Annotated in this window: 94 protein-coding genes and 1 pseudogene (2 of these 95 running past the window's edge); 82 read left to right on the forward strand and 13 right to left on the reverse strand. The window is 50.7% G+C overall.

Annotated elements, in window-relative coordinates:
* Window positions 1–782: the 5' end (the start) of a GMC family oxidoreductase gene (locus ACR9FF_RS08095; protein WP_435170221.1), read on the reverse strand. The gene continues 847 nt to the left of window position 1, outside the view; the window shows 782 of its 1,629 coding nt (coding positions 1–782); the start codon lies at window positions 780–782; the stop codon falls past the left edge of the window.
* Window positions 783–964: 182 nt separating this feature from the next.
* On the opposite strand from ACR9FF_RS08095, the gene ACR9FF_RS08100 reads away from it, so the two are divergent.
* From ACR9FF_RS08100 to rarD, 3 genes are all read left to right on the forward strand, one after another.
* Window positions 965–1,447, forward strand: coding sequence for a DUF2975 domain-containing protein (locus tag ACR9FF_RS08100; RefSeq protein WP_127496108.1), 483 nt, complete (start codon window positions 965–967; stop codon window positions 1,445–1,447).
* Window positions 1,448–1,569: 122 nt separating this feature from the next.
* Window positions 1,570–2,103 carry a hypothetical protein gene (locus ACR9FF_RS08105; RefSeq protein WP_435170223.1) on the forward strand — a complete coding sequence of 178 codons (534 nt, stop codon included), beginning with the start codon at window positions 1,570–1,572 and terminating at the stop codon, window positions 2,101–2,103.
* A 163-nt stretch (window positions 2,104–2,266) separates the two neighbouring features.
* Window positions 2,267–3,145, forward strand: coding sequence for an EamA family transporter RarD (gene rarD, locus ACR9FF_RS08110; protein ID WP_127496106.1), 879 nt, complete (start codon window positions 2,267–2,269; stop codon window positions 3,143–3,145).
* Between the two features lie 54 nt (window positions 3,146–3,199).
* Here the strand turns inward: rarD and ACR9FF_RS08115 are convergent, their stop codons facing one another.
* The gene (locus ACR9FF_RS08115; protein WP_435170225.1) at window positions 3,200–3,742 is read right to left on the reverse strand and encodes a hypothetical protein; all 543 of its coding nucleotides are present in this window, start codon (window positions 3,740–3,742) and stop codon (window positions 3,200–3,202) included.
* A 653-nt stretch (window positions 3,743–4,395) separates the two neighbouring features.
* Here ACR9FF_RS08115 and ACR9FF_RS08120 point away from each other — a divergent pair.
* Together ACR9FF_RS08120 and ACR9FF_RS08125 are read left to right on the forward strand one after the other, a co-directional pair.
* Window positions 4,396–6,996, forward strand: coding sequence for a LuxR C-terminal-related transcriptional regulator (locus tag ACR9FF_RS08120; RefSeq protein ID WP_435170227.1), 2,601 nt, complete (start codon window positions 4,396–4,398; stop codon window positions 6,994–6,996).
* An 83-nt stretch (window positions 6,997–7,079) separates the two neighbouring features.
* Window positions 7,080–9,728: a cadherin-like beta sandwich domain-containing protein gene (locus tag ACR9FF_RS08125; RefSeq protein WP_127496104.1), complete on the forward strand. Its 2,649-nt coding sequence runs from the start codon at window positions 7,080–7,082 to the stop codon at window positions 9,726–9,728.
* A gap of 61 nt (window positions 9,729–9,789) precedes the next feature.
* Here ACR9FF_RS08125 and ACR9FF_RS08130 read toward each other — a convergent pair whose 3' ends face one another.
* Window positions 9,790–9,999, reverse strand: coding sequence for an H-type small acid-soluble spore protein (locus tag ACR9FF_RS08130; RefSeq protein WP_127496103.1), 210 nt, complete (start codon window positions 9,997–9,999; stop codon window positions 9,790–9,792).
* Between the two features lie 223 nt (window positions 10,000–10,222).
* On the opposite strand from ACR9FF_RS08130, the gene ACR9FF_RS08135 reads away from it, so the two are divergent.
* The 19 genes from ACR9FF_RS08135 to ACR9FF_RS08225 all read left to right on the forward strand — a co-directional run bounded on the left by ACR9FF_RS08135 (window position 10,223) and on the right by ACR9FF_RS08225 (window position 36,857).
* Window positions 10,223–11,926 (forward strand): amylo-alpha-1,6-glucosidase, encoded by a 1,704-nt coding sequence (locus tag ACR9FF_RS08135; protein ID WP_435172062.1) that lies wholly within the window; start codon window positions 10,223–10,225, stop codon window positions 11,924–11,926.
* A gap of 144 nt (window positions 11,927–12,070) precedes the next feature.
* Window positions 12,071–13,816, forward strand: a complete 1,746-nt coding sequence (locus tag ACR9FF_RS08140) for a sensor histidine kinase (RefSeq protein ID WP_435170230.1) — start codon at window positions 12,071–12,073, stop codon at window positions 13,814–13,816.
* Window positions 13,794–15,041: a response regulator transcription factor gene (locus tag ACR9FF_RS08145; RefSeq protein ID WP_435170232.1), complete on the forward strand. Its 1,248-nt coding sequence runs from the start codon at window positions 13,794–13,796 to the stop codon at window positions 15,039–15,041. Before ACR9FF_RS08140 ends, ACR9FF_RS08145 begins: the two co-directional genes overlap by 23 nt.
* An 89-nt stretch (window positions 15,042–15,130) precedes the next feature.
* The gene (locus tag ACR9FF_RS08150; RefSeq protein WP_435170234.1) at window positions 15,131–16,411 is read left to right on the forward strand and encodes an ABC transporter substrate-binding protein; all 1,281 of its coding nucleotides are present in this window, start codon (window positions 15,131–15,133) and stop codon (window positions 16,409–16,411) included.
* Between the two features lie 29 nt (window positions 16,412–16,440).
* Window positions 16,441–17,430 carry a carbohydrate ABC transporter permease gene (locus tag ACR9FF_RS08155; RefSeq protein WP_201004207.1) on the forward strand — a complete coding sequence of 330 codons (990 nt, stop codon included), beginning with the start codon at window positions 16,441–16,443 and terminating at the stop codon, window positions 17,428–17,430.
* Window positions 17,427–18,236, forward strand: coding sequence for a carbohydrate ABC transporter permease (locus ACR9FF_RS08160; protein ID WP_127496098.1), 810 nt, complete (start codon window positions 17,427–17,429; stop codon window positions 18,234–18,236). The genes ACR9FF_RS08155 and ACR9FF_RS08160 overlap by 4 nt, the downstream gene beginning before the upstream one ends.
* Before the next feature lie 34 nt (window positions 18,237–18,270).
* Window positions 18,271–21,402 carry a glycoside hydrolase family 2 TIM barrel-domain containing protein gene (locus ACR9FF_RS08165; protein ID WP_435170237.1) on the forward strand — a complete coding sequence of 1,044 codons (3,132 nt, stop codon included), beginning with the start codon at window positions 18,271–18,273 and terminating at the stop codon, window positions 21,400–21,402.
* 3 nt (window positions 21,403–21,405) lie between these two features.
* The gene (locus ACR9FF_RS08170; RefSeq protein ID WP_435170239.1) at window positions 21,406–22,629 is read left to right on the forward strand and encodes an MFS transporter; all 1,224 of its coding nucleotides are present in this window, start codon (window positions 21,406–21,408) and stop codon (window positions 22,627–22,629) included.
* A gap of 167 nt (window positions 22,630–22,796) precedes the next feature.
* Entirely contained in the window at window positions 22,797–25,499 is a 2,703-nt protein-coding gene (locus tag ACR9FF_RS08175; protein WP_435170241.1) for an S-layer homology domain-containing protein, read from the forward strand.
* A gap of 223 nt (window positions 25,500–25,722) precedes the next feature.
* On the forward strand, window positions 25,723–26,439 hold the full coding sequence (locus tag ACR9FF_RS08180; protein ID WP_127496094.1) for a 3-ketoacyl-ACP reductase: 717 nt from the start codon (window positions 25,723–25,725) through the stop codon (window positions 26,437–26,439).
* 128 nt (window positions 26,440–26,567) lie between these two features.
* Window positions 26,568–27,518 (forward strand): LacI family DNA-binding transcriptional regulator, encoded by a 951-nt coding sequence (locus tag ACR9FF_RS08185; RefSeq protein ID WP_435170243.1) that lies wholly within the window; start codon window positions 26,568–26,570, stop codon window positions 27,516–27,518.
* A gap of 77 nt (window positions 27,519–27,595) precedes the next feature.
* The gene (locus ACR9FF_RS08190; RefSeq protein ID WP_435170245.1) at window positions 27,596–28,057 is read left to right on the forward strand and encodes an HAD family hydrolase; all 462 of its coding nucleotides are present in this window, start codon (window positions 27,596–27,598) and stop codon (window positions 28,055–28,057) included.
* A gap of 103 nt (window positions 28,058–28,160) precedes the next feature.
* Window positions 28,161–29,636 (forward strand): sensor histidine kinase, encoded by a 1,476-nt coding sequence (locus ACR9FF_RS08195; RefSeq protein WP_435170247.1) that lies wholly within the window; start codon window positions 28,161–28,163, stop codon window positions 29,634–29,636.
* On the forward strand, window positions 29,633–30,322 hold the full coding sequence (locus tag ACR9FF_RS08200; protein WP_127496090.1) for a response regulator transcription factor: 690 nt from the start codon (window positions 29,633–29,635) through the stop codon (window positions 30,320–30,322). The genes ACR9FF_RS08195 and ACR9FF_RS08200 overlap by 4 nt, the downstream gene beginning before the upstream one ends.
* Before the next feature lie 153 nt (window positions 30,323–30,475).
* A complete protein-coding gene (locus tag ACR9FF_RS08205) occupies window positions 30,476–31,312 on the forward strand; it encodes an undecaprenyl-diphosphate phosphatase (protein WP_435170250.1) in 837 nt (278 codons plus the stop codon).
* Window positions 31,313–31,517: 205 nt separating this feature from the next.
* Window positions 31,518–34,610: an efflux RND transporter permease subunit gene (locus ACR9FF_RS08210; RefSeq protein WP_435170252.1), complete on the forward strand. Its 3,093-nt coding sequence runs from the start codon at window positions 31,518–31,520 to the stop codon at window positions 34,608–34,610.
* A gap of 12 nt (window positions 34,611–34,622) precedes the next feature.
* Window positions 34,623–35,969, forward strand: a complete 1,347-nt coding sequence (locus ACR9FF_RS08215) for a VTT domain-containing protein (RefSeq protein WP_435170254.1) — start codon at window positions 34,623–34,625, stop codon at window positions 35,967–35,969.
* A 145-nt stretch (window positions 35,970–36,114) separates the two neighbouring features.
* The gene (locus ACR9FF_RS08220; protein ID WP_435170256.1) at window positions 36,115–36,426 is read left to right on the forward strand and encodes a hypothetical protein; all 312 of its coding nucleotides are present in this window, start codon (window positions 36,115–36,117) and stop codon (window positions 36,424–36,426) included.
* A 176-nt stretch (window positions 36,427–36,602) separates the two neighbouring features.
* Window positions 36,603–36,857, forward strand: coding sequence for a hypothetical protein (locus ACR9FF_RS08225; RefSeq protein WP_201004239.1), 255 nt, complete (start codon window positions 36,603–36,605; stop codon window positions 36,855–36,857).
* Between the two features lie 62 nt (window positions 36,858–36,919).
* Here the strand turns inward: ACR9FF_RS08225 and gdhA are convergent, their stop codons facing one another.
* Window positions 36,920–38,299 carry an NADP-specific glutamate dehydrogenase gene (gene gdhA, locus ACR9FF_RS08230; RefSeq protein ID WP_435170258.1) on the reverse strand — a complete coding sequence of 460 codons (1,380 nt, stop codon included), beginning with the start codon at window positions 38,297–38,299 and terminating at the stop codon, window positions 36,920–36,922.
* Window positions 38,300–38,451: 152 nt separating this feature from the next.
* Here gdhA and ACR9FF_RS08235 point away from each other — a divergent pair, with 152 nt between their 5' ends.
* The 13 genes from ACR9FF_RS08235 (at window position 38,452) to ACR9FF_RS08295 (ending at window position 52,100) form a co-directional block, all read left to right on the forward strand.
* Window positions 38,452–39,351, forward strand: a complete 900-nt coding sequence (locus ACR9FF_RS08235) for a LysR family transcriptional regulator (protein WP_435170260.1) — start codon at window positions 38,452–38,454, stop codon at window positions 39,349–39,351.
* A 154-nt stretch (window positions 39,352–39,505) separates the two neighbouring features.
* The gene (locus ACR9FF_RS08240) at window positions 39,506–40,999 is read left to right on the forward strand and encodes a spore germination protein (protein ID WP_435170262.1); all 1,494 of its coding nucleotides are present in this window, start codon (window positions 39,506–39,508) and stop codon (window positions 40,997–40,999) included.
* A gap of 20 nt (window positions 41,000–41,019) precedes the next feature.
* Window positions 41,020–42,105 carry a Ger(x)C family spore germination protein gene (locus ACR9FF_RS08245; protein ID WP_435170264.1) on the forward strand — a complete coding sequence of 362 codons (1,086 nt, stop codon included), beginning with the start codon at window positions 41,020–41,022 and terminating at the stop codon, window positions 42,103–42,105.
* Between the two features lie 6 nt (window positions 42,106–42,111).
* Window positions 42,112–43,224 carry a GerAB/ArcD/ProY family transporter gene (locus ACR9FF_RS08250; protein WP_435170266.1) on the forward strand — a complete coding sequence of 371 codons (1,113 nt, stop codon included), beginning with the start codon at window positions 42,112–42,114 and terminating at the stop codon, window positions 43,222–43,224.
* Window positions 43,225–43,283: 59 nt separating this feature from the next.
* Window positions 43,284–43,460 (forward strand): YjfB family protein, encoded by a 177-nt coding sequence (locus tag ACR9FF_RS08255; protein WP_435170268.1) that lies wholly within the window; start codon window positions 43,284–43,286, stop codon window positions 43,458–43,460.
* Window positions 43,461–43,648: 188 nt separating this feature from the next.
* The gene (locus ACR9FF_RS08260) at window positions 43,649–44,017 is read left to right on the forward strand and encodes a DoxX family protein (RefSeq protein WP_317979078.1); all 369 of its coding nucleotides are present in this window, start codon (window positions 43,649–43,651) and stop codon (window positions 44,015–44,017) included.
* Between the two features lie 261 nt (window positions 44,018–44,278).
* Window positions 44,279–45,235 (forward strand): alpha/beta hydrolase, encoded by a 957-nt coding sequence (locus ACR9FF_RS08265; protein WP_435170270.1) that lies wholly within the window; start codon window positions 44,279–44,281, stop codon window positions 45,233–45,235.
* 62 nt (window positions 45,236–45,297) lie between these two features.
* Entirely contained in the window at window positions 45,298–46,296 is a 999-nt protein-coding gene (locus ACR9FF_RS08270) for a type I glyceraldehyde-3-phosphate dehydrogenase (RefSeq protein ID WP_435170272.1), read from the forward strand.
* A 305-nt stretch (window positions 46,297–46,601) separates the two neighbouring features.
* Window positions 46,602–47,411 carry an ABC transporter ATP-binding protein gene (locus tag ACR9FF_RS08275; protein WP_127496071.1) on the forward strand — a complete coding sequence of 270 codons (810 nt, stop codon included), beginning with the start codon at window positions 46,602–46,604 and terminating at the stop codon, window positions 47,409–47,411.
* A 26-nt stretch (window positions 47,412–47,437) separates the two neighbouring features.
* A complete protein-coding gene (locus ACR9FF_RS08280; RefSeq protein WP_127496070.1) occupies window positions 47,438–48,256 on the forward strand; it encodes an ABC transporter permease in 819 nt (272 codons plus the stop codon).
* A gap of 64 nt (window positions 48,257–48,320) precedes the next feature.
* On the forward strand, window positions 48,321–49,667 hold the full coding sequence (locus ACR9FF_RS08285) for an LLM class flavin-dependent oxidoreductase (RefSeq protein WP_435170275.1): 1,347 nt from the start codon (window positions 48,321–48,323) through the stop codon (window positions 49,665–49,667).
* 26 nt (window positions 49,668–49,693) lie between these two features.
* Entirely contained in the window at window positions 49,694–50,713 is a 1,020-nt protein-coding gene (locus ACR9FF_RS08290; RefSeq protein ID WP_127496068.1) for an ABC transporter substrate-binding protein, read from the forward strand.
* Window positions 50,714–50,753: 40 nt separating this feature from the next.
* Window positions 50,754–52,100 carry an LLM class flavin-dependent oxidoreductase gene (locus tag ACR9FF_RS08295; RefSeq protein WP_435170278.1) on the forward strand — a complete coding sequence of 449 codons (1,347 nt, stop codon included), beginning with the start codon at window positions 50,754–50,756 and terminating at the stop codon, window positions 52,098–52,100.
* Between the two features lie 192 nt (window positions 52,101–52,292).
* Here the strand turns inward: ACR9FF_RS08295 and ACR9FF_RS08300 are convergent, their stop codons facing one another.
* A complete protein-coding gene (locus ACR9FF_RS08300) occupies window positions 52,293–53,204 on the reverse strand; it encodes an SDR family oxidoreductase (protein ID WP_435170280.1) in 912 nt (303 codons plus the stop codon).
* Window positions 53,205–53,314: 110 nt separating this feature from the next.
* On the opposite strand from ACR9FF_RS08300, the gene ACR9FF_RS08305 reads away from it, so the two are divergent.
* Window positions 53,315–54,274, forward strand: a complete 960-nt coding sequence (locus ACR9FF_RS08305; protein ID WP_435170282.1) for a helix-turn-helix transcriptional regulator — start codon at window positions 53,315–53,317, stop codon at window positions 54,272–54,274.
* Window positions 54,275–54,318: 44 nt separating this feature from the next.
* Here the strand turns inward: ACR9FF_RS08305 and ACR9FF_RS08310 are convergent, their stop codons facing one another.
* The 3 genes and pseudogenes from ACR9FF_RS08310 to katG form a co-directional block, all read right to left on the reverse strand.
* Window positions 54,319–54,771 carry an RICIN domain-containing protein gene (locus ACR9FF_RS08310; RefSeq protein WP_435172064.1) on the reverse strand — a complete coding sequence of 151 codons (453 nt, stop codon included), beginning with the start codon at window positions 54,769–54,771 and terminating at the stop codon, window positions 54,319–54,321.
* Window positions 54,757–56,163, reverse strand: a pseudogene (locus ACR9FF_RS08315) (family 43 glycosylhydrolase); the annotation flags it as partial. The pseudogene ACR9FF_RS08315 and the gene ACR9FF_RS08310, both read right to left, overlap by 15 nt.
* Before the next feature lie 233 nt (window positions 56,164–56,396).
* Window positions 56,397–58,583 carry a catalase/peroxidase HPI gene (katG, locus tag ACR9FF_RS08320; RefSeq protein WP_435170284.1) on the reverse strand — a complete coding sequence of 729 codons (2,187 nt, stop codon included), beginning with the start codon at window positions 58,581–58,583 and terminating at the stop codon, window positions 56,397–56,399.
* A 353-nt stretch (window positions 58,584–58,936) separates the two neighbouring features.
* Between katG and ACR9FF_RS08325 the strand changes: the two genes are divergently transcribed.
* The 12 genes from ACR9FF_RS08325 (at window position 58,937) to ACR9FF_RS08380 (ending at window position 74,436) form a co-directional block, all read left to right on the forward strand.
* Window positions 58,937–61,228 (forward strand): helix-turn-helix domain-containing protein, encoded by a 2,292-nt coding sequence (locus ACR9FF_RS08325; RefSeq protein ID WP_435170286.1) that lies wholly within the window; start codon window positions 58,937–58,939, stop codon window positions 61,226–61,228.
* Window positions 61,229–61,576: 348 nt separating this feature from the next.
* Window positions 61,577–63,193, forward strand: a complete 1,617-nt coding sequence (locus ACR9FF_RS08330; protein ID WP_435170288.1) for an extracellular solute-binding protein — start codon at window positions 61,577–61,579, stop codon at window positions 63,191–63,193.
* A 93-nt stretch (window positions 63,194–63,286) separates the two neighbouring features.
* Complete coding sequence (locus tag ACR9FF_RS08335) at window positions 63,287–64,189, forward strand: ABC transporter permease (RefSeq protein WP_127496114.1); 903 nt, start codon at window positions 63,287–63,289, stop codon at window positions 64,187–64,189.
* A 36-nt stretch (window positions 64,190–64,225) separates the two neighbouring features.
* Window positions 64,226–65,101, forward strand: a complete 876-nt coding sequence (locus tag ACR9FF_RS08340) for a carbohydrate ABC transporter permease (RefSeq protein ID WP_201004275.1) — start codon at window positions 64,226–64,228, stop codon at window positions 65,099–65,101.
* Window positions 65,102–65,146: 45 nt separating this feature from the next.
* Window positions 65,147–66,097 carry a sugar phosphate isomerase/epimerase family protein gene (locus tag ACR9FF_RS08345; protein ID WP_435170291.1) on the forward strand — a complete coding sequence of 317 codons (951 nt, stop codon included), beginning with the start codon at window positions 65,147–65,149 and terminating at the stop codon, window positions 66,095–66,097.
* Window positions 66,098–66,793 (forward strand): hypothetical protein, encoded by a 696-nt coding sequence (locus ACR9FF_RS08350; protein WP_435170293.1) that lies wholly within the window; start codon window positions 66,098–66,100, stop codon window positions 66,791–66,793.
* Window positions 66,790–68,556, forward strand: a complete 1,767-nt coding sequence (locus tag ACR9FF_RS08355) for a hypothetical protein (RefSeq protein WP_435170295.1) — start codon at window positions 66,790–66,792, stop codon at window positions 68,554–68,556. The genes ACR9FF_RS08350 and ACR9FF_RS08355 overlap by 4 nt, the downstream gene beginning before the upstream one ends.
* Window positions 68,553–70,793 (forward strand): glycoside hydrolase family 88/105 protein, encoded by a 2,241-nt coding sequence (locus ACR9FF_RS08360; protein ID WP_435170297.1) that lies wholly within the window; start codon window positions 68,553–68,555, stop codon window positions 70,791–70,793. Before ACR9FF_RS08355 ends, ACR9FF_RS08360 begins: the two co-directional genes overlap by 4 nt.
* 36 nt (window positions 70,794–70,829) lie before the next feature.
* Window positions 70,830–71,501 (forward strand): MgtC/SapB family protein, encoded by a 672-nt coding sequence (locus tag ACR9FF_RS08365; protein WP_127496056.1) that lies wholly within the window; start codon window positions 70,830–70,832, stop codon window positions 71,499–71,501.
* A gap of 98 nt (window positions 71,502–71,599) precedes the next feature.
* Window positions 71,600–72,640 carry a LacI family DNA-binding transcriptional regulator gene (locus tag ACR9FF_RS08370; protein ID WP_435172066.1) on the forward strand — a complete coding sequence of 347 codons (1,041 nt, stop codon included), beginning with the start codon at window positions 71,600–71,602 and terminating at the stop codon, window positions 72,638–72,640.
* 119 nt (window positions 72,641–72,759) lie between these two features.
* A complete protein-coding gene (locus ACR9FF_RS08375; protein ID WP_435170299.1) occupies window positions 72,760–73,839 on the forward strand; it encodes a Gfo/Idh/MocA family protein in 1,080 nt (359 codons plus the stop codon).
* A gap of 102 nt (window positions 73,840–73,941) precedes the next feature.
* Window positions 73,942–74,436 carry a VanZ family protein gene (locus ACR9FF_RS08380; RefSeq protein WP_435170301.1) on the forward strand — a complete coding sequence of 165 codons (495 nt, stop codon included), beginning with the start codon at window positions 73,942–73,944 and terminating at the stop codon, window positions 74,434–74,436.
* Window positions 74,437–74,545: 109 nt separating this feature from the next.
* Here ACR9FF_RS08380 and ACR9FF_RS08385 read toward each other — a convergent pair whose 3' ends face one another.
* A complete protein-coding gene (locus tag ACR9FF_RS08385) occupies window positions 74,546–75,373 on the reverse strand; it encodes an AraC family transcriptional regulator (protein ID WP_435170303.1) in 828 nt (275 codons plus the stop codon).
* 118 nt (window positions 75,374–75,491) lie between these two features.
* Here ACR9FF_RS08385 and ACR9FF_RS08390 point away from each other — a divergent pair, with 118 nt between their 5' ends.
* From ACR9FF_RS08390 to ACR9FF_RS08455, 14 genes are all read left to right on the forward strand, one after another.
* Window positions 75,492–77,549 carry a beta-galactosidase gene (locus ACR9FF_RS08390; protein WP_435170305.1) on the forward strand — a complete coding sequence of 686 codons (2,058 nt, stop codon included), beginning with the start codon at window positions 75,492–75,494 and terminating at the stop codon, window positions 77,547–77,549.
* 179 nt (window positions 77,550–77,728) lie between these two features.
* Window positions 77,729–78,679 carry an ABC transporter permease gene (locus ACR9FF_RS08395; RefSeq protein ID WP_127496051.1) on the forward strand — a complete coding sequence of 317 codons (951 nt, stop codon included), beginning with the start codon at window positions 77,729–77,731 and terminating at the stop codon, window positions 78,677–78,679.
* 11 nt (window positions 78,680–78,690) lie between these two features.
* The gene (locus ACR9FF_RS08400) at window positions 78,691–79,563 is read left to right on the forward strand and encodes a carbohydrate ABC transporter permease (RefSeq protein WP_435170307.1); all 873 of its coding nucleotides are present in this window, start codon (window positions 78,691–78,693) and stop codon (window positions 79,561–79,563) included.
* 130 nt (window positions 79,564–79,693) lie between these two features.
* Window positions 79,694–81,283 carry an extracellular solute-binding protein gene (locus ACR9FF_RS08405; RefSeq protein ID WP_435170309.1) on the forward strand — a complete coding sequence of 530 codons (1,590 nt, stop codon included), beginning with the start codon at window positions 79,694–79,696 and terminating at the stop codon, window positions 81,281–81,283.
* A 139-nt stretch (window positions 81,284–81,422) separates the two neighbouring features.
* Complete coding sequence (locus tag ACR9FF_RS08410) at window positions 81,423–82,856, forward strand: response regulator transcription factor (RefSeq protein ID WP_435170311.1); 1,434 nt, start codon at window positions 81,423–81,425, stop codon at window positions 82,854–82,856.
* A 30-nt stretch (window positions 82,857–82,886) separates the two neighbouring features.
* A complete protein-coding gene (locus ACR9FF_RS08415) occupies window positions 82,887–84,683 on the forward strand; it encodes a cache domain-containing sensor histidine kinase (protein ID WP_435170313.1) in 1,797 nt (598 codons plus the stop codon).
* A gap of 112 nt (window positions 84,684–84,795) precedes the next feature.
* Window positions 84,796–85,635 carry an AraC family transcriptional regulator gene (locus ACR9FF_RS08420; protein ID WP_435170315.1) on the forward strand — a complete coding sequence of 280 codons (840 nt, stop codon included), beginning with the start codon at window positions 84,796–84,798 and terminating at the stop codon, window positions 85,633–85,635.
* 165 nt (window positions 85,636–85,800) lie between these two features.
* Entirely contained in the window at window positions 85,801–86,754 is a 954-nt protein-coding gene (locus ACR9FF_RS08425) for a glycoside hydrolase family 43 protein (protein ID WP_435170317.1), read from the forward strand.
* Window positions 86,755–86,919: 165 nt separating this feature from the next.
* A complete protein-coding gene (locus ACR9FF_RS08430) occupies window positions 86,920–88,665 on the forward strand; it encodes an extracellular solute-binding protein (RefSeq protein ID WP_201004310.1) in 1,746 nt (581 codons plus the stop codon).
* A gap of 96 nt (window positions 88,666–88,761) precedes the next feature.
* Window positions 88,762–89,676 (forward strand): ABC transporter permease, encoded by a 915-nt coding sequence (locus ACR9FF_RS08435; protein ID WP_127496044.1) that lies wholly within the window; start codon window positions 88,762–88,764, stop codon window positions 89,674–89,676.
* A gap of 19 nt (window positions 89,677–89,695) precedes the next feature.
* A complete protein-coding gene (locus ACR9FF_RS08440; protein WP_127496043.1) occupies window positions 89,696–90,595 on the forward strand; it encodes a carbohydrate ABC transporter permease in 900 nt (299 codons plus the stop codon).
* A gap of 22 nt (window positions 90,596–90,617) precedes the next feature.
* Window positions 90,618–92,369 carry a glycoside hydrolase family 2 protein gene (locus ACR9FF_RS08445; protein WP_435170320.1) on the forward strand — a complete coding sequence of 584 codons (1,752 nt, stop codon included), beginning with the start codon at window positions 90,618–90,620 and terminating at the stop codon, window positions 92,367–92,369.
* A gap of 98 nt (window positions 92,370–92,467) precedes the next feature.
* Complete coding sequence (locus ACR9FF_RS08450) at window positions 92,468–93,001, forward strand: hypothetical protein (protein WP_435170322.1); 534 nt, start codon at window positions 92,468–92,470, stop codon at window positions 92,999–93,001.
* 266 nt (window positions 93,002–93,267) lie between these two features.
* Window positions 93,268–95,322 (forward strand): GxGYxYP domain-containing protein, encoded by a 2,055-nt coding sequence (locus ACR9FF_RS08455; protein WP_435170324.1) that lies wholly within the window; start codon window positions 93,268–93,270, stop codon window positions 95,320–95,322.
* On the opposite strand, the gene ACR9FF_RS08460 is transcribed toward ACR9FF_RS08455, so the two are convergent.
* From ACR9FF_RS08460 to ACR9FF_RS08470, 3 genes are all read right to left on the reverse strand, one after another.
* Window positions 95,228–95,662: a hypothetical protein gene (locus ACR9FF_RS08460; RefSeq protein ID WP_435170326.1), complete on the reverse strand. Its 435-nt coding sequence runs from the start codon at window positions 95,660–95,662 to the stop codon at window positions 95,228–95,230. The genes ACR9FF_RS08455 and ACR9FF_RS08460 overlap by 95 nt on opposite strands.
* 136 nt (window positions 95,663–95,798) lie before the next feature.
* Window positions 95,799–96,008, reverse strand: a complete 210-nt coding sequence (locus ACR9FF_RS08465; protein ID WP_435170328.1) for a hypothetical protein — start codon at window positions 96,006–96,008, stop codon at window positions 95,799–95,801.
* 30 nt (window positions 96,009–96,038) lie between these two features.
* Window positions 96,039–96,695, reverse strand: coding sequence for a transcriptional regulator (locus tag ACR9FF_RS08470; protein ID WP_435170330.1), 657 nt, complete (start codon window positions 96,693–96,695; stop codon window positions 96,039–96,041).
* Between the two features lie 302 nt (window positions 96,696–96,997).
* Here ACR9FF_RS08470 and ACR9FF_RS08475 point away from each other — a divergent pair, with 302 nt between their 5' ends.
* From ACR9FF_RS08475 to cysI, 3 genes are all read left to right on the forward strand, one after another.
* Window positions 96,998–97,987: a cell wall hydrolase gene (locus ACR9FF_RS08475; RefSeq protein WP_435170332.1), complete on the forward strand. Its 990-nt coding sequence runs from the start codon at window positions 96,998–97,000 to the stop codon at window positions 97,985–97,987.
* A 333-nt stretch (window positions 97,988–98,320) separates the two neighbouring features.
* Window positions 98,321–100,180: an assimilatory sulfite reductase (NADPH) flavoprotein subunit gene (locus ACR9FF_RS08480; protein ID WP_435170334.1), complete on the forward strand. Its 1,860-nt coding sequence runs from the start codon at window positions 98,321–98,323 to the stop codon at window positions 100,178–100,180.
* Between the two features lie 71 nt (window positions 100,181–100,251).
* Window positions 100,252–101,976, forward strand: coding sequence for an assimilatory sulfite reductase (NADPH) hemoprotein subunit (gene cysI / locus ACR9FF_RS08485; protein ID WP_201004325.1), 1,725 nt, complete (start codon window positions 100,252–100,254; stop codon window positions 101,974–101,976).
* Window positions 101,977–102,020: 44 nt separating this feature from the next.
* Here cysI and ACR9FF_RS08490 read toward each other — a convergent pair whose 3' ends face one another.
* Window positions 102,021–103,184, reverse strand: coding sequence for an ROK family protein (locus ACR9FF_RS08490; protein WP_435170336.1), 1,164 nt, complete (start codon window positions 103,182–103,184; stop codon window positions 102,021–102,023).
* Window positions 103,185–103,309: 125 nt separating this feature from the next.
* Here ACR9FF_RS08490 and ACR9FF_RS08495 point away from each other — a divergent pair, with 125 nt between their 5' ends.
* The 15 genes from ACR9FF_RS08495 to ACR9FF_RS08565 all read left to right on the forward strand — a co-directional run.
* Window positions 103,310–104,578, forward strand: coding sequence for a lactate racemase domain-containing protein (locus ACR9FF_RS08495; RefSeq protein WP_127496030.1), 1,269 nt, complete (start codon window positions 103,310–103,312; stop codon window positions 104,576–104,578).
* Window positions 104,579–104,605: 27 nt separating this feature from the next.
* Window positions 104,606–105,379: an SDR family oxidoreductase gene (locus ACR9FF_RS08500; RefSeq protein ID WP_201004331.1), complete on the forward strand. Its 774-nt coding sequence runs from the start codon at window positions 104,606–104,608 to the stop codon at window positions 105,377–105,379.
* 14 nt (window positions 105,380–105,393) lie between these two features.
* Window positions 105,394–106,197 carry an ATP-dependent sacrificial sulfur transferase LarE gene (gene larE / locus ACR9FF_RS08505; RefSeq protein ID WP_127496028.1) on the forward strand — a complete coding sequence of 268 codons (804 nt, stop codon included), beginning with the start codon at window positions 105,394–105,396 and terminating at the stop codon, window positions 106,195–106,197.
* A gap of 44 nt (window positions 106,198–106,241) precedes the next feature.
* Window positions 106,242–107,711 (forward strand): gluconokinase, encoded by a 1,470-nt coding sequence (locus ACR9FF_RS08510; RefSeq protein ID WP_435170339.1) that lies wholly within the window; start codon window positions 106,242–106,244, stop codon window positions 107,709–107,711.
* Between the two features lie 29 nt (window positions 107,712–107,740).
* Window positions 107,741–108,499, forward strand: coding sequence for a nickel pincer cofactor biosynthesis protein LarB (gene larB / locus ACR9FF_RS08515; protein ID WP_435170341.1), 759 nt, complete (start codon window positions 107,741–107,743; stop codon window positions 108,497–108,499).
* Window positions 108,496–109,491: a LarC family nickel insertion protein gene (locus ACR9FF_RS08520; protein ID WP_435170343.1), complete on the forward strand. Its 996-nt coding sequence runs from the start codon at window positions 108,496–108,498 to the stop codon at window positions 109,489–109,491. Before larB ends, ACR9FF_RS08520 begins: the two co-directional genes overlap by 4 nt.
* 22 nt (window positions 109,492–109,513) lie before the next feature.
* On the forward strand, window positions 109,514–109,978 hold the full coding sequence (larC, locus tag ACR9FF_RS08525; protein WP_201004339.1) for a nickel insertion protein: 465 nt from the start codon (window positions 109,514–109,516) through the stop codon (window positions 109,976–109,978).
* A 38-nt stretch (window positions 109,979–110,016) separates the two neighbouring features.
* The gene (locus ACR9FF_RS08530; RefSeq protein WP_201004341.1) at window positions 110,017–110,661 is read left to right on the forward strand and encodes a HupE/UreJ family protein; all 645 of its coding nucleotides are present in this window, start codon (window positions 110,017–110,019) and stop codon (window positions 110,659–110,661) included.
* A gap of 188 nt (window positions 110,662–110,849) precedes the next feature.
* Window positions 110,850–111,194: a hypothetical protein gene (locus ACR9FF_RS08535; protein ID WP_201004344.1), complete on the forward strand. Its 345-nt coding sequence runs from the start codon at window positions 110,850–110,852 to the stop codon at window positions 111,192–111,194.
* Window positions 111,195–111,390: 196 nt separating this feature from the next.
* Entirely contained in the window at window positions 111,391–111,840 is a 450-nt protein-coding gene (locus ACR9FF_RS08540; RefSeq protein WP_127496021.1) for a hypothetical protein, read from the forward strand.
* Window positions 111,833–112,096 (forward strand): hypothetical protein, encoded by a 264-nt coding sequence (locus tag ACR9FF_RS08545; RefSeq protein ID WP_127496020.1) that lies wholly within the window; start codon window positions 111,833–111,835, stop codon window positions 112,094–112,096. The genes ACR9FF_RS08540 and ACR9FF_RS08545 overlap by 8 nt, the downstream gene beginning before the upstream one ends.
* Window position 112,097: 1 nt before the next feature.
* Window positions 112,098–113,453, forward strand: a complete 1,356-nt coding sequence (locus ACR9FF_RS08550; RefSeq protein ID WP_435170347.1) for a phage tail sheath family protein — start codon at window positions 112,098–112,100, stop codon at window positions 113,451–113,453.
* Window positions 113,454–113,456: 3 nt separating this feature from the next.
* On the forward strand, window positions 113,457–113,906 hold the full coding sequence (locus tag ACR9FF_RS08555; RefSeq protein WP_127496018.1) for a phage tail tube protein: 450 nt from the start codon (window positions 113,457–113,459) through the stop codon (window positions 113,904–113,906).
* A gap of 29 nt (window positions 113,907–113,935) precedes the next feature.
* The gene (locus ACR9FF_RS08560) at window positions 113,936–114,373 is read left to right on the forward strand and encodes a phage tail assembly chaperone (protein WP_201004348.1); all 438 of its coding nucleotides are present in this window, start codon (window positions 113,936–113,938) and stop codon (window positions 114,371–114,373) included.
* Window positions 114,374–114,582: 209 nt separating this feature from the next.
* On the forward strand, window positions 114,583–115,343 hold the beginning of the coding sequence (locus tag ACR9FF_RS08565) for a phage tail protein (RefSeq protein ID WP_435170350.1). The gene runs 2,317 nt beyond the window's last position; the window shows 761 of its 3,078 coding nt (coding positions 1–761); the start codon lies at window positions 114,583–114,585; its stop codon lies beyond the right edge, outside the window.

Here is a 115,343-nt window from a genome sequence, read left to right on the forward strand (position 1 = left end):
ATACGCTTACCGCTTTTTAGAAATTCCACTCCGCTAGCTCGCTTATTGGAAAAGATCACTCTTAAAGCAGTCGAATCGGAAAATAATCTTAATTGACGGCCATCTACTCCCCGACCATTCGGGGTTAAGATATCGGAAGACAAAAAAGCAGTGGAAGAGCTTTCTCTTCTGCCATTCGGATTCTGATACAATTGCCATCGGGTAAAGGGGCCAATTGGGGTTCTCGGGTCATTGTAATCGAGAATTTCAGAGAATCCGGTAGCTCGCTCGATTGCGGTAACTACTTTTTTTGCCATGGATGTCGGATTGGCGGGAGCCTGACGAATGTCAATGCGCCCATGATAACCGTGCGCCAAGGTATTATTTGTTTTCCCGTTATATCTTTCAAGTCTTTTAAACCGCTGAACCGCTCGATTTGGAGACCAGAGAGGCCCGAGCAGCCTTTCCCATTCTTTGAATACCTTGCTTGTTGGGCGTACGTATTGTTCCCCGTTTATCGATGAACCGCCTCCCAAGAGACGTCCTGTCGTCCATTCAAACGTTCTATCGTCCAGCCCCGCTTGCGGAACACCTTCTCCTTGCCAGAAATACTGAGGGAAGTATTGTTCCTCCAACTCGGAAGCCATCGTCGAGTCGCTAATCGGTTTATCTTTATCATTGTTTCCGCCTGCTTCCAGAACAAGGACGGATGTTCTTTTATCGTCGGATAAGGTTTTGGCGATGACCGCTCCTGCAGGTCCTGTACCCACTACGATGTAGTCATAGATGAAGTCGCTTCCCATCAAAACTCTCCTTTTACATTAAGGGGCTAATGTAGGATATTAAGATGAGTTGTCTCATGTGTCGAAAAAGCAGCTTACCTTATATTCACAATCAGAATATAATGAAAAACAATTCTAATTTATTGTAAAACAATAAATTTTATGTTAAGGTCATTTTGTGATTAAATTAGCGAGGTGCTTTTATGAAACGGGGAACAACACTCTTTTTGAAGATGGCCGTTATTCTTATTGGAATCCCGGTTCTTGCTTTGTGCATTTTTTTAGTGCCCAAAATCGGGGATTTTGCTGGAGAATCTTATCCGGATCTTGCTTATATAAAGCCTCTCGTTCTAATCGATATGTACGCGGCAGCGATACCTTTTTACTTTGCTTTGTATCAAGCCTTTAAACTTTTAAGCTATATCGATAACAATCAAGCGTTCTCGGAATTATCCGTTAAGGCTTTAAAGAATATAAAATATTGTGGCATCACCATTAGTGTCTTGTACCTGCTAGGTATGCCGCTCTACTATCTCATGGCGCAAAAAGTTGATCCTCCAAGCTTCATGCCAATGGGAACAGCCATTATTTTCGCCTCAATGGTGATCGCCGTTTTTGCAGCCGTTCTCCAAAGGCTGTTACAAGAAGCCATTCGAATAAAATCGGAAAATGATTTAACGGTCTAAGTTTGAAACTCTATCCTTATTCTTATAAGCAGCCAGCGTTCATTTTACGCTGGCTGCTTATTTGTTGAACTATTGGGCAGGGCAGCGTAATAAATATAGTTGAGGAAAGGGTGATCGCTAATATGGATAAAATATTAGAAGCGCTTCTTGAAGGATTTAAGAAGCAGTATTCCAAATCAAAAGCCATTATTCCGCCAAAGGTATATGATGTATCCCCTCAAAGTAAGGAGGAAATATTCGATATGAATTTCCCCGGAGTTTACATTTTTTATGGCCAGACGAGCTATTGCTCCAAAAAAAAGGTGCTTTACTTAGGGGTATCCGGAGCGCAAGGGGGCGTTGGGAAAAAGGTTCAAACTCAACTCGACAAGCTTAAATCGGATTCCGGTTTTCAGAAAAACATGAAAGAGTTGGGGTATGATGGAGCTATTCATTATGACATGGCTAGTTTTTTAGACAGTGCAAAGGCGACAGTTCTACTGGAGGAGATACATATCGTGGAAATTGAAGGGAAAGAAAACCTGAAGCTTGTTGAGAGGTTTCTTAGTATCGAAGAAGAACCTCTTTTTTGCAAAGAGCATATTACAGAGCCCATGAAAGATCGGCATAAACGTTATATAGATGAGTGCCGGGATGAGGTACTCCAAACCGATTAATCAGGAATGGGAAAGATGTCAGGGACAATACAGATATCGTTAGCCGGATTGGGATAAACAGGAATGCGGCTTATTGCCAATCTACTAATTTTTTCCTTTGTATAAGCACAGATCTAGGTGTATAATCCGTTCAGACATCGGAGCGAGAAGTGGGGAAATGGTTATGAACAGCGGATTGGTAAACGCCATTATTGCGTATATCATGTGGGGAGTCCTCCCCCTATATTGGAAATTGTTTAACGACGTGCCTGCGGGAGAGATTCTGTCCCATCGGGTCGTCTGGTCGTTCGTCTTCATGGGTATTCTTGTTGCCGTCCAGCGCCGCTGGGGCGACATGAAGCGGATTGCGTCCAGCCGCACGCTTCTGCTTCCGCTCGCCGCGAGCGGACTGCTGATCGCGGCGAATTGGCTGATCTTCATCTGGGCGGTCAACAACGGTCATGTCGTAGAGACAAGTCTCGGTTATTATTTGAACCCGCTCTTGAACGTTCTGCTGGCGGTTGTCTTCCTTCGCGAGAAGCCCAACCGTGGCCAATGGCTCGCGATTGCCATCGCAGGGTTGGCAGTGCTCATCATTGCCATTGACTACGGGCGGTTCCCGTGGGTCGCGATATCGCTGGCCGCGTCGTTCGGCTTGTACGGCTTAGCGAAGAAAAAGATTGCGCAAGACGCCTCTGTTGGCTTGCTGTCGGAAACGGCAGTCGTCCTGCCCGTCGCGCTTGGTTACTGGATTTACTTGGCTGCCACGGGAAAAACGACGGCATGGACGCTGCCCGCGACCACGTTCGTCGAACTGCTTTTGTCAGGCGTGGTTACGGCGTTGCCGCTGCTCTTCTTTGCGCGGGCTGCCGCTCGCATGGCGTTGTCCACACTTGGATTCGTACAATACATTGGGCCGACGATTATGTTGTTGTTAAGCATATTCATATTCAAGGAATCGGTCTCTCCGGTCCTGCTTGTCGGGTTCGCGCTCATCTGGACATCGCTCATCGTATATGCCGTGGCATCCGTTCGCGGTACGAGACTCGCGAAGGCGAGTTGAGTTTAGGCTAAAAGGCTAAACGCCTCTTATGATTACGTTAAAGCAGTGGCCGGTCTATAAATGACCGGCTGCTGTTTTTATATATGGCTTAAAATCAATTTTTATTTTATTTGTTGGTAAAGGTTTGAGTGAGACATTTAACTTCTTATGGTCATTCCCATATTCAAAATACCATTCAGAAGGCGTACCCCAGATTGTTAATTCTGGGTATGGCTCTTTGATTCGATATCTTTTTTTATCTCGAGAAAAATGAGTGCCAAGAAGTAACACATCATCCCAATAAGTATAAAAATTTATTGATTGTGGAACTAGTGTTACATTACTTATATCCTGTGGAATATGAACAGAATAGTTATACAGTACATTTCTTATAACCGCTGCGATCAGCTCAGGAGAGCTATTAGCATAAATTGAATCCCTAATGAAGGCTTGAGAATTTATTGTAATAGAGATATCAAGACTTTTACTTTCATTTTGATAGTTAACTTTTGTGGCAGGCAAATCCAGTTTATTTGGCAATCCAATAGTTTCGAGTTTAATGAATTCAGTAATGACTGTATTAGTAGGCTCCGTTTTAATAAGTTTTTCATACTCCAAGATTCTAGGGAGAATAAATAGAATAAGGAACGAAAGGATAAAAATACATGCCGCTAGTTTTCTCTCCAAAAACTATTTTTTATTGGTGAAAAAATAGTAGAAAGAAGCCATTAGTGAAAGTGTTGGGAAAACATATGCGTAAATTAATAAAGGAGGGATAGCTATCAAGGCAAGAGAAACTCGTCCAAGTAAGAACACTAGAAGCCAAATTCCAGTAAGGATATAAAGCGTATTGAGAATGCCTCTATTACTGGTCTTCATTTAGACGAACCCCTCCTAATGAGATAAATAATACCGCGTCTCCTATGTAACTAAGCATAGAGTATGCTTAATGGCTTAATAAGTTCTAACTTTTATAGAACCCTTTGGAAGGACCTCTGGGACCACCTCAGTACCTATAGTCTGAGAAAAGACTTGGATCAGCTCTATAGAGCTGGCGCGAATACTCAAAGATGCCTTGCTGGAAAAAGAACCAACCTTAAAGGTTGGTTCTTTTTTTACCATTATTATGAAATGATAGCTCATGTTCATAGCTACATAATAGAATAATCAAATTTATTCTATTATTTTTAAGTAGGCGGGTTCCAAAAAGTGTATAATTCTTGTTAGTTTATGTCGAATTACCGCGCTTTTATGGGGAGGGAAATCAAGGAATGAAATTAAATGCGATCCCCGGTTCCGAACGGGGGCCAATTGCCGTATCCAAGCTGCTTGTTCCAAATGCGGCATCCAATTATGTCGAGCGGCCGAGACTGTCGAGTATTATGGACCGGTCGAACACCTGCCGGATGACGGTGGTAGCGGCGCCTGCCGGATTCGGCAAAACAACGCTAGTCAGCGGCTGGATCAGTAGGCGGGCGGCTCGCGCAGCCTGGCTGTCGCTTGAACCGGCCGATAATACGTTCGTGCGGTTTTGGAGCTGCGCGGCCGCGGCGATTGACCGGACGATTCCGGGCTTCTACGAAGCGGCGATGCCGATCTTCCTCTCATTCGGCGAGACGTCCGCGGAGTCGGCGATGTCCTTTTTCCTGAATGAGTTAACGGGCCGGATTGCCGAGGAGACGATACTTGTCGTGGACGATTATCATTTCATCGACAATCCGGCCATTCATAATGGTCTTTCTTATTTGCTTGATCATATGCCAGCTGCCCTTCATCTCGTCATCGTCAGCCGAACGGTTCCGCCGCTTCCGCTGTCACGGATGCGGGCGCGGAGACAGGTGCTGGAGCTGGATGGACGTCATCTGCGGTTCACGGCGGATGAAGCGATGGAGCTTCAAAACAAGACGTCGGAGACAAGGCTTACGCCTGAAAAAATGACGGAGCTTGACGCCAAAACCGAAGGCTGGGCGGTAGGACTGATTCTGGCCTTTCATTCCTTGGCCGCAACAGGCGGCAACGAGAATTTTCTTCGTTCCTTCGACGGTCATAACCGTTACGTATTTGATTACCTGATCGACGAGGTTATCCATCGTCAGCCGCAGAATGTGCAGAGCTTTTTGCTGCGGACGAGCATTCTGGAGCGCTTTTCCGTATCGCTATGCGATGCGGTGACCGATTGGGCGAACTCCGCTTCCGCGATTGCCTATTTGGAAAAATCGAATCTGTTCGTCAGCCCGCTCGACGATACGCGTACCTGGTATAAGTATCATCATCTTTTTGCGGAGGCGCTCCGGAATCGATTGGACGAAACCTGTGACCAGGCAACAAGAAGCGAGCTTCACCGGAAAGCTCATCGATGGTTCGGAGAACGCGGCTTGTATCGGGAAGCGATCAAGCATGCGCTGGCGGCGGAGGATTTCGATTCGGCCGGCCAGTACATGGAACGGCATTTGCCTGAAATAATCGGAAGCGGGGAAGAGGCCGATCTGCTTCGATGGCTTAGCGAGATGCCGCTCAGAAGCATCGTACGGTTTACGAATCTGTTCTTTTTCCAGGAAAGCGTACAAGCCGCGAAAGGGCGGGCGGCTGAAGCCCGCCGGTACTTGGATCAAGTCACAGCCTTGTTGGATACGGAGCCCGGGCTGATTGAAAGCGAACGGGTAAAGGAAATGCAAGTGCATATCCGGATGTACAGCAACTCGCTTTCCTATTATGAAGGGGATATTGACGGGTTCATCGGACAGCTGAAAAGCAATCTGGATTTATTGGTGCGGCATGGATCGATTGCGAATGTCGTGAATATGGGCGAGGCTCTGCTGTATCGCGGTCCAGTCGGCTTCGGAGGCAGATTGCGCAAAATCGCTTATTTGTCCTCACACGTTTCGGCCGATGAGAAGCTGTCGCTTGTGCTGCATCGGAGCCTGGAGGGCTTGGGCGTGATTTTGCTTGCGGATTTGTTATACGAACTCAATCGCATTGCAGAATCGCGGCTAACCCTTGAAAAGGCGCTATATGGCGGGGCGTTTCCGCGCAATCCAGCGGCTTTGGCGCCTGGATACATCCTGCTGTCCAAAATTTTGCAGGCGGAAGGGCAATTGGATCAGGCCAGGGACGTCATCCTGCGCGCGATTGAAGAGATGAGGGAATGCCGTTCTCCCCGCTGGCAGATGATCGTGGAAGCAAGACTGGCGAGACTGCAGCTTGCCGCGGGAGAAACCGAGGCGGCTGCCGCATGGATTAATGCCCGTCATATTCGAATCATGGAGCGCGCGGATGTGAGCCGCGAATACGAGAACTTTACTTTGGCGCGCGTCTTGATGTCGCAGGGCGAGCTGCGCAAGGCTTTGGGCTGGCTCTCGCGAATTAGCCTGGAAGCGAAACAGGCGGACCGGATTGCAAGCCGAATTGAAGCGCTCCTGCTTCAGGCCTTATGCCACAAGGAGCTGGCGGATTACGCCAGTGCCGCCTCTGCGTTGGCACAAGCCTGCGAATTAGCGCGCCCGGAAGGTTTTATCCGCATTTTCATGGACGAGGGACAAGCATTAACTCCTCTATTCGAGCGGTGGTTAAGCGAAGCTAAGCCGGAGGGAGAAATGGCTGCATACGCGAATCTGCTGCGTGAGAGGATTTCCGAAGGCGGTTGGACTGCTTCCTATACCCGGGCGAAAGAAATCCCAGCCATCAAGTTGACCGAGCGGGAACGGGAAGTATTGCGGAAAATCGGCGAGGGTCTTTCGAACGAAGAAATCGGCCGGCAGCTTTTTCTCTCCACGGGGACGGTCAAGAAGTACGCTTATAACATTTACGAGAAGCTGCAGGTCAAGAATCGGGTGCAGGCCATCTCGAGAGCAAAGGAAATGGGATTGTTGTAAATACCAACTTTAGTTGGTTGAGAGAGCGAAGCCAAGTTCCCTATAATTCTTTTTTAGAAGAAAGATAGGGAGGAATTGGACTTATGTCTCGTATAGGGAAGCTGCTGCTGGCGTTAATACTCGTATGGATGATTAATCCGGGATATTCCCATTGGGCTATGGCCAGCGGTGGAGCGGCTGTGGCTGTACATAAGCAGATGAAGGCGGGAAACGAATTTACGCTGCTGCTGGACGAAGGAGGCCGTATATGGTCCTGGGGCAATAACGAATACGGAACGCTTGGAGACCGAACCAAGAGAGACCGTCTCACTCCGGATTTAGTAACGGGATTAAGCGAGGTCAAGGGAATCGCGGCCGGAGCTGATTTCGCCCTTGCGCTAAAGATTGACGGTACGGTGTGGGCATGGGGAGACAACTTCTTTGGGCAGCTTGGATTAGGCCACAGCTATGAGCGTAACACGGAGGTGCAAGTCAGCGGGTTAAGCGACGTCAAGACAATTGCGGCGGGAGCGGATCATGCCTTGGCCTTGAAGAATGACGGAACGGTGTGGAGCTGGGGATTAAACGCGAATGGACAACTCGGAGACGGGACCATGGATAACGGATATTTCCCCGCGCAGGTTTCCGGTCTAAGCGATGTTACGGCGATCTTTGCCGGATTCGATCAATCCTTTGCCGTGAAAACCGATGGAACGGTCTGGGCTTGGGGAATGAATAATGATGGACAGCTTGGCACGGGGATAATCAATTATTACCAAGCTGTTCCAATGAAAGTCCAAGGTTTAAGCGATGTCGTGGCGATCGCAGGGGGCGGCAACCATACTATTGCGTTAAAAAACGACGGAACGGTGTGGGCATGGGGAGATAACGGTTATGGTCAGCTTGGAAACAACGGAATAACGGATAACACGAGTTTCCCCGTACAGGTAACCGGTTTGGATCACGTGAAGTCGATTGCCGCAGGACGATTCCATTCCTTGGCGGTAAAGAACGACGGTACCGTCTGGTCATGGGGGCTTAATAGCTACGGGGAGCTCGGAGACGGAACCAATACCAATCGCGACTTGCCGGTGGAAGTGACGGGATTAACGGATATAACGGAAGTTTCATCCATGGTTAACCACAATGTTGCTTTAAAAAAGGACGGCACAGTATGGGGATGGGGAGCAAATTACGAAGGTCAGCTTGGTGACGGGTCCACCGGGGACCAGTCTATTCCGACGCAGGCTTTAATAATAAATCCTCAATTAGGAGGTCTTGATCTATCCGACGGCCGTTTGAGCCCGTCACTTTCTTCCGAGGTGAATGAATATAGGGTAGTTGTGGCCAAAGGAAAAAGCGGAATTACGGTGACGCCAAGAGAGGCCAACGCGAGTGCAACGGCAAGCATGTACAATGCATCGGGCTTGCTCGCTGCGGGTCCCTTCGGACTGACTAACGATACCGCTTCGGATTTGCTTCCTCTAGCGAGTGGTGACAACCGGCTTGAAATTACGCTGACTCCGCAATGGGGACCGGTTAAGACGTATATCCTAACCGTCATTCAAGCTAACGATAACGCTGAATTGAACAATCTGGAGATTACGGGCGGAACGCTGTCAGCCGCTCCTTCGCCAGCCGTGAACGCCTACACGGCGGACGTGGCGAATTCCATTGCATCCGTCAAAGTAAAGCCAACCGCAGCGGATGCAGCCGCGACGATTACGGTGAATGGCAAGCCGGTAGCAAGCGGAGCAGATTCGGAGGATATTCCGCTCAGTGTCGGCAATAACACGATTTTGGTGGTTACGACGGCGCAGGACGGTATAACGAAGAAAACCTATACCATTAACGTCACTCGGGCTTCCGCGCCATCGAGGCCCTCTCTGTCCGGTAATGCAAGGTTAGGCGGTATCACCTTATCCAGCGGAGAGCTTACGCCGGCCTTCTCATCCTCGATACAAGAGTATCGGACGACAGTACCTGATGACGTCGATAAATTAGTGATTACCCCCATAGCCGAGCATTCGCAAGCAACCATTCGCCTTAACGGAAAGTTGGTACCCGGAGGCGAAGCCAGCCAGCCGATCATTCTTGCAGTCGGAGAGACGACAATCGAGATTGCGGTGACGGCTGCAGACGGAACGGTTGCCGATTATCGAATAGTCGTTACGAGAACTCCCCAGCCATGTGTCAATGACGGATCACGACTATCCGATATTGCCGGTCATTGGTCGGAAACGTTTGTGAAGCAAGCAGCATGCGCGGGTATCGCCGGAGGGTATCCGGACGGGACATTCAAGCCCAACGCGCCGATTACGAGAGCGGAATTTCTCGTCATGCTCATGAACGCAATTCGAGCGGAATTAACTAGGGCGGCTACGGTGAATGTGTTTGCCGATCAAGCGGAAATACAGGCATGGGCGGTGCCGGCCATCGGTATGGCCTATGCAAAAGGAATTGCGCAAGGTTACCCGGATGGAACGATTCGTCCAAACGCTCGGATTAACCGCGCGGAAATGGCAACCCTGGCCGCGAGGGCGTTCGATATCCCGTTAACAGCCGGGGACGCCGGATTTGCGGATGACTCCGGCATACCGGAATGGGCGACCGGAGCGGTTCATGCACTCAAGGAGCAGGGAGTTCTGAATGGCAAAGGAAACGGCATGTTTCATGCTGAAGCCGAGGCGACAAGATCGGAAGCTGTTGTGGTGATTCTGAAGCTACACCGGTTAAGAACATCGGATGAATAAAAAAGGAGGGGATAAGGTTCCCGTCATTTGCGGATGACAAGAATCTTATCCCCTTCCTCGCTCACACAAACGATACATCGGATTCGTCGTTGAATTCTTCCTCCAGCACCTCGACCGGTACCGTCTGCTCTTCTTCCGGCGTGGCCGTCGGGTGAATTCTCGCCGTGCCTGCCCCTACATTAACATGCTCGATAAAAACGGGGACGCCGAAATACGATACGATAATCATATCCGGAGAATCGGCGATCTCCTTCGCTCTAAACGCTTCCACAGTCCATCACCTCTTGCAAAGTATTTACCTTGTCTAGGTTGTTTATCCGCCGGTTCGCATCGAACAAAAACACGATATTCTCCGAACAAATTGCCTCTTTTCATTCGAGAAAATCCCGCTGCGAAACAATTACCCTCCCCTCTGAAAACAACTGTCGGTTACGGCCGAACTCCCCTTTCGATAAAATGAAAGCGTATACGACGAAGTCGAGAGGGAGATTATGATGAACTTTGACTTAAATATCGTTCCGTTCAGTCGGAGAGACTCGTTCCTGGCGGTCTCGATTCTGCATGAAGCCCAAGATAGAGAACAAGGTCTGTACCTGCGCACCGTTCGCGGCGGCGATGATAAATTCGGCGAGGCTTTTCATGTCGCCATGCTGGATGAAGGCGGCCAAGCCGTACCGTTCAACTCGGCAGCCTCGCCTGAGCGGGTGAAACTGGCATCGGAATGCGGCTTAACGGCCGAGATCTGCATTTCCGACAGCCGGACATTCCGCGTCCGGACAAGCGGCTGCGGAATCCGATTAACGTTCCGTACATCCGCCTATGATTACGCGTTTCAAGAGTCGCCCGGCAGGTGGGAGGTCAACAGCTTCACCCATGAATGCCGGTTCAGGCTTACGGCGCTTGTCGGAGAGCTGCGGATGGAGGTGCCATGGGATAAAATCAAAAGCACTTACGTGATCGCCGACTTCCTGCCGGACCGGGCAACAGGGCAATCCGAATTCGCTATCGAAGAATTCCTCACCGTACTGGAGCCGCGGGCTGCCTGGAAGCCGTTCGATGATATCGTAAATGAAGTGAAGGAAGAGTTTAGCCAGTGGCTGAATAACAGCTTGTCGATGCCCGAACGCTGGGAAGATAGCCGTGCTCTTGCTTCCTATATTACCTGGTCCTGCCTTGTTCCGGCGGAAGGATGCCTGACGCGTCCCGCTATGTATATGTCGAAGAACTGGATGACGAATATTTGGAGCTGGGATCACTGCTTTAACGCCATGGCGCTCGTACGCCACGATCCGAAGCTGGCTTGGGATCAGTTCATGATCTTCTTCGACCGCCAGGACGAGAGCGGGCTTATCCCGGATTTCATCAACGATAAGTATGCGTTATGGAATTGCAACAAACCGCCTATTCACGGATGGACGCTTGCTTGGATGATGGCGAGAACGGATTTTATCCAAGAGGAGCAGCTGGCTGAGGTATACGGGCCTTTATCCAAATGGACAAATTGGTGGTTCCGGTACCGCGATAATGATGGCGACGGCATACCGCAATACAATCACGGCAATGACTCCGGATGGGATAACAGTACGGCGTTTAACAACGGCATTCCCGTCGAAAGCCCGGATTTGGCGGCTTTTCTAATTATTCAATCGGAAGTATTGGCCGGCATCGCGGAGCGGCTTGGAAAAGCGGAAGAGGCGGTCGGATGGCGGAAGCTTGCCGAGGACACACTAGAAAAAATGATTGCCCATTTCTGGGACAACGGACGGTTTGCGTCCTGCCGCTCCGGTACTCACGAGAAGTCGGAAGGAGACAGTCTGCTCCTGTTCGTACCGATTCTATTGGGCAGCCGTCTGCCTGAAGATATCCGTGCTGCTCTGCTGCGGGGATTGAGAGAAGAGGGCAGATTTTTAACGGTTAACGGCTGGGCGACGGAAAGTCTCGATAGTCCCTTCTATCTTTCCGATGGTTACTGGCGTGGTCCGATCTGGGCGCCATCAACCATGCTTTTAGTTGAAGGCGCTGCCGCGGCAGGAGACAGAGAGCTTGCGGAAACCGTCTCGAGGCGGTTCTGCGCGATGCTTGACCGGAGCGGGATGGCTGAGAATTTCGACGCGGTTACGGGAGAAGGCTTGCGGGATCGCGCATTCACTTGGACGTCCAGCGTATTTCTGATTTTGGGAAATGAATATACAACTTAATGGCTTGATCGCACTTCTTCACCGTCTTAAAAAGACTGGCGAGGAAGTGCTTTTGACGTTTGGGGACCAATGACATTGTTTGTCGGAATGGTCCATGCTACAATTCAGTTGATTTTTGCAAGCAGCAGCACGGAGGGCATCCCTATGAACGATTTACTGAAACGGCTTCGCATTCGCCTTCAGCCAAGCGCTTACCGGAGTATTCGCACCAAATTTCTCGTCAGTTTTCTTATTGTTACGATTATCCCGCTGCTATCGCTTGGCGCCATGTCCTATTACCAATCGGCGAAGGTTATCAATTCTCAGTTCGGCAAATACGGAGAGAACGCCGTAGCGCAGCTGGAGCAGCAGACGAGCTCCTATTTGAACCGGATGAATCAGACGACGGAGACGATTTATACGTATTTGCTTGATCCCGCTTGGGCTGACTTAGGAGATCAGCCTCCTTCAACCTATAGCGATATCATGGATAAAAATGATTTGGAGTCGCTTTTGAAAGCGCTTAAAACCGATCGGACGACCGGCATTTATATCATTACTCGTACCGGCTATTATTATGGGGAAAATAATCTGGACGTATCCAAGCTGACGGCCATTCCCGCATGGCATACGATGCCGGATTCCCAATCGGGCAAATATTGGCTTGGGTTCTACCCCCAGAGCCACGGAATGAACGATACGGCTGATGCCGGCATGCCGGTTCTGGGCTTGGCCGTATCGATTAATAATCCCTATGGAGCCCTGAAAGGAAGCAAGATTCTAATCGAAGAGAATGCCGAAGAGCTGCTTCATATGTTCAAGCTGTTCGAGAACGATACGAAGGCGCATCTTCGAATCAATGACTCAAGCGGAAGGGTTATCTACGAAACGGCGGGTGCTTTTGCTTCGCAGTCAAGCGATATTGTCTGGAACAAAACCATAGCCGTAAACGGGTGGAACATAGAATCAAGGCTGCCTGCCGCATCGTTCTATCGTTCCTCCGGCATTATCAGGTCGAACACGATAATCGTGGCAACGGCTTCTTGTCTTTTGGCATTTGGACTCGCTTATTTGTTCTCATCCCGTTTCACCGTGCGGATCCGCCGGCTCAAAGACGCAATGCAGAAGGTCAGCTTCGGCAAGCTGCATACGAGAACGCAGGTGGAAGCGAAGGACGAGCTGGGCGTTCTCGATATCAGCTTTAACAATATGGTAAGCGGCATACAGACGTTAGTCGGCGAGATTGAACAAAGCGAGAGGCTTAAGAAGGAAGCGGAGCTCAAAGCCTTTCACTATCAGATCAATCCCCATCTGTTGTTCAATACGCTGAACTCGATTCAATGGAAAGCAAGACTGCAGGGAGCGGAGGACATTCGCCAGATGCTATACCATCTGACCAAGGTGCTGGAGGGTAATCTGGATATCTCGCAGGAGATGATTCCCCTCGGGAGTGAGCTGAAGATTATTGAGCATTACCTCAAAGTCCAGGAAATACGTTATGGCCCCGTGTTTACGTACAAGCTGGAATGCGAAGAGCAGCTTAAGCGCTATTTGATTCCCCGTATGACACTGCAGCCGTTATTCGAAAATATTTTTTTCCATGGGTTCGAGGATGGTCAAGGAGAGATTGGGTTAACCATTCGCGAAGCAGGCAATCATCTGCGGCTTATCCTGTCCGATAATGGAGCGGGCATTCCCGCAGCGAAGCTGGAACGTCTTCTTTTGCCGAATACGGAGAAGCGTAAGGGCAGGGGAGGGCTTGGCGTGCAGAACGCGAATCAGAAGTTCAAGCTGCATTTTGGACCACAGTTCGGGTTAAACGTACAATCGATTCAAGGGGAAGGGACAACCATCATCATCGAATGGCCCAAGAAGGAGGAGAATCCGCATGGAAACGGAAACAGCGATTAAAGTATTGATTGCAGACGACGAGAGTATTGTCCGCAAAGGACTCCGTTCGACCGTACCTTGGGAGAAATACGGAATGGAAGTGGTCTCGGATGCCCCGAACGGGCGTAAAGCTTGGGAAGCTTTTCTGGAACACCAGCCCCAGGTCGTCATCACGGATATCGTGATGCCCGAGATGGACGGCATAGAATTATCTCGGAAAGTGAAAGAAACAGCTCCCGATACCAAAATCATTCTGCTCAGCTGCCATAGGGACTTCGAATACGCGCAGCAGGGCATGAAGCTTGGCGCATCCGGTTATTTGCTAAAAACGGCATTCGAGGATGAAGAGCTGGAGGAAATGCTCGCGAAATTCCAAAGAGAGTTCGCGGCAGCTTCGGAATCAGCGGCTGTGAAAGACAAGGAAACCGATCAAGGAGAGCGACTGAGCACTCTTCTATATGCTTGGCTGAACGGACACAATGATAAGTTTATCGGCGAAATGGAGAAGCGTTCCGGCGAGGACCGGTCCTTTAACGATGAGCCCGTCTATATCTATTTGATTAAAACCGTGGGCTGCGAATGCTCATGGCCGGTCCTGCTTAAGCAAGGCACCTCTGATGATCAGCAGCTTTGTACCGGTATGCTAATTCCGTATGGGGAGGAGCGCTGTTATTGCATGCTGCCGAAATCTAAGGCAAATGCTATGGAGAGCTTGCTGGTGGAGCATAAAAGCGAGCTTGCGAAGCTGCAGTGGGCGAGAAGAGGTCCGCTCTCGGATACGGAAGAAAGATTGGAAGCCTTTCTTGCGCTTCATAAGGAGGCCGAATTGGAGAAGGCTTATAATGTATCGAAATCGGATTGGCCGGAAGCCATTTGGCGCGCCGTCAAGCTGCTTCACGACAATCCGTCCGCCGAATGGTCCGTCAGCGATGTGGCAAGGCAGGTCGGTCTCAGCCGGAGCCATTTCTCGATTCTGTTCAAGAAAGCGGTCGGGGACAGCTTTGTCGCTTTTCAATACAAACGGAAGCTAAAGCTGGCTACGGGATTATTAAGAGATACCCATCTTACGATGCAGGAAATTGCCGAGCGCACGGGGCTTGGCGACAGCAAATATTTCAGCAAGTGGTTCAAGCGGTGCACGGGGGAGACGCCAAGCCGCTACCGCGCCGAACAAAAAGACAACAGGCATCTAACAGATGACCACCCGCCTTCGCAATCGAACAAAAACACGGAAACAATCGAATAGTTATCGGTTTTGAACCGCTTTCATTTTCGTTATGATGAAAGCGGTTCAATTATTATATATCTCATTTTTCAAAAGGGGAGCTGCCAGAAATGAAAAAGAAACTAACCTTTATTCTTCTGACAACTGTAGTGTCGATGGCTGCGCTGACGGCATGCGGAGGCAATAATGAAAGCTCGGGCGGCAATTCGGCGCAGTCCGCGGGCGGAAAAGGTTCCGCCGATGTGAAGAAGCTTCGGTTCGCGACATGGGATACAGGCGACGCGCTTAAGATCGAGCAGGATATCGCGAAGAAATTCGAAGCCGATCATCCCGGAACGCAGGTGCAGGTAGAAGCCTACGCGGATGGCTTTGACCAGAAGCTCGCGGCGGGTTTTGGCGCTACGAATCCACCGGATGTGATGTACATGTGGGACTTCCCAACGTATCACCGGTCGCTTGAGCCTCTTAACAGCTACGCGGACGGCGATAAGGATCTGAATAAGGATGATTTCTACAGCGGTTTGTTCAACTATGCGACTATAGATAACAATCTCTACGGCATTCCGGCAGGCTTTACGACTCGCGTGGTCTACTACAACAAAAAGATGTTTGACGATGCGGGCATCGCGTATCCGAAGGATGGCTGGACATGGGATGATTTTCAGTCCGCCGCGCAGAAGCTGACGGATAAATCGAAGAAGCAATACGGCTTTGGCGTACGCGCGGAGAACGATACGTATGATCTGCAAGGCTTTGTATGGAGCAACGGCGGATCTTATATCTCGGATGACGGCAAAACGATCGACGGCTTTATGAACAGCAAGGAAACAGCCGGCGCCATCCAAATGTTTGGCGATATGCTGAAGAACGGCTCGGCTGTATTGACGGGCGGCAAAGGGCAGCAAAGCGGAGAGGATATATTCAAAGGCGGAAAAATCGCCATGTGGGAAAGCGGCATCTGGCCGCTCGAATCCTTCAAGCAAGCAGGAATTGACTTAGGCACGGTAGAGATGCCGGCCTTCCCGGGCAAGCCGGTAAAAGGCGTCGTCGCCGAATCTGCCCTGTCCATTGCCAAGGATTCCAAGCAGAAGGAGCTGGCTTGGGAATTTATCAAATATTACGTGTCGAGCGAAGCGATCAAGATGCGCGTAGCCGACTTGCCGGTACGGGTAAGCGTAGTAAGCGAGCTGAAGAAGGATCAAGATCCTCTATACAAGCCTTACTATACGATGCTGGAGCGCTCGGACAATACCCCAGCCTTTCTTCTTAACGACAAGTGGAATGAAGTGAACCGTCAGCTGTCCGCCGCGGTTGAAGCGGTCGTGCACGGCAGCGATGCGCAGGATGCGCTTAATCAAGCCGTGAAGGACAGCGAGCGGTATTTGAAATAACATTACAGCTTTGGAAAGAAGGTTAGGAGATGGCTCAGACCTACTCGCAGACAGCAGGGAACAACGCGGCCAGCTTCACGCCTAGAAGAAAACGCAGATGGGGTGGGGCTGCGCCCTACCTCTTCATCTTCCCGTGGATATTCGGATTCCTCGTTTTCACGCTAGGCCCGTTATTGTTCTCGCTTATTATTTCGTTTTTTGATTGGCCGATCGTAGGCCAGGTGCATTTCATCGGTCTTGGAAATTACAAATCCATGTTTACGGATGATCCGTTATTCTGGAAGTCGCTAGGCGTAACGCTTAAGTTTGCCGCGCTGTTTGTTCCTTTCAACATTATCGTCGCGCTGGGGCTTGCCATTCTGCTCAATCAGAACACGCGCGGCACGGCTATTTTCCGAACCGCCTTCTATCTGCCTTCCGTTATTTCCGGCGTTGCTCTAGCGATGATCTGGTCCTGGGTGTACAGCGGCGATTACGGCATCCTGAATTATTTTCTCTCGATTCTTGGCGTGCAAGGTCCGGACTGGCTGAACGATACCAAATGGTCCATGGTTGCGATGGTTGTCGCAAGCCTATGGGGACAAGGCTCCATGATGCTCGTCTTTCTCGCCGGGCTTAAGGGAATTCCGAAGGATCTATATGAATCTGCTTCACTGGATGGAGCGGGGAAAATCAGGCAGTTCTTCAGCGTGACGGTTCCCATGCTAAGCCCGACCATTCTATTTAACTTGATTACTTCCATTATCGCGGCCTTCCAGCAGCTCACTCTCGCTTTACTCTTGACGGGCGGCGGGCCGATGAAAGCCACTTACTTCTACGCGATGTACATGTATGAGAATGCATTCAAATATTACAAAATGGGTTATTCCGCAGCTAACGCATGGTTTATGTTCCTTATCGTGCTTACGCTGACCTTCCTGGTATTCAAGTCTTCCGAGGCGTGGGTGTTCTATGAAGGCGAGATGAAGCGCAAGCCGCAGAAGAAAACGAAAGCTGGCGGAAAGGGGAAAACCGCATGAAAAAGCTATTTATCTATGCGTTATTGATTTGCTGCTCGCTGTTGTTCGCCGCGCCGCTGTTCTGGGCAGTGACCACGGCGCTTAAGTCACAAGCCGAGCTGTACCTTTTTCCGCCGAAATGGATTCCTTCCGCACTCCAATTCAGCAACTTCTCGGATGCATGGACGATACAGCCCTTCAACTTATTTTTGAAAAACACGGTTATCGTGACGCTGTTGTCAACGATCGGCCAGCTGGTATCCTGTACGCTTGTGGCTTACGGCTTCGCAAGATTCGAATTCAAGGGACGCAATCTGTTGTTTCTTGTCGTGCTGGCGACGATGATGATTCCTTGGGAAGTGACGATGATTCCGCAATACATGGAGTTTAACTACCTGGGCTGGATCAATACGCTTAAGCCGCTTATTGTTCCGTCATGGTTCGGGTCGGCCTATTTCATCTTCCTGCTCAGACAATTTATTCTTACGCTTCCGCGTGAGCTGGATGAAGCGGCGACGATTGACGGAGCGAACAAGTTCGGCATTCTCGCGCGAATAATCGTGCCGCTTATGGGGCCGCCGCTTATTCTGGTCGGAGTGTTTCAAGTGATGAACTGCTGGAACGATTACCTGGGACCGCTGATTTTCCTTAATGATCAGTCGAAATACACGCTTACGCTTGGCTTGTCGCAGTTCAAGGGGATGTTTGGCGTCGATATGCAGTCCATTATGGCGATTACCTGTCTGATCTCGATTCCGCCGCTTGCCGTATTTTTCTTCGCGCAGCGTTATATTGTAGGCGGAATCGCCAATACGGGGATTAAATAAACAGAGAGCTTTGCGATTCGGGAGGAGAAGCATCATGACAAACAAGACAATCGAACGGGATTGGGACAATCTGGCGGTGCTGGAGCGCAACCGGGCGAAAAGCCGGGCGTATTTCATCCCTTTTTCTGATATAGAAGGCGCTTTGAGCTATGACAGGGGGAGCTCCCCTTGGTTCAAATCCTTAAACGGCAACTGGAAGTTTCATTACTCGAAAGGGCCAGAATGGGCGCCGGAAGCCTTTTTTGAAGAGAGCTATGACGTGTCCGGCTGGGACGAGATTCAGGTTCCGGGTCACTGGCAGCTGAAGGGCTACGGCCATCCGCATTACACGGATCTGTATTATCCGTTTCCGGTCAATCCTCCCCATGTGCCTAACGATAATCCGACAGGCAGCTATGTGCGGGAGTTTGAGCTTCCTCCGTATTGGGACGGAAGAAAGCTGGCGGTCAAGTTTGACGGCGTAGACAGCGCCTTCCATGTATGGGTGAACGGCGAGTTCGTCGGTTACAGCCAAGGAAGCCGATTAACGTCGGAGTTTGATTTGACGCCTTATGCGAAAGCCGGAATTAACCGCATGGCCGTCCGGGTTTATCAATGGTCGGACGGCTCCTACCTGGAAGATCAGGATATGTGGTATATGAGCGGTATTTTCCGGGATGTATATCTAGTTTCCGAGCCATCCTCCATCCGTCTTGCAGACTACCGGATCGTGACCGAGCTGGACTCGCAGTATTGCGATGCAAACCTGTCCGTAAAAATAGAGTTAAGCGGAGACAACCTGCAAGGGGAAATCAGATTGAACCTGCTGGATCAGGAAGGCAATGCGGTTGCATCCGCGGTTAATCCGATCGATTCGGCAAGCCAAGATCAAGCTTGTACTGAATTCGCGATGCTGGTAACAAAGCCTGCGCTGTGGAGCGCCGAATCGCCGGCACTGTATCATTTAACGATCAGCATTGTCGATCAGCATGACCATGTGTTGGAGACGGTTGCCCAACGGGTAGGCTTCCGCAAGATTGAAGTGAAGGACGGCCAGTTTTTGGTGAATGGTAAAGCCATTCTGCTTAAAGGCGTGAACCGGCATGACCATCACCCGGATACGGGACGTACGGTTACGCTGTCCACGATGATTCAAGATGTCATGATGATGAAGCAGCATAATATTAATACGGTGAGAACCGCGCATTATCCGAATGATCCCCGGTTCTATGACGTTTGCGATGAATACGGGCTGTATGTGATGGAAGAAGCGGATTTGGAGACTCACGGATTCGAGCCGCTTGGCAATATCTCTCGTTTAAGCGATGATCCCGCCTGGCGGGACGCGTATGTCGACCGGATCCGCCGCATGGTCGAACGCGATAAGAACCATCCATCCGTCTTGTTCTGGTCGCTTGGCAACGAATCCGGCTTTGGCTGCAATTTCAGGGCGATGTCGGAATGGTGCAAGCAGGCTGATCCGACCCGTCTCATTCATTATGAAGAAGACCGGGAAGCGGAAGTATGCGACGTGGTGAGCACGATGTATTCCTCCGTGGAGAAAATGGAAGGCTTCGGACAGCTGGTTGATCATCCCAAACCGCATATCCTGTGCGAATTCGCTCATGCGATGGGCAATGGGCCAGGGGGGCTTAAGCCGTATTTCGATACCTTTGATGCTTACCCGAGATTGCAGGGCGGCTTCGTGTGGGAATGGATTGACCACGGTATCTCCCGGAAGACGGCTGATGGAAAAGACGATTACGCCTATGGCGGAGACTACGGGGATGAACCAAATAACAGCAATTTCGTTATTGACGGTCTTGTTCGTCCCGACCGGACGCCTTCACCGGGACTTATCGAATACAAGAAGATAATCGAGCCTGTAAGGGTTGAATATCTGTCGAATCATCGTATACGCATCGTTAACCGGTACGATTTTATTACGCTGGATCACCTTCACGCGGATTGGAGCGTGATTGCAGACGGACGTACGGTTCAAAGCGGTGTTCTGGTGCTGCCTTCGATTGGACCGGGCGAAAGCGCGGAGCTGGACGTTCCTGTTCGGACGGATGCGCAGCTTGCCCATTTAGATCCTGGTGCCGAGCGGTGGTTGAACATCGGTTTCTCGCTTGCGGCAGATTGCAGCTGGGGAGAGCGGGGACATGAGCTGGCCTGGGCGCAGCTTGCGCTTGAAGCTGCGGAGAGGAACGCCTCGGCGGCAGCTGTAAATCTGCCTATTCGAAGCTTATCCTGCTTGGAGGAAGGACGAGAAATTATTCTTGAAAACGATTTATTCCAAATAGCCTTCGACTCCCGTCAATCCGGCATCCGCTCGCTTCGAATGAACGGACAAGAGATTGTGAACAAAGGGCCGCGCCTTAATTTCTGGAGGGCGCCGATTGATAACGACATGTATGTCCTGTCCGATTGGCGCAAGGCGCATCTGGATAAGCTGTCGGAGCGTATTGATGGATGCCAGTGGGAACGGCTTGATGAAGGGACTGTTCGGATCAGCTGGATCTCCCGCATAGCGCCGCCGGTGCATGATTGGGGCTTCCGCTGCGAAACCGTCTATACCGTAACGGGCTCCGGATTAATAATGATTGATATTCACGGGGTTCCGGAAGGCAAGCCGCCAGCTATGCTGCCTAAGATTGGGCTCCAAATGGAGCTCTCTCCGTCTATGGATAACGTCAAATGGTATGGCCGCGGACCGGGAGAAAATTATTCCGACAGCAAGGAAGCTGGACGTTTCGGCGTGTATAGCAAAACGGTAGACGAGCTGTTTACCCCTTATATTTATCCGCAGGAAAACGGCAACCGCACGGATGTCCGCTGGGTGTCGGTGACGGACGGCGGCGGTATCGGGCTGCTTGCCGTAGGCGAGCCAACGCTTGAATTCAGCGCCCGAAGATATACGGATGCCGATCTGGAAGCGGCAAGGCATGCCAGCGATCTTGTTCCGCGGGATTTCATTACGCTGAACCTGGATTATCGGCAGAATGGTCTTGGCAGCAATAGCTGCGGGCCGGCGCAAGCACCGGATTGCATGGTTACTCCTGACGAATTCCGTTTCCGGGTGCTATTAAAGCCTTACCTTTCCGAGGATTCCGCTCCGGAGCGACTCAGTCATCAGATGAGATTGGAAGCGAAGCGCGGCCTTTCCACTCTCGGAAAGGAGTAGGAGATGTCAGACTATTTCCGGGGATTATTGCGTCTGCCCTCAGGCGTTCGCCGCTTCCTGATGACCGAGTCTTTGTACGGTATCGGAATCGGACTGTATTCGCTCGTCCTTAATTTGCATTTATTGTCCAAAGGATTAAAGGAAGATCAGGTTGGCGCTTTAGTATCCGTTGGCATCTTGATTATGGGGATACTGGCTATCCCCGTATCCTTGCTCGCCAATCGGTACGGCCGCAAAAAGCTGCTCGTTACCGGCATTTTGTTTATTGCGGCAGGCAATGTCCTGTATGCCTTTACCGGCGAACTTACTTACTTCTACCTGGCTCAAATCCTTGTTTCTATCGGATTAACGTTGGTAGAGACGACGGAGGTACAGCTCCTGTTCCATTATTGCACGTCCCGCAGGGATGAGATGCGAGCGTTCTCCCTAATGTTTGCGGTCTTTACGGCCTTCACGGGAGCGGGTACTTTAATCGCGGGTTATTTGCCTAGCGAAGCAACAAGTGGAGAAGGCTATCGGACGGCCCTGCTTCTCGCCGGACTGGTGTTTGTCATTCATGGAATTGTCCGCGGCTTGATTCTTCCGGCAGAGAGCGGCGCCACTCCTCCTACGGAGAATAGATTGGATGATAGTAGAAACCTTGAGATGATGTCCGGTTGGAAAAAGAAGCTTCCTAGCTCCAAGCTATGGCTGTTCGCCGTCTTTATGGCTTTGCTAGGAGGAGCGCTTGCGATAACGGGATCATTCCTCAATGTGATCGTCAAATACCGGCTGGACTGGATGGACGATAAGGTCTCTCTGCTGCTTGCAATAGCGGGAGTTGTTCTCTTCGTAAGTTCTTTGCTTACTCCTTATATCATGGAGCGGTTTGGCCCGCATACGGCAATTATTTCTGTTTTCGTTATGAATATGGTTATTTTCTTGGCTCTTTTCTGGTCCATGCCGGTATGGCTGTTTACGGTGTTGTTCCTTATCCGCGGAGGCGGGGTGACCATGCTTTCCAATCTGGTAGACAGTAAATTAATGTCCGCGCTTAAAGAAAAGGAGAGAAACCTCTTCGCCGGGATGCGTTCGGTCTTCCGCAGCGTAGGTTCTTCCATTGCCGCTTATTTGGCAGGATTGATTTTGGCCGGTGCGGACTACCGGATGCCTTTCCTCATAACGACGGTAGTGCTGGGCGCAGGGTTGTTATGTTATGCGAGGTGGATTCGTCCGCTTTTGGATTAAATTATAAAAACAAAGAAAAACCTTTGATAATCGAAGGTTTTTCTTTGTTTTTATAAGAGTGATATTTTGGTTCCCACATATTATCAATTTAAACTATGGGAGTTATAATAAATAGAGCTAATTAATAGAGTTAATTTAAACTATTACAGAAATGGACAGAGGCCGTCATGAAAAACTTATCACGAAAATCGATGTTTTTGCTTATCCTTGCGATGATCTTTCAATTGGGGCTGGGGAATTATTTGACGTCCAGCACATTCGCCGCCGCCGCGGATCCCGTCATAACCGCAACTCCGGGTTCGGCTTCATTCGTGGCAGGAGACAACACGGCCTCTACACCGGTTATTATCGACTCCGGTCTAACGGTCACTGATGGGGTTAGTACTACGCTAGAAAGTGCAACTGTTGCCATTACGGGCAACTTCCATGCCGGAGAAGATGTTCTGGGGTTCTTCAACGACGGGGCGACCATGGGTAATATTTCAGCCAGTTATAATGCAGCAACGGGCTTGTTAACGCTGACGTCTGCGGGCGCAACAGCAACGTTGGCGCAATGGCAAAGCGCATTGCGTTCCGTTGCTTATACAAATACCGCCATCTGGCCAAATACGGCAACGCGTACAATCAGCTTCAGTGCCATTGACGGGGCAAGCAATACTAGCAACACAACAACAAGGACCGTTACGGTAACAGCGACGGACCAGACGCCAATCGTGACCGTAACTGGCGGGACAACTGCTTACATATCCGGAACATCTGCCGTAACTATTGACCCCGGTGTGACGGTGTCCGATCTGGACAACACGACATTGTCCAGCGCGACGGTATCCATTGGGGCTGGTTACAAATCCGGAGATACGATTCTTTTTATCAATACGAGCTCAGTCCTATACGGAAATATTGTTGCCAGTTATAACACAGCCACAGGCGTGCTCACGCTGGTGTCCGCAGGCGCAACGGCTACATTGGCGCAATGGTCCAACGCTTTAAGCACGGTAACGTTTTCAACAGGGAGTACGACGACGGGGAACCGTACAATCAGCTACACGGTAAGTGATGGTGCAAAAACCAGCGCTGCTTCTACGAAAACCGTTAATGTGCTTGGGCCTCCAAATTTAACCGCAAGCAGCGGTTCGGCTTCGTTCGTAGCCGGTGATAACACGCCCTCTACTCCGGTTGTTATCGATTCAGGTCTCACGGTAACCGATGGAATAAGTGCTACGCTTGCAAGCGCATCGGTGGCTATAACGGGTAATTTCCAATCTGGGGAAGATGTATTGGCTTTTACCAACGACGGAGCGACCATGGGGAACATTGCGGCTTCTTATTATGCAGCAACGGGAGTGCTGAAGCTGACCTCTGCGGGCGCAACAGCAACGTTGGCGCAATGGCAAAGCGCATTGCGTTCCGTTGCTTATACGGATACGGCCATAACGCCAAATACGGCAACGCGTGCAATCAGCTTCAGCGCAATCGATGGGGCAGGCAATTCCAGCAATACAACAACGAGGACCGTTACCGTAGCGGCAACGAACCAGACGCCTGTCGTATCGTTGAGCAGCGGTCCGGCCATTTTCAGGACCGGTGATCTATTAACTTCTACTCCGGTCGCTATCGACAACGGTCTTACGATAAACGATTTGGACAACGCAACGCTAGCAAGCGCAACGGTTAACGTCTCGAGCCATTACAGTGACCAAGAGGATGTACTGGCATTCGTGAACGACAATGCGTCGGCATACGGCAATATTACGGCCAGTTATTCGAGCACAAGCGGCGAGTTGACGATGACTTCCGCGGGAGCTGCAGCAACCTTGGCCCAATGGCAGAACGCTTTACGCGCGGTGACCTACAATAACATAGCGGCGACACCGGATACCGCGGCTCGCACGATTAGCTTCACCGTAAACGATGGAACAAGCAACAGTAACAGGGTAACAAAGAGCATGACTTTGATCGCATTAAGCAGCTTAAGCGCTAGTACGAATGCAATAAGCGTTCTGGCAGGGCAAACGGCGACTACAGCCATTACGGCCAAGTATTCGGATCTGACCCAGGCGGATGTGACTTCAAACGTATCTTGGTCTGTTCGGAATTCCGCAATCGCCAGCGTCTCAAACGGAACAATAACAGGTCTTCAGGCAGGCAGTACGGTTATCACCGCCGTCTACGGAACCAGATCCATAGACATAAACGTGACTGTAAGCAGTGTCTCCATCTCGGGCCCTGTAACGAACCCGGCTGTGAAGATCTTCTACGATTTCGTGTCTATGGACCGGCTTAAAGCTTCCATACAAAATGCCTTAAATGCCGGGAATTCTGCATCATTCCAAGATACGGCGTCCCATTGGGCTTCCAAAGATCTCTCGCTTGGCGCTAAGCTGGGCATCATTAACGGTTATCCGGACGGCAGCTTTAGACCGGATGCCTCCGTTACGAGAGCCGAATTTAGTACGCTTGTCGTTAAAGCATTTGCTTTGCGTTTGGAAAACGGCGGGAAAGAGTTCGAAGATACCCAGACCTCCTGGGCACGAGATTCCATTGGAATTCTTGCCTATTACGGGGTTATCAGCGGCTACCCGGATGGAACATTCCATCCTGACCAAAAGATTACGCGTGCCGAGATGGTTGCTATTCTCTCGAAAATATTAATCCTGCAAAGCAATTCCGGTGAAGCCAATACCTTCATTGATGTAACACCACAGTATTGGGCTAAAGCGATTATTGAAGAAGCTGCGGCAGCAGGGATTATTCAAGGCAAAGGAGAGAACCGATTCGCGCCGAATGATAACCTTACGAGGGCTGAAGCTTTAACGGTTATCCTGCGCGTGATGAAAAAAGATCCGGTTATTTCAGGTCTGCTCGTTTAAGACGATGATAAGGGCAATCTCTCAGGTTAACGACCCGGTGTCTCCGTTACGATCTCACCTTCCGGGCCGATGATCTTCACGACTTCTCGTAGGACATGCCGTTGGTTCCATTCAGTCCTTCCGCATGGAATTTCTCTTGGCGCTCGCCTTGCCCTGGGGGATCAAGAACTGTACAATGTTTTTGAACAGATCTTGACTACAAACTAAAGGAGAGAGATCAGATATGCAATCCGTAGCAGGGAAAGTAGCGTTAATTACAGGAGCAGGGCGTGGGATCGGACGCGCGGTAGCCATTGCGTTCGCGCAAGAGGGTATTCATGTCGGCCTTGTTGGACGAACGCTTGATAATTTACATAAAGTAGCGGAAGAGCTTAAGCCGTATGGCGTGAAGGTAGCCCTTGCATCAGCCGACGTGGCCGATCTGGCTTCGATTACCGCAGCGGTTGAGAGCATTCGCTCCGAGTTAGGCGCCATCGACATTCTAATTAATAACGCCGGCATAGGCAAATTCGGCGGCTTCATGGATCTGACGCCGGAAGATTGGACGAACATCATTGATGTTAACGTCAAAGGCGTGTATTACACGACACGCGCGGTATTGCCTGAGATGATTGAACGCAATACGGGCGATATCGTAAACATTGCGTCCACGGCCGGCCAGAGAGGAGCGCCTCTCACAAGCGCCTATACGGCTTCGAAGGCTGCCGTTATCGGTCTCAGCGAATCCTTAATGCTTGAGGTTCGCAAGAATAATATTCGGGTAATCACCTTGACCCCAAGCACGGTGGCAACGGATATGGCTGTGGAGCTTAAGCTAACCGACGGCAACCCAGATAAGGTTATGCAGCCTGAAGATTTGGCGGACCTGATTGTAGCGCAGCTGAAGCTGCACCGCCGTGTCGTATTGAAGCAAGCGGGACTTTGGTCGACCAACCCATAAGGGCGTAATACGAAATAAGAAACAAGTAAAAGACTGCCGAGTTATCGTCAGTCTTTTGCTTGTTGCATACGGAATAGTGTTATAGATTCGATATTATTTATAACACTCATTCGTAGACGGAGGTGACAATGGCAAATATTAATGACATTGCAAAGCGGGCAGGCGTTTCGGTATCAACGGTATCCAGAGTGCTGAATCATAATCCGTATGTATCGGAGGAGAAGCGGGCGGCCGTTCAGCGCGTGATCGACGAATTGGATTACACGCCAAACCGCCTGGCCGTTGATTTAATCCGTCAAGAAACAAGAACCATCGGCGTCATCATGCCCTATAATAACAATCAGGCTTTTGATCAGCTGCTTCACGGCGTGCTTAACCGCTCGGCGGAACACGATTATTCCGTTATGGTGCTGCCTACCAAATATGATCAAGTTAAAGAGCTCCGTTCCTTGGACAGGCTGAAAAATAAACAGCTGGACGGGATTATCCTTACGTCACGCTCGAATGCATGGGACGCCATTGTCCCGTATTCCAAATACGGTGCCATTGTGGCTTGCGAATATACGGAACATCCGGAGATTGGCTGCGCCTACATGGACCGGTATGCTTCTTTCGTAGACGCCTTCCGCTTATTAAGGGACAAGGGTCATACCCGTGTCGCGTTTACGACGGCAAGAGGAGAAGAGAGCAACAGTACCCGACTGACTTTCAAAGCGTATGAGCATATATTTGGCGAGCTTCCGCCTGCTTATCATATCAGCGATTGCTACAGCATGGAGGATGGAATAAGGGCAGCCAAGCAGCTGCTTCATGCTAAACGGAGGCCAACGGCTATTTACGCGAACGGCGATGAGGTTGCAACGGGGATTTACCAGTATGCAAGAAGCATCCAGCTGGAGGTACCGGAAGACTTGGCGATCATCGGCCAAGAAAATCAGCCGGTTGGAATTGGATTAGGCTTAACTACGGTTGATCATCAATTGGTGAAGGTTGGGGAACAGGCCTTTGATCTCATCGTTGAAAAATCCAGGGATAAGATCGAGATCCCGTATCACATTATTATAAGGCAATCGATTTAGCTATTGACCTGAAAAGGATTTCATACTTTAGCCTACAGACAAGAGATTCATTCTAAAGCTGTAGGAGGAAGATAGCTATGTATACGGCCCTTATTTTTGACATTGACGGCACTTTAATCAATACGGAGCAAGCGGTGTTAGGTACGATTCATGTATTTGACGGAATTGGGGAGCTGCTTGCTGAACTTAGGGAGTACCCGGTTCTAAAAGGAGTGGTTACCTCGAAGACGAGTCAAGAGTATCTGAATGACTTTGTTCCCTTTGGTCTCGTTCGCGATCTGCCCTTTGTTTTATGCGGGGATGATACGAATCGGCATAAGCCTCATCCGGAGCCCTTGCTTACCTTTCTTGAGATCTCCGGCGCAAGGCCGGACTCAACCATTTATATCGGCGACACCGTCTACGACTACGAATGCGCCAGAGATGCCGGAGTAGATTTTGGATTAGCGTTATGGGGATGCAGGCAGCCTGACCTTATTCCCGCGAAGTATAAATTCGAACATCCGAAAGATATACTGACTCTTATGAATCGTCCTTAATGGCAAGGGAGATTGACCTTTCCAATCCCATTGCCAATAATAGAGAAACAACCCTTAACGCAAGCTGCATCTTATTTTGTTTCCCTAAGGAGATTTACCTTGCATGTCCATACGTTTTAAATTGCTATTATCTTATGCGGCCATGCTGGTCATACCGCTAATCTCGATCCTGGTTATCAGTCTGCTCCTGGTTATCTTCTACCAAGGGGATGTGAAGAATCTAAAGGGCGTTTACGAAACGACGGAAAACAGGTTTGGCCACGAAGCCGTCGAGCATGCGGTCAAAGAAATCAAACGCACCTCGGTTCGGCATCCCGATTTATTGCTGGACTCGACATATTTGAATGATATGTCCGCCGATTTGGAGAAGAACGATTCCGGTATCATCGTCAGAAGAGGCGATGCCATCTATTACCGCTCGGAAAATATGGCGCAAAGCCCTCGGCTGGCAGCGGATTTGCCGGAATATGCACGGCCGAATTCTTCAAACGGTTATACGGAGAAAAAAGAAGGAAATACGAATTATGTATTTTTGCAGTTTGACGTCATGTTTAAGGATGAACCGGTAAGCCTGTTTATTATATCGAAGGAAGATCCGCTTACCTACTTCATCCGCAAGTATTTCCCCACCTTATTTGTGTGTTCTTTGTTGATTTTGATTATTACCCATGTCCTGCTGACGACTTATATGTCCAAAAACATTATTCGCCGCCTGCGGACCTTGCGGACAGCCGCGCGGGAGATGAAGAACGGAAACCTGGACTTCAAGCTTCAGGTTGAGGGCAAAGACGAGATTGGCCAATTAAGCATGGCATTTGAGGATATGCGTTCGCGCATGCAGGAGTCCATTCAGATCCAAGCGCAATACGAGGTGAACCGCAAAGAGTTGATCGCAAGCATATCGCATGATCTGAGAACGCCGCTTACCGCCATACGGGGTTATATTGACGGGGTAATGGAAGGTGTGGCGGACACGCCCGAGAAAAGCGCCAGGTACATGAAAACCATCGATGCGAAGGCGGCGGAGCTGGAGCATCTGATCAACGAACTCTTTTTGTACTCCAAGCTTGATCTTAACCGTCAGCCATTCCAGTTTGAAGCGGTAGAGCTCTTGCCTTTTCTAAACGATTTATCGGAGGAGCTTCAATTCGAGCTTGAGAAAAAATCAATCGCGTTCGAGCCCGATATGGATGTGCCTGCCGGATATTTCGTGCGCATGGACAGGGATCAATTCAAACGCGTGCTGAACAATATTATCTCCAATAGCGTCAGATATATGGACAAACCATTGCCGGTTATCCGGATGAAGGCTTATTTGGCGGGCCATCAAGCGGTCATGAAGATTTCGGATAACGGGATCGGGATGAAGGACAAGGATCTTGAACACATATTCGAGCGCTTCTATCGCGCCGACGAATCGCGAAGCAATAAGACGGGCGGCAGCGGTCTGGGGCTTGCCATTGCAAAGCAAATTATGGAGAGCCATAACGGAGAAATCACGGCGGCAAGCAAGTGGACAGCCGGTACAACCATCAGCTTGAGTCTGCCTATTCATTCAAGGGAAGGGGGAGGGAAATGATAAAATCGGTTTTGTTGATTGAAGATGATACAACGATTGCGGAGCTTCAGCGGGATTACCTGGAGATTAACGGGTATGAAGTGCAGGTTGCCGGGGATGGAGAAGCGGGTCTGGCCATGAGCTTGTCCGGTCTTTACGATCTGGTCATTCTGGACCTGATGATTCCCAAGATGAACGGATTTGAGGTCTGCAAGAAAATAAGGGAGAAGCAGGACATTCCGATTCTTATCGTCACTTCCCTCCATGACGATATTGACGTGATTCGGGGTTTAGGCCTTGGCGCTGACGATTATATTACCAAGCCGTTTAAGCCGGCGGAGCTGGTTGCTAGAGTGAAGGCCCATCTGGCCAGGTATGAGCGGCTGGTCGGCAAAAAGGATATCAAAAACATCATTCAAATTCGCGATTTGTATATCGATCCGGATACGCGCAAGGTCTATGTGAATGATGAAGAAGCCGTATTAACAACGAAAGAATTTGATCTGCTGTACTTCCTGGCGAGTCACCCCAACAAAGTATTTAGCAAAGAACATCTTTTTGAGCGGATTTGGGGAGTTGACGCGCTTGGGGATATGCAGACGGTTACCGTGCATATCCGGAAAATTCGCGAAAAAATTGAAAAGGACTCTGCTAACCCCGACTATATCGAAACGGTATGGGGGGCCGGCTATCGCTGCAGAGGGTAAAGAGAAGTCTGATCAGAGGATCAGGCTTCTTTATTTTTCTTCATAATAGTTAATAAAAATTTAATTGAATATTCACAGCTCGTTGAGATCTTCGCCTTACATTAGGAGAAGTTTAATTAAGGCGTGATTTACGAGAGGAGTAGTTATTCCGTTATGCAAAACATTCTTACAGCCGTCGTTCAGGGCATCATAGAAGGATTAACCGAATTCCTTCCGGTGTCTTCAACGGGCCATTTGATTTTGTCGGGAAAGCTGTTGAACTTTACCGGCGACAAGGCGGATACCTTTGAAATTATTATACAGCTTGGAGCCATTCTGGCAGTTGCCGTTATTTATTGGCGCAGAATATTAAACCTTCTGGGGATAGGGAGACTATCGCCGGACATGGCTGAAAATCAGCAAGATAAGCAGCCAGGCAAACTTAATCTTCTTCATATTATCCTTGCCTGCTTGCCTGCGATGGTGCTGGGGCTAGTTCTGCACTCGTTTATTACTTCGTATTTATTCTCCGCGTACACCGTGCTTGTAGGCTTGGTTTTCGGAGGGATCTTTATGCTGTTTGGCGAGAGCAGCAGCAAGTCTTCCGTCCAATCGACCGGAGTGGATCAGATTACTTATAAGCAGGCCATTTATATTGGATTATTTCAATGTCTGGCGCTTTGGCCTGGCTTCTCGCGCTCGGGGGCGACAATTGCGGGAGGATTGCTGGCTGGTGTTGGTTATAGAGCGGCAACCAACTTCTCGTTCCTGATTGCAATTCCGATGATGGTAGCCGCCAGCGGATTCGAATTATTAAAAAGCTATGACACCTTAACAGCGTCGGATGCGGTTTTTTTTATTACCGGCTTCCTGGTCGCTTTTGTGGTGGCGCTAGTTGCGGTTATTACGTTCTTGAAGCTCCTTGAACGCTTTAAGCTTGCGCCTTTTGCTTATTACCGCTTTGCGCTTGCAGCCGTATTTCTGGCATACCTGCTGGTTACGGGCAACTAATCGCTCTATTTTCATATTCTCGGAATAATTAAGCGTAACGGAAATCGAAAAATCACAACGGCTGCCGGGCATCACGTATGACGGCAGCCGTTTTTATTAGCCAATAAAACAACCGGATTTTGGAAGAAAAAATATTCTATCGCGAATGAACAATTCCGCCCATACCGGAGTCTTTCCCTATATAGACAGGAGAGGAGAGTAAATAATGAAGCGAATTATAGAAGCAGTTATGCAAAGATCAGCCATTATTTTAATTAGCGTCGTATTAATTTTGGCATGGGGGGCCGTATCGGCGTTGCAAATGCAGCGGGATTACCTTCCCGGCATCAATAACACAACCTTAATGGTGTCCCTGCGTGCGTCTTCGTATCAAGCAGATCAAATCAAGCGGGACATTACGGCACCAATTGAGGATGCGATCCGCAAGACGAACGGAATAACGAACTTGGAGACAACCTCGTATGACGGCGGGGTATTAATGAATATTTACTATCCCATGGACTATGATATGGGCAAAGCCGAGAATGCCATCAAGCAAGCGTTAAACGATGCGGCGCTGCCCGACGGCGTAAACAAACCTGCTGTAACCAGGCTGACGTCCAGCACTTTTCCGATCTTGAGTTACAGCCTTACGTCAAACAGCGGTAAAATCGATGATTTAACTTTGCAGTCATCTACCCAGACCGACATCGTTAACCAATTAAAATCCGTTCCGGGCGTTTCCGACGTTCAGACGGTAGGGGGAGCAAACAAAGGTTATGTCGTCGTGCTCCGCATGAAGGATCTTGTGGCGAATAATCTGACTCTCGATGATTTCAATAAATCCATTACGGCAGATATTCCGAGTCTGCAAGGCAATATCGCGAATATCAAAGCGTCGTTCCCGATCAAGGTTGAGGGCTGGGATCTGACAGAAGATCAGTTGAGCAAGCTTATGATTAAAAATAAAGACGGAAACCGTGTTCCCTTATCCGCTATTGCTGCCGTCTATCCGTCTCTGACGGATGTGAAAACCGTTTCCCGCACGAACGGGAAAGCTAATGTCATGCTTAATGTCATAAAAACGCCAACCGCAACCATAACGGATGTGGCCAAGCAGGTCAAGCATCGCGTGAATCAGATCCCGGTTGTTCAGAGCGGGGACGTCAAGATGGAATTGCTCACCGACCGCGCACATGATCTGAACAGTTCACTGTTAGGACTTGTCCGGGAAGGATTACTAGGCTGCGTGTTCTCTATGCTTTGCGTCTTATTCTTCTTCCGGAATGTGCGTTCTACCTTGTTGATAGCCGTTACGCTGCCAATCTCCCTGCTCGCAACAACAGCCGTATTGAAAGCAATGGGCATTACGCTGAACATTTTGACGGTGTCCGGACTTATCGTTGCGATGGGCCGGATTGTGGATGATGCCATTGTCATCCTGGATAATATGTACCGGAGAATTCAAGAGAACAAAGAGAAGCCGGTTCTTGGCGTTCTGTCCGCTGCGGTTGTTGAGATGCTGCCGGCGATTTTTGCATCAACCGCAACAACGATAGCCGTATATGTTCCTATAGCTTTGGTAGGCGGCATTATCGGGGCTTCCTATTCCGGTTTTGCCTGGTCGGTAGTTATTGCCCTGACCGTATCGTTCCTTGTTGCCATGATTGTCATCCCAACCTTTGCGATGATGGGTTGGAGCAAACCGAAGTCGGAAGCGGTAACGCTGGAGCCGCTTATGAAGCCATTGCTTCTGTCGGCACTGAAGCGCAAAAAAACCGTGGTAAGCCTCTCGCTCATTCTGTTTGTGGCTGCAGCAATCTTTGGATCGCAGCTTCCATTCAGCCTGCTCCCAAGCACCGCAAGCGGGCAGGTGGCCGTTAAGGTGGAGCTTCCGAAAGGGACGCCTTTGTCGGAGGTCGATAAAGAAGTCAAAGTCGTCGAAAACGAACTTCAACATAATGCTGGCATTGCTTCTTATACCGCTACTTTTGGCTCCAGCTTTACGCCTACGGCAGACGATGTATTTGACCAAGGCGGAGGATTTATCCAGCAGCCAAACGTTGCCAATCTTTCCATTCAGCTGAAAGACAAGAAGAGCGTCAAGGCATTTATTCCTTCTTTGCAGTCGGATTTGAATAAGGTGTCGGGCCAAGGGGCGATCACGGTCACTAATCAGAATATCGCCGGCGATGACTCGACGATCAAGATCATGTTAGCCGGCGCGGACCAGCTGACGCTAGAAAAAACAGCCGGGCAAGTACGCGCGAAGCTGGTTCAAATTCCGGGACTTAGCGTGACCGGCCAGACGGATTTGACGAACGGTAATCCTAAATACGAGCTTTCGATAGATAAAGACAAGGCCCTTGCTGACGGCATTGATCCGGATGAGGTCAATAAGCTATTGCTCAGATATACCTCCAAAGCAAAGGATTTTGACATCTCGACATCAACGGGAACGGGTACGATTCCGGTGGATGTATATATCGATTCGGTAAAAGAGGGAACAGCGACCGGCTCATCCGTGCCGGTGTATTCGCCGGAACAGGTGCTTGCCTCCTTATCGGCAGAGACCGTTAAAGGCAGCGGCGGGAAAGCTTACCGGCTCGATTCCTTTGTAACGATGCAAAAAAGCAATGCATTATCTTCCATTCAGGAGCGGGACGGCGAGCCGGTTTCAGTCGTTCAGGCTCAGATCACTTCGAGCAATATGAGCAAGGTATCCAAAGACGTGGATAAGATCTTAAAGGATCTGCAGCTTCCGGAAGGAGTAAGCTATTCGCTTGGCGGAATTACCCAGCAGGTCACGCAGATGATTATCGAGATTGTCATTGCGGTTGCCGTATCCATCTTGCTTGTGCTGCTTATTACAAGCATGGTATTCAAAGGCTGGAAGGCGCCGTTTGCCGTATTGCTAAGCATTCCGCTTGCTTTGTCAGGCATCGTGATCTCTTTGTACGCGATTCATGGCCAGTGGAATCTCGCGGCGTTTATCGGCGTGTTGATGCTCACGGGGATTGTTGTTACGAACGGTATCGTGCTTATCGATAAGATCGAGCGTAACCGAAAAGAAGGAATGGAGCTTCGCGACGCGGTTATTCAGGGCAGCTTGTCCAGAGTTCGTCCAATCTTTATGACAGCCGGCACCACGATTTTGACCTTGATTCCTCTAGCACTCTCGCATAGCGCGGATACGGTAATTTCTCAGGTGCTTGGCATTGTGGTTATTGGAGGTATGATTACCTCCACATTAAACAGCTTCTTCATGATTCCGATTATTTACGAATGGATGCAGGGCAGAGCCGCACGAAAATCCTAATCCTTCATCAGGATGAATAGCCGATATCCGGTTCACAATAATGGAAGAAGCAAGGGGGTATACGTCATCGATATCGCAGCTTGGCTTGAACAGTATGGTTACGGAATTATTTTTCTCTCGTTATGCCTCGAAATGCTGGCCTTGCCTCTTCCTGGAGAGATTATGATGAGCTATGCGGGAATGCTCGTATTCGAGAAGAAATTGAGCTGGCTTCTTAGCATTCTGACGGCATCAGCCGGTGTTACAACCGGAATAACGCTTTCCTATTGGATCGGTTATTGGTTAGGCAAACCGTTTATAACGAAATACGGGCATCGGTTCCATATGGGTGAGGAACAAATGGAGCGCCTAACAATCTGGTTTGAGAAATACGGCGATAAGCTGTTGTTTATCGCGTATTTCATACCGGGCGTCAGGCATATTACGGGTTACTTCTGCGGAGTAACCCGAATGCCGTTTCGGCGGTATGCGATTTATGCTTATTCCGGGGCTGTCTTTTGGGTCAGCTTATTTATCTCGCTTGGAAAAGTGTTAGGTCCTAAATGGGAAGCGTACCACTCCACGGTGAACCGTTATTTGATTATCTTTGCGATTACCTCAGGTCTGCTGTTTTTGCTCTACAATCTCTTGAAAAAGTACAAGTACCGTATCATTTCGTTCCTGCTGGATCTAGTTGGCGGAGGAGTCCGCCATGTACGCTCATTGGGGAAAGCGAAATATTTGGTGCTCGTTGCCTTTGCCGCATTCGTATTGTCTCTCTCGCTTATGTTCGGAATGATTCAAGATTATGTTGCCCAGGAGTTCGGGAAGTTTGATGAAGTGACTTATTATTTGATCCTGATGATAATCGGCTCAGGCCGGCATGAGCTGATGGCGAATTTCCTGCAGATAGGCAGCATTTATCTGTATGCCCCGGTGATTGCCCTTACCCTGATCGTTATTCGATTCAAGGGCGATAACAAGCTACTGGAAATCGTATTTGTATGCTGGACGATTGCTGGTGGTGTCGTTCTAAATGAAGGGCTTCGCATGGTCTTTCATCGGACGGGGCCCGTTTCTTCCGGTATTCCAATCACCAGCACCTTTCCAAGCGAGGATACCTTTGCGGCGGTTACCGTATTGGGATTTTGCGTCTTTCTAATTTTGCGGCATTACAGCCAGGAGATCGTTCATGTCGTCCTGATTGCAGCCGCGGCGCTTCTATGCCTCTTGTTAGGGATAAGCCTCATCTATTTCAACTTGCAATATCCAAGCGATGTAGCTGCAGGTTACGTATTCGGCGGCGTTTGGGCAAGTCTAAACGTTCTCATGCTGGAAGTGAGGCGGAAGCTGCGGCGAAGCAGAGTAAGTATAGCGTAAGTTATCGTCAGGATTGAAAAGCTTAATCCTATTACAGCGGCAGCTGGTCACTACGACCGGCTGCCTTATTTTTTGCGAAAAAAAGATTGATCTTGTGAACGAATTCTAGGTAAAATATGGATATTGTATGAGGAGGGATTTTATTTTGTCCATTGTGATTGTCATCGTTATTGTAGCGGCTGCCTTCATCATCATATCCAACGTGATGGGAACCTCCAGTCCAAGAGGGAACCGTTCCAATAGCGGAAATAGGAGATCGGGACACTCCTCGGTGGATCCCAATCTGCATTCTCCCATCATAAATAACCACTCGGATGATAATATCCACCGCCATCACCATCACGGCCAGCATCACGATCATCATCATCATCACCATCATGATCATGGAAGCAGCTCTTCTTCGAACGATTCGTCCTCGGGATCCGATTCGGGAGGCGGTGGATCAAGCAGCGATTAACAAAGAAGCTCCCCTCAAGGGCAATCAGGCGAATCAACCTGTTCCTGTGCGGGGGAGCTTTTTTTCTTCCAGCATCTTCTTAAGGAAAACTTAAGGTTTATCCTTAGGTTTTATTAAATAGTTTTTCTTATCCTAGAGCTTAGATTGTACAGGAGGAGAAGGGAGAATATTTCTCTATGGACCGGCAAGTAAAAATCGCTATCTTACGGCGGTATGAGTCCTATTGTTATCAGATTTGCCATTATCTTATCCAGCAAGAACCGTATGCTTCCCAGGCAGCGAAAGAGGCATTGCTCAGCATAGCCGTCGATGCTTGCTTTTTTACGGATTCCGACGAAACGCGAAAGGATAAGATCCGCCGCACCAGCATCCGTATGTCCTTGTTATGGCAAGGAAATGGACTTAAGAATAAATCTCTACCTTTAACATAACCGTAGCTGGTAAAAAAACCACTTCTCCGCGTGTAGGGAGAAGTGGTTTTGTTTAATCTAATTTATACGCCTTGAGCGATCATCGCGTCGGCCACTTTCACAAAACCGGCGATGTTGGCGCCGATAACGAGGTTGCCCGGAACGCCGTATGTTTCGGATGCTTTCATGCTCGCGGAATAAATGTTGTGCATGATTTGCTGGAGCTTGGTATCTACTTCCTCAAGCGTCCAGGACAGTCTTGCGCTATTTTGCGCCATTTCCAGAGCCGATACGGACACGCCGCCTGCATTTGCCGCTTTCGCTGGAGCGAACAGTACTTTGTTGTCAAGGAAGACATCGATAGCTTCCAGCGTGGAAGGCATGTTAGCACCTTCGCCAACCGCTTTTACGCCATTATTGACAAGCAGCTCAGCCGAAGCCTTGTTGATCTCGTTTTGCGTTGCGCATGGAAGCGCGATATCGCAGGCAATCGACCAGATGCCGGAACAGCCTTCAACGTAGATCGCGTCCGGATGCTCAAGAACATAATCTTTGCATCTGCGGTTTTCGACTTCTTTCAGGCGTTTAAGCGTATCGAGGTTAATGCCGGCCTCATGATAGATATAACCGCTGGAATCGCTGCAGGCTACAACTTTCGCACCAAGCTGAATGGCTTTTTCGATGGCATAGATGGATACGTTGCCCGAGCCGGAAACAACTACCGTGCTGCCGTTAAAGCCGAGGCCTACGCTCTTCATCATTTCTTCAACGAAGTATACGGCTCCGTAGCCTGTTGCTTCTTTGCGGCCAAGGCTGCCGCCGTAACCGATCCCTTTGCCTGTCAGAACGCCGGCTTCGTAAGCGCCGACCAGCTTTTTGTATTGGCCGAACATATAGCCGATTTCTCTGGCGCCAACACCGATATCGCCTGCCGGTACGTCCGTATCCGGACCGATATGCTTGCTAAGCTCCATCATGAAGCTTTGGCAGAAGCGCATGATTTCCAGATCCGATTTACCTTTGGGATCGAAGTCGGAGCCGCCTTTGCCGCCGCCGATCGCTTGGCCGGTCAACGAGTTTTTGAAGATTTGCTCAAACCCGAGGAACTTGATAATGCTGGCGTTTACGGATGGATGGAAGCGCAAGCCGCCTTTGTAAGGACCGATGGCGTTGCTGAATTGAACGCGGAACCCGCGGTTAACTTGCACTTTGCCCTTGTCATCCGTCCAAGGTACGCGGAAAGAGATAATCCGGTCCGGCTCAACCAGGCGGTCGAGGACGGCATGCTCGATATATTTCGGCTGCTGAGCGAGCACGGGAATCAGGGACAGGAACACTTCCTTCACAGCCTGATGGAATTCAACTTCACCCGGATTGCGTTTTTGCACGGTTTCAAACAGATCATCAATATAGCTGTGGGCAGCTTCTGTGTTCGCTTGTTCGACTTCTTTTACGATACTCATCGCGGTAACACTCCCTCAAGGTTTGTAGGAAAACTTATTCATTTCTCTTTTTTAATTTAGTAGTTTAATATTAATATCAAATATTTAATCGCAACAATATTCAGATAGGATAAAGTTGATGCGTTTTGCGCATGAAGGATAGGGTGAGTGTAGTGGAAGTTAGACAAATGCGATATTTTATGGAAGTTGCAAAGAGAGAGCATGTGACTGAAGCCGCCAATGTCCTGCATGTTGCGCAATCCTCGGTCAGCAGGCAGCTGGCTCAATTGGAAAGCGAATTAGGGGTCGATTTATTTATCCGGAATGGACGGAGAGTTAAGCTGACGCCGATAGGAAAGATTCTGCTGCAGCGAGTGGAACAAATGCTTCACATGATGAACGAGGCCGAGCGGGAAGTAAAGGAATATTTGGATCCGGAAAAAGGGGTTGTTCGTATTGCCTTCCCGATCAGCTTGGCGGCGCATGTTCTGCCAAAGGCGATTTACGCCTTTCGCAAAAAGTATCCGGAAGCCAAGTTTCAGATGAGACAAGCCCTTTACGGCGATTTGATTGACGGTGTTGTCAACGGCGAGTTTAATTTGGCCATGATTGCCCCGCTGCCGGAAGAGGATAAACATATTGAGCAAAAGCTTTTGTTTACGGAACGGATTGTTGCGCTGCTGCCCATCCATCATCCGCTTGCCAACAGGTCCAGCATACAGCTGTCGGAGATCAAGGATGAGTCCTTCGTCACGCTCCCGGAAGGAACGATTTTCCGTAAAATCGTACTGAGTGCCTGCCACGAAATCGGCTTCACGCCCCATATCGCGTTTGAAGGGGATGATATCGATGCGCTGAAAGGCCTGGTGTCGGCGGGCCTCGGGATTGCCCTTATGCCGGAGGTTACGTTGGTGGAGACCATTCCGCAATCGACGGTGAAAATTCCGCTGGCAGATCCCGCGGTTACGCGAAGCATAGGGGTCATCTGTCCGACCCAGCGCAAGCTGCTTCCGACGGAGCAATTGTTTTACCGCTTTCTTACCGAGTTTTATACGCCGGATTACAAGCTGTAACATCGGCCCAAATAACAAAAACGCATTGAAAAACTCCTTGATAACCAAGGAGTTTTTTGTGTGTTCGATATATGCCGGGAGCATCAATCGAGAATGATTGAGGGTAGTTATGGTCACAATACCATTACCATAAATGGAGATTTGAGGATTTGAAATGGCTGATGATTTGAAGACCGATTTCCAGGATTTAATCGAGTTGAAAAAGTTGATAAGCCAATCCAGCGATTACAAATCGCTGCAGGTTGCCGCGGGCAGCAAAACGCTGAATATCTGCTATTTCAGCACTTTGATTGACGAAAAAACCCTTCAGACGAATGTACTTCTCCCTATGCAAAACCGTTCGCTGGACTCGGATCTTGAACGCCTTGAGGACTTGAAAAACTGGATTCCGGTCGAGAACGTGGAAATATCGGATCAGGTGGAAGTTCTTCAAGCGAAGCTATTGAAGGGCTGCGCCATAGCTTCGTTTGCCCGGGACGACCGCAAGCACGCCATTATCCATATCGCGACAGTTGAAGGAGTACGCCAAAACAACGATACCGAAAATGAATTCAGCGTTGTCGGGCCAAAGGTAGGGTTTGTGGAAAGTCTGGACACGAATATCGGATTATTGCGGTCTCAGGTTAATATTCCCAACCTGGTTGTAAAAGAAATCTTGATTGGGACAACGTCCAAGACCAGAGTCGCCATCGTTCATATCGACGGGATAACCAATAAGGAATATGTGCAAACCGTGGAACAAAGACTGAATAATATCGATGTTGACGTTGTTTTCGATACCTCCCAGCTGGACCAGTTTATCTCGGACAATTCTAAAACGCCATTCCCTTTATTTTTGTCCACGGAACGGAGAGATCGCGTCGTTTACGCGCTTACTCAAGGGCAAGTGGCGATTATTAGCGATGGCTCGCCTTATTTCGTTACCGGTCCGTCTACCTTATTTGATTTTTTCATCTCTCCGGAGGATTATTATTTGCCTTGGATCCTGGGATCTTTCTTTCGGCTCATCCGTATTTTCGGCGTCATTTTTTCCTTGTTCGCAACCTCCATGTATATCGCGATTACCACTTTTCATTACGAGGTTATCCCAAGGGATCTGCTGGAGCCGCTCATATTCTCGAGAAGAAACGTCCCGTTTCCGCCACTGCTTGAAGTATTGTTTCTGGAAATCACAATCGAGTTTCTCCGGGAGGCCGGCGCACGGCTGCCGACCAAGATCGGTCAGACCTTAGGTATCGTAGGCGGTATCGTAATTGGCCAAGCTACGGTTCTGGCCGGTTTGACGAGCAATATTCTCGTTATTATCGTCGCCTTCTCGGCGCTTGCTTCTTTCGCTACGCCGATCTACAAGATGTCGAACGCGATCCGCTTTTTGCGCTTTCCTATGATTCTTGCATCGTCGATATGGGGAGCTCTGGGGATGTTTATCGGAATCGGTTTTCTGCTTGTCCATTTAATCCGTCTGACCTCGCTTGGCGTCCCGTACATTGTACCGATTCACCCTATGAGAATCCGGGATTTGAAGGACAGCTTTATACGTCCGTCTTATGAATTCATCAACAGGAGACCAAGCTACTTAAGAACGGAATCCTTGGTAAAGTACAAGTCCGCCAAGGTGAAAAAACAGAATAATCTCGACAGAGAATGATTTGGAAAGCGGGTATGACGGTGTTGAAAGTCAAGGTTCTCCTGATGCTTGTTCTTAGCGCGCTGCTGACGGCATGCGGCGATACGAACATAGTCAACAGCATTAAATTTGTTCAAACCATAGGGTACGATGCCGTCGAGAACGGGGTAACCAGCAGCGCCATAATCGCCAATTACGAAGAACAGGGAAAATCGAAGCTGGAATTTTACGTGACGGAGTCCAAATCCATCTATGACAGCATGCCTAAGCTCAACATGAAGCTTGACTTCCCTATCGAATACGGGCAATTAAGAATGGCGTTATTCGGAGAACGCTTTGCGCGCAAGGGGATAAAAACGGCGATCGAAAGCCTGATCCGCGATCCTAAAATATCCTCGAGAGCTCATCTTGGCGTTGCGGATACGGAAGCTCTGAAGATGCTTAACATAGCCGAAAACCGGAATGACCCCTATTTTATGTCCGATATGATCGAGCAGAATATTAGATACGGCAATTTGCCGAGGATTAATCTTCACCTGACGTTTTTTGATTTTTACGGGAGCGGAAGAGATTTCTTTTTGCCTCATTTCACCGAGGAACGGGGCGAAATCAAGCTGGATGGGATTGCCTTGTTTAAAGAGGACAAATTCAAGACTAAGATCGGCATAAAGGATTCCTTTTTGATGAAGCTGCTGACGGAAGACTCGTCAAACGGCAGCATTATGGTTCCGGTGAAAGCATCGGATCAAGCCGGCGACGAGTATTTTTTAATGAACAGCATTCATTCGAAAGCAACGTATAAAGTGATCCAGATCGGTCCTCCAGCCTCCCTGGACATTCGGGTAAAGCTTGATGCCCAAGTAAAGGATGTTCCTCAATGGATCGATCTTACTTCGCCGGAGCAGCTTGCCTTGCTGGAGACCTGCATAGAGAACTATTGCCAGACTGAGATTCTGAAATTTATTGCTTTATTGCAAAGCAATGACGTGGATCCGCTGGGCCTGGGGGACTTGATCAGAAGCAGATCGAAGAAGTGGAACCCGCAAGAATTTCAGAAGCATTACAAGGAGCTGTCGGCGACAGTTAGCGTAACGGCTCGCATTATTCGGACTGGCGCAGGAGGTTAGGCGGATTTGAACAATGATATCAGCGAGAAATACAAGATATCTCCCTATTTAATCATCTTTCCGCTGTACGTCAGCATGGTCGGGATTGGCGTGCTTACTTACCAAAGGACGGTTATTAAGCATGCCGGTTACAATGCGTGGATCTCGGTTATCATAACGGGTTTCAGCATTCATATTCTATTATGGATGATTTATAAGCTGTTGTCGGCTAGCGAAGATGCGAACGATATAGCCACAATCAACAACAAGCTGTTCGGAAAAATAGTGGGCAGCTTTCTTAACGCGGCGATCGCGTTGTACTTTGTGTTTGGGGCATTCGTGAAATTCAAGGTGTATATCGAATTGATTCAAGTCTGGTTGTTTCCAAGCATGAATTTTTTGTACGTCAGCATCGTTATCGTCTTGCTTGTCTACTATGCCGTGTCGGGCGGTCTCCGGTCCGTAACGGGTATCGCGGTGTGGGCGACGATGATATCGCTCGTATCGATTATCCCGCAGGTTTCGCTTACCTTCCCGTATTTGCATCCTTTGAACCTGCTGCCGTTATGGAATCATTCCCTTGCTGAAGTTCTTTTATCTTCCAAAGACATGGCCTTTAATTTCCTTGGCTTCGAGATCCTTCTTTTGTTTTATCCGTTTGTTAAAACCCCGGAGAAATCGCAAAAATGGGCGCATCTTATCCTTTTTATGGTCATTTTATTGTATTTGGTTATTTTGGTTCTGGCCCTTATGTTTTTCACCGAAGAACAGCTGCGCCATTCCATCTGGCCGACGTTAAATATGATAGGGATCTTTGAAGTACCGCTGCTTCAAAGGCTGGAGTACATTGCTATTTCGTTATGGTTTATCAAAATAATAGCCGGCATTTCCATCTACTTATGGTCGGCATGCCGCGCAACCAAGATTGCTTTTCGCATAAGGCCGAGATTGTTTTTAGCTTTGAGTCTTATCGCGATTACGATTCTTTGCGAAATCATCAGGGATCACAGAACGGTCGAGAAGCTGTCGGCTGTTTATTCCGAGGTTGGTTTGTATTTTATATACGCCTATATTCCGTTGGTATTAATTGTCGTTCTGATCCGGAAACGGTGGGTAAGACATCTTCGGCGCACAACCTAACGTAGGATGGCTCATGTTCCGATACAAAAGGTGAAGTCAAATTTGAAAGGAGGGGAATGATGGATATTCCGGCTATGTCCGTTGCTTTGTCCCAAAGCAAGCTTATGAACGATGTTGGAATCAGCGTGCTCAAAATGGCGAAGGACCATTCAACGGAGCTGTCGCAGCAGTTGATCCAAATGATGGCGCAAAGCGTGCAGCCCCATCTGGGTGGCAATATCGATTTGAAAGTGTAATGAGTAGACGGAAGGCCGCCTTAAGCGTCGATTAGACGAGAAGGCGGCCTTTTTGCATTTTCCACGGATTCACTAAAAATAACGCTTTACAGGACACCAAAAGGTGTTATATTATAAACTCATAAAAGGACACCAAATGGTGTCTGTTTAATGAGTGATCCAAAACAAAAAAGGGAGAGATTTTAAACATGCATATTTTAGCAATTATTATTCAAAGCTGGCTGCTGTTCTCAATGGTTTTCTTCGGAATTACGAAGCTAACCGGTGCCAAACATCAGGTGGAGCTGTTTGAGTCGATCAAGCTGCCGCAGTGGTTCCGCGTCGTTACGGGTCTTGTTCAGCTGATTGGAGCAGCTGGACTCCTTATTGGCTACTGGTATCCCGGCATGGCATTCTGGGCGGGCGTTTGGATTGGGATTACGATGTTATTTGCGATTTTGTCGCATCTGAGAGTAAAGCACGCGTTCGGCAAAATGTTCCCCGCTGTCCTGAATCTCGTCATAGCAGCTGCGGTGATCCTTCTGTTTGCGGGGGATCTGGCTCATCCGTTTGGCTAAGTTACGGCAAAAATAACAAACCGGTACGCTGATACTTCAGTCGTACCGGTTTTTATTTATATAAATTTTACAAATCGTAGGACTCTCACTTACAATAAAATAGTAAAATTATCACTATATTCTGACGATATCTTGTCCTAAACTATTGATTGTAAATCCCTTCCCTATACGAGGAATGAACAGATTCAATTCCTGGCATAACGGTGATTAATAGAGGAAGTCCATATCGGATGCAATCCAATCAGGTGAGGAGAGGTAGAGATGACAGAAAAAACCGCAAGCAAGAAAATCGTGCTGGAGCCGGAAGCTTTAAAATTCGCTCAGGATACGGCAAATCCGCCGTATTTGTTCGACCTTGGTCCGGAAAAGGGCCGAGAAACGGTAGATAACGTTCAAGCCGGACATATTGCGAAGCCTAATGTCGACATCACCGATCTAACGATTGAGGGCGGGCCAAGCGGGCAGGTGTCCATTCGCATTCTCCGCGCTCCCGCTACGACCAAGAAGCTCCCTGCTATTCTCTATATTCATGGCGCCGGCTGGGTGTTTGGCAACGCCCATACGCATGACCGTCTTATCCGCGAGCTGGCGGTTGGAGCGGAGGCTGCCGTTGTGTTCCCGAATTACAGCTTGTCGCCGGAGGCCAAATACCCGGCAGCGATCGAAGAAATTTATGCTGCCCTGCAATGGATAGCGGAGAACGGCGAAGAGCATGGCCTGGATACAAGCCGGCTTTACGTGGCAGGGGACAGTGTTGGCGGTAACATGACGGCTGCGATAACACTTATGGCAAAAGAACGCAAAGGACCTCAGATTCATAAACAGCTGCTTTTCTATCCGGTTACGGATGCAGGGAATGAGACCGAATCCTACAAGGAATTCGCGACGGGTTACTTCCTTCGCCGGGACGCTATGGCCTGGTTCTGGGATCAATATACGACAAACCGCGAGGAACGGGAGGAAAACTATGCCTCGCCGCTGCGCGCGACAACCGAGCAGCTTGCCGGCTTGCCGCAAGCTCTGATCATTACGGGCGAAGCGGACGTCCTTCGCGATGAAGGCGAGGCATACGCCAATAAGCTTCGCGAGGCTGGCGTGCGGGTTACGCAGGTGCGCTTCCAGGGAACGATTCACGATTTTGTCATGCTGAATGCCCTGGCAGACACGGCTGCCGCTCGCGGAGCGATGCTGCTGGCGAACGCTTGGCTGAAGGAATAACCTTTAACCTTTTATTAGGTAAAAATTCGATTGCGCCAACGATGCGCAGGCAGGAGCGGGACATGAACAATATTGCTATTTTCGGCTTTGGACGGATCGGCAGACAACTTCTTCGGGTAGCTTTGCAGGACCAGCTGTTTGTGCCGGTATCCATCTCGGATATTAAAGACGAGGCCACGCTTGCGGCTCTCTTTGAAGTCGATACGAACTACAAGCGTTGGCCGGAGCCCGTGGCCGGCACAGAGGGAACGATCAAAATCGGCGACCGTTCCATTCTGTATTTGAACTCGTCGCAGGAAATTCCGAATTGGAGCGAGCTTGGCGTTGGGCTTGTCATCGACTGCACGGGGCGCGCGGTGACCAGACAGGTAGCGGAGCTTCACCTGGAGCGCGGTGCGAAGCGCGTTCTCGTCAGCGGACCAAGCAAAACCCTTGACGACTGCGATGCGGTATTGCTGAAAGGGATCAATCTCGACAGCTTTGATCCGGAGAAGCATAAAATCATCAGCATGGCGAGCTGCACGACCAATGCGCTTGCTCCCGTTGTTAAGCTGGTCCTGGAAAACTTCGGCATTCAATACGGCTTATTCTCGACGGTGCATTCCTATACGAATACGCAATCGCTGACCGATCAGCCGATGAGAGACCGAAGGGATTCCTGGGCAGCCGCGGAAAATATTATTCCATCCTCTTCGGGGGCGGCAAAGGCGCTTAAGTTTATTTGGCCGGATCTGCAAATTACGGGCAAGGCTTACCGGATTCCGACGCGTACCGGAAGTATCGCGGAGCTGAATCTGGTTACGGAGAAGCCGTGTACCGCACAGGAAATTAACGATATGTTCCGTAAAGCCGCGCAGGAAGGCCCGCTTAACGGAGTTCTTGATGTGTTGGAAGGAGAGTGGGCTTCCTCGCGTATCGTAGGCGATTCCCATTCTTCGATTATCGATCTTCCGCTGACTCATGTACAGGGCGGACTTTTATCCGTTGCCGCCTGGTATGATAACGAGTGGGGTTATGCTTCCCGCCTCGCCGAAGTAGCGGCATTTTTAGGCCGGCAATAATTGAGAATAGGAACCCGCTTTCTCCAAGTAGAAGGCGGGTTTTTGCGATTTCGGACATTGTTGACAAGGTCGCGCAATCGTTGCCTGGGACTTTAAAATTGGCCTAAATGGCCTATATTGACAACCAAAAAGTTTATGATATATTAATCTCATGGTTTTACTTGGTATTAATTGGCACCTATTGGATGAACCATCCAAACAAACGAACCGCTGACCGGGCAACTGGAAGCGCAGAAGACCAACTTACGTTGTGGTCGGCTGCGCTTTTTTTGTTATTGCCGGGTAAAAGAGAAAGGGTGAGAGAGATGCCGGCATTAGAAAAGCTTCGATTCGAGAATGTGGCAAAAAGCTTTATCGTGCGCGATCCAAAGCAAAAAGGGGCGACGCAGCAGTTTACGGCGGTTAAAGATTTGAGCTTTTCCGTCAAGGAAGGCGAGTTTATTACCTTGGTAGGACCAAGCGGCTGCGGAAAATCAACCCTGCTTGATCTCATTAGCGGTCTGTCGCTTCCAACTAGCGGACGTATCTACATGGACGGGAAAGAAATTACCGGTCCGGGCCTCGACAGAGGGATTGTTTTTCAGCAATATGCTTTGTTTCCCTGGAAGACGGCAAGAGGGAATATCGAGTTCGGGCTGGAAGCCAAAGGCATCCCGAAGCATGAGCGGAGGGAATTAGCGGAGCATTTTCTATCTTTAGTTGGTTTGAGTGCCTTTGCTAACCGGTATCCCCATGAATTGTCCGGAGGCATGAAGCAGCGCGTAGCGATTGCCAGAAGCCTTGCTTTTAACCCGGATGTTCTGTTGATGGATGAACCGTTTGCGGCGCTTGACGCGCAGACGAGGGAAACCTTGCAAAGCGAGCTGCTTCGGATCTGGCAGAAAACGAAAAAAACGATTATTTTCATCACGCATGGCATTGACGAAGCGGTATACCTGGGAGAACGCGTTGTTGTTCTGACTCCCGGTCCGGGTACGGTGAAGAAGATCGTCGATATCCCCTTGAAGCACCGGCTGGATGATGCGGACATCCGCTCCAATCCGGAGTTTGTAAAGGCGCGGCACGAGGTATGGAGCTTATTGCATGAGCTGGAGTACCAAGGTGCGTACATCTAACGGATTAACGAAAGGAGCGTATCGAAATGGAAAATGTAAAAGCGGTTCCTAGACCCTTGCAGACTAGAAAGATCAAGCTGGGCATTTCGCTTAATATCCGCAAGCTGTTCAAGCAGTCTATCGTCCTGATTCTATTGGCGCTGGTCTGGCAGTTTGCTCCCCTAGCGGGCTTCGCGGATCCGGCTTTTCTGCCCCCGTTCTCCGATGTCATTCAGGCGTTGTGGCATTTGATAGTGTCCGGCGAGCTGTTCCATCATTTTGCGGCGAGCATGATCCGTTCGTTAAGCGGATTTGCTCTGGCTCTTGTTATCGCCATTCCGTTAGGGCTTGCGATTGGCTGGTATCCACTTGCGAGGGAGCTGCTTAATCCGGTTATGGAATTGTTCCGCAACACGGCGGCGCTTGCTTTGCTTCCCGTGTTTATGCTCATCCTCGGCATCGGAGAGACATCCAAAATCGCCATCGTTTTGTTCGCCTGCACATGGCCGATTCTTCTGAACACGATCGCCGCCGTCGGCAACGTCGATCCGCTGCTGATCAAATCAGCCCGGTCCATGAATCTCTCGTCTTATAAGCTGTTCCTCAAAGTTATACTTCCGGCGTCGGTGCCTACGATCTTTACCGGAATCCGGATGGCGGGAACCGGAGCCATTCTCGTCCTTATCGCCGCCGAGATGGTAGGTGCCAAGGAAGGACTCGGCTACCTCATCACGTATTCCCAATATAACTTTCAAATCCCCGAAATGTTTGCCGGTATCCTCACGATCGCTTTGCTTGGCTTGTTGATTAATCAGGGACTAAGCGTGCTGGAACGTAAATTGTCCAAATGGAAGCAGCAGGTATAAACGAAGCGGATATTTTTTTGTATTAAAACTTATTAAAAATATAGGAATACTAGGAGTGGTGAGTATGACCAAAAAACAAATGAAGCTTGGAGCCTTCTTTAACCTGCCGGGCCATCATGTGGCCAGCTGGCGTTATCCGTCCACGGATCCTCGCCGTACCTTGGATCTGGAGTACTTAAAGGAGCTGGCGCAGACGGCGGAACGGGGCAAGTTCGATATGATTTTTTTCGCGGATATCCTTGGCCTCAAGCGCTTAGGCAACTTTGCTACCTCAACCATTAAGCTTGATCCGCTGATCATTATCTCGGCCCTTGCGGCAGTCACCCGGAATATCGGTCTGACGGCGACGCTTACGACCACTTATAACGAGCCGTTCCAGGTAGCGCGCAAGTTCGCGGCTATCGACCATTTATCCGGGGGACGCGCCGGCTGGAATGTAGTGACTTCGGGCAACGAGAAGGAGGCGCAGCTGTTCGGCAAGGAAAAGCATCTCGAGCATGCTCGTCGCTATGAAAGGGCGGAAGAATTCGTTGAATTGACGAAGAAGCTCTGGTTCTCCATCGAAGAGGAAGCGCTTGTTATCGACAAGGAGAATGGCCGGTTCCTGGACGTTGACAAGGTGCACCCCGTTGATCACCAAGGGGAATGGTTTAAAGTGCAAGGTCTGCTGGATGCTCCGTCGACGCCGCAAGGTTATCCCGTTATTGTGCAGGCGGGATCCTCGGAGGCGGGGAAAGAGCTTGCCGCGAAGACAGCCGAGGTCATATTTACCGCCTGGCAGACGCTGGAGGAAGCGCAGGCCTTCTACCGGGACGTGAAGGGGCGCCTCGCCAAATACGGACGCCAGCCGGATGACCTGAAAATTATGCCGGGCGTGTTTATTACGGTCGCGCACACGGAAGCCGAAGCGATTGCGAAGCGCAAGGAGTTAAACAGCTATATTTCGCCAGAGGTTGGTCTGGAGTACTTATCGAATTTTATCGGCGTCGATTTGAGCGGTTACGATGTGGATGCGCCGCTTCCGGCAAGCGGGGAGAACGAGGACAAGACGAACCCGCAGACCCGCACGAATATCATACGCGCTCTTGCGGAGCGGGAAGGCTTAAGCACGCTGCGCGAGGTGTACGAATTTATCGCAGGAGCAAGGGGACACCGGGAAATAGTAGGCACGCCCGCCCAGATCGTGGATCAGTTGGAGGAATGGTTCTTGAATGACGGAGCCGACGGCTTCAATATCATGCCGCCTACGTTCCCCGAAGGTTTAAACGACATTGTGGAGCTAGTTATTCCGGAGCTGCAGCGCCGAGGATTGTTCCGCACGGAATACGAAAGCCATACGCTGCGGGGGAATCTGGGCTTATCCGTTCCGGTTCATCCATACAGCAAGCAGCCGCAGCAATCGCATCAATAAATATGAAGAGGTCGGGAGAGGGTCTTATGAAGAAACGATTTACTCACGTTCATGCTTTTTTGTTAACGATGGGCTTAGTTAGCGCGCTGCTTGCAGGCTGCTCCGAGAGCAAGGCGAAGTCGGGGGAAGAAGACAAGGTGCTCCAGTACAATTCGGCGCCGGGAAGCGTATCGTTCCCTGAGCTGGCGAAGGATTTGGGGTATCTCGGCGATTTGGAGCTGGAATCGATCGGGAGCACGACGGGTGGACCGGAAAGCATTCAATTGACGGCAACGAAACAGATTGATTTCGGTTCGGCTTTTAATGGGGCGATCATCAAGTCCATCTCGCAAAACGTAAAGATTAAATCCGTTATCGGCTCTTACGGCAGTGATAAGAATACTTACATCGGCGCATACGTGCTGGCAGACAGCCCGATTAAATCGCCAAAGGATTTTATCGGCAAAAAAATTGGCGTCAATACGCTGGGAGCCCATTTGGAATTTGTAACAAAGGATTATTTAAGGAGAGGCGGCTTGACCGAAAAGGAAATCGAACAAGTGACGCTTGTGACGATTCCGTCCGCCAATGCCGAGCAAATTTTGCGCAGCAAACAGATTGACGTTGTGCTTATGAGCGGTATCGCAAGAGACCGAGCCCTGGACAAAGGGGGCATTGTTGAGCTCTTTAAGGATACGGACGTCTACAAGACGGAATTTACGGCGGGCGATTATTTCTTCCGGGAGGATTATATCAAGAAGAACCCGGACACGGTGAAGCAGTTTGTCGAAGGAGTAGCCAAGGCTATAGAATGGGCGCGCACGACTCCGCGGGAAGAGGTCATTCAGCGGTTCGAAGCCATAATCAAAAAGCGCGATCCCAACGAGCCAACCGAAAATCTGAAATATTGGAAGAGCACCGGAATTGCGAAGGCCGGAGGCGTTATAACGCCGGGCGAATATCAGGTCTGGATTGATTGGCTCGTAGCTAACGGTGATTTGAAGAAAGGCCAGGTTAAGGCGGAAGACTTGTACACCAACGAGTTTAATTCCTACGCGAAGAAATAAAGGAAAGCTAATTATATATAGAAGAGATGGAGTGGTGAAGATGACGGCAAGACAAATGAAGCTTGGTGCTTTTATCATGCTGCCCGGACATCATGTGGCGAGCTGGAGACATCCTGATTCCGGAGCAGACCGTACCTTTGATCTGGCCTATTTGACGGAGATCGCCAAGACGGCGGAGCGGGCCAAGTTCGACATGATCTTTTTCGCGGACGGCTTTGGCTCCAATCTGAATGAGCATTCCAGCTCCGCGCTTAAGCTGGATCCGGTTATTCTAATCTCGGCGCTAGCAGCCGTTACGGAAAAAATCGGGTTAGCCGCTACCTTAACGACCACTTATAACGAACCTTTCCATGTCGCGCGCAAGTTTAGTTCGATCAACCATTTGTCTGGCGGCCGCGCAGCCTGGAATGTCGTAACCTCCGCCAATGACAAGGAATCCTTCCTGTTTGGCAAGGATAAGCATCTGGAGCATGCAAGCCGGTACGAGCGGGCCGAGGAATTTGTTGAGCTTGTCCAGAAGCTGTGGCAATCCATCGACGCCGATGCGCTTGTTATTGACAAGGAACAAGGACGTTTTCTTGATGTTGATAAAGTGCATCCCGTCGATCATGACGGAAAATGGTTCAATGTAACGGGTACGCTCGATAATCCGGCTAGCCCGCATGGCAACCCGGTAATCGTGCAAGCCGGCTCATCCGAGTCCGGCAAGGAACTAGCCGCGAAGACGGCCGAGGTTATATTTACGGCCTGGCAGACGCTGGAGGAGGCGCAAGCATTCTATCGGGACGTGAAAGGGCGGCTGGCCACATACGGACGGGAAAAGGATGAGCTGAAAATTATGCCGGGCGTCTTCATTACGGTCGCCAAGACCGAAGAGGAGGCGCTGGCGAAGCAGAAGGAGCTGAACGGCTACATTTTGCCGGAGGTAGGTCTGGCATATCTGTCGGGCTTCACCAATATCGATTTGTCCGGTTACGATGTGGATGAGCCGCTGCCGGATATCAGCTCGATTGAAGACAAGACCAATCCGCGCATCCGGTACAATATTATCCGGGATATTGCAAAGCGCGAGAATTTAACTTCGATCCGCGCCGTGTACGAACGGATTGCCGGCGCCCGCGGACACCGCGAGATCGTCGGAACGCCTTCACAGATTGCCGATCAGCTGGAGGAGTGGTTCCTGAATGAGGGAGCGGACGGCTTCAATATTATGTCGCCGTATTTCCCCGGCGGATTCGAAGATATTATCGAGCTTGTCGTTCCCGAGCTGCAGCGGCGGGGACTGTTCCGTACCGAATACGAGAGCGGCACGCTGCGCGGGAATCTGGGGCTGCCTCTTTCCGTGGCAAAGGCAGAGAAGGATGAAGCGGCAGTAGGGCCGGTTTAACAGCAACCTGCGCATTTGAATGTTCTTCCGATCGCCATTACTCCGGGATTCCTTTATCTATATTATTTAAGGTAGGAATCCCGAGAGTAAAAGCGAACGCTAGCGCTTCTCCAGAAACATTCAAAATGCTCCGGTTGTGTTTAACCTTGATTGGGAATATATTGAGGCATTTTTTTTGCGTATATAAAAATGTTATCTATAACCCGTCGTATCCGCCGGCTTGCCCGCCTCGATAACTTCAACCAGATAAGGCATGCAATTGGGCTGTGATCCGTCCACATCCGTGAAGCCGTAAACCTGCGCAAGCTGGCCGCTTGACAGGGATTGTCCATTCCAGCGGCTTACTTCCGAATCTCCCGCAAGAGCAGCGACGGCACGTCCCACATAGCGAGGCGATTCGGAAATAATAAAATGAGGATCCTCGGAAGTGCCTTCCCGCCAGTTCTCCTCCGTCACCTTAAAAATTTCCAGCATGAGTTCGGAACGAAGCCAGCCGGGCGTCAAGGAAACAGCCGTGCATTCGTGAGGCTTCACTTCTTGAGCCAGCGCCCAAGCCATGCGATTGATGGAGTTTTTGACCAAATCGTAATACATCGACAGTCTGTAATGATCCCGATTGTACTCGGCAGTTCCGTCCGTCATCTCGACAATCAGCCCGTTCTTGTTCTTAATGAGGAGAGGGAGAACGAAATGGCTCGTAATCAGATGAGTATCAATGGCGAGTCTCAGCATGCGCAGTCCCTTATCCAGCGAATGCTCCCATACCGGAGTATTCCATTCCACGAGATTTTCGCCTCCCCATATATCATTGACCAGAATATCAAGCCTTCCATGCTCCTGCTCAATGCGGTTTGCCAAAGCCTGCACCTGTTCGGGAATCAGATGATCCACCTGTACGGCAATTCCCTGTCCGCCCGCTTTCGTAACTAGCTCCGCTGTTTCCTCAATGGTTTCCGGCCGGTTGTACTCGGATACTTGCGCCCGAGTTGTGCGCCCCGTGACATACACCGTTGCGCCTGCCGCTCCCAGTTCAATGGCAATGCCACGCCCGGCTCCGCGCGTTCCTCCTGCTACCAGCGCGATTTTTCCATGTAAAGGTTTCATTTTGGTTGCCTCCTAATTAGAATGGTGCTGCAATGGGTTGATTCTCTTTTCATTGTAAACTATAATGACGACATCTTTTGTCATATATAAAAAAGCAAAGGTGAATGGATATGAGGGCAGACCGTCTGCTTAGTATTATGATTTTGCTCCAGAATAATGAAATATTGACGACCAAGGAGCTTGCCAAAAGACTTGAGGTGTCGGACCGGACTATTCTTCGCGACATGGATGCGCTTAGCCTTTCCGGCGTGCCTGTCGTAGCGGACCGGGGGAAAACAGGCGGTTGGAGATTGATGGATCATTTCCGGAGCTACTTAAGCGGTCTTAAGCTGGAGGATACAAAGGCTTTGTTTATTCTTCCCGCCGAACAAATGCTGAAGGATCTAGGCGTGGAGATAAAGGGACTCGATATCCGTCAGAAGCTGCTGGCTTCCTTGCCCGACTCCTCCAAAAGCGAAGCATTGCATTATATGGAGAAAATTTATATGGATACGGGAACGTGGAAGCCCGCCGAGGACAAGAATAAAGCTTTGCTAACGATTCAAAAAGCGTTATGGGAGGATACCCGGCTCAAAATAACTTATCAGAAAGCCGATGGAACCAATTCGGAAAGGACGGTAAGTCCTTTGGGGCTGGTGGCGAAAGGCAGCTCCTGGTATTTGGTAGCCAGGAATGACGACGGAGCGTTCCGGAGCTTCAGGGTATCGAGAATTACGAGGGCGGAAGCTACGGATGAGTTGTTTTCCCGACCTGACGATTTCGATCTTGCTGAATACTGGAAGCAGAGCAAGCTGGATTTTGCCGGTTCGCTTCCTTCCATAGAAATAAAGGTTCTTGCGGATCCGTCCATACTAGGCCGAATGTCCTTCACGGATCGGTTTGTAGAGAAGCTGGGCACGGCTGTACCGGCCGTGGACGGGAAGGTCCCGGTAACGCTTCGCTTTAATACGGAGCAGGAAGCCGTGGAATACGTTCTTGGCTTTGGCGGCGCCATGATGCTGGAACAGCCGGACCATTTGATCGAAAAAATCGTGCAGCAAGCAAAGGCCGTCCTTGCCATGTACGAATAGAAAAACGCAACCGGGAACGGTTGCGTTTTTGCTAATTTTACAACTTATTTGCGTATCAGCTGCCACGTTTGAGCGACATTATTGTAGTCCTGCCAGATTTGAACGTTGGTGCCTGCCGCAGTTGCGCCGCCGGAGACATCAAGCGCTTTGCCGCTGTTCGGATTGATAAGCTTGAAGTTGCTTCCTCCGGTACCGAGAATTGCCCAACGCTGGGCAGCATTGTTCATATCCTGCCAGATCTGAACATTCGTGCCGTCAGCCGTACCGCCCCCGGCAACGTCAAGCGCTTTGCCGCTGTTCGTGTTAATCAGCTTGTAAGAACCGTCGCCCATGCTGGTAATGCGCCATTCTTGGGGCTTGTTGTTCAAATCATCCCATATCTGCACATTCGCCCCGTCAGCCGTGCTTCCGCCCGTAACATCCAACGCCTTGCCGCTAATCGGATTAATCAGCTTGTATACAGCGCCGGAGATAACGGCCGGGCTAGCCGGGAACAGGTCGAAGCAATCAAGCTCGCCATAGCCATCCCCTTTGGAGAAGCGGATTTTGTTCCAGCCTGCATTCAGCGTAAGGCGTGCGACCGAAGCTCCCCAGTTTTCCCAGCCTTTGTTCGCAATATATAAATTGCTGAAGCTTGTGTTATTAACCGTAAGAACCAAATAGGACCAATCCAGTCCCGTCGTCCCGTTACCTGTCCGGGCCGACATCACATAATCTCCCGCAGCCGCGGCGTAAACGTCGAATTCCACGTAACTGCTCGCCGTATCGATATGGCCGGCTTTGTTTCCGCCAGAACCGTTCGGGCTCGACGAAGCGTAAGCGGCGCCTCCGAATACGCCGGCCTCGCCTTCATAACGGACGCGGCCCGTGTCTCCCGAAGGTATGGCGATTGGAGTATTCGGAGCTGCGGGAGCCCCGAGATTTGGCGTGTTGTCCGCGTTCCAGGTAAACTTTTGTGCCCGGATTTCCCTATTCCAGCCCGCGCCGGAGTACTTCGCCGTATGATAGACGATCCAGTCCTCCGTACCGTCGGGAGATGTCGTGAAGGAATGGTGGCCGGGGCCGTACAAGCCGTTGCCGGATTGGAAGATCGGCTGGTTCCGTTTGGTCCAGGAGGACGCTTGCAGCAGGTTACTGCTCGCATTAGCCGTAACAAGGCCTAAGCAATAACCATCTGTCCAGCTTCCGCTTGCCGAATAGACAAGACTGATGACGCCGTTGCGGACGATGACTTGAGGTCCTTCGTTAACGGAAGGAGAGGTATTGGTTTCCCAGGAATAGGTCGGATGCGCAATTTCAACCCGAACCGAGTCGATCGTCCACGGATTGCTCATATGGGCGATATACAGTTTTTGCGAGACATTTGCTGTGCCTTCCCAGCCAGACCATATGAAATACAGATTGTTATTTACTTGCAGCACGGTTCCGTCGATTGCCCAACGGTTTGTAGAGTCGGTAATTTGTCCCTTGTTTACCCAAGTGCCCGTCATTGGATCGGCGGAGGTATTCTCCAGAACGTACATCCGGTGATTATCGTTGTTGCCGTCATCCTTGGCGTAATAGATATACCAGGCTCCGTTGATGTAGTGAATTTCGGGAGCCCAGACATTGCAGCAGCCGGTAGAAATCACTCTTTTGGCGCCGGCGTCAACTCCGGTAAGCGAGCTGGACTTCCAGATCGTCACGTCGCCTCCCGTTGTTTTGGTGAAGTAATAGAAGCCGTCGGTATGCTTGTAGATCCACGGATCCGCGCCGTCTTGGAAAATCACGTTGTAAAAGTTGCTGCTTTGCGTTGAGGCAGTTGCGTTTGCCGCCACAGGCAGGACAAGCAGCAATACAAGGAACAGCATCAAGCCTTTGATACCGCTTACAAAAAACTTCGATTTCATTCATACACCAACCCTTCGATTTGAATATGTTTTCACGTATAGTTAATCATTTCCAGTCAATGAGAAACAGGACGCCATTATAGATCGTACGGACATTTTTTTAGCCGGTGAGGCAAGGAAAGGGCGCATAGCAGGCAGAAAGCCTGCTGCATAGCAGCATGAGGCCCACGGCGGGCAAGCAAATGAAACAGCCTGCCCGAGATTCTCAGGCAGGCTGTTTATATAAGAAAGAATTAGTTCACCCGAAGATCGTAACGGTCCGCGTTCATGACCTTTACCCAAGCGGCAACAAAGTCGCGCACAAATTTCTCTTGGTTGTCGTCTTGCGCATACACTTCGGCAATCGCGCGAAGGATGGAGTTCGAGCCAAACACGAGATCCACTCTCGTTGCGGTACGGTCAACCCGGCCAGTCGTCCGGTTGCGGCCGTAATATACGCCGCCATCCCGAGGCTCCCAAGCAATGTTCATGTCGAGCAGCTTCACGAAGAAGTCGTTGGTAAGGGTGCCGACGCGATCGGTGAATACGCCATGCTGGGTGCCGCCGTGGTTGGTGCCCAGAACGCGAAGGCCGCCGACAAGGACTGTCATCTCCGGTGCAGTCAGGTTCAGCAGCTGAGCTTTGTCTACCAGAAGCTCTTCGGCGGATACGCTGTACGTCTTCTTCAGATAGTTGCGGAAGCCGTCCGCTACTGGCTCAAGCACCGCGAAGCTCTCTTCATCGGTTTGCTCCTGCGTGGCATCGCCGCGGCCAGGGGAGAATGGAACCGTAACGTTAAAGCCTGCCTCTTGCGCGGCTTTTTCGACTGCGGCACTGCCGCCAAGCACGATCAGGTCGGCGATGCTGACCTTCTTATCCAAGTCCTCTTGAATCCCTTCGAGGATCGTTATGACCTTAGTAAGCTGCTGCGGCTGATTGACTTCCCAATCCTGCTGCGGAGCAAGACGGATACGGGCTCCGTTGGCGCCGCCGCGCATATCCGAAATCCGGAAGGTGCTGGCCGATGCCCAAGCCGTCGTCACCAGCTCGCTGATGGTGAGCCCCGAGTCGAGGATTTTCGTTTTCAGCTCGGCAATTTCTTCATCGGACAAGGTATAGTCAACGGCCGGTACAACATCCTGCCAGATCAGCTCTTCAGCCGGAACTTCCGGTCCGAGATACCTGTCGCGAGGTCCCATGTCGCGGTGAGTCAGCTTGAACCAAGCGCGGGCAAAAGCATCCGCGAACTCTTCCGGATTCTGGTGGTAACGGCGGGAGATTTTTTCGTATTCGGGATCAACGCGCAAAGCCATGTCGGCCGTAGTCATCATGGTTCGAACGCGGACGGATGCGTCTTCGGCGTCCGGCGCAAGATGATTCTCGTCAGGGTTGATAGCGACCCAAATATGCGCGCCCGCGGGGCTCTTCGACAGCTCCCATTCGTAACCGAACAGCATATCGAAAAAGCCGTTATCCCATTGTGTCGGATTTGGCGTCCATGCGCCTTCAACGCCGCTTGTGATGGCATCGCGGCCTTTGCCGGAGCCATGCGTGCTCAGCCAGCCAAGACCTTGCGCTTCGAGAGGGGCCGCCTCAGGATCGGGACCAACTAGAGAAGCGTCGCCTGCTCCATGTGCCTTGCCGAAGGTATGTCCGCCGGCGACAAGCGCGACGGTTTCTTCATCGTTCATGCCCATGCGGCCGAACGTTTCGCGAATGTCGCGGGCGCTTCCGGCAGGATCCGGATTTCCGTTAGGACCTTCGGGATTCACGTAGATGAGGCCCATTTGCACGGCGGCAAGCGGATTTTCCAGATCCCGTTCGCCGGTGTAACGATTGTCGCCCAGCCATTCTTTTTCATTACCCCAGTAAATATCTTCTTCCGGATGCCAGACGTCCGCTCGTCCGCCGCCAAATCCAAACGTTTTGCCGCCCATCGATTCAATCGCGACATTGCCTGTCAGAATCATCAGGTCGGCCCAGGAAATTTTATTGCCGTACTTTTGCTTGATTGGCCAGAGCAGACGGCGGGCTTTATCCAGATTGCCGTTGTCCGGCCAGCTGTTGAGCGGAGCAAAGCGCTGCGTACCGCTGCCGGCACCGCCGCGTCCGTCGCCTGTCCGGTATGTACCCGCGGAGTGCCAAGCCATACGGATAAAGAACGGGCCGTAATGTCCGTAATCGGCCGGCCACCATTCTTGGCTGTCTGTCATCAAATTGCGAAGATCCTGTTTAAGAGCCTGGTAGTCAAGCTTCTTGAATTCTTCGGCATAATCAAAGTCTTCACCCATAGGATTCGATTTTCTGTCATGCTGGTGCAGAATGTTAAGGTTCAGCTGATTAGGCCACCAATCTCTATTTGAAGTACCACTAGATTTGAAGCTTGTAGCGCTTCCATGCATCACCGGGCATTTACCTGCGTTAGGAACTGTAGCGTCCATCCAATCATCTCCTATTAGCTTTATTAAAGTAGCAAATGATAGAAAAAAATTTGCACTTATCCTCTTTATAAAACGTTATGAAACCGAAATCAATCCAAGTTATAAAAATTCATCCAATCTTCACGCAAATCTGATAATTTAAATAGATGAACGGAAAAAGAGGGACAAATAGAGGATATGAACGCCACATGAAAATTAGAATATCGAAATGAAATCTTAAACTTTTGCTGTCGAAACGGTTTCGAATCAAGGTGAGCCATGCTACAATGTAGGCAAGTAAACCGCTTTACTCATTTAGGCTAATGATTGTGACAACGCTTACATGCAGAGTCGGGCGCGGCAGGAGGAAAAACATGCTCAAGCTGAACAATTGGTATATACGACTGCTCGTTTCTTATTTTCCGATCCTGGTGCTGACCGTATCCATGATCATTTTCTTGTCTTTTATCGCAGTTAATGAGATATCCCGGTCAGAGACGGCCAAGGCAGACCGCATTACGACAGGCTATGTCGTAGGCAGCGTGGAACGTTCAATTCATGAAGTGGAATTTAATGTGCTGGGGGAAGTCGAGTCGAACAAGAGCTACGCGGCTTATTTGAACGGTTCTTCCGAATCCACAACGATCAAATATAATGTGGTTCATAGCCTGAGGTCGCTGATTGAGGATAACGACCTGGTCGAATCGATTTATTTATACAGGAAGTCGGATAATGTTGTCCTGACGTCCAGCGGCGAGACCGATTTGTCTGAGTTTGGCGACCGGGAATTCCTGAGCAAGGCGGAGGAATCCCGCGATTACAAGGGATGGTCGGCAAGCCGCGAATTCAAGGAATACGACGGCTTGAAGCCGGTAAAGGTCATTTCGATGTATAAGGAGACGCCGCTTCCTTTCGGCAAGGACGGCATCCTCGTGATTAACATCAATCTTTATAATGTCGGGCAGATGATCGGAAGCATGACGAACCACCAAGTATCGTTCATGCGGATTACCGATTCGGCCAAGCAGCCCGTGTATCCGGGAGATAACGGTACGGCTTCCGGCGGCAATGTGCTGACAACGATTACCTCGCAGCCGCTTGGCTGGACCTTCGAGAGCGGTATTCAAGCCGGGCATTTGATGAGTTGGGTTTCGGTTGTTTCTTATGTATGGGTTATTATCGCGGTCCTGACCTTTGGGGTTGCCATTGTTTATATTATTTGGGTAACCCGGCGAAATTATAAGCCGATTAGGCTGATGATGAACCGGATTCAAGCGCTGCACCTGCGGGGGAGCGACGGCACGGCGGTTAAGCTCGATGATTTGACGATGATTGACCGCGCGCTCGAGAATCTCATCGTCCAATCCCGCGATCACGAGAAGGAGCAGCGCGAAAGCGTTGTGCTTCAGCGCAGGCAACTGTTCAACGAGCTTATTAGCGGACAGCGCAGCGATCAGATGGTGGAACGGCTTCGCAGGCTGAATCTGTTGCCGGATAAAGGACGATTCGCGGTTATGGTCGCCAGGCTTAACAAGTACGAGGAATTCCAGGCGGATAATACGCTTCATGAGCAGAATGTATTAAAGTTCGCGCTTGGCAACGTGATGCAGGAGCTGGCGAATAACGAAGGCCTGCAAAGCTGGGGAGAATGGTCGGCATCCGACCGGATTACGTTCGTATTCGCATCCGGCGACGGAGCTGTCGATTCCGACATGCTGACTCAGCTTCGCAAGACGGCTGCGGTGGCCAGGGAATGGGTAAAGGGACATTTGCGTTTTAACCTGGCTTTGGGCATTGGCTCCATCGTGAAAGACTGGAACGGAATAGGCGGTTCCTATCGCGATGCGTTAAACGGCATGGAATATCAATTCGCCATAGGCCGAGATGCGATTACGTTCAGCGGGGATATTCCTCGGGAGCAGCCGCGCGGCATGTTCAATTACACGCAGCAGTGTACCAATTGCGTGCAGGAATTCAGGCTGACCAATGAAAGCTGGCGGGATACGTTCGAGCAGCTGTTCAAGCATTTCGAGACGGACGTTATGAAAGACGAAGATATTTTATCGTTAGTCCAGCTTTTCCTGCAGATGCTGAGCCGGGAGCTGAAGGAGCTGTCGGACACGCTGAACGAATGCTTGGACGAGGCGCGTATTTCGGAAGTGCTGGCAGGATTAAGAGGCGCGGCAACGCTTAGCGAGATGAAAGAACAGCTTTCGGATTATTTGGTACAAGTCTATGATACGTATGTCGCGATGAGCCAGACCAAAGGGTATAAGACGATGATCACCGAGATTAGAGCTTATATCCAAGAGAACTTTGCCGATCCGGACTTGTCTCTCAAGCATTTAAGCGACAAGTTCGAAATATCCGGCAAATACGCCAGCCATTTGTTCAAGCTGGAGTACGATATGAAATTTGTTGATTTTCTCGTACAGCTGCGGATGCAGCAGGCGGAGCGTCTGCTCGCGGAAACGGACGAGACGGTGCAAAATATCGCCCTTCAGGTTGGTTATGCTAACTCTATAACGTTCGGACGGGTGTTCAAACGGTTGACGGGCGTAACGCCGGGCGAATTCCGCAAGCTGAAGATGCGTCCTTCCACAACTCTTATTGGCGCACAGGGCAATCGCGATGAAACCATTATGGATGATAAAGCTAACGATTAAGTGCTGACGACAGCGGCGTTCCGGATAAAGAAATCTATTCGGACAGCCGTTGTTTTCTTTTTACAACGCAAAGTTTATCGCGGGAAACGGCTTTATTACGGGCTTTTTGCGATATGGTTTATGTCGGGAAAATGATTTATGCGGAGCATCAAAAGCCTTGCGGGGCAAGGCATTGGCGGAATGGTTTGCATCGCCGAAACTGGTTTATTGTCACTTTCCCGCAGCCCGTGCCATACTGAGGGCACTTCCCAAACACGGGCCGGCAGCGATGCATGTAAGCGTGTTCAATACATTTACACCGGGTGCAGGAAGCAAATCGAAAAGGGATGAAAGAGGGGTTGGATTCGAATGAAGCAAAGCAGAAAAGGTAGAAAGACAGCCAGCACTCTATTAACGGCTACGCTCGTAGGCACGATGCTGCTCAGCGCATGTAGCAACAGCGGCGGTAACGAGAAAGCCAATGAATCTAACGGAGGCGACAAAGCTTCCAGCGGCAAAGCCTCGACATTAAAGGTTGAAGTATTCGACCGGGGCAATTCTCCTGCAGGCTCTACCATTACGAACAACTACTTGACGAAGCTTGTACAGGACAAATTCGGTACTCCAAACAACATCAATGTACAATTCGTACCGATTCCGCGCTCGGAAGAGGTTCAGAAGCTGAACGTACTGATGGCTAGCGGCAGCGACGTTCCGGATATCGTATTTACTTACGACTCGGGCACATTCTACCGGTACGCGCAGCAAGGCGGTCTAACGGATCTGGGCGAACTGCTTGATCAATACGGTCCTAACCTGAAGAAATTCCTTGGCGATGAAACCCTTGCTTACGGACAATATCAAGGGAAACAGTTTGCTCTGCCGGCGAAACGCTCGCATCTTGGCAAATACTCGTCGTTTATCCGTCAGGATTGGCTCGATAAGCTGAACCTTCCGGTTCCAACAACAACCGACGAGCTTTACAATACCCTGAAGGCGTTTAAGGAAAAAGATCCGGGTCAAACCGGAGGCAAAGTCATTCCGCTTGGCATGGCGCTTGCACCGGCCCAATTCGAGCCCTTGATTTGGTCCTTCATCCAGCCCGTGACGGAGGAACAGAGATACACCTTAACGCAGCAGCTTGGCTCCAATGATTATCCGGTGCTGCTGCCAGGCTTCAAGGATGCGCTTCAATTCATGAATAAGCTTTACAACGAAGGGCTTATGAGCGCCGATTTCAGTCTTGACGAGGATAAGAAGAAGCTCGGAGAGGATGCCGCAAAAGGTTTAATCGGTTTCTACAGCGAGGACGACATGAATCCTTTCTATGCGGACGGCACGTACGCAACGCTTCAGAAAAATATTCCTGATGCAAAGCTGTCGGCAATTGATGTTTATACCAACTCGGAAGGCAAGCATCCGAAACCGGAATATGCGCCAATCGGCATGTATTTAATGATTCCTAAGAGCAGCAAGCATGCGGTGGAAGCCGTTAAATACCTCGATTGGATGGCATCGGAGAATAACCTGTTCGACATGCAGAATGGCGTCGAAGGCGAGAATTATACGCTTCAGAACGGCGTTCCTATTGTAAAGACAGATGCATCGGACGATGTGAAGAACCGCATTTACAACTGGGGCGACATGGCGATTATCTCAAACGGCAAGCAGCTTGGCGATGCGGACAAGAACGTAGAAGCTTACGTATACGGCATGCCTGAGGCTTACCAGGATGAAACACGCAAAGCGCTCACCATTTCCAGATCCGACACCATTAAGCCTGTACTGTTCGACCATCCGATTGAAGCGCAGGCGAAATACGGCACGGCTTTACGTGATAAGCTCAATGAAATCATTGTCAAGACAACAATGGCGAAACCGGACCAATTCGAGAGCACTTACGAGTCCGTAATGAAGGATTACATGGCAAACGGCGGTCAAGCGATTTTGGATGAACGCACAAAAGCTTACGAGGCAATGAAATAGAGGCAGATCCTACAATATAAAAGCTTGGGGACGATGGGCGTGCATAAGGCTCTCGTCTCCCGGCACATCGTAAGCGGACAGGGGTGGATAGCATTGAAAGGACTCTCGTATTTACGCAGATATTGGCAATTATATGCTCTACTGGTACTACCGGTAAGTTACTTTATTATTTTCAAATACGGTCCGATGTATGGCATTCTGATCGCGTTTAAAGACTTCAACTTTTTCCAGGGCATTAACGGCAGCGAATGGATCGGCTTAGACGGATTCAGGGAAGTGTTCGCGATGCCGGACTTTTACAAGGTACTGCGCAATACGTTGATGCTTAACTTCTTGGACCTCATTGTATCGTTCCCGGCTCCACTCTTTCTGGCCATTATGCTCTATGAGCTGAAAATAGGTTGGTTCAAAAAGCTGTCGCAAACGATTTTGTACATTCCGCATTTTATTTCCTGGGTCATAATCGGCGGTATCGTATTGCAGGTATTCGGTACGCAGTCCGGCATGATCAACAACATCATTACGTCGCTTGGCTTTGATGCCATACCGTTTCTGACGGATAAGAAGGATTGGCTTATTACTTACTTGGCCGTTGGCGTCTGGCAAAGTGCCGGATGGGGCACCATTATTTATCTGGCGGCTCTTACGGGCATTAATAGGGAGTTGTTCGAAGCTGCAGACGTGGACGGCGCGGGCCGTCTCAGAAAAATTTGGAGCATTACGCTACCATCGCTGAAACCAACGATCGTAACTCTCCTGATTATCAACCTGGGGCATATGATTGCGATCGGATTTGAACGTCCTTACATTATCGGCAATACCGCCGTTCGGGATTACGCGGATGTGCTTAGTACCTTCGTGTACCGCATCGGCATTGAATCCGGGCAATATACCATTGCTACCGTAGTTGGTTTATTCCAGGCTCTTGTTGGACTCGTCTTCGTACTTGGCGCGAACTATGCCTCCAAAAAATTGGCGGATCAAAGTATTCTGTAATCTATGCTATCGAAAACGGGAAAGGAGCGGAAAGACATGAGAGATCGAAACGCCAGCCGGTCATTTGACGTGATTAACACTCTTGCGATACTTCTATTCGTGCTGATATGTCTGGCTCCGTTTATTCATATAATTGCGATTTCCTTAAGCTCGTCACGCGCTATTATGTCAGGCGATGTCAGTATTTATCCGGTAGAAATCAATTGGGGTGCTTACAAGCAGGTAGTCACGGACATGTCGATGATCCGTTCACTCGGCTTTACGATTTTGCTGACGGTTCTGTTCACCGTGTTCTGCATGGTGATGTCGATTGCGGCAGCGTACCCGCTGGCCAAAACCAAATTAAAAGGCCGCAAGGTTGTCATGTTTATTATCATCATCACGATGTTTTTCAGCGGCGGCATTATTCCGGAATACATGCTCGTGCGCAATCTGCACCTGCTCGACTCGATTTGGGCGCTTGTGCTGCCGGGACTAATCAGCCCGTTTTATCTGATTATTCTGATTACGTTCATTCAAAATATTCCCGATTCGCTTGAAGAATCGGCGGAGATCGACGGCAGCTCTTATTTCCGTACGTTAACGAGCATTATCGTGCCGCTGTCGATGCCGGTTATCGCTACGCTAAGCTTGTTCTATGCGGTAGGCCGTTGGAACGGCTTTACCGATACGCTGATGTACATTACAAGCCCGGAGTTGTATCCGCTCCAATTAAAGCTGTACCAGCTTGTTCAGAACAACATGGTCACCGATTTGATCGCGGCGGAAGGCGCAAGCGGACGCCAAATGCTGCAGCCGGAAAGCCTGAAGGCGGCAAGCGTTATTTTCGCAACCGTACCAATCCTGATCGTGTACCCGTGGCTGCAGCGCTATTTCGTAAACGGCGTTATGCTTGGCGCGGTAAAAGGTTAACCAAAGAGGCGGCAAACGCCGCTATGTATCTGGAGGATGAAAGTCATGGGGAAGGACAAAGGACAATATTCGTTCTCAACCTGCTGGAATATTAAAAGGCATCAAACGGGCAGCAGCATGATCGAAGAGATTCGGGAGCTTGGCTTCCGTTACGTCGAGCTGAACTACAATGTGACGAGCGAGCTGCTGTCAACGATTGAACCGATGATTGAACGGGGAGAAATCGGGGTATCGAGCGTGCATAATACGTTCCCGCATGTGGCGGATCCCGATTACGGTACCGATTCGGTTCTGCTTGGCTTCGATGACGAAGAGAAGCGTCAGCGTTCGATTGAGCTGCTGCTCCGCTCTGCCGAATACGCGAATCGTTATGGCGCGAAGGCGGTTGTGGTCCATCCGGGAGAGGTTCCGTTCGACTACAACATCGATCAGGAGCTCAAAAAGATCTACAGCGAGCAAGGCCCCGAATCGGCTGCTTATCTGAAGCTGTGGAGCGAAATGCTCGAGCGCAGGGAAACGCTCGCCGGCCGTTATCTTGACCGGATTGGGGACAGTCTCGAGGAAGTATGCGACCGGCTCGAGGCCAAAGGCTTAGACGTATCCATCGGCATCGAAACGCGCTCGCGCTGCTATCAAATGCCGACGTTAAGAGAAGCAAAGACGGTCTTCGACCGGCTGAAAGGCGCACGCGTCGGGTTATGGTACGATTTTGGCCATGGCATGATGATGGAACGGATGGGGCTGTACGATAACGCCCGCGATATGGAAGCGATTAAGGATCATGTCGTCGGCATTCATATTCACGAGACGGTTGGCCTGTCGGATCATTGGTGCCCTTACGTGCATAGCGGCGACATGAATTATTTTGACCGCTTCCTCCCGATTATCGCTGCCGCTCCCGTCAAGGTGTACGAGCTGAAAGCGGCATGCACGCCGGAGGAAATCGAGCTTAGCCATGACCGGCTGCTCGGGAAGCTTGCGGCAATCGGAGGCTAGATGATGGATATCCGCCAATTGGCAGCATACGCTCCGCGGTTATATTTCGATAAACAGGAACCCTTTTACCCGGTACGGGTTGGGGTTTCTGTTCTTCATCGGGGAGAGAAATCCCCTTCCTTTCCGCGCAGGTTCGAGCAACTCGCTGACGGTATTGATTATGTGATTGAATTCGCTATTTATTGGGATTATGACATTCAGCATTTGTATGAGCTCGAGCATGTGTGGGTTTACGTCGATAGGAACGGTGGGGTAGCGGATGCCGAAGCCAGCTTTCACGGCAAGTACTTGAAGGCTTTGCTGCCGGACCGCTCGAACCTCGCGGGAAAGACGGTAAGCGTCTATTCCCAGCCGGGGAAGCATGCTTTCTCGCCGCTGCCCGTCTTATTCGAACTGCTGCCAAGCGCAAGAACGGCGACGGAGGAAGGGGCAGGCAGGGACGGCTTGACGCTTCCGGAATGGTATACGGCCAAGGGAAACTACGATGACAAGACGAGCGAGCTGGTCCGCGTCTATCAGCAGAGCTATCACCGCTTTACGCCGTCCTTCGAATTTGTTCCTTACGAGCTTGCGGAGCAGGAAAACCTGTTTGTTCCATGGAAATCGCTGTACCAGGAAATACCGGATAGGATCGAAGCGGAATTGGCAACGATCAGACATACACTTGCCGGCTTGAAGGAGCCATTGGAAGGATGATTACGATGTACCAGAAGCTTGTGGCCGTTAACGATGATTGGGTTACGCGAGGCTTGGATAATCAAATAAACGACAGTCAAAGCCGCTTTGATGGCGGGGTAGCGGATCCGGACAGCGGAATTCCGTTTGCTACCCATACCGGCACGTTAGCCGTAATGGCTATTTGGGGCTGTGCGCTGGTGAATGCGGATTCCCGTTACTATCATGACGAGAAGCTGCTTGCCAGCCTGGATCGGGCGGCGGCTTTTATTGTCCGCCAGCAGCATGCCGACGGCACGATCTCCCCGGGCTGGACGAATATGCATTCGCCGCCGGATACGGCGTTTGCCGTTGTTGGGCTTGCGCAGCTTTACGAACTGCTCGACATGCATGATTGGGCGGCTATGGAGCCCGTATGCCGGAATATTAGGCGATTCCTGGAACAATCGGTTCCGGCAATGCTTACCGGTGGCTGCCATACTCCTAATCACCGCTGGGTGCTGACGGCTGCTCTTGGCTTCCTGTACACGATTACCGGCAATGAGGCTTTGATTGCCCGTGCCGAAGCCTGGCTCGCGGAAGGGCTCGATTGTACGGAGGACGGCGAGTGGACGGAACGAAGCAACGGGATCTACAACGGCGTAAGCGACGTGATGTTGTACCATACCGCCGAGCTGCTTGGCCATCCCGAGCTGCTGGAGCCGGTTCGCCGCAATTTGCGGATGATGGCTTACCTGATTCATCCGGACGGGGAAGTCGTAACGGATTATTCCGGCAGGCAGGACTTTGGCCATAAATACGATATGTCGGGTTATTTGTTCGTATCCTGCCTGATGGCCGAATACGACAAGGATCCTTTGTTCGCCGCGCTTGCCAAGCTGGGCGCGGAGTCTTCCACCCATCCGGGCGCGATTCCCAACAATGCATTGCTCGGCCTTTTGCTGCACCCGGAGCTGCGCAGCTCAACGGTTGAGGCTGGCCATTTGCCGGAGTCCTACAAGGTTGTCATTAACGGGCAATTCGACAGGAAGCATTATTTAGGCCGGATGGACGCTGCCGGACATGGCGGGAAAATCTATCACAGCCGGCTCCATCCGGAATTTGGCGCACCGGTCGCCCGGCAGCGGGAGGGGCAAACCAGCCTGACGGTTATGGCGGAGACCAATTCCATCTTTGCGCTGCGCCACGGAAAAACTCAGCTGCTTGGGGTGCAAGTGAGCAGCTCGTTTGAGCCGGGCTTTATCAAGATGAACGAGCTGGAGCAGCTCGAGAATGGATATAAGCTAACAGGCTCGGAGTCAAAGGGCTATTATGGACCGATTGCCGCCGACAGACTGCCTGGATCAGCTGCAGAGCAAGTGAGCCCTTGGTATCTTTTGCCGCATCAGCTGCGCGAGGTCACTCACCTGCAGCAGCATCAGGTGCAGGTGGAGCTGACGGAAACCGTTGAAGGCTGGCGACTTCGCGTACGCTGCGACAAGCCGGATGTGCTGTTGACCCAGATTTCCTTTATCTTTGGGAAAGACGGAGAGTTTAGCGGAGGAGATCGGGCGCCTGCCGAGACCGGAACCGAATTTTGGAAAGAAGGTACCGTATCGTTCAAGGCTGGCGAAGACTGGATGGAGCTCGACGGCGGCGCCCATGAGCACCGGATGAAGTCGATTCGCGGAGCAGCCTATCCGGCTGATTGCCAGACGCTTGTGGTAAATGTGCTGACGCCGTATGACCGGACCTTTGATATTCGGCTGTCGCCTTCAAATGGAAGTGGGAGGAACGGGCAATGACCGTATATATAGAGCCTCGGGATAGTGCAAGATCTGCGTTTGGCGATGATGAACACCGCATTTTGGAGCTGCTGGCGAGCCGCTATGTCGGCGCGAATCCGCCCATTCCGTTTGCGTATCGCCCCTTTTCGAAACAAGGTATTTTGCAAAATGAAGAAGGTCTGTACGACATGGAGCTTGGCTCCAGATGGCCGCAGGCGGTAACCGGCGATTACGCTTACGTGTACGGGCTTGTATGGAGCGACAATGAGCGCTCGATTGATTGCAATCTGGAGCCGATCGGCCCTATTCGACTATACATGAACGACCAGCTGCTGTTCCGTACTACCGCCGTGGAAGAGATGAAGCCGGATGCCCGCGTCGTTGTTCCGATGCTGCTGGCGCAAGGCTGGAACCGGATTCTGATCGAGGCAAGACGGACGCCTGCGGGCTTTGGCTGCCGGTTTGGGGCGGATGAAGCGAAGGTGCGGATTCTGAACGTGCTTGCTCCATTCACCGGACGGGACGGAAGCGCGGGATGGGTATTCTCCGAGCCGGTGAAGAAGTCTTTGTACGGGGAACTAGGTTTCCCTAACGAACGTTTACCGGAAGAGGAGACCGGCATCCGCTGGCTTCCTCGAACGAAATGGCAGGAGGATGAAGCTTCGCAGCCGAACCTTACGCGCCTCTTCGGTACTCCGGAGACAACCGTTGCCGGGTACGGCTGGACCAAGCTTCCTTTCCTGCCGGGTACAGAATCGCTTGAGCTTGAAGGAAAAGTATTTGGTCCGGCATCGGTATGGCTGGACGGCAAGCTGGTGCTGAGCCTGGCCGAAGCGGGAGCATTCCGCGAAAGTCTGAAGCCGGAATCCGGCAGCGGGCATCTGTTGATCCGCACGGACAGCAGCGCGCGTGGCTGGGGCTTTGAGTTGAACGCTTCGTCAGGCGGCAAGCCGATGGCTCTCCGGGAGCCTGTACACATTCACGGGTATGACGGCGAGTGGATTTATGCCGGGCCTATTGCGGCAAATGCGGAGCTGGATGCTTCGGAGGTTGGCCGGCTGTCAGCCCTGCTGCCTACCGTTCGCTTGGACGGTCAAGCCGCGGGCAGCACGTATTGGGAGCTGGATATGCCTAAGACCCGGCTTCGTCCATATTATGAGAATGCGATGCTTAGCAACAAGTGGACGGTTGGCACAGCTACTAATTACGGGCGGTGGGACTATCCGCTTGGCGTTACGATGTACGGCTTGCTGCGCACGGCGCGGGAATTGAACCGGGAGGACTGGTCGCGTTACGCTTTGTCGCATATCCGCACCTGTACGGATATGTACGATTATTCCTTGTGGGACCGGCGGGAATACGGATTCCCGAGCGTTAATCATCAGCTGGTGCTGATGAAGATGCTGGATAATTGCGGCTCGTTCGGCTCGGCGATGCTGGAAGCCTATCTTCAGGAAGGAGACGACGTATTCCGCCGCATTGCGGATTCCATCGTCGACTTTATGCTGAAGCGGCTGGAGCGGAGAGAAGACGGAGCTTTCTTCCGGCTCAGCGAAGGGGAATATTTCGACAAAACCATGTGGGCGGACGATCTGTACATGAGCGCGCCGTTTCTGACCCGTTATGCCGTCATTACCGGGGACCGGGAAGTACTGAACGAAGCAGCCCGGCAATTTTTGCTGTTCCGCCGTTATCTGTTTATAGAAGAAGAACGGATTATGTCGCATGTCTATGATTTCAAATACGGCCAGGCAACGAAAGTGCCTTGGGGACGGGGCAACGGATGGGTGCTGTTCTCGCTTTCCGAGCTGCTTGAGCGTCTGCCGGAGGATCATTCGGACCGAGAGGCATTGCTCGATTTCTTCAAAGCGATGTGTTCCGGAGTAGCCGACCTGCAGAGCGGCTCGGGTCTTTGGAGACAAGTGCTGAACGAGCCGGAAGCCTATGAGGAAGCTTCTTGCACCGCGATGTTCGCTTACGCCTTCTCGAGAGGCATCCGTTTCGGCTGGCTGCAAAACAGCGAAGACCATGACTACGCAGCCGCGGCAAGGAAAGCCTGGAAAGGCCTGACCGAGAATGCCATCGACCGTTCGGGCAGCGTACACGGCGTATGCAGCGGCTCGCGTTACTCCTTCTCGCCGGATTACTATATGCACGACCTGCGAACCGTCGTAAACGACAATCACGGCATTGGCATTATGATGCTTGCCGGCGTTGAGGTAAGCAAGCTTAACCGCGCAGGAAGCGTTGTCTAACGAGGGCTTGCGGCTACGGTAAGGGGGGGATTAACGCTGTTTGCGTTTAAGCTTGGGGTGGCATTAGCCCTTGGTCTGCTCATCGGGGTAGACCGTCAGCTTCGGCATAAGCCGCTTGGCATTAAGACAAGCATGGTCATCTCGGTAGCAAGCTGCCTCATTACGATGGTCTCCGTAGAAGCGGCAACCACGCTTGCCCGCCCCGGGGTGACCAATATGGATCCGATGCGTCTCGCCGCCCAAATCGTAAGCGGAGTTGGCTTTATTGGAGCCGGAGTTATTCTGCGGCGGAACAATGACGTCATCTCCGGCCTGACAACGGCCGCGATGGTGTGGTCCGCCTCCGCGCTTGGCATTGCGGCGGGCGCGGGCTTTTACAAGGAGGCTTTCACGGCCGCCGGCATTATCATTCTGGCGGTTAACCTTGTGCCCCTTGCCGTTCGGGCGCTTGGTCCTTCCAAGCTGCGGGAGCGCGACGTATCGGTCTGCTTGACCTTCGACCGCTCGGCCGAGCTGGACGGGATGCTGGCAAGCATCCGGTCGGATCATCAGATCAAGCATACAACGATTAAGGATATCGGGGATGGCCGGATGCAAATCCGGCTTGTCCTGTCATCCGGAGAGCTGTATCCGACGACTTCGATCTACGAGGAAATGCGCCGGTTTAAAAACGTTCTATCGGTTGAAGTCGAAAATTTGAGCTCCTGAAAAGGAATTTGCAAATATTCCAGATAAACGTTGAAAGCGCTCTCCTTAACGCGCATAATGGACTTAAATATGTTTCGCGCGATTGGAGACCGTCAATGATGAAAGCGACCATATACGATGTAGCTAAAGAAGCAGGCGTATCCATTGCCACTGTATCCCTTGTCATTAACGGCAAAGGGAAAATCAGCGAGGAGCGCCGGGAAGAGATCCGGCAGATCATGCTGCGCATGGGCTACAAGCCAAGCATGATCGCATCCGCGCTGACCGGTAAAAAAACGTATGCCTTAGGCTTGCTTGTGCCGGATATCTCTAATCCTTTTTTCGCTGAGATCGCAAGGGCGGTTGAGGATGAAGGGCAGCGGCATGGCTACAGCGTCTTTATATGCAGCACGGACAACAAAGACGAAAAGGTGGAGCATTATGCCGCCTTGCTCCAGCAAAAAAACGTAGATGGCGTTATTATCAGTACCGGCTTGAAGGAGCTGTCCGTGTTAAATCCGCTTCTGCAAGGGGGAGTTCCGGTAGCCCTGCTGGCTAGGGAGTTTCCAACCGTTGAGGTTCCGACGGTTGTTGTGGACGATTATGAGGGAGGGGCAGCCGCCGCAGGGCATCTGATCTCGCTTGGGCATACCCGTCTAGCCGTTCTGGCCGAGCAAGGCTCGATCAGCAGCAGCAGGGAGCGGGTTCGGGGGTTCAGGCAGACCGCCGAAGCGGCGGGACTTATGCTGGATCCGTTATTTGTCGTCAGCTGCGGCCATAAGGATGGCAAGGACAGGGCATGGGAGCTGCTTCAGATGAAGGACCGCCCGACGGCGATTTTTTGCTGCAACGATTTGCTGGCGATTGGCGCACTCCGCGCGGCCAAGGAGCTGGGACTGCGGATTCCTCAGGATTGCTCGATTATCGGGTTTGACGACACGGTGCTTGCTTCCGTTACGGATCCGCCGCTGACAACGGTCGCCCAGCCGATTGAACAGATGGGGCAAAGAGCGGTGCAGCTGCTTGTCCGCCAGATCAGTCAGCCGGGAGAAGAGAGTGAACGGATCGTGCTTTCCCCTTCGCTGACTATCCGGCAGTCCGCCGCGATGCCGGACAATGCTTCCGTCTATAATCATCTTAGCGAGAAGAACTCAGGCTGAGCTTACGGCCCGTAGTCCGGGAACCTTTCGGACTGCGGGCTTTTTGCGGCCTGTCCGCAGCTGGTATACTGGGTTAAGAAAGGCGTATTCGTAAAATTGCGGGGTAACGGGAGGATATTATGAGCATTGTACGGTTTGGCATTATAGGGGGAGGCTGGCGCAGCGAGTTTTTTCTGCGTATTGCAAAAGCGCTGCCTGAACGATTTGATGTTGCAGGCGTCGTTGTGCGCGACGAGCAGAAAGGCAGAGCATTCGAGCAAGCATGGGGAGTTCCGACGTTCCGTACGGCTGCCGCGATGCTGGATGCCGTTTCTCTTGCGTTTGTTGTCGTCAGCGTACCGCGTAAGGTTGCTCCGGACGTCATGCTGGAATTGACGGGACGAGATGTTGCGGTGTTATGCGAGACGCCGCCCGCCGAGAAGCTGGAGGATCTCATCTCATTATACCGGCAGGTCGGCGGCAAGGGGCGGATTCAGGTTGCCGAGCAATATGCGTTTCAGCCGAATCATGCCGGGAGGCTGGCCATTGTCCGCTCCGGCAAGCTTGGCCAGGTGACGCAGGCTCAAGTATCGTCCGCGCACGATTATCATGGCATTAGCCTGATTCGCCGCTATTTGGGCATTGGCTTTGAGAATGCCAGCATTCGCGCCGCCGCTTTCTCTTCACCGATTATGGAAGGTCCGGGCCGTTCCGGTCCGCCGTCAGAGAGCCGAATAAAGCAATCGGAGCAGGTTATGGCGTCGCTGGATTTTGGGAAAAAATACGGTGTTTACGATTTCACCGGAGACCAGTATTTCTCTTGGATTCGTTCGCCGCGCGTGCTGGTGAGAGGGGAACAAGGCGAAATCAACAACTTTGACGTCCGCTACTTGCTTGATCATTTGACGCCGGTCCATTTGCGGATGACCCGTCAGCAGGCGGGATTGGACGGCAATTTGGAAGGCTATTACCTGAAGAGCCTTCACTTAGGCGAACAGATCGTGTATAAGAATGACACGGCGCCGGCACGTTTGACCGACGACGAAATCGCTGTGGCGGCATGCCTGGAGAAGATGGGAGTATATGCGGCCGGCGGAGAAGATTTCTATAGCCTGGCGGAAGCCTGCCAGGACCATTATCTGGCTCTTATGATGAAGGAATCCCTGCTAACGGGCGAATCGGTTACGACGGAAACCCAAATCTGGGCGGAGCATAATTAAGAAAAACTTTAGATTTGCCCTGCTTAATTTTTAAACAATGAGTCTTATTCTGATTAAGTCAACGCAGGCGGCAATTGGCTTAACAGAAGGGCAGGGATATTTATGATGAAATACACCAAAGGCAGCATCCTATCGGTTCTTTTTTTATTCTATCTTTATATTTTGCTAAAGGTGATCTTGTTTAAGTTCAGCTCGGTTAACATAGCGTTTCTATGGCAAAAGCTTCACTGGACGTTAGAATACCCGGAATATATGCGGTATGGTCTGGAGCGGGCCAATTTTACCCCGTTCAAATCGATCTCGCAAAATCTTCACGGGCTGTCGGAGCGTCACGAACAGGTAAATCTGTTTGGCAACATCGCGATCTTCCTGCCTTGCGGCATTCTTGTGGGCTTATGGACGAAGCATGACTCCATTTCCTTTCTTGGAGCAGCCGCGCTTTCATTCGGCCTAAGCTTGGCCCTGGAATGCTCGCAGCTTGTTTTCGCGATGGGCAGCTTTGACGTCGATGACCTTATTCTGAATGGCTTTGGCGGGCTTCTGGGATGGTGGATCCTGTTTGTCGTACGCAGGGAAAGAGTACTTGCACAAGTTTAGCTTGCGCAAGTGCTCTTTCGTATATATGTACCGCCGTCATTAACCTTAAAGGTACAAGCTGTGTCCCGAACACGGCTTGTACCTTTTTTCATGCGGATCCCAACATTGGTTAACGTCCGTACAGCTTCCGGTAAGTCTCCGGCGTCATGCCTTCCTTTTGGCGGAAGGTGGAGACGAAATGGCTCGCGTCGCGAAAGCCTACCGCTTCGCCGATGCGGCGTACGGTCCAGTCCGGCCGGGAAGGCAGCCATTCCTTCGCTTTCCGGATCCGCAGCTGAATGAGATACGAATAAGCCGTCTGGCCAAACAGCTCGCGGAATCTTTCGTTCAGCTGCCTCTCGCCGATGCCAAGCTGCCCGGCCATGTCGGCCAATCCGATCTCCGGGTTGGCGAAATGCTGCTCCAGCCAGGCCAGCAGCACCTGAATCCGCTCCAGCCGTTTGGACATGGACGGGCGGTTGTCCGTTCGGGCATTGGTCCGTAGGAGCGTCAGGAATTGGTATAAATCGGCCGATGACTGCCAGCCGGAAGGATCGCTTCCGGCTTCGGCAGAGGTCAGCATGTTGAATAACTGATCGCTGATCCGGTCGTTGCCGGCTTCCCATTGGAATCGTTCGGCGCTTCCCCAGCCGAACGATTGCACGATGCTGGCAGCCATACCACCGCGAAACGTAATGTAACCCGTCTGCCACCAGCCGTTTCTGGCCTCGTACCGGTGAGGCGTATCCGGGGCAAGAAGGACGCCGGAGCGCTCATTCATTTTCCAGGTTTGACCGCCAACCGTTAATTCGCCTTCCCCTTCCAAGGTCTGGAGCCAGTGGAAATAGGGATAACCCTCCTGTCTGTCCAAGGTCTCCTGATCGGGGTTGAAGCCAATCGTTTCGAGCTGCAGGGGCAGCGGCTCAGAAGGGAAGGCGGGCACGACTCGTCGCATCATAGAAAACCTCCATATTCTTATATCCAAAATCATTAATTTTATATAGGTTAAGGTAATGAGAAGGCTTACAATAGAAGGAGATAATGCAGTTTTATCATATACAAAGAGGTGTGACAAGATGATAAATACGAAAAAACCGAAGATTTGGTATGGCGGCGACTATAATCCGGATCAATGGGAGAAGGAAGTCTGGGACGAGGATTTAAGGATGTTCAAGCTTGCCGGAATCGATGTGGCGACGCTTAACGTGTTCGCCTGGTCAAAAAACCAGCCTGACGAGGATACCTACGATTTCGGCTGGCTCGACGAGATGATGGACAAGCTTCATGCGGACGGCGTTGGCGTCTGTCTGGCTACAAGCACGGCGGCGCATCCCGCGTGGATGGCCCGTAAATACCCGGATGTGCTGCAGGTTGATTTCAACGGCAACAAACGCAAGTTTGGCGGGCGCCATAACTCCTGTCCGAACAGCCCGACCTTCCGCAAGTATTCGGTGCGTATGGCGGAGAAGCTTGCCGAGCGGTACAAAGATCATCCGGCTCTGCTTATCTGGCATATCAACAATGAATACGGCGGCGCGGGCAACTGTTATTGCGACAATTGCGAAGCGGCATTCCGCGTATGGCTGAAGGATCGTTACGGAACGATTGAAGAAGTAAACAAAGCTTGGAATACGGCGTTCTGGGGTCATATTTTCTACGACTTTGAGGATATCGTTCTGCCAAGCGGACGCAGCGAGGAATGGTACGGCGCGAACGGCCGGACGGAGACAAACTTCCAAGGTCTGTCGCTCGACTACATGCGCTTCCATTCGGACAGCCTGCTCGAGTGCTACAAGCTGGAGTACGAAGCGGTCAAGAAGGTTACGCCGGATATTCCGGTCACAACCAACCTGATGGGCGCTTTCAAAAAGCTGGACTATCATAAATGGGCGAAGCACATGGACGTTGTATCCTGGGATAACTACCCGAGCTTCGATACGCCGCACAGCTATACCGGCATGATGCATGATCTGATGCGCGGCCTGAAGGACGGCCAGCCGTTTATGCTGATGGAGCAGACGCCAAGCCAGCAGAACTGGCAGCCGTACAACTCGCTTAAGCGTCCGGGCGTCATGCGCTTGTGGAGCTACCAGGCCGTTGCGCGCGGAGCGGATACGATCCTGTTCTTCCAGCTGCGCCGCTCCGTCGGGGCATGCGAGAAATATCACGGCGCGGTTATCGAGCATGTCGGCCATGAGCATACCCGCGTATTCCGCGAATGCGCGGAGCTTGGCGCAGAGCTTGGGAAGCTGGGAAATGCTTTGCTCGATGCGAGAGTGAAAGCAAAGGTTGCCATTCTGTTCGATTGGGAAAACTGGTGGGCGATTGAAATGTCCAGCGGTCCGTCCATTGCGCTTAAATACGTGAATGAAGCCCATAAATTCTATGATGCGCTATACCGTGCCGGCATTGCGGCCGATGTGGTCAGCGTGGAAGTGGACCTCAGCGGCTACGACCTGGTTATTGCGCCGGTCATGTACATGGTGAAGGATGGCGTGGCCGAGAAGCTGGAAGCCTATACGGCTGCCGGCGGCGCGGTTATTACAACCTACTTCAGCGGTATCGTAAACGAGACCGATCTGGTGACGCTGGGCGGTTACCCGGGCAAGCTGCGTAACCTATTCGGCATCTGGGCGGAGGAGATTGATGCCCTGCTTCCTTCGCAGCGCAACCGGATTGTTCTGTCCGATAACACGCTTGGTTCGAAGGCGGAATACGAATGCGGCATGCTCTGCGATCTCATTCATTCGGAAGGCGCCGAAGTTAAGGCCGTATACGGGGATGATTTCTACCGCGGCATGCCTGCCCTAACGGTTAACAAGTTTGGCGAAGGCGAAGCCTGGTACCTGGCGACCAGCCCGGAAGAAGCCTTCCTGCAGGACTGGCTGCCTCAGCTATGCGCTTCCCGCGGCATCAAGCCGCTGGTCTCCGGCACGCCGGATGGCGTGGAGACGACGATCCGCTCTAAAGACGGCCAGGATTATCTGTTTGTGCTTAATCACAATGTGGATGCCGTAACGGTGGCGCTCGGAGAGCAAACCGGGGTTGATCTGCTTACGGGAGCCAGCGTCCAAGGCGGCGCAACGGAGCTTAAAGGCTATGACGTGCGGATCATTAAGCTTAACCAGGCATAGAATAGAGTTAAACCGCTAGGGCTATAACCTTAGAGAAAAAGCACGCCTTTTCATGGCGTGCTTTTTGTTATTTTAATTTATTACAAAACCTCACTTAATAAATTACATTTTATTAAAAATCCCAGCAGGTATAATTTTTTACATGAGCTCACCTTATACGGAAAGAGGGATTGATAAAATTGAAAGCGGTTTTAGGCAGAGATAGCCAGCGCGTCGAAATAAGGAGAAAAAACCGAATCGTTCAAAATATCAAAAGAGATTTTTTGTTATATGCCCTTTTGCTGCTGCCAATGGCGTATATCGCGTTATTCAGATATGCGCCGATCTACGGCGTATTGATGGCATTCCAGGATTACAACATTTTTCAAGGCATTAGCGGAAGCGAATGGGTTGGGCTTGACGTGTTCCGGTTTATTTTTGAGCAGGACAGCTTTTACCGGGCTTTAACAAATACGCTTGTTCTTAATCTTCTGGATTTGGTTGCAGGCTTCCCGGCACCGATTATTCTGGCGATTTTGTTAAATGAGCTAAGGTTTACGCGATTCAAAAAACTGACGCAAACCGTTCTGTACCTGCCGCATTTTCTATCTTGGGTCATTATCGGAGGCATGGTGTACCTGATGTTCTCGTCGGGCGGCATGGCCAATACGATCTTGTCCGGCCTTGGTCTTGGCAAAATCGAGTTTCTCTCCGACAAAACAAACTGGCTGATCATGTATGTAGCCGTTGGAATATGGCAGAGTGCCGGTTGGGGGACCATTCTTTATTTGGCTGCCATGATCGGAATAAACAAGGATTTGTACGAAGCGGCAGACATTGACGGCTGCAGCAGGATTCGTAAAATCTGGCATATTACTTTGCCGGGCATCAAACCAACTATCATCATTCTGCTTATTCTGCAGATCGGAAGAATGGTCTCGATCGGATTCGACCGGCCATTCGTCATGGGAAATTCTCTTGTCAGCGATTACTCCGATGTTATCAGCACTTATGTCTACCGGATCGGGATTGGATCCGGCGATTTCTCCCAGGCAACGGCTGTCGGATTGTTCCAATCGGTTGTAGGGCTGCTGTTTCTCGTATCGGCCAATTATGTTGCTAAAAAAATCGGCGAGAACGGAATCTGGTAAAGGGCGTGAGTGTGTTGAACAAATCAAAAACGAATCTCGTAGATCTACTGATTGTATTATTCATAACGGCGGTTTCAATAACTTGTCTTGTTCCCTTCCTATATATGATAGCGCTTTCCTTAAGCTCGAATAATGCGATTATCTCGCAAAAGGTATCGCTTTGGCCGGTAGAACTCACGTTTGAAACCTATAAAACGATTCTGAGCGATAACGACATGCTTTATACCCTTGGTTATACCATTGTGCTTACGATTTTGTTTACCGCATGCTGCATGTTTTTAACCATATGCGCCGCTTATCCGCTTACTAAGAAAAGACTGATGGGTAGAAATTTCTTGTTGACCGCAATGGTGTTCACGATGTATTTCAGCGGAGGACTCATTCCGAGCTATATCCTGGTGAAAAATCTGGACATGATGAACACGATGAGCAGCTTGATCTTGCCTGGCGCATTGAGCGTCTTTAATATGATCATACTGAAAACCTTCTTTTCGTCTCTTCCGGAAAGCCTGGAGGAAGCGGCAGCGATCGACGGATGTAATGAATGGGGCATTCTGGTTAAGGTTGTTCTTCCGTTATCGATGCCTTCTATAGCAACCTTAAGCCTCTTTTACGCAGTGGACCGGTGGAACGGCTTCCAGGATGCTCTGTTTTATATTACAGACAAGAACCTGTACCCGATGCAATTAAAGCTGTATCAGATTATTACCGCCAATCAGCAGCTGGATGCGCAGCAAGGCGAAGGAAGCATGGGAGCGTTTATCGTTCCGGAATCCTTGAAGGCTGCAAGCGTCATGTTTGCTACCGTACCGATATTGCTCGTTTACCCTAAGCTTCAGAAGTATTTTGTTGACGGAGTAATGACGGGGGCTATCAAAGGTTAAGGCAGAGCCTCGTGGGCTGCCGTACGGAAAGGTGGTGATCGTTGCCAAATTGCCGGATTTCGTGAACAATTATTGGGGCCAGTTAAGATTCCATAAAGACGATAAAAATAAAAAAGCGAGGTTGAAAAACATGAACAAAAAAATGTTGGTTTTACTGCCCGTTCTTACTTTGCTAGCCAGCGGATTGGCCGGTTGCGGCGGCGATAACAATAATAAAGAGAATCAGCCGAACGAATCATCGGCCGCTTCAACCGAGACGAAATCCCCTTCAGGCCCGCCGACTACACTTACGGTAGAGGTGTTTGACAGAGGGATACAAGGCCAGCCCGATCTGAACAACAACACCTGGACCAGGTATATTAACGAACATTTCGGCAAGCCAAACAATGCGGTTGTAAAATTTGTTCCGGTTCCGAGATCGCAGGAGATTGATAAGCTTAACGTCATGATGGCAGCGGGCGAGGCTCCGGATATTTCCTTTACTTATGACAGCGCAACCGTATCCCGGTACGCCAAGATCAACGGTATTATGCCATTGGAGGAATTGCTTGAGAAGTACGGCCAGGATCTGAAAAAATATCTGGGCGAGACCGTTCTCACTTACGGGCAGTTTAACGGGAAGCAGATGGCGATTCCCGCAAAACGAACGTCGCTGGCTTGGATCGGCAGCTTCATCCGGAAGGATTGGCTGGACAAACTAGGGCTGCCGGTTCCGACGAACAGAGATGAATTATATAATACTCTTGTTGCATTCCGAGACAAAAATCCCGGAGGCGTAGACGGCGTTATTCCTTGGGGATTGGCGGCGACCGGCATGAATTACGGCACCGGTAATTTGGCCGAGTCCTTCTGGGGCGAACAGTCGGAGGAGGATTTCGTAACCTCTCCGAACTGGTTAAAGCCAGGAAACAAGGAATCGCTGAAATTCCTCAACAAGCTGTACAATGAAAGATTGATCAGTCCCGATTTTGCGCTGGACAAAACGGCAAAGCAGGCGGACGCGGACGTGACGAACGGGAAGGTCGGATTTTTCAGCGCTAACTGGGATTACGCGTTTAGACAAAATATAAGCGAGCCGTTAAAAGCCAATGTGCCTGATGCTAATTTTATTCCGATCGATACGTTTAAAAACGATGAAGGCAAATACAAAAAAATGATTTACAACGAAAATGGTTTAAATGTGTTTATTCCGAAGTCCAGTAAAAATGCGGAGCTGGCGATTAAGTACTTGAACTGGATGGCAAACCCCGACGTGTTATTTTTCCTGCAATACGGGGAGGAAGGCGTAAATCACAAAACGGTAGACGGAATCCCGCAGGTGATTGCGCAGACCGGAGACAATATGCAAATGAGCCCTCAAAACCTCGACTATACCTTGGTGGTAAACGGCGTTGAGCTTGGCGATCAAGAGAAGAATATTAAAGCTCTTTCCGCTTCGTATGCCGGATTAGAAGAGTCGGCAGAGCAGTCCTACAAAATCAATACGACGGACGGTTACACCAGCTTCTTCTATGATACGCCAAATGATGCCAACATTAAGTACGGCAAGACGCTTGGGGATTTGAACAAACAGATGACCGATAAGCTGATTGTGTGCAAGCCTTCGGACTTCGACAGTTTATACGATAAGCTTGTAGATGAGTACATGGCGGCAGGCGGCAAGGCCGTTATGGAGGAGAATGTGAAAATTTACGAAGCGATGCAGGCAAACAAGAAGTGATATAATAGGTTGGCTTGCTGACAAGCCTATGGACTTTAGGGTCCATAGGCCTTTGTCCATATAAAGAGAATGGCTGCGATTTGTTCCTGGTTACCGAGTTCCCACGATTATGACGAGAAGAACCTATCGGGAGGTACTTATGTATAGTGTCATTATTGTAGATGATGAGCCATGGGCGATTAAAGGAATAAGGAATGCCTTTGACTGGGGCAAACACGGATTTGAAATAGCCGGTCAGTTCACAAGCGTTCATAAAGCATTTGAGTTTATATGCGATGAAAATCCCGACCTGATCGTTACGGACATTAGAATGCCTGAAATTTCCGGGCTAGAGCTCATGAGGATGACCAGAGAAAAGGGCAAGCATGCCGACTTTGTAGTTGTAAGCGGTTTCGCCGAATTTTCCTATGCGCAGGAGGCAATAAGATACGGGGCGCTGGATTATTTCTTGAAGCCTATCGATATCGAGTTGGCGGAAACCTTAATTAATAAGCTGGCGGTCCATTTCGCTAACAAAAGAGGTCACCGTAATAGCCTTATCCTGGAAGCGTTAATGTCGGCGGACAAACATGAATTGAGCCGTTTAACTCCTTTTTTTGATCCTTCTTCTAAGGATGACTATTATCGTGCGCTTATTCTTTATTCGAATCGTGAACAAATCGGCGGCAAAAAGAGGTTTGATGTCAAGCATGCCTTGGAGATCGAGCTGGGATCAAGGAAAACGTTATATATACTAAAAAGCAGCCAATTGGCGGATTTGAAGGGACTTGATTTGGCGAGTTTGGCGGGAACAGATATTAAAGCTGCGGGAATCAGCAGCATCTCGAATCATTACAAGGATCTTGCCAAGCTGATCAAGGAATCCGACCTGGCGGCCTCAAAGGTCTTTTTAAATGAGGATGAAAAGGGTTTATTCGAATTCGAGCAAAAGCTGAATACAGTCAAGCCTTTTATAGATAGCATTTCCGTCATTATTCAGGAGAAACAATTCGAAGCTTTGGAAGATACCATGGGGAGGCTCAAAAACGACTTCAGCAAAAATAACGCGGGCATGGGGGAGGTAGTATATTTATGGAATCAGGTGGTCGGCGTATTATTGGCTTCCTTTTACGAGGAACTGAAAGACATGGAGCTTGGCTTCCTGAATTATTCAGAGCTCAAGGAGCGCTTCGAGAACTTTGAGTCCTTATGCGGTTTTTTGTATGATGTCCTTCTCTATATCAGGCAGTTGAACCGTCAATGCGTCAGCGAAGGCGATATCGGCTCCTATTTCGCCCAGATGGTGAAATATATCGATAATCACTATTCAACCAAGCTGTATCTAAAGGATTTATCTTCAAAGTTTTTCCTTAATCAGGTCTATTGCTGCCAGCTGTTCAAGAAAAACTTGGGGAAAACCTTCTCGGAATACGTCACGGAACTCAGGATAAACAAAGCCTGCGAGCTGTTGAAGCATACGGAAATGTCCGTTGAGGAAGTAGCATTAAAGGTCGGGATCATGGATTATTATTATTTCAATAAAGTATTCAAGAAGCAATGCGGAATAACCCCTGCAAAATACAGAAAATGCTGATTTTTAAATTAACGTATCGGAGTGGGCAGCTTGAAGATCAGCAGACTGAAGCTTAAACATCAAATCTTCCTTATCGTGTTGTTTACGGTCATCATCTTTACCTTTATGGAGGCTTATTTCTATTTCAGCTTTTATAATCTGACCCAGACAAGGGCTGCCAATTACGGCAATAAAATCATTGAGCAGACGCGCCAAAAGATCGATTCGGTTTTTAACGATATAAAGATCAGCACGAATACTGCTGTAGATAATAGAAAAATTCAGGAATTTACTACGGCGGATAACGATTACACGAGAGATATCGACATCGGCAATTACGTCATCGACTTAATGGAGTACATGAGATCCTTCAATTCCTATGTAAGCGGCATTGTCATTAACGATAATCAAGGCAGAAAGGTTTACAGCGTCGATTCGATAACCGGCGATATCTTTTTCCTGAATCAGTATAACGCGTTTATCGCTAAGTACAAAAACGACAGCGAAGCCTTAAAAGAAGGAAGGTTTACGGATTTGTTGAAAGACGGCAAATCAGGCAATAAATATTTCTTTTATGTGACACCTATTATCGAATCGATAGGCGGCGTTCATTTTTCGCAAAGAACCGGCTTTTGTTCCGTTATGGTCAATATCGGAAAGCTGCAGGAACTGATTGAAAACACGGAGCTTACGCCCCACTCCGCCCTGTATGTTCTGAACAGCAGCAACGAAGTGATAGCTTCCAACCAGGCAGGCTTCCGCGGCGTTTTGTTCGAGGATATCCTGTCGGCGGACCGGAACAGCTTAACAAGCGGAGTGAAAACGGAGATTAACGGGGAGAAGGTTATCGTCCAGGAGAAAGGTCTGGAACAAGCAGACGGTTGGAGCATTGTCAGTATTATCCCGGTCCATGAATTGACGGAGGACATGAACCCCATTAAACATAACAGCATAATAGCCGGAGTCGGAATCATACTGAGTCTCTTTATTCTGGGTTATTTCTTTTTAAACAATTTGACGCGGCCGGTTATGGGTCTTGTAGCGGACATGAGGAAAATCGGCAAGCGGGAGGGCTTCAGAGTAAAGGTCCGATCGACGAATGAAGTCGGGGTATTGGCTTACGATATCAATCGGATGATTGACAAAATGGAGAATATGTCCAGCCATGTTATTAGCACGCAAGCACGATTATACGAATCGGAGCTGAGCAAGAAGCAGGCGGAGTTTTCTGCTCTGCAAAGCCAGATCAATCCGCATTTTCTCTATAATACTTTAAATTGCATCAGCGGCATCGGGCTGGAATACGGCAGCAAGGAAATCGCCCAAATTACCTCGTGTATGTCCAAGATTTTTCGCTACAGCGTGAAAGAGGATGAAGTGGTACGGATCAGCGAGGAAATCGAATGCATTAAGGCTTATTTGAATATTATCTCTATTCGATATGAGAACAAATTTGCAATGGAAGTACGGATAGACGAGAAGCTGATGAACCTGCAAACACCAAAAATGATTTTGCAGCCCATTGTGGAAAATGCTGTTTACCACGGGCTTGAGAGAGTGGATGCCGAAGGAGAGCTTAAGGTGAGCGGCCACTTCGATGCCAATGGAGACATATGCTTTGCGGTAACGGATTCGGGAAGAGGAATGGATGAGGACAAGCTTGAGCGCCTAAGAGAGAAGCTGAATACGGAGCATTCGGATAGAGGGTCCGGGAAAAGTATCGGTCTGCCGAATATAAATAACCGAATAAAGCTGCTGTTCGGAGAAGGCTACGGCGTAGTAGACATCGTTAGCCGGTTGGGATGCGGAACGACCATAATTGTCAAAATACCAGCTTTGGAAAAATAAATTTGACCACCTTCCATACATCCTTTTCCTTGAGCATCTCTTGAAATTATTGCTATAATTTCCTAATAGAGCTTCAGGAGATAGAGCATGCAAAGGAAAAGGGGGATGGAAGATGGAGCAATGCAATGAAAGCTTTATTATTAGCATCGACCGTTTCAAGCCGCATACCTTTCATTTGGAAGAGGGAGACGGTCTTTTTATCTCGCATTCTCATGATTACGACGAATTGACTTTGGTTCTGGATGGAGAAGGCTATTACAGTTCCCCGGAACAAAACATTAAGGTGCGCGCGGGCAGCTTGATCCTGATTCCTCCCGGACTGCATCACGGCTTTGTATGCACGAAGCCTTGGAGAGGAGTATCCGTTCATTTCAGCCATGATCGGATTCCGCTCCAATCCCGTTTTCTGTTTCAAACCGGATATGAATGTAATCGAATTCATCCTATTCAGCTGGATGAAGAGGATACCGATTGGGCGAAAATCAGCTTTAGCCAGCTGGAGAAGGAATGGAAGAAGGATACGCGCAGCATGGATTCCTTCAATATAATGCGAATTGCTTTCGAGACGGTAATCGTCTTATTTCAGCGGTATCAAGCTCTTACTTCCCAAACAGCCGGCGGCAAAAATGATCAGACGATTATTCAGGAAGTATTGAAGGAAATTCACGCCAGGTTCTACAGTCAGCTTACGGTTCATGAGCTGGCCTCCAAGCATTTCGTATCGGAGAGCAATTTGCGCAAGAAGTTTACGGAGATCGTTGGCGTATCGCCGAAGCAATATATGATTAACCTGCGGATGGAGGAGGCGAAGCGTCTGCTGCGGCAGACCGACAAAGCCATCGAATCGATTTCCTCCGAAGTCGGCTTTACCTCCTCCAGCCGATTTTATGATTTCTTCGTGAAAGCGGTTGGGGTAACCCCGTTCGAATGGCGCAAGCAAAACATGAAATAACAAATTTGATAAAGCCGACTCTTTTTCGACCGTCGAAACCGATTTGGCTATTCCGTTTTTTGAATAAAAAATAAAGCGCTTTCGCAATTGTTCGCCGAGGGGAGACTCCTAGATAATAGGAGATGCAAGACGTAATGATGAAGGAGCAAGAAAAGGAGAGAGTAGATGACTAAGGCTAAGACATTCCGCAACCCTATTGTTGCAAACGCTGGCGATCCATGGGTGTATAAGCATACGGACGGTTATTACTACTACATGTGTACGCTGGGAAGCCGTCTGGAACTGACGCAATCCGCCAGCTTGACCGGACTTGCGGGGGGGCGCAAACAAACGATTTGGACACCTGAGGCCGGAGGCCCGTTCAGCAGTAATTTGTGGGCGCCGGAAATTCACTTCCTGAATAACAAATGGTACATCTACTACACCGCTAACGATGGAGGAGGGGATGATACCCGCCGGATTTGCGTCCTGGAGAATGAGCAGGCGAATCCGCTTGAAGGCGAGTGGACGTGGAAGGGCGCGTTGCAGACTCCCGTACCCGGTCTGGACGGAACCGTTCTCGAGATGGGAGAGCAGCTGTACTTCCTGTACGCCGGATATGGTCACTTTCCGGATTACGGATCAGCCATTTATATCATGCGAATGACGAATCCGTGGACCTTAACCGGAGAGCAGACCTTGCTGACGGCACCAACCCTGGAATGGGAGAAGCAGGGCGGAATGGCGATTAACGAGGGACCTGTTATGCTGAAGCGTAACGGAAAGGTGTTTCTTGTTTATTCCGCCAGCACGACCTGGTCTGAGGATTATTCGCTTGGAATGCTGACCATGGAGGATTCGGCGGATCCGATGGCTGCCGATTCCTGGACGAAAAAGATGCAGCCGGTATTTAAGAAAAGCGTGGAGAACGGGGTATACGCGACCGGACATAACAGCTTTACCAAGTCGCCTGACGATCAGGAGGATTGGATTGTTTTCCATGCGCTGCATGCGCCCGGAGTGGAGACCAAGCATCGTGCGACCCGTATTCAGAAGTTCGGCTGGCATCCGGACGGATCGCCTGATTTTGGAGTGCCTTACGGGGATACGTTTGCATTAAACGTGCCATCGGGGGAATAAGGAACAGCTCTTTTTTTTGTCAATTGATACATTAATTCTGTAACCAAATAGTTTTTCTGAGAGGCAAAACGAAAGGAAAGCTCTTGAATACGCAGGATTTGATAAGATTAGTGCTATTAATTCCATGATTTAAAAATGAAAACGTTGACATTAAGGGGGATAAATATGGGAACGATGAAGAAACGTTTGCTTAACCTGTTGCTGGTATCCGTATTGACCGGTTCCGCTCTGGCCGCCTGCAGCAACAACAATAACGATCCGAAGGAGTCCTCGGATCCGGCAGCAACAACCGATAGCTCGCAGGCGCCGGCAGAGACGACGGCTTTCTCGGATATCAGCCCAACGATCCGCGGCAATAAAACCCCAACCCAAGAGCAAATGGATGAAGTCAACAACACATTAAACGATACTTATCTCGGTGATCTGTACGACGAGAAAATTCCAAGCCATTATGACGCTTATCCTTATAAAAAGGATGTCACGCTGGACGTATGGCTGCCAGCCGATTCCCAAATTCCGGATATGAACAATCAGGTGGTTCAGAAGCAGGTTGAGAAATTAACCGGCATCAAGGTGAATTTCATTACGCCTCCGGTTGGACAGGAAGCGGACGCGTTTACGCTGATGATGTCTTCGGGCGAGCTGCCGGACATTATCATCGAGCCGGAACGTTACCCGGGCGGACTTGAAGCGGGCGTTAAAGACGGCGCTTATCTGGATCTAACGGATTACATGGATAAATACGCTCCGAACTACAGCGAATGGCGCAACTCCGATGAGACCAGAAGAAAAACGACGGTAACGGACAGCGGCAAGCTGCTGGGCTTCTACGGCATCGCTCCTTATTCCGAATGGATGTGGTTCGGCATGCTGATCAAGAAGGAAGCGCTTGAGAAGACCGGGCTCGAAGTGCCGAATACGATTGATGAATGGCATACGTTCCTGACCAAAGCGAAGGAAGTCGGCTACAGCGAGCCGCTCAACTACGGTTCCACTTACGGCCAGATCTTTACCGGCATCATTAACGGTGCTTACGGCGTATGGGACTGGACGTTTATGGATGCGGACGGCAAGGTGCAATGGGGGCCAGCGCAGCCTAAAGCGAAGGATTACCTCGCTACGATGCAGCAATGGAACAAAGAGGGACTGCTGAACAAGGACTGGGCGACGGCGGACTTCAATCAGCGGATGGCAAGCGCCATTTCGGATAAAACAGCCGTTATGATGGATTCTCCGGATACGATGTGGAGCTACTGGAAGCAGCAGAACAATATTGACTTCGTAGGCGCGTTGAACCCGGTTCTGAATGCCGGCGACAAGGCGGCTACCACTTACAAGAACTTCAAAAGAACAGGCCGTTCCGCAGCAATTACAACGCAGGCCGATGACGTGGAAGCGGCTATGAGATGGCTTGATTTTGCTTACAGCAAGAAGGGCTGGGAAATTCTGAACTACGGCGAATACGGCAAGGTGCATCTGGTTGACGAGACAGGCAAGCCTTACTTCCAGCCGGACAGCTACATTTACAAAGATCCGGACGGTCAGCCGGTGGCGACAACCCTTGTGAAATACCGCATGCACTCTTGGCCGGATATCCGCGACGAGCATAACTCCAACCCGCTTATCGTAGCGGAAGGCAGCTACTCGGGCGACATCCGGAAAACCTGGACGGAAAATATGGACACAAGCGTAGCGATGCCTCCGATTACGTTCACGACGGAAGAAGCCTCCCGCGAGGCGGAGCTTGGCAACCAGCTGTCGACGCTGCGCAATGAATATTTTGCCAAAATCATTAAGGGCCAGCTGCCGGTTGATGCCTACGACAAATTCCTGAGCGAAGCGAAAAAGATGGGGCTTGACGAGTTCCTGAGCATCCATCAGGCTGCGCTTGACCGGTATAACGCACGGTAATTTCAAGCTCAGGTTCATACAGGAGAGAAACGGGCATGGCTGTCTGCTTAATCGGCAGGCGGCGATGCCCTACCTGGGAAATAAGGCGGTGGATGCATGAGAACGGGTCAAATCATCAAAAAGGACGTTAGAAAAAACTGGTTTGTCTATTTATTGGCGGTACCTGTCATCGCATGGTTTGTTATTTTCTGCTATGGGCCGATGTGGGGGCTGCTGATCGCGTTCAAAGACTTTAAGCCTCTGCTGGGCTTCTCGAACAGCGATTGGGTAGGCTTGAAGCATTTTATCGATTTCTTCGAGGGTCCGTATTTCTGGCGGGTCGTTAAAAATACGCTGCTTCTGAACGTATGGGGACTTGCTTTTGGCTTTACCGCTCCGATTATTCTGGCGTTATTGCTCAACGAAATCCGCGACGGCAAATTCAAGAAGCTGGTACAGACGATCACTTACATGCCGCATTTTATCTCCCTGGTTGTCGTCTGCGGGATGATTCATATTTTCACGGCGGATGAAGGGGTTATTACCCAGCTGCTTCAGCTGATCACGGGCAAGGAATATACCTCTTTGCTCGGGTATTCCCAATTTTTTAGGCCGATCTATACGTTCTCCGACATCTGGCAGACGATCGGGTGGTCCAGCATTATTTATCTCGCCGCCATGAGCTCGATCGACTCGACGCTGTACGAAGCGGCGGATATGGACGGAATCGGCCGGCTGAAGAAAATGTGGCATATTACGCTGCCGCAGATCAGCCCGGTCATTATCATTCTGTTTATCTTTGCCGTAGGCGGCATTATGGCATCCAGCTATGAGAAGATTATCCTTCTCTACAATCCGCTTACCTACGATAGAGCCGATGTTATTGCTTCCTATGTCTACCGGAGAGGCTTGCGCGAAGCGAGCTTGAGCTATTCGACGGCCGTAGGTCTTATCAGCTCGTTAGTCAATTTTGCCCTGCTCTGGGTAACGAACAAAATAGCAAGCCGCAAATCCGAAGTGAGCTTATGGTAGAAAGGGGGAGGCCTTTACGATGAAATATCATTCGATCAGCAGCAGAGCATTTGATGTCATGATCTATGTCCTGCTCACGGTTTTAACATTGTGCTGCCTGTATCCGATCGTCCATATCATCTTCGCTTCCGTCAGCGATCCGGCGAGACTGGTTGCGCATAAAGGCGTTTTGCTTAAGCCGCTTGGCCTTACGATTGACGGCTACAAGCTGATTTTTAAGGATAACAGTCTATTGGTCGGCTACAAGAATACAATCTTGTATGTAGGGCTTGGAACGCTGGTGAATATGCTCATGACGATTATGGGCGCTTTCGTGCTGTCCAGACGCGATTTATACTTCAAGAAATATATCATGATCATTATTACCGTGACGATGTTTTTTGGCGGCGGTTTGATTCCGTGGTTCTTATTAATGAAGGATATCGGGCTGTACAACAATCTGTGGGCCATGATTCTGCCTACGGCGCTGAATACGTGGAATATGATCGTGCTCCGTACCGGCTTCCAGTCGATTCCGACCGAGCTCGAGGAAGCGGCGATTATCGACGGCGCAAGCCAGCTGAAGCTGCTCGTAAACGTTATTCTGCCGCTGTCCAAGGCGACGCTCGCCGTTATTTTCCTTTATTATCTCGTAGGCAATTGGAACTCCTGGTTTAACGCGATGGTGCTGCTGAAGGACCGCGACCAGTTCCCACTGCAGCTGCTGCTTAAGGAAATTCTGGTCGCGAACGATTCCACGGCTACGACTCAGGGCAGCGCCGGCGGCGTTGTGATCGACAGCGCATCCAGCGCGACCGCATTCCGGGAATTGGTGAAGTATTGCACAATCGTATTTTCCACGCTGCCGATTCTGATGGTGTATCCATTCCTGCAGAAATATTTCGTAAAAGGCGTCTATGTCGGTTCAATTAAAGGCTAAATGCAAAGGAGCTTGCTAACTTATGAAACTTACGATTCCCCGCCCCGAATATCCGCGTCCTCAGTGGGTTCGGCCTGATTGGATCAACCTGAACGGGCAATGGCAGTTCGAGATTGACCATGGCAAAAGCGGCAAGGAGCGCGGCTTCCAGGAGCCCGGTCTTGAGCTGTCCGGTACGATTACCGTGCCGTTCTGCCCGGAGAGCAAGCTCTCGGGCGTGGAATACAAGGATTTTATGGCAGCGGTCTGGTACAAAAGAGAAATTAATCTTCCGGATGATTGGGCAGAAGACGGGCGAGTGCTGCTTCACTTTGGCGCCGTGGATTACGAGGCGGAGGTATGGGTGAACGGTACGGCAGCGGGCAAGCACCGCGGCGGTTATTCCTCCTTCAGCTTTGACATTACTTCCGCGGTCGCGGCGGGGAGCAATGTGATTACCGTATACGCGGTAGACGAGCAGCGTTCGGGACGCCAGCCGCGGGGCAAGCAATGCGGAGGGTATTACTCTTCAGGCTGCGACTATACCCGAACAACGGGAATCTGGCAGACGGTATGGCTGGAGCGGGTGCCGGTGGCCTATTTGGCAGGTATGAAGCTTGTCCCGGACCCGGACAACGCATGCGCGCACCTGGAGCTGCAGCTTGGCGGAAGCGGGGTTAAGTCCGGTACCAAGCTGGCTGTAAAAGCGTTGCATGAAGGCGATGCGGCGGGCGAAGCGGCGATTGCAGTAACCGGTCCGTCGGCGAAGCTGACTTTGCCGTTGACGGAGGTTCACCTTTGGCAGCCGGGCAGTCCGGAATTGTACGATCTGGAGATCAGTCTGGTTCGGGACGGGCAGATTCTTGATACGGTCCAGTCTTATTTCGGGCTTCGCTCGGTGAAGCTGGACGGAATGGCTTTCCGCATTAACGGCAAATCTGTATTCCAGCGGCTTGTGCTGGATCAGGGCTTTTACCCGGACGGTGTCTATACGGCTCCAAGCGACGAAGATCTCCGCAAGGATATCGAGATCTCGATGGGACTTGGTTTTAACGGCGCCAGGCTGCATGAGAAAATATTCGAGCCCCGTTTCCTGTACTGGGCGGATAAGCTTGGCTACCTCGTATGGGGCGAGCATGCCAACTGGGGATTGGACATTACGACTTCAGAGGGGCTCGCCGGCTTTTTGCCGGAATGGCTGGAAGGAATGGAACGCGATTTCAACCATCCCGCGCTTATTGGCTGGTGTCCGTTTAACGAGACTTGGGATAAGGACGGGACCAAGCAAAATAACGAGGTGCTCCGCATCGTCTATGAGATGACGAAGCGTATGGACCCGACGCGTCCAGTTATTGATACGAGCGGTAACTTCCATGTCGTCACGGATATATTCGACGTTCACGATTACGATCAGAATCCGGAGACGTTCCGGGCGAGATACGAGCCGATGAAGAAAGGCGGCGAGGTATTTAATACGTTTCCCAAGAGGCAGCAGTATGAAGGCCAGCCTTATTTCGTCAGCGAATACGGCGGAATCTGGTGGAATCCGGACCAGAAGGACGAGAAGTCGTGGGGCTATGGCGACCGTCCGGTATCGGAGGAGGACTTCCTTGCCCGCTATGCGGGATTAACGGATACGCTGCTCGATCATCCGATGATGTTCGGCTTCTGCTATACGCAGCTGTATGATGTGGAGCAGGAAGTAAACGGCCTTTACACGTACGACAGACGGGCGAAGTTTGACCCCGGGCTGATCCGCCGTATTAACAGCCGCAAGGCGGCAATAGAAGATTGAGCTGAGAGGCTTCCGGTTAACCGGAAGTCTCTTGTTTTGTTGCTAGAAGGAGGAATAGGGAGGGTCACTATTTAATAAGTAACTACGGGGTGATTTATATGAAAAAGCTAGGTATGCTCTTCTGCGTGTGCTTGCTGTTACTTACCGGATGTCAGAGCTCCAATGATGGGCTTGCCAAAGCCCAGGAGAAGATTGAGCAATCCAATCTCTCTTTTAAAATTCCGAAACTAGACGGATATGAAGTTAATTATGTGCAACTCGTCGGTCCGCCAAAGGATGAGCGGGGAAAGGCCATCGGAGACAAGCAAGAGGTTCTTGTTGCTTACACCAATCATAAAGGTAAGCTGATTAAGCCGGCAGACGAACAGAAAGCAAATAAGGATAGGGACATCCTATATGGACCTTATCAAGGTGAAACGTTCATTACGGTAACTTATAGTAATTTTAAGTCTGATCTGGACAATAGTCAGGAAACGATAATAGGCGGCGAGCAAGTTCGGAGAGCAGCTGCAGGCGAACGAACCTTACTGGTATTTAACGGCGGGGAAGGTTCAATAACGTTGGAGTATAACAAATTAGATGAAGCAGCTATTACAAAATTGACTGAACAGGTAATCAAGGAGAACAAATAGATCTAACCGATTAAGACTTCCGGATTTCCGGAAGTCTTTTTTTGTCATTTAAAGGAATTGTCGGTCTCCTTCTTAAGACCCTAAAGCGGACGTAAAGCACTATTTATTTGGTAATTTTTGTCGAAGTTATTGAAATGACATATACAATATATATAATATGTCTTGTGTGTGAGCCACAGCTATGATGCACCGCTAGGAGGTGGGAAGCCAGCGTTTCGTTTTCGAACTTGCAGCATCACTAATTAAACCATAAGAGGTGTGAGAACATGATTCGAAAGTTAACGGCAATCAGTCTAGCCATTGTCAGTACGCTGTCTTTCACGGCGGCAGGATCGTATGCCGATCCGCAGCCGGCGGCACAAGGATCCACCATTTCATGGCCGGATAAACAACAGCTTCCGACCTTCAAGCAGCCTAAGCAGCTGGAGGTTGCGGACATTTATGACGCTCCGGGCGACGTGAAGCTTATGCTGTCTACCCTGCAGGGGATCGTCAACCGTAAGGAGCCCCGTATCTACCTGCTGGAAAGCAAGGAAGAAGGCAAGTATAAATGGCTGAATGATCTGGACGTCGACTATAAAGTGCGCGACGATTATTTCGACCTTTTGAAAAAGTTCCAAAAAGAAGTAAAGGGTATCATTATCTACGATCCTAACGTACCGGATTCCGTTAACGTGGCTACAACGCTTGCCGGACTTCGCGACGGCGTGGCCGTAAGCCCGGAGCTGGGCGCAAAGCTGCAAGCCGCACCGTATAATTTCAAAGTAATCGAGGATCTTCAAGGCAAATTCAAAGACCGCGTAGATGCTTATACATGGGAGTACGAGAATTTGTGGAAGGAAACAAGCCACCGGATGCTGGTTGGCTTGAGTCCGGAAGTATCCGCTCGTCCGCCTGCGAATCAGCCTGATACGTACAAGGTTGTAGCGCAGGAGAAGACGGAAGAGCGCGATGCCAAAAACCGTCAAGTATACGATCTGGACTTGTCTTCGTTTTTGGCAAAACCTGATGTGTACGTGAAGTTCGGGGATGCTTTCACCCAGGACGGCTGGGGATCGGCCGTTCACGAGATTACGGTGAAGGCTGACGGCGTAGAGGTTGCGCACTTCCTGCCGGGTACGGATGCAGAGAAGCCTTTCCTGTACGACCCGCAGAGCTCCCAGGTATCTTCGGGCAGCGGCGGCCACCGCTTTGCGGACGGCGGCAACTACTTCACTTACAAGTTCACGCCGCCTGCGGGCACGAAGGCTCTAACCATGTCGGTTGAGATGTGGAATGAGTACAAGGTGAGCGCGACCAATGACCAGCCGTTCTCTTCCCTGACGAAGGAGCCATACGGTTACCTGCGCGATTACGCGGTAGCGAACAAAGCGATGGTCTTCTGGCTGGATTCCAATGATCCGGCGGAGAAGGAGCTGTTCGAGAAAATCCTGTCCGATGTGAAGCCGGGAACGCCGTACCTCGGATGGTTCAGCAACGATTTCCAAGGCGAGTTTAGCGGCGTAGAGGTTGCTTCGAATCATGGCGTATACGTGCTTGCGGCGGACTGGTTCAGCAATATGACCGTGTTCTCCGGCACGAAGCCGGAATTCTCGAAGCCTAAAGCTCCGAAGCCGGTGAAGCTGGATAACAAAATTTACGTAACGTATACCTTCAGCGAAGGCGACAACCTGCAATATAACCAGCATAGACTGCGGAATTTGTGGGATGATCCAAAACGCGGCCAGGTGCCGATCAACTGGACTTCCAGCCCGCTGCTCTACGATGCCGCTCCTGCCATGCTGAATTACTTCTATGGCACGGCAACGGCTAACGACCAGATTATCGCGGGTCCTTCCGGAGCGGGTTACTTCTATCCGGCAGCTTGGCCGGAGAAGGCTCTTACCGATTATCTGAAAAACACGAAAGACTACCTGAAGAAAACCGGCATGAACATTCCGTATGTGCTTAACCGTCTGAATGGCGAAAACCTGCCGCTCAGCAAAGCGAACAATGCGGCATACCGCGATCAATATGAAGTGCCTGGCCTGTTCATCGGCTGGGATAACTTCACCAAGGTAGACATTGTTGACGGTGTTCCAACGTCCAACATTCAAGGCGTAGGCTCCGTAAACGATACGAAAAAAGCTCTCGCGGACGCCAAAGCGAAATGGGACGGCAAATCGCCTCTCTTCGTATCCCTCGGCATCCTGGCATGGGGCATGACGCCAACCGATCTGGCGAACGTTACAGCCGAGCTTGGTCCTGAGTACCAAGTGGTCCTCGCCGACCAATACTTCTCGCTGATCCGCGACGCCAACGGCTTGCCGGTGAAAAAGTAACCTGATCCAGACAAAGACCTCCGGGGTTCCCGGAGGTCTTTGTTATTTCCGAGCCAAGCAGTCCGTCCGAGCCAAGCAGTCCGTCCGAGCCAAGCAGTCCGTCCGAGCCAAGCAGTCCGTCCGAGCCAAGCAGTCCGTCCGAGCCAAGCAGTCCGTCCGAGCCAAGCAGTCCGTCCGAGCCAAGCAGTCCGTCCGAGCCAAGCAGTCCGTCCGAGCCAAGCAGTCCGTCCGAGCCAAGCAGTCCGTCCGAGCCAAGCAGTCCGTCCGAGCCAAGCAGTCCGTCCGAGCCAAGCAGTCCGTCCGAGCCAAGCAGTCCGTCCGAGCCAAGCAGTCCGTCCACATTGCCTGACCGTCCGCACCAAGCTGTCCTTCACTCGCTAACGAAACGTAGTAACCTTATTTGTGACAATTTAGCTGTCTGCCAAATCTAACGAAACTTGGTAACGTTATTTGGCGCATTAGAGACCACTTGGTGCTCAAAAGCAGTAAATAGCGATCTGTAGTTTCGTTAGAATTTCAAAAGACCGAAAATCGGGCGAATAGCGATACGGCCGCAACAACAGCCGCAACAACAGCCGCAACAACAGCCGCAACAACAGCCGCAACAACAGCCGCAACAACAGCCGCAACAACAGCAACAACAGCAACAACAGCAACAACAGCAGCACCAGCAGCACCAGCAGCACCAGCAACTCAGACTAGCGAGCGAACCATCATCACACCCGTAAAGCGTATGTACGATACCGCTGTTTACCGCTGGCTACTATTAGAAGTCTGAGGTCGACCAGATTGGCTAGAATCCGGCGTGCATATTGGTCCGAAACCCGCAGATGGGCAGCGAGCTCGGAAGGAACAAACGGCCGCAGCAGTCTTCTGGCGTAACGGATGGTCTCTGCTTCAAGACAGCCCAACGACTCCGGAGCATCCGATGCAATGAACTTGCCTATAAAAGAAAGCACGAGCTGTTGGCAGCGCTTAGGTTCCTCAACGATGGAGAGGTAAGCAACCGGAAGGAACAGCCAGTTGTCCAAAGCGAGCAGGCAATGCCGCCAGCACAGATCCTTAAACCGCCGCACATCCAGGTCCCGGGCATGAGGCCCGTAGCCTTGGATTTCTATGCCGCCTTTTGCGTCTCCTCCAGGCATATAAGCTAAATCGAGATAGCGATAACCGTTGTGGAAATCTTGCACCTCCCACTCCGGGTAGAGGTGTTTGAAGCTGCCGACTGCCGGGAACCAGACTAAACGCAGAAATTCGATCGTGCCGTGTCCTAGTCCTTTTTCCAGCAATTCGCGTCTTCGTGGGTTGTTTTCCTCGCGAATCATGCTCTGCATCCATTCCTCAAAAGCTTGTTCGAATTTGATGATGACCATCACATCCTTTTCTGAAAAGGGTCGTGAAGACAAACAAAAACGCCGCTTCGAAATCGTCTTATCACGGAGATAAAACGAAAATCAAAACGGCGTGTGCTTCACGACCAACTATTTATTAACAGTATAAATTAATAATAAATGAGAAACAAATCGCTCTTTTATGAGAAAAATGAAAGAATTTCTAGCGTATTTCAGCTTTTCTGTGAAAATGTTAATCCAAACTTCATATTTCCATGTGGTACAATTACCCAGAGCATGAATGGTTCAGGGCTTTATACCTACATTTATTCAAGGAGGTATATATGATCATACATAGCATGCAAAAATCTGTGAAGATCATGTCTTGTGTAATGGCTTTAGCGCTTCTCTGGCTTAGTGCTGGACCGCTTGCAAGCGTTTCTGCGGCAGAAGCGGGCGCAACGGTTCGGGTAAATGGCGAGAACGCGAAGCTGTCAGATTCCATTATTACACAAAAGAACAGAATGTATGTACCGGCAGCGCGCATTGCTACGATGCTTGGCGCCGAGATCAGCTGGGACAGCAATAATGAAGAACTTACAATAGATACAGCTTATAATGATGAAATTGTATTCGGCAATGGCGTACCTGTCGTATATTTCAACGACAACCGTTACAAGATGGATGCGGTACCGTTCATGGAAGACGGCAGAATGTATGTGCCTCTCCGCCAGCTGGCTGACGTGCTTCACGCAGATCTGACATGGGATACCGATTCGAATACGGCAAAGCTTACCGATGTGGACCGTGCAGCCGTAACCGATGAATACGGTCTTGCCGAGATCAGCAAGGAATACGGCATCAGCGCCGCGACTTTGCTCAAGCGCAACGGATTAAACAGCAAGGACCAGGTAAAGCCCGGAACAAAATTAAAAGTCGTTATCCCTTCATTCCTGGATAATCCGGCTTCTTCTTATTCGCAAAGCGATTTAACGCTGCTTGCGAAGATTTCCCAAATTGAAGCAGGCAGAGACTCCTACGAAGGACAGCTTGCCATTGCGAATGTTATTCTGAACCGGGTGAAGGACTCCCGTTTTCCGGATTCCATTCATGATGTAATCTACTCCGGCAAGCAATTCCCGCCAGCCCATAACGGACTGCTAGACAAGAGCAAGCCGAACGATAGCGCGCTTCGCGCAGCCAAGGATGCCTTGAACGGGAGAAATAACGTTTATGACGCCGTTTATTTCTACAATCCGAACGTCACCAGAGGATCGTTCTGGAGCAGCCTCGAGGTTGTAGCCAGAATCGGCGGACACAACTTCGCAAGATAACAGGATAAGATCATCGATGCACCTCATTTAATGAGGTGCTTTTTTTATATTAACTTTTACCCCTATCCGGAACAAGTTGAAACCTCTTACCGCTGCCTGATGCCTTGCAGGAAGAGAAGAAAAAGCATTTTACAGCCATAATTAGGGAAAAATCATGTCATATCAGTCCGTATACGCAGCTTTATAAATAAAAGTGATTAATATTACAGAATATCTTATAGACATTTTTCGACGAACGCATTGAACCTAACGAAAGCCTGCGTTAGTATTAAGTATAGTAAAAAACAGAGTGTCGAAGTCGGATTTTATAGATTGATGTGAGGTGGATGTTGTTTGCAACTTCAAGTGACGAATAGTCCGTTTACGGGCGAGCAGGCAGAACTGCTTAACAAGCTGCTCCCAACTTTAACAGGATCTCAAATGCAATGGCTGAGCGGTTATTTAGCTTTTTACGGCGCGGGCAATAACACGGCTCTGGCATCGGTTGCCGCGGGAGCCGCTATCGCGGAAGCGCCTGCGACTGCACTTTCCGTAGTACCTGCCGTGCCGCAAGGTCCTAAGGATGCTACCATTTTGTTCGGATCGCAAACAGGCAATGCGCAAAGATTGGCTGGCCGTCTTGCCGAGAAGCTGAAAGCGCAAGGCTTTGACGTAACGTTGTCGGCGATGAACAAGTTCAAGACCAACAAATTAAAAGAAGTCGGCTATTTGTTTATCCTCGCAAGCACGCATGGCGAAGGAGATCCGCCGGATAATGCCTTGACATTCTACGAATTCCTGCATGGCAAACGTGCACCGAAGCTGGAGGGCATGAAGTTCTCCGTGCTGGCTCTTGGCGACACATCGTACGAATTTTTCTGCAAAACAGGCGCAGACTTTGACTCCCGTCTCGCTGAGCTTGGCGCTGAACGTATCGTAGACCGCGTGGACTGCGACGTTGATTTCGAAGATGCGGCAGCCGGCTGGCTTGCGGCAGTCAGCGGAGCGGTTAGCGCTGCGCCATCGGCAGCGGCAGCTCCGCAAGGAGCTGCGGTATCGGCTTCCCCGGCAGCAGCCGGCGAGTCCGAATACTCCCGTTCGAATCCGTTTATGGCCGAAGTGCTGGACAGCTTGAACCTGAACGGCAGAGGCTCCGATCGCGAGACGCGCCATTTGGAGCTGTCGCTAGAAGGATCCGGTCTGACTTATGCGCCTGGCGATGCGGTTGGCGTATACGCGCAAAACGATCCTGCATTAGTAAACGACATCATCGCGCTTCTTAACTGGGATGCGAATGAGAAGGTTGTAACGGGTAAAGCCGGAGAGACTTCAGCGCTGCGTGAAGCTCTGCTCCACCATTATGAAATTACGGTATTAACGAAGCCGCTGCTGGAAAAAGCCGTCGCTTTCTCGGGCAATGCCAAGCTTGCCGAGCTTGTTAAACCGGAAAATAAAGAAGAATTGAAGGCGTACCTGAACGGACGCGATCTGCTTGACCTGTTCCGTGATTTCGCGCCTTGGACACTGAAAGCAGCGGATGTCGCAAACTTGCTCCGCAAGCTGCCTCCGCGTCTATATTCGATCGCAAGCAGCATCGAAGCGCATCCGGAAGAAGTGCATCTGACCATCCGCAAGGTGGAATACGAAGCGCATGGCCGCGACCGCAAAGGCGTATGCTCGGTATTTGTATCCGAACGTCTGCAGCCTGGCGACAAGCTGCCGATCTTTATCCAACAGAACCCGAACTTCAAACCGCCGGTTAGTCCGGAAACGCCTGTGATCATGGTTGGTCCGGGTACTGGCGTTGCACCGTTCCGCGCCTTCCTGGAAGAGCGCGAGGAATCGGGTGCCGAAGGCCAGACTTGGCTGTTCTACGGTGATCGCCATTTCGTAACGGACTTCCTGTATCAAACCGATTGGCAGCGCATGCTGAAGGACGGCGTATTGTCGAAGCTGGACGTAGCATTCTCCCGCGATACGGAAGAGAAGGTCTACGTGCAACACCGCATGCTGGAAAATGGCGCAGAGCTGTACAAGTGGCTGGAAAACGGCGCTCATGTTTATGTCTGCGGCGACGAGAAGCACATGGCGCATGACGTTCAATCCGCGCTCCTGACGATTATCGGCCAATACGGCGGCAAATCGCCTGAGGATGCGGCAGCCTACCTGTCCGCATTGCAAGAGCAAGGACGCTACCAACGCGACGTATACTAGGCGCTCGATCGGCAGCGCATAGCAAATAGATAAGTATGGGCCCATTACATGGGGCAAAGGAGCTAACAGCAATGGCAAAGAACCATAAAGTCGAGCCCGTCGGCGGACCGCCGAGCGACGTGGAACATCTGAAACTCGAAAGTAACTATTTGCGCGGTTCGTTGACCGACTCGCTGGCAAACCGGATTACAGGCGGACTTCCCGAGCTGGATAACCGACTTCTGAAATTCCACGGCAGCTACATGCAGGACGACCGCGATTATCGCAACGAGCGCGAGAAGCAAAAGCTCGAGCCGTATTATCAATTTATGCTTCGCGTCGTTACACCGGGCGGTGTAGCGACTCCGGAGCAATGGCTTCTGATGGACAGCCTGGCTGACAAATACGGTACAGGCAGCCTGAAGCTGACTACGCGTCAAGCGTTCCAGCTGCATGGGGTATTGAAATGGAACCTGAAGAAAACCATTCAAGAGATCAATGAAGCGATGCTGACGACGCTTGCCGCTTGCGGCGACGTTAGCCGTAACGTGATGTGCAACCCGAATCCGTACCAGTCGGAGCTTCATAGCGAAGTATTCTACTGGGCGCAGCAGCTGACATCGCATCTGGCGCCAAAAACGCCTGCTTACCATGAAATCTGGCTGGATGGCGAGAAGGTCGTAGACGGCGCGGAGCAAGGCGAGGTTGAACCGATTTACGGTCCGGTCTACCTGCCTCGTAAGTTCAAGATCGGTATTGCCGTACCTCCTTCGAATGACGTGGACGTGTACTCGCAGGATCTTGGCTTTATTGCGATCCTGGGCGAAGACGGCAAGCTTGCCGGCTTTAACGTCAGCGTTGGCGGCGGCATGGGCATGACGCATGGCGATACGGCGACTTACCCGCAGCTTGCTAAAGTCATCGGCTTTGTAACCCCTGATCAAGTATTGGATCTGGCGGAAAAAGTCGTGACGATTCAACGCGACTACGGAAACCGTTCCGTACGCAAATACGCTCGTTTCAAATATACGATTGACCGTCACGGCCTTCCTTGGTTCATGGATGAGCTGCAGGACCGTCTGGGCTGGGAGCTTGCTCCTGCCCGCGAATTCCGCTTCGAGCATACGGGCGACCGTTACGGCTGGATTAAAGGAAAAGACGGCAAATGGAATCTGAATCTGTATGTTCAAGCCGGCCGCGTGGTTGATACGGAAGACAATAAGCTGAGATCGGCGCTTCGCGAAATTGCGAAGATTCATACGGGGGATTTCCGTTTAACGGCTAACCAGAACCTGGTTATAGCGAACGTTACGGCTCAGAAGAAGACCAAAATCGTTGCTATATTGAAGGAATTCGGCATTGCGGAAGGCTCGAACTATTCGGCGCTCCGCCGCAGCGCATTGTCCTGCGTAGCCCTTCCAACCTGCGGTCTTGCCATGGCGGAAGCAGAGCGTTACCTGCCGTCGCTGATCGACCGTCTGGAACCAATCCTTGCTAACGCGGGACTCCGGGACCAAGAGATCAACATTCGGATGACGGGCTGCCCGAACGGCTGCGCGCGTCCGGCGCTTGGCGAAATTTCGTTTATCGGCAAATCGCCTGGCAAATACAACATGTACATGGGCGCAGGCTTCGCGGGCGACCGTCTCAGCAAGATGTACAAAGAAAACATCGGCGAAGACGAAATCATTGATACCCTTACACCTATCATCAACCGTTATGCAGCTGAACGGAACCAAGGCGAGAATTTTGGCGACTTTGTTATCCGTGCGGGTTACGTGAAGGCTGTAACGGACGGAACGAACTTCCACGACTAACAGCAAAGCGGTGCAGAGAACAACCTCTGCACCGCTTTTTTGCGTTAACCTTTATATGGAAGATTTAAGACAGGAACCTGCAGAAAGTTCTGGATCGCAATCGCGCATGCGCCAAGCACGCAGGATTTTTTCCCGATGGTGGAAATTTTGATTTCCCGGTAGTGGCTGACTCTGGAGTTTAAATTCGATTCAATGAGCGGGAGGGAGTCCGGATAAATCCGCAGCAATTCGCTGTCCAGAATAACAACCTCCGGGTTATAAATATTAATAATGTTATTAAGACCGATGGACAGATAATAGATGAACTGCTCCATTATTTCCGTCACGTCCGGGTCCTTCTCCTCCATCCAGCGTTCAATTTGCGCGTAGGTGATGTCCGCGTCCGGCTTCTTGGCGCGCAATTGCTGGAGGACGCTTGTCTCGGAAGCGTATTTCTCCCAGCAGCCTTGATTGCCGCAATTGCACGGAAGGCCGCCAGGCATAACAATCATATGACCAATCTCCCCGGCAAATCCGTCTTGCCCCCGGAAGAAGGAATGATTTATCATCATGCCCATCCCGATGCCGGAATGCAACGTGACGCTTAACAGATCGTTAGTCTCGTGATGGAAAAAAACGCGCTCCGCGAAAGCGCTGAGATTCGCATTGTTCTCCAGCTTGACCTGCAGGCCAAGAGCGTTCTCCAGATCGCTCTTCAGCGGGACGTCATGCCAGTCAAAGGACGGGATATAATGAATGACTTCATCCGTTGAGACTAGGCCGTGAATGGCGATGACAATGCCGATAATGCCGTACCGGCTGGCAGCGAAGCGCTCCTGATAATGCTTGATCTGCCCGGTCAGCAAGGTCAGGATATCCGCGTAAGCGTTGTTTTGCAATTTGATGGCGTCGGTGAGGACAAGAGAGCCTTGAAGATCCGAGATCGCGAAGGAAATCCGATCATACTCCAGATCGATGCCAATCGCGTAACCGGCCTCCGCGTTAATGGACAGCATAATCGGTTTGCGGCCGACCTGGTTGTATTCGATTTCTTTCTCGATAACCAATTCCTCGTCAAGCAGATCCGAGACCTGGCCCGATACCGTCGCCCGGGTTAGGGCGGTTACTTTGGAGACGTCGGCTCTCGATAACATGCCTTCCTTCAAAATTTCTTTCAGAATCAAAGAGCGATTCATTTTCTTTATATAAGAAGCGTCGCCGGTAATCATCTTTATCCTCCTAGCAGCATAAATACGGAATTGACAATAGAGATAGTGCTTGTTACATTTATAATACAATTAATTTGTTCATTAAACAAACAAATTATTAGAGCGTAAAAAGGAGCGATGACTGGATGGGTATTTTGCAGGATTTGGTCAAGGATATTCCGATTCCGCGCATGGCCAAGGTGAAAGTCAATTTCGACGATACAAAAATTGAAGATATCGCAAGCGAGCTGCTGCCGAAGCTTCAGCGGGAGCAAATTACAAGCCGCGTCAAACCGGGCATGGAGATTGCAATCGCGGTAGGCAGCCGCGGACTTGACCGTCTCGTGGAGATTACGGCGGTTACCGTGAAGTTCCTGAAGGATGCCGGAGCGAAACCTTTTATCGTGCCGAGCATGGGAAGCCATGGCGGAGCGACGGCGGAAGGACAACGCGAAGTGCTCGCTCATCTGGGCGTAACGGAAGAGACGGCTGGATGCGAGATCCGCTCTTCAATGGAAGTTGTACAGCTTGGCGAGCTTCCGAACGGCCTTCCCGTCTATCTGGATAAATTCGCTGCCGCGGCGGACGGTATTGTGGTCATTAACCGCGTGAAGCCGCATACGGCATTTAGAGGCCATGTGGAAAGCGGTATCATGAAGATGATCAGCATCGGTCTTGGCAAGCAAAGAGGCGCGGAGGCATGCCACCAGCTTGGCTTCAAATATATGGCGGAGAATGTTCCGGCTATGGCAAAGCTTATTATGGAGCAGAAGCCGGTATTGTTTGGCGTAGCGTCGATTGAGAATGCTTTCGATAAAGTCCGGTACATCGAAACGCTTACCCCGGATGAGATCGTAGAGCGGGAGCCGCAATTCCTCGCCCAAGCGAAGGAGCTGCTGCCGAAGCTGTTCTTCGACCAGCTGGATGTTCTCATTATTGATCAGATCGGCAAAAACATCAGCGGCGACGGAATGGATCCGAACATTACGGGCCGTTACCCAACGCCATACGCGCATGGCGGGCCGGACGTGAACAAAATGGCCGTGCTTGACCTGACGCATCAGACGGAAGGCAACGCAAACGGCGTTGGAACGGCGGATTTCACAACGCAGCGTCTCGTAGACAAGATGGACCTGGAGAAAACGTACGCAAACGGTCTGACTTCGACGGTTGTGGCGCCAACCAAGATTGCCACGACGCTTCCGAATGACCGGGAGACGATTCAGGCGTCGATCAAGACGTGCAATATTTTGCATTTTGACCAGGTAAAAATGGTTCGGATCAAAAACACGCTGGAGATTGGCGAGATCGAAGTATCGGAAGCTCTCCTGGAATACGTGAAGCATCATCCGCGCATGGAAGTCGTGAAGGATTTATATGAGCTTGATTTCAATAACGACGGAAACTTGTTCTAGATCAGAGACAATGGGGAGAGAAGAATAATGACGGCTAACTTATTTGATTTGACGGGGAAAACGGCGGTTGTCATCGGCGGCAACAGCGTGCTTGGTTCTTCCATGGCAGCGGGTCTTGCCGCTCACGGCGCCCATGTTGCGATTGTTGGACGGAATATCGAAAAGGCGCAGGACGTCGTGGACGCCATTATCAGCGACGGCGGCAGCGCGAAGGCGTTCCAAGCGGATGTATTGTCCAAGGAATCGCTGCTCAAGGTACAGTCGGAGATTGAAGCCTGGAGAGGCGGATGCGATATTCTGCTCAATGCTCCGGGCAAAAACAGCGCAACTCCATTCTTCGAGCTGGAAATGGAAGAGTATGACGACATCATGGACGTCAATCTGAAAGGAATCATACTCACCTGCCAAATCTTCGCCAAACGAATGATCGAGCAGCAGCGGACGGGCAGCATAATTAATATTTCTTCCGTATCCTCCACTACGCCGTTGTCCAGAGTGTTTACTTATTCGGTATCCAAGGCCGGTCTTAACAGCGTTACGCAATTCCTCGCCCGCGAGTTCGCCGAGCAAGGCATCCGGGTGAATGCCATTATTCCGGGTTTCTTCCCGGCTGAACAGAACCGTAAAATATTAAGCGAGGAACGTGTTGCCTCCATCATGCGTCATACGCCGATGAACCGGTTCGGAACGCCGGAGGAGCTTCAAGGCGCAGCGGTATGGCTGGCTTCGGAGAAAGCATCGGGCTTCGTTACGGGAACCTTGATCCGCGTGGACGGCGGTTTCGGCAGCATGACGATCTAGAGAGGGGAATGGAAATGCAGACTGAAAAATATGTTGCCCTGCAGGACATTCTTCGCGAGATGGGATCGGTTGTGGTTGCTTTTTCCGGAGGGGTGGATAGTACCTTTCTGTTAAAAGCGGCGGTTGAGACGCTTGGACCGGAGAACGTGCTTGCCGTCACGGCCGATTCGGAGACCTACCCGACGAGTGAGCTGGAAGAAGCCAAGGCGCTGGCGAAGCAAATCGGCGTACAGCACGAAGTCGTTTCGACTTCGGAGCTTGCCATTCCGGGGTATGCGGAGAACAATAAGAACCGTTGTTATTTTTGCAAAAGCAGCCTGTTTGACCACCTGTTCCCGCTGCTCGAAGAGCGATCCTTCGCCAATCTGGTGTACGGCGTTATCGCGGATGACAAGAACGAACACCGTCCCGGCATGCAGGCGGCCAAGGAAAGAGGCGTCAGAGGCCCGCTGCTGGAGGCGGATTTATATAAACAGGAAATTCGGGAGCTGTCGAAGGTCTTTGGCCTGCCGACATGGGATAAACCTTCCTTCGCCTGCTTGTCCTCAAGGATTGCTTACGGCGAGAGAATTACGAACGAGAAGCTGCTGAAGGTGGAACGCGCGGAAGCTTATTTGAAATCGCTCCGTATTCGCCAAGTTCGCGTGCGCACTCACGACGAGATTGCTAGAATAGAGGTAGAACCTGGCGATATGACGCTAGTGCTCGCTCATCACGAGGCAATCGTGGCGCAGCTTCAAGCCTTCGGTTATAAATACGTAACCCTTGATCTGCTTGGATACAAGAGCGGCAGCATGAATCGATCGCTTAATCTATAATTCGGGCAAGCCGTTTCACCTTGGGGAAAAGGAAGGATTATCAAATGTCAAATTACGTCATTGGGCTTGATCTGGGCACAACCAGCGCCAAAGCCTGTATCTTTAACCGCGTTGGCCATCTTATTGCGGAGGCGGAGGAGCTTGTTGACTCCGAATACCCGCAGGTAGGCTGGGTCCAGCAGAATGCGGCTGCTATTGAACGCTCTGCCGTTCTGGCCGTAAGCAAGGCGATTCAGAAAGCGGGAATCGGGAAGGACGAGGTTGCCGTTCTCGGATTTTCAGCGGCTATGCATTCTCTCGTGCCGGTAAGCGGAGAGGGGAAGCCGTTATCCCCTGCTATGATCTGGTCGGACGGAAGGGGAACGGATCAGGCGGAACGCCTGACGGAGGAAGAGCGTCAGCGTTACTATGAGAGAACGGGTACGCCAATCCATCCCATGTCGCCCTTCCTGAAGCTGCTGTGGATGAAGGACGCCGGATACGAGCCTTACCGTCAGGCTGCTTTTTTCATGTCGATCAAGGAATATTTGATTTATTGCTGGTTCGGCAAGCGGGTTATCGACTATTCGATGGCCTCCGCTACCGGATTGTTTAATCCGTATACGCGGGAGTGGGATGGGGAAATGCTGGATCTGGTCGGTATTCAGGCGAGCCAGCTATCCGAAATTGTTGCCCCTACGACCCTTCTAGGTACGATTAATAGGGAGATTGCCGAAGAAATGGGAATCGCGCCGGAGCTTCCCGTGGCGATTGGCGCCGCGGACGGCCAGCTGGCCAACCTGGGAATTGGCGCGCTGCTGGCCGGAGAAGTTGCCGTATCAGTCGGGACAAGCGGAGCCATCCGCCAAGTAACCCATGAGGCGAAGGTCAGCAGCCGCGGCGAGACGTTCTGCTATTCTTTTACCGAGGATTGCTATATTATCGGCGGACCTACGAACAATGGCGGCATCGCGCTCCAATGGCTGAAGCAGCTTCTGAATGATCAAGGCAGCTATGAAAGCTTCCTCGCGGAGGCGGACAAGTCCGCTCCCGGAGCCGAAGGCCTGCTGTTCCTCCCGTATATTAACGGGGAGAGAGCGCCTCTGTGGAATCCGCGTGCAAGAGGCAACTTCTACGGCATGACCGTAGCCCATACGAAGGCGCATTACGTTCGCGCCGTGCTGGAAGGCATTACGTTTAATTTGTATCAGATTGGACGGGCCTTGGAGCAACTGGCCGGTCCTTCCCGGAAAATTTACGTAAACGGCGGTTTAGCGCGTTCGCCGTTCTGGCTGCAGATGATGGCGGATATTTTCGATGCGGAAATTTACGTTTCGGAGAATCATCATAGCGCAGCTTGGGGAGCCGCCTGGATTGGGCTGGTCGCAATCGGGGAAGAGAAGGATCTGGCTTCTATTAAGTCTAATATCCCGATGGGGGAAGCCGTGCATCCGAATCCCGGGAACAGCAAGGTATATAAAGCCATTTATGATCGCTACGAGAAATTGGCAGCCGGTATTGCAGCATTGTTCTAAAGATCCAAATAGGCTTAAGAGGTGAATACATGCTTGAAGAAGTGCTAAGACAGGTACAGGACGGCAGGCTTAGCGTCGAGGATGCGGCGAAGCAGCTGGCGACATTCGAGAATTTGGGCTTTGCGAAGGTGGACCATCACCGGAAAAAACGCCAGGGCTTCCCTGAAATCGTCTATGGGGAAGGCAAATCGGCGGAACAAATTATCGGGATTGCGAAAGCTTTGCAGGCGCAAAATCACGAGGTTCTTATTACCCGCGTGTCTCGGGAAAAAGCTGACCAGATCCGGGTTGTGTGTTCCGATTATCAATACGATGCCGTAGCTAGACTGCTGTTCTGGAAGCATGCGGACAATCGGGAGAGCAAGCTGAACGGGTATGTTGCGGTTGTGGCGGCAGGCACATCGGATCTGGGCGTTGCCGAAGAAGCGGCTGTAACGGCTGAAGTTCTGGGAAGCAGCGTACGCCGCTTCTACGATGTTGGGGTTGCGGGCATTCACCGCCTGCTGCATCATGCGGAAGAGATTCAGCAAGCCGCCGTTTCGGTCGTCGTTGCCGGGATGGAAGGAGCGCTGCCAAGCGTTGTAGGCGGCCTTGTCGCCCATCCGGTTATCGCGGTTCCGACAAGCGTGGGCTATGGCGCTAACTTTAACGGTCTGTCTGCACTTCTCACCATGCTCAATTCATGCGCCTCCGGCATCAGCGTCGTCAACATCGACAATGGATTTGGCGGCGGATATAACGCCGCGCTGATCCACCAGCTTATAAACAAAGGAGCCGCTGGCCTATGAAAACCTTATATATCGATTGCTTCTCCGGCATTAGCGGAGATATGTTTATCGGCGCCCTCCTGGATGCGGGAGGCGATGCCGCTCATCTGCAGGCAGAACTGAAGAAGCTTCAGATCAGCGACGAATACGAGCTTGCCTGGAAGCATGTGATGAAGAACGGCATCAAGGCTTTAAAGTTTGATGTCGAGCTGAAGCAGGAGGGGCAGGGGCACAGCCATGTTCATGATCATGATCATCATCATGAGCATAGCCATGAGCATGAACACGGACATGATCATCATGACCATCACCAGCATGCGCATAGTCATGATCATGAGCACGGTCATGGTCATGGTCATGGTCACAGCCACCATCACGATCACAGCCGCCACAGCCATTCGCACGATCATGAGCACGACCACGATCACAGCCACAGTCATTCGCACGATCATGAGCACGATCACGGTCACAGTCATTCGCATGATCACGGTCATCACCACCATGATCATCGGGCGTACAAGGACATTGTCCAGCTGATCGGGAAATCTGCCTTGACGGACGCGGTTAAACAAACCGCGCTTCAAATTTTCAAGAAGATTGGCGAGGCCGAAGGGAAGATTCATGGCCTGCCGCTTGAACGGGTTCATTTTCACGAGGTAGGCGCGGTTGATTCCATCGTTGATATCGTTGGCGCGGCGATACTGCTTCACCAGCTGCAGATTACAACGGTGAGATGCGCGCCCGTACCGGTTGGAGTCGGGAAAATCCGGATCGATCACGGTATTTACCCAGTACCGGCGCCGGCAACGCTCGAAATGCTGAAGGGCATTCCGATCGAGCAGTCGACGATTCGTGCGGAGCTTACGACGCCTACCGGCGCAGCTTTTGCGGCAGTGCTTGCCGAAAGCTTTGGACCTATGCCATCCTTCAAGGTGGAGGCAATCGGTTATGGAGCAGGGACTAAGACGTTCCCGGACCATCCGAATGTTTTGCGCGTTGTCATTGGCGAATAGAAGGAGATAGGAGTCGGGCGAAATGTTCAATCAGCCGGCATATGAGCATGAAGACAGCGGTATGATCAAGCTCGAAGTGAATCTGGACGATATTTCGGGCGAATGGCTCGGGTATGTGATGGACTTGCTGTTTGAGGAAGGCGCTAATGACGTGTTCTATACGCCGATTTATATGAAGAAAAACAGGCCGGGAACGATGCTGCAGCTGTTATGCCCGCAGGATAAATTAGAAGCGATGAAAGCAATTTTGTTCCGCGAGACAACTACGCTGGGCATCCGCTATTACCCGCTTACCGTTCACCGGCTGGAGCGGGTATTCGAAACGGTCCAGACCGAATGGGGACCGGTCACCGTCAAGAAAGGCTTGTATAACGGAGAAGTGGTTCAATGGGCACCGGAATACGAGGATTGCAAAAAAATCGCAAGCACGCTTGGCATTCCTCTTAAACAAGTTTATGATAGAGTTCGGATGGAACAAAATGGTTAAATGGTAGAGAGACAGGAACGCTTGGGAGGCTATACGGGATGGGGAGTTTAATAACGGTTTTGCTGCTTGGTCTGGTGCTTGGCATCAAGCATTCCATCGAACCCGACCACATTATCGCGGTATCGACGATGGTAAGCAATCAAAAGAAGCTGTGGCGTTCGACGTTAACGGGGATCTTTTGGGGAATCGGCCATACAAGCACGTTGTTTATCGTAGGCATGGTGCTCGTCCTCTTAAAGGGAGAGCTGCCGGAAGTTTGGGCAATGTCGCTGGAGTTTCTGGTAGGCATTATGCTCGTTTACTTGGGTTATAAAAACGTAGTATCCGTAAAGCGCGCTTATCAGCATTCCCATCGGCATGACAAATCCTCCCTCATCAAGGTGACGGTTATCGGCTTTATCCATGGTCTTGCCGGAAGCGCGGCGATGGTTATTCTGACCTTGTCAACGGTAGAGTCGGTATGGGAATGCGCCTTGTACATTCTGATATTTGGGGTCGGAACGATCACGGGCATGCTGATTTTCACAACGATTCTGGGCATTCCGTTTGTATATAGCAAGACGAGCGTAAAGCTGAACCGCGGTTTGATGCAGGCTGCGGGCACGGTGAGTTTTTTGTTCGGCCTTTATTATATGTACAACCTTGGGGTTACGGAAGGACTGTTTGAGTTGTGGGTGAAATAGTCGCCTGCTGAAGCAAACGGGAGTAGATCGCGTGGTACGCCATCGTGACTATTCCCGTTTTTTTATAGTCCAAAGGAACTGTTCACAAAACAGAAAAATTTGGTAGAATAGGTATTACCTTTAAATGGATGGTGATGTTCAGATAGGTAAGCTAGCTCATTTTGATTCTGATGGAGGAATGTAATAGCATGCTGCTTGAGGCTCATGTTAAGGTGACGGACTCCGATCGCCAGAAGGTGAAGCAGCTGCTGAAAGCTTACCCGTCAATGAAAGCGGTAGTCGATATTTCCGCGTGGGATCATAGGGTTGACCAAATTGCTGAATATGCCGGAAAATGCAAAGCGATCGAACGGGCGCTGGAGGCGCTGCCTTATGAAGGTAAGGAAATTTTGACCCGGTGTTTTTTTGAGCAGAAGAAAGATAAGTACATATACGAATTTGTGCTGAAGATACCCAAGAGCACTTACGATGTTTACAAATCGAGAGCTGTACATACGATATCCTCCATTTTAAAAGCAGCTAATATGATCTGACAGACGATATGATAACAAAAGCTTCCTGCGGGAGGCTTTTTTTTATTGTCTATAAACGTATTGCGCTTCCTTATAGTCAAAATCTAGGCATTTCTTAGGCGATTTTCATACGCAACTCATACAAGCCATGTACCGAAAATAAGCTCTTCTCCGCTTACACTGGAACAGATTACGTTCATGAAGGGGCTGGTCGATTTTGTTTGCCGACATCTTGTCGATTGCGTCCTTGTGCGGGAAGTTGATCAGCGCCGAGCAGTACATCGGCGATGTGCCGGAGGAGAAAACATTCCCCGCATTGGCCTTTCCTCCACCGAGGGTGGTAGACAGTCCGGGCAACCTGGTGTCGTTCCGCAAGACGTATACGCTGGTCATCAAGGTATTTGAGGAGACCGACAGCAAGGCCTTTATGGCTGCCGAGATTATAGCGGATGGAATCCGGGCTCCCCGTTACCGTGTTCCATGTCTCGCGGAGGATGGATCGTTGACCGGTGAATTTATTCGCGTCGACAAGCTGGATCTGCAGATGGGCGGTACCGGAGAGGCCCAATTAACGCTGGAATGGTCCAGACAGATCAGCTTTGAAAGGGAGACGTACGAGAAAGTAAATACAGTAACGGTTACGGAAAGGATGAAAAGCGATGCCTAGACCTAGAAAAATCGAGGTCCAGCCGCCACCGGCCCAAGTACCCGCGGATGCGCTCGAAAGCGCGCCGGCTGCTGCCGGACTAGAAACGGCGGAGACGCGTTATACGGCGGAAAGCCTGCGACGAAACGCGCGGGAGCTGTTCCGGGTGAATCCGGAAGTGGTTGACGGTGCTTTATACGGAACAAGCGCTCATGAGCTGACCATTGCGGAGGCGCAAGCGCTGATCAAGGCCTATATGCAAAGGGAGGTTCGTTAAGATGGCGGGAGGAACATGGATTCAAGGCGTGGAGAAGGTAAGACCGGGATTGTATATGAACTTCAAAATCGCAGCGTTGGAGCGGATCAAATCCGGCGAGCGAGGCACGGTGACGATGCCGCTTGAGCTGAGCTGGGGCCAATCCAAAACCTTCCTGAAGATTGAAACGGACGGCGATGTGCTGGAGCTGCTCGGTTACGATATCAATGATCCCAAAATGATCAAAGTGCGCGAAGCGAAGAAACGGGCAAAGACGCTGCTTCTCTACAGGCTGAATGCCGGCGACCGTGCGAAAGCGACATTTGGCGCGGACTCTAATGCCGTAACGGCAACCGCCATACATACCGGAACAAGAGGCAATGATATTGCGATTGCATCGGAGGATGATCCATCCGGAGCCGCGAAAAAGCTGGTTAAGACGCTGGTTAGCGGCCGCGTTGTTGACCAGCAGGTTGTCGGCAGCGCATCCGAGCTTAAAGCCAACGCTTGGGTAACCTTTTCCGGTACGGGGGGCGTGGACAAAACGGCAGGCTCTCCGCTGACAGGCGGTACAAACAGCTCGGTAACCGGCGGGGATCATACGGAGTATCTGGAAGCGACGGAGACGCAGCATTTTGACGTTATCGCGTATCCTTTCTCGGATGATAATCTGAAAATCTCGTTTATCTCGTTTATCAAACGGATGCGCGAGGAGGAAGGGAAGAAGATTCAAGGCGTTATCGCGTCGCCGGTAAAGGACGGAGCGTTCTCCAATATTTCCGACTATGAAGGAATCGTCAGCGTTGGCAACGGCGTGGTATTGCTGGACGGCACCACGCTGAGCGCGCTGGATGCCGTTGCCTGGGTAGCCGGTACAACGGCCGGAGCTTCGATTATTCAATCCAATACGTACAGCGCTTATGAAGGAGCGGTTGACGCGAATCCGCGACTGAAGAACAGCCAGGTGATCGAAGCGCTTAAGAAAGGCCAGTTCGTTTTTGTCCATGACGGCGTGAAGGTAAAAGTCGAGCAGGACATTAATTCGCTTGTTTCTTACTCGCAAACCCGCAACGGCCGTTTCTCGAAAAACCGCGTAGTCCGCGTGCTGGACGCGATTGCGAATGATTTTGCCCGTGTCGCCAACGACAGCTATATCGGCAAAATCGATAATAACGGGGATGGCCATGCGCTGCTGAAGGCCGCCGCTAATCAATATTTGAGAGATTTGCAGGATGCCGGCGCGATTCAGAATGTTGATTTTATAAAAGATTTCGAGATCGATACAATCCGTTCGGTTGGCGACGAAGTGTACGTCAATCTTGGCATTCAGCCGGTTGACAGCATGGAGAAATTTTTCTTTACGGTGGAGGTGCGATAATCGATGGCAAAGTTCCGTGCGGATAATACGATTAACGGCCGGGAAGCAAGGCTCTTTATCGACAGCGAGGAAATCGGCTACGCCAAGTCGTTTGAAGCGACAATCGAGAAGAATAAGGTGGATGTGGCGGTTCTCGGCAACCGTTGGCTCGGAAAAAAAACGACCAGCTTAAGCGGCACGGGTACGCTGACGCTTTATAAAGTAACGACGAAGTTCTCCAAAATGCTGCTGGAATACGCAACCTCGGGCAAAGACGTATACTTCACGCTGCAGGGCGTGCTGGACGATCCGGGCTCCGGCCGCGGAACAGAGCGTATTACACTGCTCAACTGCAATATCGATTCGGTAAAGATCGGGCAGTTCAACGTAGAGGCCGAAGTGCTGGAGGAGGAAATTCCGTTTACCTTCGAAGGTGCCGAAATTCCGGAAGCCCTTAAGGACGGCTTTGAATAATACTCTCTAACTCGGAAGGGGAATGGACCATGACAACAGCAACAAAATCGATGAATGTGTTCATGAAAGGCAAGGCGAAGCAGGCGGTCATCGAGGAGATTATCGTATCGCGGCGTTACGAGGACGAGGACGGCAACCCGATTCCGTTCCGGCTCAAGGCCGTGGACACCAAGCGTATTGAAGAGCTTCAGGACGAGTGTACGGTACCGCAATTCAAAAAAGGCAAGAAGGTCGGCGAAGAAGTGGACTGGAAACGGTTCGCTTGTCGCTTGGCCGTTGAGACCACGGTATATCCGGATTTCCGCGATCAGGAGCTGCTGAGCAGCTACGGCCTGGTGGACCCTTGCGATCTGGTAAAAGAAATCTTGAACGTAGGCGGCGAATACGCCGAGCTGATTCAAGCCGTTCAGCGCGTGAACGGTTTTGACACGGATTTTGAAGAGCTGGTGGATGAAGCAAAAAACTAATCCGCAGTGGCGATTATCATGCGCTGATCTCCCACCGGGTCTGGCAGAAGCATCATCTCCCCCCGCAGGAGCTTTGGCAAATGGATGATTACCACCGCGCTTTTATTTATGCCTCCGAGTTTACGGAGATGGAGGCGGAACGAAAGGCTGCGCGCGCGCAGGGCCGCAAATGAGCCCATGCAAGCGGGAGAGGAAGGAGGCGGTTATGAATGGCAGCCGCAGCCGCACTGACAGGTACGGGGTTTAAACTGGCACTCAAAAAAGGCGCAAAGAAAAAAGGGGCCTCCGTTTTTCTGAACAGCTTCAAATCCTTCAAAAAGCAAGGCCTCGGCAAGCAAGCGGTGCAGGCCATCTTCGGGAAGAAGACGGCCGCTAAGCCTCCTGCCGGGGCCGAAGAGAAGAAGCCAACCTTCGCAGATCATCTGAAGAGCATGCAGGAGGTGTTCGGCGGCGTAGGCGAGCAGCTGAAAAGCTTTGGCACCGCTACCGTTGGCGCAGCTGCTGACCTGGAAACCGACAGGATTGGCTTCGACTTTGTGGTCAGTAAGCTGAAGCCGCCCGGGGGTAAGGGCGGGAAAGGGAAGGGAGCGGCAAGCGCGGCTGCGCTTCAGAAATCCTTTGCCGATTATTGGACAGCGCTCCGGGATAATGCCCAGACAACCGCGTTCTCGGCTAATGATGTGCTAAAAGGCGGTACGCAGGCCATCAAGCTGACCAAAGGCGATACGGGAAAGGCGATGCAGCTGGTTAAGCTGGCGGAGGATATGGCGGGCTTTAACCCCGGCAAGACCGTCGCAGAAGCCATGGAAGCGATAGAAGCCGCGAACGGCAAAGATTACAAGAAGCTGGAGGAATTCGGCTTCGAATTCAAAAAGGGCAGCTGGAACAAGTTCCTGACGGATGCGGGCAAATGGTTTGATGGCGGCTCCAAAAAGCTGAACGAATCCGCAAGCGGCATGTGGGAGATCGT

Source organism: Paenibacillus glycanilyticus, assembly GCF_051200795.1.
GTDB classification, from domain to species: domain Bacteria; phylum Bacillota; class Bacilli; order Paenibacillales; family Paenibacillaceae; genus Pristimantibacillus; species Pristimantibacillus glycanilyticus.

Bases quoted from the DNA above. Each gene is read 5' to 3' on its own strand.
- ACR9FF_RS08495 (WP_127496030.1), top strand. From the start codon at position 103,310: ATGGGTATTTTGCAGGATTTGGTCAAGGATATTCCGATTCCGCGCATG.
- ACR9FF_RS08225 (WP_201004239.1), top strand. From the start codon at position 36,603: ATGGACCGGCAAGTAAAAATCGCTATCTTACGGCGGTATGAGTCCTAT.
- ACR9FF_RS08150 (WP_435170234.1), top strand. From the start codon at position 15,131: ATGAAAAAGAAACTAACCTTTATTCTTCTGACAACTGTAGTGTCGATG.
- ACR9FF_RS08450 (WP_435170322.1), top strand. From the start codon at position 92,468: ATGAAAAAGCTAGGTATGCTCTTCTGCGTGTGCTTGCTGTTACTTACC.
- ACR9FF_RS08385 (WP_435170303.1), bottom strand. From the start codon at position 75,373: ATGATGCGACGAGTCGTGCCCGCCTTCCCTTCTGAGCCGCTGCCCCTG.
- ACR9FF_RS08445 (WP_435170320.1), top strand. From the start codon at position 90,618: ATGAAACTTACGATTCCCCGCCCCGAATATCCGCGTCCTCAGTGGGTT.
- ACR9FF_RS08300 (WP_435170280.1), bottom strand. From the start codon at position 53,204: ATGAAACCTTTACATGGAAAAATCGCGCTGGTAGCAGGAGGAACGCGC.
- ACR9FF_RS08170 (WP_435170239.1), top strand. From the start codon at position 21,406: ATGTCAGACTATTTCCGGGGATTATTGCGTCTGCCCTCAGGCGTTCGC.
- ACR9FF_RS08355 (WP_435170295.1), top strand. From the start codon at position 66,790: ATGATTACGATGTACCAGAAGCTTGTGGCCGTTAACGATGATTGGGTT.
- ACR9FF_RS08330 (WP_435170288.1), top strand. From the start codon at position 61,577: ATGAAGCAAAGCAGAAAAGGTAGAAAGACAGCCAGCACTCTATTAACG.
- ACR9FF_RS08185 (WP_435170243.1), top strand. From the start codon at position 26,568: ATGGCAAATATTAATGACATTGCAAAGCGGGCAGGCGTTTCGGTATCA.
- ACR9FF_RS08430 (WP_201004310.1), top strand. From the start codon at position 86,920: ATGGGAACGATGAAGAAACGTTTGCTTAACCTGTTGCTGGTATCCGTA.
- ACR9FF_RS08305 (WP_435170282.1), top strand. From the start codon at position 53,315: ATGAGGGCAGACCGTCTGCTTAGTATTATGATTTTGCTCCAGAATAAT.
- ACR9FF_RS08440 (WP_127496043.1), top strand. From the start codon at position 89,696: ATGAAATATCATTCGATCAGCAGCAGAGCATTTGATGTCATGATCTAT.
- larE (WP_127496028.1), top strand. From the start codon at position 105,394: ATGCAGACTGAAAAATATGTTGCCCTGCAGGACATTCTTCGCGAGATG.
- ACR9FF_RS08410 (WP_435170311.1), top strand. From the start codon at position 81,423: ATGTATAGTGTCATTATTGTAGATGATGAGCCATGGGCGATTAAAGGA.
- ACR9FF_RS08195 (WP_435170247.1), top strand. From the start codon at position 28,161: ATGTCCATACGTTTTAAATTGCTATTATCTTATGCGGCCATGCTGGTC.
- ACR9FF_RS08425 (WP_435170317.1), top strand. From the start codon at position 85,801: ATGACTAAGGCTAAGACATTCCGCAACCCTATTGTTGCAAACGCTGGC.
- ACR9FF_RS08205 (WP_435170250.1), top strand. From the start codon at position 30,476: ATGCAAAACATTCTTACAGCCGTCGTTCAGGGCATCATAGAAGGATTA.
- ACR9FF_RS08100 (WP_127496108.1), top strand. From the start codon at position 965: ATGAAACGGGGAACAACACTCTTTTTGAAGATGGCCGTTATTCTTATT.
- ACR9FF_RS08530 (WP_201004341.1), top strand. From the start codon at position 110,017: ATGGGGAGTTTAATAACGGTTTTGCTGCTTGGTCTGGTGCTTGGCATC.
- ACR9FF_RS08265 (WP_435170270.1), top strand. From the start codon at position 44,279: ATGACAGAAAAAACCGCAAGCAAGAAAATCGTGCTGGAGCCGGAAGCT.
- larC (WP_201004339.1), top strand. From the start codon at position 109,514: ATGTTCAATCAGCCGGCATATGAGCATGAAGACAGCGGTATGATCAAG.
- ACR9FF_RS08325 (WP_435170286.1), top strand. From the start codon at position 58,937: ATGCTCAAGCTGAACAATTGGTATATACGACTGCTCGTTTCTTATTTT.
- ACR9FF_RS08105 (WP_435170223.1), top strand. From the start codon at position 1,570: ATGGATAAAATATTAGAAGCGCTTCTTGAAGGATTTAAGAAGCAGTAT.
- ACR9FF_RS08135 (WP_435172062.1), top strand. From the start codon at position 10,223: ATGAACTTTGACTTAAATATCGTTCCGTTCAGTCGGAGAGACTCGTTC.
- ACR9FF_RS08545 (WP_127496020.1), top strand. From the start codon at position 111,833: ATGCCTAGACCTAGAAAAATCGAGGTCCAGCCGCCACCGGCCCAAGTA.
- ACR9FF_RS08140 (WP_435170230.1), top strand. From the start codon at position 12,071: ATGAACGATTTACTGAAACGGCTTCGCATTCGCCTTCAGCCAAGCGCT.
- rarD (WP_127496106.1), top strand. From the start codon at position 2,267: ATGAACAGCGGATTGGTAAACGCCATTATTGCGTATATCATGTGGGGA.
- ACR9FF_RS08520 (WP_435170343.1), top strand. From the start codon at position 108,496: ATGAAAACCTTATATATCGATTGCTTCTCCGGCATTAGCGGAGATATG.
- ACR9FF_RS08370 (WP_435172066.1), top strand. From the start codon at position 71,600: ATGAAAGCGACCATATACGATGTAGCTAAAGAAGCAGGCGTATCCATT.
- ACR9FF_RS08255 (WP_435170268.1), top strand. From the start codon at position 43,284: ATGGATATTCCGGCTATGTCCGTTGCTTTGTCCCAAAGCAAGCTTATG.
- ACR9FF_RS08200 (WP_127496090.1), top strand. From the start codon at position 29,633: ATGATAAAATCGGTTTTGTTGATTGAAGATGATACAACGATTGCGGAG.
- ACR9FF_RS08470 (WP_435170330.1), bottom strand. From the start codon at position 96,695: ATGGTCATCATCAAATTCGAACAAGCTTTTGAGGAATGGATGCAGAGC.
- ACR9FF_RS08510 (WP_435170339.1), top strand. From the start codon at position 106,242: ATGTCAAATTACGTCATTGGGCTTGATCTGGGCACAACCAGCGCCAAA.
- ACR9FF_RS08345 (WP_435170291.1), top strand. From the start codon at position 65,147: ATGGGGAAGGACAAAGGACAATATTCGTTCTCAACCTGCTGGAATATT.
- ACR9FF_RS08160 (WP_127496098.1), top strand. From the start codon at position 17,427: ATGAAAAAGCTATTTATCTATGCGTTATTGATTTGCTGCTCGCTGTTG.
- ACR9FF_RS08120 (WP_435170227.1), top strand. From the start codon at position 4,396: ATGAAATTAAATGCGATCCCCGGTTCCGAACGGGGGCCAATTGCCGTA.
- ACR9FF_RS08165 (WP_435170237.1), top strand. From the start codon at position 18,271: ATGACAAACAAGACAATCGAACGGGATTGGGACAATCTGGCGGTGCTG.
- ACR9FF_RS08340 (WP_201004275.1), top strand. From the start codon at position 64,226: ATGAGAGATCGAAACGCCAGCCGGTCATTTGACGTGATTAACACTCTT.
- katG (WP_435170284.1), bottom strand. From the start codon at position 58,583: ATGGACGCTACAGTTCCTAACGCAGGTAAATGCCCGGTGATGCATGGA.
- ACR9FF_RS08380 (WP_435170301.1), top strand. From the start codon at position 73,942: ATGATGAAATACACCAAAGGCAGCATCCTATCGGTTCTTTTTTTATTC.
- ACR9FF_RS08390 (WP_435170305.1), top strand. From the start codon at position 75,492: ATGATAAATACGAAAAAACCGAAGATTTGGTATGGCGGCGACTATAAT.
- ACR9FF_RS08125 (WP_127496104.1), top strand. From the start codon at position 7,080: ATGTCTCGTATAGGGAAGCTGCTGCTGGCGTTAATACTCGTATGGATG.
- ACR9FF_RS08270 (WP_435170272.1), top strand. From the start codon at position 45,298: ATGAACAATATTGCTATTTTCGGCTTTGGACGGATCGGCAGACAACTT.
- ACR9FF_RS08405 (WP_435170309.1), top strand. From the start codon at position 79,694: ATGAACAAAAAAATGTTGGTTTTACTGCCCGTTCTTACTTTGCTAGCC.
- ACR9FF_RS08155 (WP_201004207.1), top strand. From the start codon at position 16,441: ATGGCTCAGACCTACTCGCAGACAGCAGGGAACAACGCGGCCAGCTTC.
- ACR9FF_RS08240 (WP_435170262.1), top strand. From the start codon at position 39,506: ATGGCTGATGATTTGAAGACCGATTTCCAGGATTTAATCGAGTTGAAA.
- ACR9FF_RS08260 (WP_317979078.1), top strand. From the start codon at position 43,649: ATGCATATTTTAGCAATTATTATTCAAAGCTGGCTGCTGTTCTCAATG.
- ACR9FF_RS08560 (WP_201004348.1), top strand. From the start codon at position 113,936: ATGACAACAGCAACAAAATCGATGAATGTGTTCATGAAAGGCAAGGCG.
- ACR9FF_RS08295 (WP_435170278.1), top strand. From the start codon at position 50,754: ATGACGGCAAGACAAATGAAGCTTGGTGCTTTTATCATGCTGCCCGGA.
- ACR9FF_RS08190 (WP_435170245.1), top strand. From the start codon at position 27,596: ATGTATACGGCCCTTATTTTTGACATTGACGGCACTTTAATCAATACG.
- ACR9FF_RS08375 (WP_435170299.1), top strand. From the start codon at position 72,760: ATGAGCATTGTACGGTTTGGCATTATAGGGGGAGGCTGGCGCAGCGAG.
- ACR9FF_RS08435 (WP_127496044.1), top strand. From the start codon at position 88,762: ATGAGAACGGGTCAAATCATCAAAAAGGACGTTAGAAAAAACTGGTTT.
- larB (WP_435170341.1), top strand. From the start codon at position 107,741: ATGCTTGAAGAAGTGCTAAGACAGGTACAGGACGGCAGGCTTAGCGTC.
- ACR9FF_RS08475 (WP_435170332.1), top strand. From the start codon at position 96,998: ATGATCATACATAGCATGCAAAAATCTGTGAAGATCATGTCTTGTGTA.
- ACR9FF_RS08210 (WP_435170252.1), top strand. From the start codon at position 31,518: ATGAAGCGAATTATAGAAGCAGTTATGCAAAGATCAGCCATTATTTTA.
- ACR9FF_RS08275 (WP_127496071.1), top strand. From the start codon at position 46,602: ATGCCGGCATTAGAAAAGCTTCGATTCGAGAATGTGGCAAAAAGCTTT.
- ACR9FF_RS08280 (WP_127496070.1), top strand. From the start codon at position 47,438: ATGGAAAATGTAAAAGCGGTTCCTAGACCCTTGCAGACTAGAAAGATC.
- gdhA (WP_435170258.1), bottom strand. From the start codon at position 38,299: ATGAGTATCGTAAAAGAAGTCGAACAAGCGAACACAGAAGCTGCCCAC.
- ACR9FF_RS08490 (WP_435170336.1), bottom strand. From the start codon at position 103,184: ATGATTACCGGCGACGCTTCTTATATAAAGAAAATGAATCGCTCTTTG.
- ACR9FF_RS08350 (WP_435170293.1), top strand. From the start codon at position 66,098: ATGATGGATATCCGCCAATTGGCAGCATACGCTCCGCGGTTATATTTC.
- ACR9FF_RS08360 (WP_435170297.1), top strand. From the start codon at position 68,553: ATGACCGTATATATAGAGCCTCGGGATAGTGCAAGATCTGCGTTTGGC.
- cysI (WP_201004325.1), top strand. From the start codon at position 100,252: ATGGCAAAGAACCATAAAGTCGAGCCCGTCGGCGGACCGCCGAGCGAC.
- ACR9FF_RS08285 (WP_435170275.1), top strand. From the start codon at position 48,321: ATGACCAAAAAACAAATGAAGCTTGGAGCCTTCTTTAACCTGCCGGGC.
- ACR9FF_RS08145 (WP_435170232.1), top strand. From the start codon at position 13,794: ATGGAAACGGAAACAGCGATTAAAGTATTGATTGCAGACGACGAGAGT.
- ACR9FF_RS08175 (WP_435170241.1), top strand. From the start codon at position 22,797: ATGAAAAACTTATCACGAAAATCGATGTTTTTGCTTATCCTTGCGATG.
- ACR9FF_RS08555 (WP_127496018.1), top strand. From the start codon at position 113,457: ATGGCAAAGTTCCGTGCGGATAATACGATTAACGGCCGGGAAGCAAGG.
- ACR9FF_RS08215 (WP_435170254.1), top strand. From the start codon at position 34,623: ATGAATAGCCGATATCCGGTTCACAATAATGGAAGAAGCAAGGGGGTA.
- ACR9FF_RS08290 (WP_127496068.1), top strand. From the start codon at position 49,694: ATGAAGAAACGATTTACTCACGTTCATGCTTTTTTGTTAACGATGGGC.
- ACR9FF_RS08455 (WP_435170324.1), top strand. From the start codon at position 93,268: ATGATTCGAAAGTTAACGGCAATCAGTCTAGCCATTGTCAGTACGCTG.
- ACR9FF_RS08550 (WP_435170347.1), top strand. From the start codon at position 112,098: ATGGCGGGAGGAACATGGATTCAAGGCGTGGAGAAGGTAAGACCGGGA.
- ACR9FF_RS08420 (WP_435170315.1), top strand. From the start codon at position 84,796: ATGGAGCAATGCAATGAAAGCTTTATTATTAGCATCGACCGTTTCAAG.
- ACR9FF_RS08500 (WP_201004331.1), top strand. From the start codon at position 104,606: ATGACGGCTAACTTATTTGATTTGACGGGGAAAACGGCGGTTGTCATC.
- ACR9FF_RS08535 (WP_201004344.1), top strand. From the start codon at position 110,850: ATGCTGCTTGAGGCTCATGTTAAGGTGACGGACTCCGATCGCCAGAAG.
- ACR9FF_RS08180 (WP_127496094.1), top strand. From the start codon at position 25,723: ATGCAATCCGTAGCAGGGAAAGTAGCGTTAATTACAGGAGCAGGGCGT.